We start from the raw sequence: 112827 nt of genomic DNA, 5'->3' as shown, positions 1-112827 counted from the left end.
GGCGTCCACGTCGGCGGTGCTCTCCGTGCGGGTCGGGATCGTGCCCGGCCCCACCGGCTCGGGTGACCGCGGCCACAGCGCGACCACGCCCGCCACCGCCAGCACCAGGACGACGACGGCCCACCGCGCGGCCGCGCTCACGCCAGCTTCTCCCCCGCCCGGACGCGTTCGGCGAGCTCGATCAACCGCGGCGCTTCCTCGCCCTTGACGAGCTTCTGGGCCTTGACCGGGTCGACCTGCCCGATGCCGTAGGACGGGCACTGGGGCGCCAGCAGGCACGCGCCGCAGGCGGGCGTGCGGGCGTGGCAGACGCGGCGGCCGTGGAAGATCGTGCGGTGCGAGAGCAAGGTCCACTCCTTGCGCTCGACCAGCGCGCCGATGGTGTGCTCGACCTTGACCGGGTCCTCCTCCCGGGTCCAGCCCCAGCGGCGGACGAGCCGGCCGAAGTGCGTGTCGACCGTGATCCCCGGCACACCGAAAGCGTCGCCCAGCACCACGTTCGCGGTCTTGCGGCCCACGCCGGGCAGCGTCACGAGGTCTTCGAGCCGGCCGGGCACCTCGCCGCCGAACCGCTCGACCAGCGCGGCGCCCAGGCCGATCACGGACGTCGCCTTGTTGCGGTAGAAGCCGGTCGACTTGATCAGCTCTTCGAGCTCGGCGCGGTCCGCGGCCGCGTAGTCGGCCGCCGTGGGGTAGCGCTTGAACAACGCGGGCGTGACCTGGTTCACCCGGACGTCGGTGGTCTGCGCGGAGAGCACCACCGCGACCAGGAGCTGCAACGGGTCGGCGAAGTCCAACTCGCAGTGCGCGTCGGGGTAACCCTCGCCGAGGACCCGGACCATGCGACGCGCCCGGCGGACCAGCCCCAGCCTCGTCTCCGGCTGCTTCACCGCGCTCTTCGCCATGGGACGAGGTTACTGGCCCTCCGCTTCGCCGGGCGGGAGCGGGTTTGACGCGGCACGATCACGGGCAAGCAACCACAGGCCGATCGCGCACGTCCCTATAACGACCTCGAACCGACACGCCAGAGTGACCCCCCTTGACCGCGCGCCGAACCGGATGCGCAAGGATCGGAGCCATCATGACTGCCTGGTTCGTCATCGCCGTTCCGATCGTGATCATGTTCTTCGCGCTCTTCATGGAGCGCGTTGAAGCTCGTCTGCGGCACGTCGCCGTGCAGGAGGACGAGGTCGAGGAGTTCCTGGAGTCGGCCCGCCCCGACGAGGTCAGGGCGCTCTACGGGCACGGCATCGGCCGCGCGCTGGAACTGTTCCGGCTGCGCAGGCTGGGCGGTCGTGCCAGGAACCTGCGTCAGCGGCGCACCCGCCGCTAGCGGGGTAGGACCGGCGAGGCCCACGGGGTCAACCCCCGCGGGCCTTATCGGGCTGTCCGGGCTGGTTGGCGGCGCGCCGAAAGGCGATCCCGACCACAGCCCTTAGACTGCACTCAGTGATCGGCGGCAGGCGCTGATCCGCCAGAAGGCGGAACGCGCTCAACCATGCCGCCGCGTCTCGACAGGAGGGACGAGGTGGACGAGACCCTGGCCCGCGCGGGCATTTTCCAGGGGGTTGAACAGGCCGCAGCGGAGGCACTGGCGCAGACGCTGGAGTCTGTTGAATTCCCGCGTGGCCACGTGATCTTCGCGGAAGGCGAGCCGGGCGACCGGCTCTACATCATCCAGTCCGGCAAGGTGAAGATCGGCCGCAAGTCGCCGGACGGCCGGGAGAACCTGTTGGGGATCTTCGGACCGTCCGACATGTTCGGCGAGCTGTCGATCTTCGACCCCGGTCCGCGCACGTCCACCGCGACCACGGTGACCGAAGTGCGCGCGGTCAGCATGGACCGACCCGCGCTGCGGCAGTGGATCACCAACCGGCCGGAGATCGCCGAGCAGCTGCTGAGGGCGTTGGCCCGCAGGCTGCGCCGGACGAACTCCATGCTGGCCGACCTGATCTTCACCGACGTGCCCGGCCGCGTGGCCAAGGCGTTGCTGCAACTCGCGCAGCGCTTCGGCAGCCAGGAGGCCGGTCTGCTGCGGGTCACCCACGACCTGACGCAGGAGGAGATCGCCCAGTTCGTGGGCGCCTCGCGCGAGACGGTGAACAAGGCCCTGGCCGACTTCGCCCACCGCGGTTGGCTCCGGCTGGAGGGCAAGAGCGTGCTGATCCTCGACCCCGAGCGCCTGGCCCGCCGCGCCCGCTAGCGGCGTCGAGAAGCACAACAAGACCGGGCGCCGCCCCCGACGCGGCGCACCGGTCTTGTTGTCGCACGGCCCATCCCCCGACAGACCGCGCTCTTTCCACACCTCCGGCGCCCGCAGGCCCCGACCCTCGTAGCGCCGGAAGGAGGCTTGGTTACCCGCCGCGACCTCGGTCGAAACGGGTTGGCAGTGGGAGTGGCTCCTTCCACGATCGCACGCCACCCACCCCGCAACTCAAGGCCGTTCACCCTCAAGGACCCTCTGTTCAGCGGTTTCTCGGGGTGGTTTCACCCGGTCATCCCATTGTTGTGATCGAACCGCAACCAACTCCCACCGGCTGGACGGTTCAAGACCATCCGGAGCCCCGGAAGACCTGGTGACGGATGGCACCGGTAATTGACTGGTACGTACGTACCACTGTCGGCATACTGGTACGCATGTCCCACTCTGCCCGCCTCTCCGACTACCGCACCGCCCTGACGACCCCCGGCATGCGCGGCCCCGTGGTCGCGTCCCTGCTCGCCCGCCTGCCGATCGCGATGGTCGGCCTGTCGCTGCTGCTCTACGTGCAGCGCGAGACCGGTTCGTTCGCCGCGGCCGGTCTGGTGTCGGCGGCGTCGCTGGTGGGCGTCGCGGTCGGGTCGATCGTGCAGGGCAGGTTGATGGACCGGCTCGGGCCGACCCGCCCGTTGCTCGCCGCGGTGTCGTTGTTCGCGGTCTTCGTGGCGCTGGCCATCGCCGCGGTCGAGGCGGGCGCGGCGCTGACCGTGCTCGTGCCGGTCGCGTTCCTGGTCGGGCTCAACGAACCGATGGTCGGCTCCGCGTCGCGCGCGCTGTGGTCGCAGGTGCTGCCCGCCGGGCCCGCGCGGCTGGCCGGGTACGCCTACGAGGCGATCAGCATGGAGGTGTTCTTCATCCTCGGTCCCGGCCTGGCCGGGCTGCTGGTCGCGGCGCCGTGGGCGGGCACCGGCGTGGTGATCGGCGCGGCGTCGATGGTGGTCGGCGCGTTGTGGTTCGCGTTGAACCCGACGGTGCGCGGCGTGCGGCCGGTGGCCATGAGCCGGAACCTGTTGGGCGCGTTGGCGTCGCCGGGGATGCGCACGGTCGCGTTGGCGGCGTTGGGCTTCGGTGTGACGATCGGGTTCATCGAGGTCGCCGTGCCCGCCGCCGCGGCGCAGGCCGGTCACGTCGGCATGGGCGGCCTGCTGCTGAGCCTGTGGTCGGTCAGCTCGGTGCTGTTCGGCATCCTGTACTCGATGAGGCCGTTCCCGCGGGCCATGCACCTGCGGCTGCCCGTGCTGCTCGGCGGGTTCGCGGTGCTGTCGCTGCTGCTCGCCGTGCCGACCGGGTTGATCGGCCTGGGTGCGGCGCTGCTCGTGGTCGGCACCCTGATCACGCCGCAGGCCACCGCCCACTCGGCCGCGATCGAGCAGGTCGCGCCCGCCGGGACGGCCACCGAGGCGTTCGGCTGGGTGGTGACGGCGGTGACCGTGGGGTTGGCGATCGGGCAGTCGGCGAGCGGCCAGCTGGTCGAGGCCTACGGCACGGGCGCGGCGTTCGTCGCGGCGGCGGTGTCGGGCCTCGCGATCGCGGTGCTGGTGTGGGTCTTCCGCGGCACCGTCGCGGCGGGCGTGCCGGTGTCCCGGGAGGACCTGGCCCTCGTGGGGCGCTGATCGCCCGGAATTGTCGGTGGTCGGGTCTACCTTCTGCCGCATGGACCTGACCGCCACCACGGCCGACCTGGCCGCCGCCGCTGCCGACGTCGCCCGCCTCCTGCCGACCAGGGTGTACGACCCGGTGCTGGCCGGCCTCGTGCTGCGCGCCGCCGCCGGCGGGGTCGAGCTGGCGGGCAGCGACCGGGAGCACGCCGTCCGCCTGACCCGTGCCGCGACGGTGCACGCGGACGGTGCGGTGGTCGTCCCGGCGCGCCCGCTGGCGGACACCCTCCGGAGCCTGGAAGACCCCCAGGTCAGGTTGGTCGTCGAGGGGTCGCGCCTGGCGGTGCGGACGTCGACGGCCCGCTTCGCCCTGCCGTTGCTCGACCTGGCCGCGCACCCCGGCATCCCACCGCTGCCGGCCGCGGTCGGCACGATCTCCGCGCGTGCGCTGGCGGGTGCGCTGGTCCCGGTTTCCGGTGCGGCGTCGAAGGACGACGCCCTGCCGGTGTTCACCGGCGTCCGGATGCACGGCGGAGCGGGACGGCTGGAACTGATCGCCACGGACCGTTACCGGATGGCGTTCGCATCACTGCCTTGGGCGGCGACGGGCGAGTTGGACGTCCTGGCGCCGGCGGTGGTGCTGGCCGAGGCGTCCAGGCAGCCGGACCGCGATGCCGACGTGACGGTGCACGCCGACGTCGACCGCATCGCCCTGTCGTGGGCGGGTGGGAGCGTGAGCACGGCGCTGCTGGCCGCCCCGTTCCCCGACGATCGAGTGCGGAAGCTGCTGGAGGCGGTCATCGACAGCACGGTGGTGGTGGAGGCCGATGTGCTGGCCGGCGCGGTGCGACGGGCGGTCCCCTACACCGGGCCGCACGGTTCGGTCACCATCCAGGTGGACGACGGGGAGCTGCGGGTGCGCGGCAGTGATCCGCAGAGCGGTGAGTCGGAGGAGTCGGTGAAGGCGACCGTCGACGGCAACAGGGTGACGAAGACGTTCCAGGCCAGGTACTTGGCGGACGCGTTGCGGGCGTTCAGCGGTCGGCGAGTGGAACTGCGAATCCAGGACGGCCTGCGTTCCACCGTGCTGACGAGCCAGGTGGGCGAAGACGGTGTAGAACTCACCTACCTGGTCGTCCCCCTACGAACCGCCTCCTAACCAGCCGGGTCACACAATCGGGTGATCATGGCCCGAAAATGTACGGAAACACCGTTACCCCACCTCGGTTGAAAACCAGCGGAGCCCGAAACCACCCCCGACCACCCACTCACCCACCCAGACCCCGCGTACCCGGGACCCACCTACCCCGCGTCCGCACCCCAGACCCACATCGCGTCCAGCACCCCACGCAGCCCGTGCCCACGAGCCGTCAGCGAGTACCGGACCCGACTGGGCCACCCCCGCTCCCGCACCCGCACCACCACGGCGCTCGCGGCCAGTTGCGCGAGCCGTTCGCTGAGCACCTTGTCCGACAACGCCGGCAGCGCGGCGGCCAACTCACCGAAGCTCCGCTCACCCGCGAACAACTCCCGCACCACCAACGTCGTCCACCGCCCCCGCAACGTGATCTCCACCGGGCAGTCCGCCACCGGGTGGTCGACCTCGCCGTGCGGATCGCCCGCCCAGGCGCCGACCGCAAGCCCCGCGCCGGCCACAGGTCCCGCGCCAGCCGCAGGTCCGGTGCCGGCCGCGACTCCCGCACCCGCCGCAAACCGCGCGCCGACCGCAGATCCCGCGCTAGCAGCAACCTCCGCGCTTGCCCCAAGTCCCGCGCCAGCCGCAAAATCCGCGCCCACCCCGGCGCCGGCGTTCGTCCCGGCACTCACCGTTTGGTTGGTCACGCGACGCCCTCCTAACGTCCCCCGCATGATCGCGCGCACCCCCGAAGAGCTGCCCGCGCTGTTCGCCCGGGCCTTCAACGCCGGCGACCCCAGCGCCCTCTACGAGCCCGGCGCACGGCCCGATGAGCTCGCCGGACACCTGGCTCTCACCCAAAAGATGACTGTCAACCCCCGCAAGGTGATCACCAAGGGTGATCTCGCCTTGTTGATCGTCGACTGGCGCATCGGCGACGTGACCGGCACGGCGACCGACGTGGCGCGGCGCGGGCCCGACGGCGGTTGGTTGTATGCGATCGACAATCCGTCAGGCGTCGCGTAGGTACTCCAACTGCGCCCGCACCGACCACTCCGCCGCCGGCCACAGCGAACGATCGACATCCGCGTACACCGACTCCACCACCTCACGCGCCGTCGGCGAGCCGCCCAGTTCCGCCACCGCCGCCCGGACCTGCGCCAACCGCTGCTCCCGGTGCACCAGGTACCCACCCGCGGCAGCCACCACGTCCGGCAGTTCCGGCCCGTGCCCCGGCAACCCGATCGTGCCCTCCGGAAGCGTGGTCAGCAGCCGCAACGACTCCAGGTAGTCACCGAGCCGACCATCCGGGTGCGCCACCACCGTCGTCCCCCGACCCAGCACCGTGTCCCCGGTCAACACCGCGTCGTCCAACCGGAAGCACACCGAGTCGGCCGTGTGCCCCGGCGTCGGCAGCACCCGGATCGACAACCCCGCCGCCTCGATCACGTCCCCCTCCGCCAACCCCTGCCCACCCAGCCGGAACGCCGGGTCGACCGACCGCACCGGCGCATCCACCTGTCGCCCGAACGAACGCGCCCCATCCGAATGATCCGGATGACCGTGCGTCAGCAACACGACCTCCACCGGCGCCTGCTCCGCGATCCGCCCCAGGTGCACCGGATCCGCCGGCCCCGGATCGACCACCACGCACGACGACGACCCGGGCGCACGCAGCACCCACGTGTTCGTCCCCTCCAACGTCATCACCCCGGGGTTCTCCGCCAACAGCACCGCCGCCGTCGGCGTGACCTGCCGCAACACCCCATAAGCACTCACGGCACGACCACCCGCACCACGCCACCGTCCCGCACCAGCTTGGGGATCACCTTCGACACCGCCCGCGACTCCGACAACACCGCCGCCACCGACCCCAACTCGTCCAACTCCGCCAACGTCACCCAGGTGGGCGGCATCAACGCCCGCCGCCCCGCCTTCCAGTCACCCAACGCATCCGAGGGCCGCTGCCAGGCCGCGTCCGAAGCCTCCGTCGTCACCCCGTCCGCGCTCTGCCCGACGGGCAGCACCGCCACGAAGAAGAACGTGTCGTACCGCCGCGGCTCCTCCACCGGCGTCAACCAGTTCGCCCACGGCCGCAGCAGGTCCGCCCGCAGCACCAACCCCTCCGACGCCAGGAACTGCGCCAACGACAACTCCCGCGCCACCAACGCCGCACGCGCCGAGGCGTAGGCGGCCGTATCGGCCACCACCGACGACGAAGAAGGCCCGGCCAACAACACCCCGGACTCCTCGAACGTCTCCCGCACCGCCGCGCACACCAACGCCGTGGCCAACTCGACGGAACACCCGAACCGCTCGGCCCACCACGACGGCGGCGGCCCGGTCCACGCCACGGACGTGTCCGCGTCACGCCGGTCGACCCCACCACCGGGGAACACCGTCATCCCGCCCGCGAACGCCATCCCCGCCACCCGCCGCAGCAGGAACGCCTCCAGCCCGGCCGCACCGTCACGCACCAGCACCACGGTCGCGGCGTCACGGGGTTCGACGGGCGGACCGGTGAAGTCCTCCGGGATCACGCTCGCCGGCAGCACCAGTTCCTCGGGTAGTTCGCGCACGACCCGAGCCTACGAGGATCATCCGCATGTGGACACCACGCGCAAAGGCTGCCTAGTCAACGTCCTGCTGTTCGTCGTGGGCGCGATCGTGGGCACGGGCCTGACGGCCACGGCCGCCGTTCTCCTCTTCCTTCCCGGCACGTCCACGACCAGCACGAACGAGGGCACGCCGAACGTCTACGTCAAGGAGCGGTCCAGCCTCGTCGGCGGCACGGACCGCGAGGTCTGGCTCGGCCGGTCACCCGACCACGGGCACGTGGTCGGGATCCCCGACGGCTGGGACGACAGCCCCGACGTCGAGCGCCGACCGGACGGCGTCGAGCTGCGGTTCGACAACGGCGGCCGGATCTTCGTCCCCGAATCGACTTACATCGGTGGCCGATGAAAGGCAGGATGGGCCAGGTGGACGAACAGCTGCGCGTAGGACTCATCGGTGCCGGCCCCTGGGCGACCATGGTGCACGCACCGGGCATCGCCGATCACCCGGGCACCCGCCTGACCACGATCTGGGCCCGCCGGGACGAGGCGGCCGCCGAGCTGGCCAACGCCCACGGCGCGACCACCGCCAGGACGCCGGAGGAGCTGCTGGACCAGGTGGACGCGGTCGCGTTCGCGGTGCCGCCGCAGGTGCAGGCCGAGATCGCGATCAAGGCCGCCGAGCGGGGCAAGCACCTGATCCTGGAGAAGCCGATCGCGGCGAGCCTCGATGACGCCGAACGCCTCGCCGACGCCGTCGAGCGCAACGACGTCGCGTCCCTGGTGGTCCTCACCAAGCGATTCGCCCCCGAGACCCGCGAACAACTCGACCAGCTCCGGGAAGCCGGCGGCTGGGTGGGCGGCAGCGCGCGCTGGCTGACCGGGGCGCTCCTCGGCGGCCCGTTCTCCCACTCGCCGTGGCGGCACGAGCGCGGCCCGCTGGACGACATCGGCCCGCACGCGTTCGACCTGCTCGACGCGACCCTGGGCACGATCACCGACGTCATCGCGGCGAACCGGTCCGAGCACGGGCTGTGGCAGATCGTGTTCCAGCACGAGACGGGCGCGACCAGCGTGGCGACGATGACCATGACGTTGCCGCTGAACCCGGGCATCGCCGAGGTGATCGTCTACGGCGAGCACGGCCACCGGGTGCTCGCCGACCGCGGCACGACCGCGCAACAGGCCTTCACCAACCTGCTGGACGACTTCGTGGCCATGGTCGACAGCGGCACCACCGAGCACCCGCTGGACGTCCGCCGCGGTCTGCACCTGCAGCGGATCATCGACCTGGCCCGGCGGAAGTCCGAGGCGTGACGCGGCTCGGCCCTGCCTCCCGCTCCAGGCGGACGACAGGGCCGAGCCGGTGATCGGTCCCTAGCCGGGGTACTTGCCGTTGGTCGGCTTGGGCACCCCGTTGACGAACTCGGGCCCACCCGGCCACGACTGCTGCTCGCGCTGCGCCAGCTCCTCGTGCAGCTGCTGCAACAACGCCCGTTCCCGGTCGCTGAGCTTCGCGTCCACGGTCGGCGGCAGCTGCACGGCGGCCGGGGCCTGCCCCTCCGCCAACGCGGCCTGCAACGCGGCCAGGTCGTCCGGTCCGAGCTCCGTGGTCACCTCGGCCCGCGACAGCGGGTGGTCGTCCGGAAACGCGAACACCGGCGCCGGCGGCTCCTCGACCACGGGCGGCGGCTCGACCGGCGCCTCCTGGACGGGGATCTCCTCGACCCGGACGTCCTGGACGTCGTGGACCTCCTGGACGTCCTCGACGCGCACCTCGTCCACCCGCACGTCGTCCACCCGCACCTCGTCGACGACGCGGACGTCCTCGACCGGCTCGCGCACCGGCATCCGCTTCACCGGCTTGGGCGGGAACGGCTGCGCGCCCTCGTACGACTCGACGCGCGCCCGACGTGACTTGGAGCCGTTCTGGGGTTCGACAGGCACCGGTTCCGGCTCGACCACCGGTGCCTGGCCCCGCGGTTCACCGTCGAACCACGTGGCCGGGTCCGGTGGTGGCTGCGGGCTCGTGGAACCGGACGGGAAGAACACCTCACGCGCCGTCGTGACGGCCGCCGCGTGGTACTCGCCGAGCTGCGTGCCGACGGTCAGCACCTCGACCGCCGCGCGGATGCCCGCCTTGCGCAGCACGGTGTCCACCCGGTAGGCGGTGGCGGGGGCGAACCCCGACGGGCCGATGTCCACCAGGACGACCCGCTGCGGCAGCGGTCCGGGCGTCGCGCCGGCCGGGCTGGACCGCCACGTGGCACGCACGCCGCGCACGTCCGGCAGCACCGACACGGTCTTGCCCAGCACGTCACCGAGGCCTTCGGCCGGGTCGGACTCGACGCTGAACCGGTGCTTGACCACCGGCACCCGCTCGACCGCGAACAGCCGGTCCGCCAGCGCGCGGTCCGAGCGGACCTCGCCCAGCAGCCAGCCGACCTCGCGGCGCTCCTCCGGCGACACCGGGATGCGCCCGGCCAGCAGGCAGCCGACGACGAGCTCCACGGCTCTGTCCAGCTCCGCGACCGCCAGCAGCTCCCGAGCCTGGGTCAACGCGTCGTCGTCGACACGTCCGGCCAACGCCAACAGGAGGTCGTGTAAACGGACGGGGAGTCCCACTCCGTCGTTCGTCACGCCTGTTCTCCTTCCGGCTCGCGCGGGAGCGCCGAGCTCTATACGGGCACCAAGTGCCCGTCGGCGTCGGCGCCGGCGCACACCAGCTCCGATGCCGCCAACGCCGCCCTGTGGTAGGGCGGCAGGTCCAGTCCGGCGGGCAGGACCTCAACGCACGGGTCGTGCTCGCCGAGCGCCCGCAGCACCCGTTGGAGTTCACCGGTCAACCGGGCTTCGCCGGTCGTGGCGGTGACCAGGATCAGCCTCCTGGGTTCGCCCCCGCCCAGCCGCCACGAGGACCGGACTTCGCCGACCCCGAGGCGTCCCCGCAAGGTCGCTCCGAGCACCACGGTCGCGGAATCACCCATCGACACCCGATCGGGTGATTCCGGGGAGAAGGTGTAGCCGGATTCGGGCAGTTCGTCCAGCCCTTTGACCGAACTGATCGTGGACCGGTCGGCCCCGTGCGGCACGAGGGCGTCCGCCAGCAGCCGCTGCTCGTAGTCCGTCAACCCGATCCGGTCGTGCAGCAACGTGCGCGGCAGGGCCCGGGCGAGCACCGCGATGGCGTCCGTGGCGGCCCAGTCGCGGAACCTCCAGAGGAGGTCGTCCGGCATCCGCCCGGCCAGCCTCAGCAACAGCTCGTGGCACGTGTCCGACATCTCACTCCCCGATCTCGACGATCAGATCCACCTCGACGGGCGCGCCCAGCGGCAGCTCGGCCACGCCGACCGCGGCCCGCGCGTGCTGCCCGGCCTCGCCGAACACCTCGCCGAGCAGGTCCGACGCGCCGTTGATCACGGCGGGCTGGCCGGTGAAGCCGTCCGCGGAGGCGACGAAACCGGTCAGCTTGACGACGCGCACGACCTTGTCCAGGCCGACCAGCGCGTCCACGGCGGCCAACGCGTTCAGCGCGCAAGTGCGGGCGTGGGCCTTGGCCTCCTCCGGGCTGACGTCGCCGCCGACCTTGCCGGTGGCCGCGAGCGAGCCCTTGACGAACGGCAGCTGCCCGGACGTGAAGACCAGCTGCCCGGTGCGCACGGCGGGCACGTAGGCCGCGACCGGGGCCGCGACCTCGGGCAGCTCGACGCCAAGCTCGGCCAGGCGGGCCGTCCAGCTCATGCCTTGGGCCGCTTCAGGTAGGCGACGTGCTGCTCACCGCTCGGGTTCGGCAGCACGGTGACCAGCTCCCAACCGTCGTCACCCCACTGGTCCAGGATCGCCTTGGTGGCGTGGATCAACAGCGGGACGGTCGCGTACTCCCACTTCTGCATGAGCGGCAGCCTAGCGGGGTGCCGGACAGGGACACCCGGTCGAGTACCCCCATTCGTGTCAGGATCCTGTATACAATCTACAGAATCCTGTCCGCACCACGCTTGACGTCGGCCAAGAACGCGGAAAACGCCGCGGCGGGGAACACCAACGTTCCCCCATCCCGGTTTTTTGTATCCCGTACACCGGCGACACTCTCCGTCACCGCCAACTCGACGCACTGGGCGTCGGACGTGCTGTGGCTGCTCTTCCGCCACGTCGCGTTGATCACGAGTCTCCTAGCGTGTCCCGTACCGCTCTGATGAGGCCCACGGAGTCCTCCGCCGTGAGCGCCAGCCGGGCAGCGTCGTCCCACACGTCCGACAACACCCCGGCCTCCTCATCTTCCACCGATACGAGACCGGTCAGTGCCTCCACATAGGCCGTGAGCGGCTCGTCCGACTCGGGGAACTCCAGCAGGCTCAAGCCACCGACCTGGGCGCCGTAAGCACCCACCACGTACGGCAGTACCTGGATCGTGATGTTCGGCAGCTCCGCCATGGCGACGAGGTGGTCGAGCTGGTCCCGCATCACCTCGACGCCACCGACGAGCCGCCGCAGCGCCGCTTCGTCGACCAGCGCGTGGAGCTCCAGCGGCTGCTCACCCGACAGCAGCTCCTGCCGCTGCGACCGCTCGGCGGCGGCGTGCTCGTCCCAGCTGTCGCCGGCGATCCGCCGGTGCGCGGACCGCGCCACCGCCTCGGCGTACCCGGCGGTCTGCAACATCCCCGCGATCAGCGCCGGGTCCAGGGATCGCTCCCGCACGGCCTCCAACTCGTCCATCCGGAACCGCTTGTAGTCGGCGGGCAGGTCGCGGGCGTGCTCGATCGCGGACGGGTCGACGTCGGCGATCTCCCAGAGCTGCAGCGCCCGCGTCTTCTCCTCCGGGGTGGCCCCGATGACGTCGAGGACCATCGACAGCGTCGGCCAGCGCGCCAGGGCGTCGCCGGACAGCATCCGGACGATCGTCGGCCGGGACACCCTGGAGACCTTGACGACCTCGTCCACCTTGAGGCCGGACCTCTCCAGGATGGGACGGATGTGACGTCCGAGACGGCGCTTGCCGCGCGTCGAGCCGATAGCCATTCGATCACCCTAACCACTCTCGGTAACGATCGGTCGCCCGAACTTCACTCGTTCGATTTCACCGACTTGAACAAATCAAACTGTACTCTCAAACCATGGATGACATGGAAGTGATCGCGGAAGCGCCGAGGCTGTTCGCGATCGTCCAGGAGGACGCCGAGGACGGGTGGGTCGCGGCGTGGGGCCTGGACTTCGGGGACGGCTCGGCGGAGGTGACCGGACCGGGGGGCGGGCCGGGTCTGCGGATCTCGACCACGAGCGCGGAGCGGGCGCTCTGGTACTTCGCGATCGACAAGACGGCGCGGGCGCGCCTGGTGTGGGTGGAGAGGGAGGTGGTGCACGAGCGTCAAAGCGTGACGTGACTGGGCGATCACGCGGCGCTAGCTTGATCACGTGGAAACGTGGCGGATCGTCGCCACCAGCGCGTTCCTGCTGGGCGGGCTGGTGATGATCCTCGTCGGGATGGCGCAGGCGCGGGATCGCAAGGGCGCCAGGCGGGCCGACGTGATGCGGGCGTTGCTGATCGGGGCGGTGATCGTCGCGGTCGTCGCGGTGCTCATCGCGTACGTGCTGCCGTCGGTCGTGGCGTGGGGCGTGGTCGCGGCGACCGCCATCGCGGTGGTGTTCGTCACGATGATGGACTGACGTGACCGGATGGACCTCGGTCGGACCGGCCGCGGCGGGCGGCGTGCCAGGCGGCGTAGCCAGCGGTTCTCAGGGCAGCGCGCATAGGCTGATCTGGTGAACGGCTGGACCGACGAACTCACCCGCGCGCGGCTGCACGTGGTGACGGGCAAGGGCGGGACCGGCAAGACCACGGTCGCCGCGGCGCTCGCGCTGGCGCTGGCCACCGGTGGACGGCGCGTGCTGCTGGTGGAGGTGGAGAACCGGCAGGGCATCGCGCAGCTGTTCGACCGGCCGCCGCTGCCGTACTCCGAGGAGCGGATCGCGTCCGCGCCCGGTAGCGGCGAGGTGCGTGCGCTCGCCGTGGACCCCGAGGCGGCGCTGCTGGAGTACCTCGACATGTTCTACAACCTCGGCTTCGCCGGCCGGACGTTGAAGAAGATGGGCGCGATCGAGTTCGCCACCACCCTGGCGCCGGGCCTGCGGGACGTGCTGCTCACGGGCAAGGTCAAGGAGTGCGTGCGCCGCGTGGGCAAGACCGGGCGGCACGAGTACGACGCCGTGGTGCTCGACGCGCCGCCGACCGGGCGGGTGGTCCGGTTCCTGGACGTCACCAGGGCCATGGCCGACCTCGCCAAGGTCGGGCCGATCAAGGGCCAGAGCGACGGCGTGGTGAACCTGCTGCACTCCGGTGACACGGCGGTGCACCTGGTGGCGTTGCTGGAGGAGATGCCGGTGCGCGAGACGTTGGACGCGGTGGCCGACCTGGACGCCGCGGACCTCAGGCCGGGCGCGGTGTTCGTGAACCGGGTCAGCCAGCCTCGGCTGCCCGCGCGGTCGGTGGCGTCGGCGGCCGAGGGCCGGGTCGACGTCGGGCGGGTCCGCACCGGGCTGGCGGCGGCGGGCCTGGAGGTGGACGCCGAGGTGCTGGACGGCCTGGTCGACCAGACCGTGGAGCACGCGCTGCGGGTGCGCATGGAGGAGCGGGCGAAGGAGCGGCTGGCCGAGTCGGACCTGCCGACGGTGGAGCTGCCGGAGCTGACCGACGGGGTGGACGTGGCCGCGCTCTACGAGCTGGCCGAGGTGCTGGTCGGGCGGGGTGTGCGGTGAACCGGCTGGACGTGGACGCGTTGCTGGACGACCCGGAGACCCGGGTCCTGGTGTGCTGCGGGTCCGGTGGCGTCGGCAAGACGACCACGGCGGCGGCGCTGGCCGTGCGGGCCGCCGAACGCGGCAGGCGGGCGGTCGTGCTGACCATCGACCCGGCGCGCAGGCTGGCCCAGTCGCTGGGCCTGGGCGAGCTGGACAACCAGCCGCGGCGGGTCGTCGTGGACGGTCTGGACGACGACCACAAGGGCGAGCTGCACGCGATGATGCTGGACATGCGCCGCACGTTCGACGACATGGTGTGGCAGCACGCCGGTCGTGAGCGGGCCGAGCAGATCCTGGCGAACCCGTTCTACCAGACGATCTCCACGTCGTTCTCCGGCACGCAGGAGTACATGGCTATGGAGAAGCTCGGCCAGCTGGTCGAGCGCGACGAGTGGGACCTGATCGTCGTGGACACGCCGCCGAGCCGTTCGGCGCTGGACTTCCTGGACGCGCCGCAGCGGCTGTCGACGGTGCTGGACGGCAAGCTGATCCGGATGCTGTCGGCGCCCGCCCGTGCGGGCGGGCGCGGCATCCGCAAGATCGTGGGCGCGGGCTTCGGCCTGTTCACCAAAGCCGTGTCCACCATCGTCGGCGGCCAACTCCTGCAGGACGCCTCGACGTTCGTGCAGGCGTTCGACAGCATGTTCGGTGGCTTCCGGCAACGCGCCCAGGCGACCTACGAACTGCTGCGATCACCCGGAACCGGTTTCCTGGTGGTCGCGGCGGCCGAACCGGACGCGTTGCGCGAGGCCAGCTACTTCGTGGAGCGGTTGAGCGCGGAACGGATGCCGTTGACCGGCCTGGTCGCGAACCGGACGCACCCGGTGCTGGCCCCCTTGCCCGCACCCGGTGCGTTGGCGGCGGCGGACCGGCTGGAGCGCACTGGGGACGCTCCGCTGGCCGCCGCGGTGTTGCGGGTGCACGCGGATCGCGTGGCGGTCGCCGATCGGGAGAAGCGACTGCTCGCGCGGTTCACCCGTGCGCACCCCGGTGTTCCGCTGATCGGGGTACCCGCGCTGCCTACCGACGTGCACGACCTGGAGGGCCTGCACGAGATCGGTCGGCGGTTGGCGGGCGAGTAAGGGGCCCTGCTAACCGACCTTGGACTCCTCGTGGTGCTCCTGACGTGCCGTGTCCAGGAGCTCGTGCCAGGAGGTGACATCCGGGCGTCGCCGCAGCAACGCCCGCCGTTCACGCTCCGTCATTCCACCCCACACACCGAACTCGATCCGGTTGTCCAGGGCCTCGGCAAGGCACTCGGTGCGCACCGGGCAACCCAGGCACACCACCTTGGCCTTGCGCTGCTCCGCACCTCGGACGAAGAGCTGGTCCGGCTCCTCATCACGGCACGAGGCCTTGATCCGCCAATCCCCCTGCTGCATATCTCCCCCACCTCAGTTCACACAGTGTCCAGACTTCCCAAATCCGCCACACCCCTGCCGCGGATGCCGTAGGCTCACCATCGAGTGGTCGTGCCTTCGGCTGCTGTCTTGGACAGTGACGGACTGTAGAGCCTTCCGGTTCCACCTCCAACCCTGGGTTGCCCACCTGTTACCTGTCTTGAGTACGAGTACTCATCCTGGGTAATCAACTGTGCGCGATACGGATCACCTCTTCAGGTGCCGCGTACGCTGACCTGCATGCGAGCCAGGAACGGCGTGCTGAAACTGCTCGGCCTGTGTCTGCTGGCGGGGGTGCTGCTGGCAGGCATGTTGTTCCCTGTCGTGGGCTCGTTGGGGATGGTGTCCAACAGAGCCAGCGACACCGTCGACAGCATCTCCGCCGACCTGGTCGCCACCGACCCGCCGTTGATCTCCACGATCACGGACAAGGACGGCGCGCCGATCGCGTACCTGTACGACCAGTACCGCGTGCTCGTCCCGCCCGAGCAGATCTCGCCCACGATGAAGGCCGCCCTCGTGTCCATCGAGGACCGCCGGTTCTACGAGCACCAGGGCGTGGACTGGCGGGGCACGATCCGGGCCGGGTTGACCAACCAGTTCAGCGGTTCGGTCACGCAGGGTGCTTCCACGCTCACGCAGCAATACGTGAAGAACTACCTCGTGCACGTGGTCGCGCGCAACAACCAGGTGGAGCAGCAGAAGGCGCAGGAGCAGACGGTCGCGCGCAAGGCCCGTGAATGGCGCATCTCCTTGCAGCTGGAGCAGAAGCTGGGCAAGGAGGAAATCCTCGCCGGGTACCTGAACGTGGTGCCGTTCGGTTCGACGATCTACGGGATCGCGGCGGCGGCCCAGGCGTACTTCAACACCACCGCGGACAAGTTGACCGTGGCGCAGTCGGCGATGTTGGCGGGCATGGTCAACAGCCCGTCCGCGCTGAACCCGGAGGTGTTCCCGGAGAAGGCGTTGGAGCGGCGCAACCAGGTGATCGACAAGATGGTCGAGAACGACAAGTTGTCGCGTGACGCCGCCGAAGCCGCGAAGATCGAACCGCTGGGGTTGGCGGTGCCGGTGCGGACGCCGCCCAACGGGTGCGTCGGTGCCGGGCCGGAGCACGGGTTCTTCTGCTCGTACGTGCTGAACTACTTGCAGCGCAACGGTTTCAGCCTGGAACAGCTGAAGACCGGCGGTTACACGGTTCGGACCACTTTGGACCGCACGATCACCGGTCACGCCAAGCTCGCGGCCGAGGCGCAGGTCGGGAAGTCGACCGACGGGATCGCGAACGCGATGGCGGTCGTGCGGCCGGGCAAGGAGCGGCACGAGGTCGTGGCGTTGGTGGCGAACCGGGATTACGGGTTGAAGGCCGACCAGTTCCAGACCCAGTTCGACCTGCCGTCCGGGGTGGAGAACAAGTTCGGCGCCGGGTCGGTCTACAAGGTTTTCACCGCGGCGGCGGCGTTGGAGAAGGGCATGGGCATCGAGAACACGATCGCCACGCCGAATTCGCACGTGTCGCGGGTGTTCAAGGGCGGTGGGGACAAGTGCCCGCCGACGGGTGAGCCGAGCACCCGGTGGTACTGCCTCGGGAACGCGTCGTCGAACTACCCGCCGCAGATGTCGTTGCAGACGGCGTTGCAGACCTCGCCGAACACCGGGTTCGTGATCCTGGAAGAGCAGTTGGGCATGGACCCGGTGGTGGACATGGCGTCCCGGCTGGGGATGCGGGAGACGATGGCGACGAACATCGCGGGCGTGCGGCCGGACCCGAAGGCGAAGAACCGGGAGCTGCGGGTCTCGCAGACGGAGTTCTACAAGTCCAACGGTGGCAACGCTTCCTTCACGTTGAGCCCGGCGCCGGTGAGCACGTTGGAGCTGGCGAACGTGGCGGCGACGATCATGAGCGGCGGCGTGTGGTGCCCGCCGTCCCCGATCGGCCAGATCCTCGACCGCAACGGCGCCGCCGTGCCGGTCAACGAGGCGCCGTGCGAGCAGGTCGTGGCCGAGCCGTTGGCGAACGGGCTGGCGGTCGGGATGTCGAAGGACGACCAGGGCAGCGGCACCGCGGCCGCGGCGGCGCGCCAGTTCAAGTGGACGCGGCCGATGATGGGGAAGACGGGGACCACCGAGGACTACAAGTCGGCCGCGTTCATCGGCGCGACCCCCGACTTCGCCGGTGCCGTGCAGACGTTCAACGACGGTGTCGAGCCGCGCGGCATCTGCGTCAACGGCGGGCCGCCTCGCTTGTGCGGCAAGGGGGACATCTACGGCGGCACGGTGCCCGCGCGGACGTGGTTCGACACGATGACGAAGATCCACGACGGCCTACCGGTCCGCGGCATGCCGCCGGTCGAGGAGCGCTACCTCAAGGGCGGCAGCGAGATCCGCGTGCCGGACGTCGTGGGCCGCAACGTCAACGACGCCACCCGGATCCTCGAACAGGCGGGCTACAAGGTCTCGGCGCAGAACCGCAACTCCGAGCAGCCCAAGGGCCAGGTGGTCAGCCAAACCCCCCGCGGCAGCGCCCTCAAGGGCACCGTGGTCACCCTGATGGTCTCCACGGGCTACGTCCCACCACCGCAGCCGAGCGAGCCGCCACCCACCACCGAGTCCCCCAACCCGGGCCAAGGCCAACCCGGCCAGCCGGGCGAGCCGGGCCGCCCCTTCGACCCACCCCAGATCACCATCCCCACCGACCCCCCGCGCCGCTGACCCCCGGCCCTGCCGCGCCCCACCCGGCATCCCGGTGGCGGGCCTGCTGACGGCCCGGACGGCCACAGCCGTTGGACGTTCACGTCGGCGGCCGGACCAAGCGCCTGGTCGGGTCGTCCCGGTCGGGCGGTCGAGTCGGGGTGGGGCGGGTGGTCTGGGCGGTCGGGGGGTGGTTTCGGCGCTCCGCTGGTTTTCAACCGAGGTGCGGTAACCGTGTTTCCGTACATTTTCGGGCGATGATCACCCGATCGTGTACCTGCCCCGCCCCGTCGTCTCCAACGTTGCCCCGTACCGGTGCCCCGGTGCCCGCGTCTTGCACAGTCCGCGCAGAACCCTAAGCCAACTTGGCCTTCACCGCAGCGGCGACGCGGCCACCTTCCGCACGGCCCGCGACCTGGGCGTTGACGGCCTTCATGACCTGGCCCATCTGCCGCTGGCCCGGCTGCTCGCCGAGCTGCTCGGCCACCTGGGCGACGGCGGCGTCGACCAGGGTCGCCAGCTCGTCGTCCGACAGCTGCGCGGGCAGGTAGGCCTCCAGCACCTGGGACTCGGCCTGCTCCAACTCCGCCTGCTCGGTCCGACCGGCGCCGGCGAAGGCCTCCGCGGCTTCCTTGCGCTTCTTCACCTCACGGGTGATGACCTTGAGCACCTCGTCGTCGCTCAGCTCACGAGCGCTCTTGCCGGAGACCTCTTCGGTGGTCAGGGCGGCCAGCGTCATCCGCAGCGCGCCCGCCCGGACCGTCTCCCGGCCCTTGATCGCCGCCGTCAGGTCCGCCTGCAACCGCGCCTTCAACTCCGCCATGAGCCGGAACGGTACCGGGCGGCCCGTTCCGCCCCGAATCGGTCAACCCCCTACCCTCGACCATGTGAACACGCTGGGCCGAACGCTGCTTGCCACGACCGCCCTGGGCACCGCCACGCTCGCCTACGCGGCGGGCATCGAGCGGAGGCGGTGGACGTTGCGCGAGGCGACGGTGCCGGTGCTCGCGCCCGGTTCGTCGCCGCTGCGCGTGCTGCACCTGTCGGACCTGCACATGATGCCGGGGCAGAAGTCCAAGCAGCGGTGGGTCGCCGCGCTGGACGAGCTGGAGCCCGACCTGGTGGTGAACACCGGGGACAACCTGGCGCACCAGCAGGCCGTGCCCGCGGTGGTCCGCGCGCTCGGTCCGCTGCTGAGCCGTCCGGGTGTGTTCGTGTTCGGCAGCAACGACTACTACGCGCCGCGCCCGAAGAACCCGGCCCGCTACCTGATGCCGTCGGCGAAGAAGAAGCGGATCCACGGCATCCCGCTGCCGTGGCAGGACCTGCGTGCGGCGATGGTCGAGCGCGGCTGGCTGGACCTGACCCACGCGCGCCGCCGGTTCGAGGTGAACGGCCTGGAGGTCTTCGCCGCGGGCCTGGACGACCCGCACCTCAAGCGCGACCGGTTCGACGAGATCAGCGGCCCGGTCCCGGACGTGCCGCTGCGCCTGGGCGTGACCCACTCCCCGGAGCCGCGCGTGCTGGACCCGTTCGCCGCCGAGGGCTACGACCTGGTGCTGGCGGGCCACACGCACGGCGGCCAGCTGCGCATCCCGGGTTACGGCGCGATCGTGACGAACTGCGACCTGGACCGCTCGCGCGCCCGCGGTGTGTCGCGCTGGGGTTCGCACATGTGGTTGAACGTCTCGGCCGGCCTCGGCACGTCGCCGTACGCGCCGGTCCGCTTCGCCTGCCCGCCGGAGGCGAGCCTGCTGACCTTGGTTCCGCGTCCCGTCGACGCAGGTCAGGACGTGTCCGGCGCGGAAAGGGATACCCGGTTCGGAGTGGGCGGGAACGTCAGGTAGAGTTCTCCTCGTTCGATCCCAAGCCGGGGTGTGGCGCAGTTTGGTAGCGCGCTTCGTTCGGGACGAAGAGGTCGCAGGTTCAAATCCTGTCACCCCGACAAAGGTTAGTGCAGGTCAGGCCCCGTTCACGGTAGTTGTGGACGGGGCCTGATCCGTCAGTGGGCTGCACGGGAGCGCATGGGCGATCGGCAGCCGAATCCCTTTTCCGAGTGAGAGGTGCACCCAAGTGCGCAGGTCCGTTTCGTCCTTCACCGGGGTGCTGGTCGCAGCGCTCGCCGCGTTAGCGGTCGTCCCGACCGGCGCCTCCGCGGCGCCGCAGGTCTCGGCGGCCGGGTACGGCGTCCAGGCCACCGGTTGGACGGCCATCCCGTCCGACTACGCCACGAACCGCAACACGCCGACGTTCAGCGCCTGCCGCGTCGCCCAGACGCCCGACACGATCACGCTGAAGGTGCGGGCGAAGCGCCCGAACAACGTCGCGGTGTCGTTCTACGTCAACTGGAACACCCGGCGTGACTTCACCGGTGTCGGTGACAGCGCCTACGCCGCCGACTGGGGGCCCGCCGGTTACGCGACGGTCAGGTTCACCATGTCGAAGACCAGCTACCAGGCCATCAGCTGGCAGTCGTCCACCGTCGGCTACGGCTTCACCTCGCCGAAGCGGCCGCCGCTGGACACGCTGAGCTGCCCGTAGTCATGGGTTGGCGCGTCACGGTTGGTGAGACCGTGACGCGCGCTCCTCTTCTCCGGTGTCGGGTCGACGTCCCCGACCCGGTCACACGCCTCGCAGCGGCGGGTACGGCTGGTCCGGCTCGGGCGGTGCGTTCTGCTTGTTGAGGTTCCTGGCTTCCTGGAGTTGGTCCTCCAGGGTGACGATGCGGCACGCGGCGTCGAGGCCCATGCCCTGGTCGACCAGTTCCCTGACCCGGGAGGCCAACCGGAGTTGGTACCGGGAGTAGCGGCGGTGGCCGCCTGACGAGCGCTCCGGCTCGATCAGCTTCGCCTCGTCCAGGCTGCGCAGGAATCCCGGCGTGGTGCCGAGCATCTCCGCGGCTCTGCCCATCGTGTAGGCGGGGTAGTGGTCGTCGTCCAAGTTGTCCGCCGCTGGTCGCGGCTCGTTCGTTTCTGGGGTCATCGCACCTCCGCGCCACGAGGGGCCCCGGTGCCGTTGTCGGCACCGGGGCCCCGGGGTTTTGGGTTCCCACCATCCGGCCCTGAGGCCGGCTTACCGTATCCGCGTCATCCGCCGAACAGCTGCGGAGACTGCGAGGATCGCGTTTTCGTAACCGGAGACCACCTTCCAATCGTGCTGGACTGCGGTACCCGCCCGGCTCGACTTCAGCTCCCGGCGGGCTGTCCGATGGTGTGCAACCCGTCCCTTCTTCTCTGGTTACCGACTTGCCTGTCACCCACTCGACGGACGGCACCGGACTTCTCGCTTGCTCCGGCTCACCTCGCCGACCGTCCGGCCACCGCGCTGGAACCCCTTCCACTGATCGGCTCCGACGCGCCTGACCTCCTTGCCACTGCTCGCGCGGGTCTGTCGGCTCCGGGTGCGCATTGCCGTCCTGCATAAATCGCTTGCGCTCCCGGTACCGCACACGCCGACTGCCCACGCATCACGGGTAGTTCGTCATCTCCCGTGCCGATCGGACGTTCTCTCTCGTACAACGAGAACACTACACACGACGGCGTGCGAATGTCTACTCCAGCGATCATAGATTTACTCGTCCGAGGGACTCCGGCTACCTCACCTGCGGAGATGTCAGTCGCGCCCGCCAGATCTCCTCGCTGGGCCACTGCCGCGCCCACGCGGACGACACCTCGGGGTACTCGCGGTTCGCCGGGTCGGGCGCCTGGATCTCCACCAGGTCGTCCACGGTGAAGCCGGTGTCGCGCAGCAGCCTGAGCATCTCGCCGTGCGGCAGGGTGAACTCGGCGGACGTGCCGTGGTCGACGCGGCCCAGCCCGAACTGCGGGCGCTGCAAGGACGTGGACGCCGTGTCGCCGGGGCGGGTGCACAGGGCGAACAGCGGCGACCGGTGCAGGAAGACGAGGTGGCCGCCGGGCCGGAGCAGGCGGGCGGCCTCGGGGATCCAGCGGTACGGGTCGCACCACAGGGACGCGCCGTACTCGCTGATCGCCAGGTCGAACGAGCCGTCCTCGCGCGGCACCCGTTCGGCGTCGCCCCGCAGCAGCGGGAAGTCCAAGCCGAACTCGGCCTGCATCTCGCGGGCGGTGGCGAGTTGGCGTTCGGAGATGTCGATGCCGACGGGGCGGGCGCCGAGCCGGGCGAGCCAGGCGGACACGTACGCGGTGCCGCAGCCGAGCTCGATCACGTCCATCCCGGCCAGGTCCGGCGGCAGGACGGAGACCTCCGACTCGGGGGTGCCCCACAGCCCCCAGCACGGCTCGGTCCGCGCCCAGTGTTCGCGGGCCAGCGGTCCGTGCGCGGCGGCGGCGCTTTCCTCCCAGTGGCGGCGGTTGAGTTCCGTGTGGTCGATCATGCGCCCATTGGAGCGGGGGTCGCGCCGATCGGCCAGCGGTTAAGCGGCGGCCCGGGAGGTCCGCTCGGCCTCCCGGGCACGCCGATCGGACGTCACTTCACGTGCGGTCGCAGCTCCGCGAGGCGCCGGAGGAGTTCGCCGACCTCGTTCCAGTCGAGCTTCGCGGACTCGCCGGGCGGGGTGTGGATGCAGACGTTGCCCTCCTCGGTGAGCGACACCTCCAGCGTCCGCCGACGACCCAGGGCGTCCACGCACCCGACGCGAACGCCCTGCCGAACCGTGTTCTCGATCATCGGTCAGACCTCCCCTGTGCCACCGTCACCACCGTCTACCTCGTGATTCGTTCGGACCAACGAGGACGTTACGAATCACTCCTCGCTGTTGCTTAATTCGAGATCGAGCCATCCAGGCGAAGGTCCGTCACGTTCCGTTAACCCGATCAGGTGAATGTTGACGATTCAAGTCACTATGCGTAACAAGCGGCGGTGCTCGTACGACGACGAGTCAACGCGTCCGGCCCGACGCCCACCACCGCCAGCAGGGAGAAGCCGCATGACCACCACCACCTCCACCGCCCGCTGGATCCCCGTCGTCGCGTGGACCCAGGTCGGCCTCGGCTTGGCCGGTCTCCTGGCGGTTGTCCTCTCCCCCACCGCCGCCGTGCTCGTCGGCGCGGTGGTCGCGGTGATCGCCCTGGCCGGCCGCGCCATGGTCCGCGCGTCGCACAAGCTGGACCGGATCCTGGACGAGGAACTCGACCGCTAGCCCCCGTCACGACCGGTCGCGCCACCCACGATCAGGTGACCGTGCGTGGCGTCCGTCGCGGTGAACGTCTCACGCAACGTGAACGGCGTTGGCATCATCGCGGGTGTGGGAGACAAACTCCGCCGCGTGTACGGCACGGGTGACCTGGCCGCGTTACCGGTGTTCGCGGGCGGCTTCATCAACTTCGGCTACTGGCGTGACGTGGACCTGGCCGGCGAGGTCACCGTCGAGCAGCGCGTCGCCACCCAGGAAGCGCTGTACGAGGTCGTCCTGGACGCCCTCGCGGTGCGGGCCGGGGACCGCGTGCTGGAAGTCGGCTCCGGGCGCGGGCTGGGCGCGCGGAGCGTCCTGCGCCGCGATCCCGCCCTGGTCCGCGGCGTGGACCTGGTGCCGGAGCAGGTCGCGCGGGCGGCGGAGGCCAACGACGACCCGCGGGTGGCGTTCGTCCAGGGCTCGTCCGACGACCTCCCGTTCCCCGACGCCTCGTTCGACGCGCTGCTGTCGGTAGAGGCCGCCCAGCACTTCGAGGACGTCCAGGGGTTCGCGCGAGACAGCGCCCGCGTGCTCGCCCCGGGCGGCCGGATCGCCGTCACCACGTTCTTCGCCAGGGCCGAGGGCGCCGGTCCCCGGCTCGCCGAGCTGCTGCGGACGTTCGCCTCCGGCCTCGACCGCGCCCACCCGGTCGACGACGTGCTGCGCGACCTGCGCGAAGCCGGGTTCGCCGACGTCACCGCGCGCAGCATCGGCGAGCACGTGTGGCGCGGCCTGGACCGGTGGCTCGAACTGGGACCGCACCGGGACCGGTGGGACCGCAACTGGTTGCGCGCCGCCGAGCTCGGTCTGGTGGACTACTACCTGGTCACCGCGCGGAAGCCGGCAGGATCGGGTGGGTGAAGACGCACCCGACCGCCGAAGTGCCCGACCCGCTGTTCACCGACGCCGAGGCCGAAGCCCGCTGGCGGGCCCGCTTCACGGCACCGCGCGTGAGCCTGCCCGGGTGGGCCGACGACGCCCCGGACCGCAGCCTGTACCTGTCGAACTCAAGCGGCGTGTGGGAGATCTACTCCTGGGACCGCGCCACCGACACCCACCGCAAGGTCACCGACCGCCCGAACGGCACGTCGCACGGCGCGCTGAGCCCGGACGGCGAGACGATCTGGTGGTTCGCCGACACCGACGGCGACGAGTTCGGCACGTGGGTCAGCGAGCCGTTCAAGCCGGGCGGTGCGCCGGGCGCCGCCGTGGACGGCGTGCCCGCCGGGTACCCGGCCGGGTTGGAGATCGGGCACGAGGTCGTCGCGGTCGGCACGTCCACCGACGACGGCACCGCGGTGTACGTCGCGCGCGGTGGCGGCCCGGCCGAGGTGATCTACGCGCACGAGAACGACGGCGGCGTGTCGGCGTTGTCCAAGGACGAGACGCTGGTGGTGCTGTCGCACTCGGAGCACGGCGACAACCGGCACGCGGCGCTGCGCGTGGTGACCCCGACGGGTGAGAAGGTCACCGAGAAGTGGGACGGGCCGGGCAAGGGGTTGGACGCGATCGCGTTCAGCCCGGTGCGCGGTGACAACCGGCTGCTGGTCGGGCACGAGCGGCGCGGCAAGGACGAGCTGCTGATCTGGGACGTCGCCGCGGACACCGAGACCGAGGTCGTGGTCGACCTGCCCGGCGAGATCAGCGCCGACTGGTACCCGGACGCGCGGTCGCTGCTGGTCGTGCACACGTTCCAGGCGCGCAACACGCTGCACCGCTACGACTTGGAGACCGGTGCCCTGCACGCTTTGGACACTCCGCACGGGACGGTCGGCAGCGCGCACGTGCGGCCGGACGGCGCGGTGGAGTACTCGTGGTCGTCGGCCGCGCGGCCCGGGGTGGTGCGGGTGCTCGACGTGGACGGTGACGAGCGCGTGCTGCTGGAGCCGGCCGGTCACAAGGCGCCGGAGTCGGTGGACCTGACCGATGTGTTCGTGGGGGACGTGCACGCCCTGGTGGCGCGTCCCGCCGGCGCGCCGGACGGTCCGCTGCCGACGGTGTTCCACCTGCACGGCGGACCGCACTCGGCGGACGAGGACCGGTTCTCCGCCTACCGGGCGGTGTGGCTGGACGCCGGGTTCGCCGTGGTGCACGTGAACTACCGCGGTTCGACCGGGTACGGGTCGAAGTGGCGGGACGCGATCGAGGGCCGGCCGGGGTTGACCGAGCTGGAGGACGTGGCGGCGGTGCACGACTGGGCCGTCGAGTCGGGGTTCGCCGACCCGGCGAAGTGCGTGGTCAACGGCGCGTCGTGGGGCGGGTACCTGTCGCTGCTGGCGCTGGGCACGCAGCCGCAGCGGTGGGCGGCCGGTGTCGCGGGCGTGCCGGTGGCGGACTACCTGGCCGCGTACGAGGACGAGATGGAGCCGCTGCGGGCGTTCGACCGGGCGTTGTTCGGCGGGTCACCGGAGGAGCTGCCCGACCGGTACCGCGAGTGCTCGCCGCTGACCTACGTGGACGAGGTGCGCGCGCCCGTGCTGGTGCTGGCGGGTGAGAACGACCCGCGCTGCCCGATCCGCCAGATCGACAACTACCTGGACCGCCTGGCCGCGCGCGGTGCGGCTTACGAGGTGTACCGGTACGACGCCGGGCACGGTTCGCTGGTGGTCGCCGAGACGATCCGGCAGACGGCGGCGGAGGTCGCTTTCGTGCAACGCGTGCTCTAGGGCCGCCGTGCGGCGCGTGCCCTAGGGCCACGGCCGACGGCGGAGCTGCGCAGGCGTCCCCGCCAGGGGGTCCCCTGCTTTCAGGTTACCGACGAGGTCTGACGATTTCGGGGGCCACCGGTGGTCCGGTGGCCCCCGCGAGGCCTGGTCAGGCCCGCCGAGCCGCTCGTGCCAGGCCCGTCGAGCCGCTGGTCAGGCCTGCTGGGCCTGCCACATCCAGTGGGCCTGCTCGAAGTTCTTCGTGATCTCGATCAGCAGGTCCTGGGTGACGAGGTCGGACTTGTCGGTCTCGTCGATCCGGCTGCGCAGCCGCCCGATCAGCTCGGCCAGCGCGGTGACGACCGCGGTGACGACCTGCTCCTCCTTCAACCACCCGCCGGGGAACTCCGGCACGCCCGAGCCCTCGGCCACGGTCTTGGCCTTGCCGTCCGGCGAGATGCCCAGCGCGGCGGCCCGTTCGGCGACCTCGTCGGTGTACGTCCGCGCCGTCGTCACCAGCTCGTCGAGCTGGAGGTGGACGCTGCGGAAGTTCTTGCCGACCACGTTCCAGTGCGCCTGCTTGGCCACCAGCGACAGGTCGACCAGGTCGACCAGCGTGGCCTGCAGCACCCCCGCGACCGACGCCCGGTCGGCGTCGGACAGCGAGCTGGTGATCGGAGACTTCTGAGACTTGCTCATGGGTCTGACGCCTCCTCTAAACGGTGGTCGTGAGAGCCACCTCGATGTTGCCTCGCGTTGCGTTGGAGTAGGGGCAGATCTGGTGCGCCGCGTCGGCCAGCCGGTCGGCCACGGCCTGCTCGACGCCCGGGATGTGCGTCACCAGCTCCACGGCCAGCTGGAAGCCGCCGCTGCCGTTCGGGCCGAGGTCGACCTTCGCGGTCACCGTCGTCTCACCGAGCTGGACCTTGGCCTGCCGGGCGGCGACCTTCAGCGCGCTGTGGAAGCACGCCGCGTACCCGGCCGCGAACAGCTGCTCGGGGTTGGTCTTGTCCCCGCCGGGACCGCCCAGCTCCTTGGGCGTGGCGAGCTGTTCGTCGATCACCCCGTCGGAGGAGCGGACCTCCCCGTTGCGTCCGTCCCCGACAGCGATGGCTTGCGCGGTGTAGAGCACCTGCATGGTGAACGCTCTCCCTTGAGCTGGTGGTGGGCCCGTCGATCAGCCCAACACCCGGCCGAAGCCGAACCACACCCGGTCGTGTGGCAGCTCACGCCCCTCCAACACCTACCCGCTCAGCCCGCCCTCGACACGGCGAACTCGGCCACCTGTCGCCCGATCGTGCGCAGTTGGTCGGCCACCGAGGGCACCGAGCAGCCGCCTTCGAGGTCGAACTCGACCTCGCGCGAGTTCACCGCCGCGCCCAGCGGCGTGGGCCAGCCGCGCAGCGCGTGCACGATCGAGCGCAACGCGGTGAGCGTGGTCACCGACGCCTGCCAGCCCTGGGCGGTCGCCACGCAGCCGACCGCCCGGCCGTCCAGGTAGGGGCGCCCGTCGCCGCGCAGGTCCTCGATGTAGTCCAAGGCGTTCTTGACCAGGCCGGACACCGTGCCGTGGTAGCCCGGTGAGACCAGCACCACGCCGTCGGCGACGCGCAGCGCCTCCACGAGCCGCCGGGCGTTGTCGGTGCGGTCCGGGATGGCCGGGTCGTAGAACGGCAGCACCAGGTCGGGTCCGGACACCTCGACGACCTTCGCGCCGGCGTCCACCGCGCCCTCCAGGGCGATCCTCATCGCGCGCTCGGACTGCGAGTTGGGGCGGAGGGATCCGCCGATGCCCACCACGGTGACCGTCATGTGTCGATCCTGCCACCTGCACCTAACTGGAGGTCCAACGCTCGCCCGAACCCCTACCGACTAGTAACGTGCGTCTCATGTCGAAGCTCGCCGAGTCGCTCCCTCCCGGTGTCCTGGCCGGTGCCCTCCGCTTCGTGTTCGGCCTGCCCACGTCGCTGCGCAGGCTGATCGCCGGCCCTCCCATCACGTTGGACGGACAGCGGCTCCACCCGGAAGCCCAGCTCCTGCTGAAGTTGCAGCAACTCAGCGGCGAGGACTGGCAGACGACCACACCCACCGCCAACCGCAAGGCGCTCAGCCGCAGCAACGCGCTGGTCTGCGGTCCGGTCATCGGCGGTGTGGCGGTGCGCTCGCTGTCGCTGGACGGCGTCGGCGCGCGGTTCTACGAGCCGACCGGGCTGGCCGCCGGCTCGCCGTTGCTGGTCTTCTACCACGGTGGCGGGTGGGTCAGCGGCGACCTGGACAGCCACGACAACCTGTGCCGGTTCCTGGCCGTCGAGGGCGGGGTGCGGGTGCTGTCGGCGGACTACCGGCTGGCGCCGGAGCACCCGTTCCCGGCCGCGACGGACGACGCGCGGGCCGCGTTCGAGTACGCGGTGGCGCACGCCGAGGAGCTGCGGATCGACCCGCGTCGGATCGCGTTGGGCGGTGACAGCGCGGGCGGCAACCTGGCGGCGGTGACCGCGTTGCACGCCGGTGAGGTGAAGCCGGTGTTCCTGCTGCTGTTCTACCCGGCGGTGGACGCGTCGGTGCGGCGGCGGTCGCGGGAGCTGTTCGGCAACGGGTTCTTCCTCACCGACCAGAAGATGGACTGGTTCCTCGACCACTACGCGCCGTCACGCGACACGCACACCGACCCGCGGTTGTCCGTGCTGCTGGCGGAGGACTTGAGCGGGTTGCCGCCGACGTACCTGGCGACGGCCGGGTTCGACCCGTTGCGGGACGAGGGTGAGGCGTTCGCGGAGAAGTTGGCGCGGCAGGGCGTGCCGGTGGTGCTGCGGCGGTACGAGGGGCTGTTCCACGGGTACGCGAACATCCTCGGCGTGGGCGGCGTGTTCCGGGAGGCGGTGGCGGAGGCGGTGGGGTCGCTGCGCACCGGGTTGGCGCTGGCCAACACCAGGCAGGACATCCCCGAGACCGCGTGACGACGGGCCGGTCGCGTGGGGCGACCGGCCCCGCTCCGCCGTTTGCGTGGCAGGAGGGCCGGGAGATCGGTTCGTGGGCGTCGACTCGGAATTGCGGCGACCCGGTGGTGCGCGGCTCGTTAGGATCGGGTTCGTGAAGACGTTCTTCTTCCTCGTCTGACGCGCCCGCCGGCGGGTTGCGCGGACTTTCCCCTCGCCGGCGATGCGGGGCGGTGATCACGCCGCTCCGGGTCGCGACGTGGGAGCGGATCAAGTGATCTCTCGTGGACCGGCGCCCGTGCGCGCCGGGGTTCTGCCGCGTCCTGGCGCCGTCGTCACGACGTGACGGCCGTGCGCCTGGTGGCGCGGACGGTGCGGGGTGTCGAGGGCGTGGTGGCGGCGGAGGTCCGTCGCCGGGGACTGGGTCGGGTCGAGCGGATCGGCCACCGCGAGGTGTGTTTCCGGTGCGCCGACCCGGGTCCGGGCGTGCTCGCCCTCCGCACCGCCGACGACGTGTTCCTGGTGGCCGCCGAGGTCGCCGGGGTTGGCCGTGCGAAGGCCGGTCTCCGTCGGTTGGCCGAGGCGGCCGGGGACGTTCCGGTGTCTTCGCTGCTGGGTGTTCGGGAACGCTGCGGCGGTGGGGTCGTGGGGGCGGGGGTGGACGTTTCGGCGTCGTTCCTGGGTCGCCGCAACTACAGCCGTTACGACGTGGAGGACGCGGTGGGCGTGCCGCTGGCCTCGGTGTCGGGGGGTGTGTACCGGAGCCGGCGGGCGGGCCGCGTGCCGGCGGCGGGTGGTTCGTCGTGGCGGGTGACCATCGTTGACGACCGGGCGTTGCTGGCGCTGCGCGTCGCGGACCGGCCCCTGCACCGCCGGGGCTACCGGGTGGCGTCGCGGCCGGGCAGCCTGCACCCGCCGCTGGCCGCGGCGATGCTGGCCGGGGTGCGTCCGGGTTCGACGGTGCTGGACCCGTTCTGCGGGACGGGGACGATTCCGATCGAGGCGGCGCTGGTGGCCTGGCCCGTTGCGCCGGTTATCCACAACCTGCACATCGTGGCCGGCGACCGTGACCGCGCGGCACTAGCGTCGGCCCTGATCAACGCCGATCGCGCCGCCATGGCCCGAGCCATTCCTACCGCCACACGATTGGGTGAACATCGCCGGAAAATGTACGGAAACACTGTTACCACACCTCGGTTGAAAACCAGCGGAGCGCCGAAACCACCCCCGACCGCCCACCACCCCGATGCCATCCGCTATCCCACCACCGACCCCCTTCCGATCACCTGGGCCACCGCGGACGCCGCCCACCTACCCTTGGCCGACGACACGATCGACCTGGTCGTCACCAACCCACCGTGGTCCCGCCAAGTCCCACCGACCGGCACCCTGGCCCGCGACCCGAGCCGGCTCTGGCACGAACTCCGCCGCGTGCTCCGCCCCGACGGCCGCGCGCTGCTGCTCCTGCCCGACGCCGACGAGCACATCGCCGCCGCGGCACGGGAGGGCCTGGACGTCGTCCGGCGGCGGTCGGTGAGCCTGTCGGGGACGCACCCGGAGGTGGTGGAACTGACGCCGCGCCGGTAGCCCCCGCCCACCCCGCACGCGCCCACCCCGCACGGCCGGTGCGTCCGGTTCGGCTTGTCGTGTGCGCGCGGGGTTCGGGTAACGCGTGCGGGCGGCGGTACATGCGGAGCGGTACGGGTGGAGCGGCGCGTGTGGAGCTGCCCGCTCCGGTTGTGCGGGTGGGAAAGGGACAGGGCCGCCCGGGTTCAGTCGGGCGGCCCTGTCGGGGTGTGCACTATCAGGGGTGCACAGTCTTGGGGACGATCACTTGCCGAAGGCGGCGGCGATCTTGTCGCCGGTCTGCTTGTCGATGTTGCGCCAGTACTCGAACACGCGCTCCAGCACGGGCTCGGACACGCCGTTCGAGGCGTGCGCGATGACGGTCTGCACGAGGCGCTCCCGCTGGCCCTCGTCCATGACCTCGCGGATCAGGGTGCCGGCCTGGCCGAAGTCGTCGTCCTCCGCGTGCAGCTTGTACGCCGAACGGGTGACCGCGTCCTCGACGCCGTACGCCGACGCCACCTCGCCGGACGCCTCGGCGGAAGCGTGCGGGCCGCCGTAGGAGTTGGGCGCGTACACCGGGTCGACGGCGTTGCCGAACCGCATCGCGCCGTCCTTGGAGTACGAGTTCACCGGCGACTTCGGCCGGTTCACCGGCAGCTCGTTGTAGTTCGCGCCGATCCGGTACCGGTGGGCGTCCGGGTAGGAGAAGATCCGGCCGATCAGCATCTTGTCCGGCGACGTGCCGATGCCGGGCACCAGGTTCGTCGGCTCGAACGCGGCCTGCTCGATCTCGGCGAAGTAGTCCGCCGGGTTGCGGTCGAGGACCAGCTTGCCGACCTTGATCAACGGGTAGTCGCCGTGCGGCCACACCTTGGTCAGGTCGAACGGGTTGAAGCGGTACGTCGCGGCGTCCGCGTACGGCATGACCTGGACGTGCAGCGTCCACGACGGGAACTCGCCGCGCTCGATGGCGTGCCACAGGTCGGCGCGGTGCGCGTCGGCGTCCTCGCCGGCGATCCTCGCGGCCTGCTCCGAGGTCAGGTTCTCGATGCCCTGGTCGGTCTTGAAGTGGTACTTGACCCAGAACCTCTCGCCGGCGGCGTTCTCCCACAGGTAGGTGTGCGAGCCGTAGCCGTTCTGGTGCCGCCAGGTCTTCGGGATGCCCCGGTCGCCCATCAGCCACGTCACCTGGTGCGACGTCTGCGGCTGGAGGGTCCAGAAGTCCCACTGCATGTCGTGGTCGCGGCGGCCGGTGTCGGCGCGGCGCTTCTGCGAGCGGATGAAGTCGGGGAACTTGATCGGGTCGCGCAGGAAGAACACCGGGGTGTTGTTGCCGACGAGGTCGTAGTTGCCCTGCGTGGTGTAGAACTTCAGCGCGAAACCGCGGGGGTCGCGCCACGTGTCGGGGGAGCCGAGCTCACCGGCGACGGTGGAGAACCGCAGCAGCGTCTCGGTCTTCACGCCGGGCTGGAACAGCGCCGCCTTGGTGAAGCGGCTGACGTCCTCGGTGGTCTCGAAGTGACCGAACGCACCGCCACCCTTGGCGTGCACGACCCGCTCGGGCACCCGCTCCCGGTTGAACTGGGCGTTCTTCTCGATCAGGTAGTGGTCCTGGAGCAGGATCGGGCCGTTGGCGCCGAGGGTCAGCGAGTGGTCGTCGCTCGCGACCGGGATGCCCGCGTTGTTGGTGGTGTGACGCGCTTCGGTCACGCTGGTAGCTCCTTCTGGTGGGGGGCGGCAGTCAGTGCCCGGGCCCGGAGGCAGTCCGGGCACAGACCCCAGAACAGGACCTCCGCCTCGTCCACGGCGAAGCCGACCGTGTCGGAGGGTTCCAGGCAGGGCGCGGCGCCGTGGACGCAGTCGACGTCCTCGGTCCGGCCGCAGACCCGGCACACGAGGTGGTGGTGGTTGTCGCCGGTCCGCGTCTCGTACCGCGCCGGGTGCCCGGCGGGTTCGATCCGGCGCAACAACCCGGTCCGCGCGCACGCCTTCAGCACGTCGTAGACGGCCTGTGTCGACACGGTGCCCAACCTGGCCCGCACGCCCTCGGCGACCGCGTCGGCCGTGGCGTGCGGGTGTGCGGCGAGCCAGTCGAGGACCGCGAGCCGGGGTGCAGTGATGCGCAGTCCGGCGTCCTTGAGCAGCTGACGGGGTTCTGGGGTCATGGCTCTACCACTCCACCACGCTTTCTGGAACCAGTCAAGAAAACGACAGGTTAAACCTGTTGCCGACGCACGTGAAGATGGGCACGTGAACGTCTCTCACTACCTGGCCGTCCTCCGAACGCCGCGCGTGCCCGGCTTCATGCTGTTGATGCTGCTGGCGCGCGTGCCCCCGACGGCCGCGGGCATGACGATCACCATGCACGTCCTGCTCGCCCTGGACCGGGGTTACGGCGCCGCGGGCCTGGTCGGGGCGGTCAGCACGGTCGGCATCGCGGTGGGCTCGCCGCTGATGGGCCACCTGGTCGACCGGCGCGGGCTGCGCGCCATGCTGGCCCTGTCGGTGGTCACCGAGGGCGTCTTCTGGTTCGTCGCCCCGCTGCTGTCCTACGAGGTGCTGCTCGTCACGTGCTTCGCCACCGGCATCACCGTGATGCCCGTCATGTCGCTCGGCCGCCAGATCCTGACCGCGCTCGTGCCGGACGACCGCAGGCGCACGGCGCTGGCGATGGACTCGATGGCCGTGGAGGTCTCGTTCATGGCCGGGCCCGCGCTGGGCGTGGCGCTCACCACGCAGGCATCGAGCCGGACGGCGATGTGGGCGATCGGCGCGGCCATGGTCCTGATCGGCGCGATCCTGTACGCGGTGAACCCGCCGGTGCGGCACGAGGGCGAGGCCGGCGGCGCGCGGGTGCCCAGGCGGGAGTGGCTGGACGGCAGGCTGCTGGGCGTGCTGATCAGCGCGGGCGGCGCGACGTTCGTGCTGTCGGGCGTCGAGGTGTCGGTGGTGGCGTCGATGCGCGGGCTGGGGCTGACCGGGTGGACCGGCGCGATGATCGTGGTGATGTGCGTGGCGTCGCTGGCCGGCGGTTTCCTCTACGGCGGGCTGACGCGCGTGCCGCCGCTGTGGGCGCTGATGGGCGGCATGGGGTTGCTGGCCGTGCCGATCGGCCTGTTCGGCTGGTCGCCGTGGTGGCTGGCGCTGGCGCTGGTGCCGACGAACTTCCTGTGCGCGCCCACGATCACCGCGACCGGCGAGCTGATCACGAAGTACGCGCCGGTGTCCGCGCGCGGCGTGGCGATGGGCTTGCAGAGCTCGGCGTTCACGCTGGGCGTCGCGGTGGGCGCGCCGGTCACCGGTTTCGTGATCGACCACTCGTCGCCTGGGTGGGGCTTCGCGGTGGCGGGCGTCGGCGCGGTCGTGGTCGCGGCGGGCACGGTGGTGCTCGACGGCCGCGTCCGCGCTTCACACCAGGTCGCGTAGCGCCTGGTAGAGGCGGTCGATGCCGGGGCGGGCGCGGGCGTAGTGGCGGACCGCGTCGGGGTCGGGCGGGATCGTCTTCACGGGTTTGATCAGGTCGGCGGCGACGGTCAGCGACCCGATCTCGCCCAGGGCCCGCCAGGCGACCAGGGCCGCGCCGACGCCGGAGCCCTCGCTGTCGTCGGCCAGTTCCAGCGGCAGGCCCAGCGCGGACGCCAGCACGGTCGCCCACAGGTCGCTGCGGAACGCGCCGCCGGTCACGCGGACCGCGTGCACGTCGGCCACCGACCGCACCGCGTCCAGCACCAGCGCCAACTGCTGCGACACGCCCTCGACCAGCGCGCGGGTGATCTCCGCGCGCCCGTGCTCGCGCCGCAGGCCGATCACCGCCGACGTCGCGTCCGCGTCCCACCACGGAGCGCGCTCGCCGAGCAGGTACGGCAACGCGGTGACGCCGGCCGCGCCCACGGGCACCTCGGCGGCTTCGTCCAGCAGGGTCACGAGGTCGGCGCCGAACGCCTCGGCCGCCCACTGCGCGACCACGCCGCCGTTGCTGACGGCCCCGCCGAGCACCCACAGCCCTTCGGCGATGGCGTAGCAGAACACCCGGCCCCGCTCGTCCACGGCGGGTCGGTCGCGGACCACGCGCAGCGCGCCGCTGGTGCCGAGCGACACGGCCGCCACACCGGGCAGGACGGCGCCGACGCCGAGGTTCGCCATCGGCCCGTCACCGCCGCCGAGCACGACCGGGGTGCCGGCGGGCAGGCCGGGGACGTCCAGCGTCAGCGGGAACGAGTCGACCGGCGCGCACAGCCGCGGCAGCTGGTCGGCGCGGACACCGGCGAAGTCCAGCGCGTCGGGGTGCCAGTCCAGCGATTCGAGGTCCATCAAGCCGGTCGCGGACGCCGTGGAGTGCTCGGTCGCCGGCACACCGGTCAGCTGGAGCGCCACGAAGTCCTTCAGGCCGCACCAGCGCGCCGCCGTGAACGACTGCTCCTTGAACCACGCCAGCTTCACCAGCGGCGACATGGTGTGGATCGGGGTGCCGGTGGCGCGGTGCAGCGCGATGCCCTCGGCCGTGCCGCGCAACCGCGCCGTCTGCTCCACCGCGCGGTTGTCCGCCCACGACAACGACGGCGTGACGGGCGTGCCCGAGGGGTCCAACCCCACCAGGGTGTGCATCGCGCCGGTCAACGACAGCGCCCGCACCACGTGCCCCTGCGCCGCGACCTCGCGCAACGCCCGCAGCGCCGCGTCCCACACCTCGACGGGGTCGTGGGTCGCCTCACCGGAGGGCGTGGTGCGCATCGGGTAGCCGTGCTCCGCCGATGCCACCACGCCCGCGTTCCGGTCCACCGCGATGACCTTGGTCGACGTCGTACCGAGGTCGATCGCGAGCACTACGTCCACCATGGGGTGAAATCTACAGCCGGCCCGCCAGCTCCTCGGCGATCTCGTAGGTGTTCAGCGCCGCACCCTTGCGCAGGTTGTCGCCGCACACGAAGAAGTCCAGCGTGTTCGGGAAGTCCAGCGCCTGGCGCACCCGGCCGACGTAGGTCGGGTCGCCGCCCACGACGTCCGCGGGCGTCGGGAACCGCTTCGCCGCCGGGTCGTCCACCAGCACGATCGACGGCTGCGCGTCGAAGATCTTGTGCGCCTGCTCGACGGTGACCTCGCGGGCGAACGTGGCGTGCACCGCCAGCGAGTGCGTGGTCACCACGGGCACGCGCACGCAGGTCGCGGACACCTTCAGCTCCGGGATGCCCAGGATCTTGCGGGACTCGTTGCGGACCTTCAGCTCCTCGCTGGTCCACCCGTCGTCCTTCAAGGACCCCGCCCACGGCACCACGTTCAACGCCAGCGGGGCGGGGAACGGCGAGTCGGACACCGGCAGCCCGGCGGCCTCCAGCGTCTCCCGCACGTCGCCCGCGCGCACGCCGACCTCCTTGCCCGCCAACGCCGAGGTCTCCGCGTACAGCCGGTCGATCGCCGCCTGCCCGCCGCCCGACGCCGCCTGGTAGGACGCCACGACCAGCTCGCGCAGCTCGAACTCCCGGTGCAGGGCGCCCAGCGCGGCCATCATGGACAACGTCGTGCAGTTCGGGTTCGCGATGATCCCCTTGGGACGCTCGCCGATCCGGTCCGCGTTCACCTCGGGCACCACCAGCGGCACCTCGGGGTCCATCCGGAACGCGCCCGAGTTGTCCACCGCGACCGCGCCCTTGGCCGCGGCGATCGGCGCCCACTCGGCCGAGACCTCGTCCGGCACGTCGAACATGGCGATGTGGACGCCGTCGAACGCCTCGGGCGACAGCGCGACCACGGTCAGCTCCTCACCGCGCACGGTGATCTTCTTGCCCGCCGAGCGCGCGGACGCGATCAGCCGGATCTCACCCCACGGCACGGACTCCCGGCCGTTGATGATGTCGATCATGACGGTGCCCACCGCGCCCGTCGCGCCCACCAGGGCCAGCACCGGCCCCTGCGGGACGATCACACCTGAAGCCTCGCTCATCGTCCACTCCCCGCGTACACCACGGCTTCTTCGTCGCCGCCGAGCTCGAACGCGTCGTGCAGCGCGCGCACGGCGTCGTCGAGCTGCGTGTCGCGGCAGATGACCGAGATCCGGATCTCCGAGGTGGAGATGATCTCGATGTTGACGCCCGCCGCGGCCAGCGCCTCGCAGAACTGCGCGGTCACGCCGGGGTGCGAGCGCATGCCGGCGCCGACCAGCGACACCTTGCCCACGTGGTCGTCGTAGAGCACCTGGTCGAAGCCGATCTCCTCGCGCGCCTTCTCCAACGCGGCGACCGCGCGCGGCCCGTCGTCCTTCGGCAGGGTGAACGTCACGTCGGTGCGGCCGGACACGGCCTGCGAGACGTTCTGCACGACCATGTCGATGTCGAGCTCCGCCTCGGCCACGACGCGGAAGATCCGCGCCGCCATGCCGGGCAGGTCGGGCACCGCGGTCACGGTCACCTTGGCCTCGGACCGGTCGTGCGCGACGCCGGTGATCATCGCCTGTTCCACGGGAAGGTCCTCCACTGACCCGGACACGATGGTCCCGGGCTTGTTGCTGAACGAAGATCGGACGTGCACCGGGACGCCGTAGCGGCGGGCGTACTCGACGCAGCGCAGCATGAGCACCTTGGCCCCGCTCGCCGCCATCTCGAGCATCTCCTCGTAGGTGATGGTCTCCAGCCGCTTGGCGTTCGGCACGATGCGCGGGTCGGCGGTGAACACGCCGTCCACGTCGGTGTAGATCTCGCAGACGTCGGCCTTCAGCGCCGCCGCCAACGCCACCGCGGTGGTGTCGGTGCCGCCGCGGCCGAGCGTGGTGATCTCCTTGCTGTCCTGGCTGACGCCCTGGAAACCCGCGACGATCGCGATGGCGCCCTCGGACAGCGCGTCCTGGATGCGGCTGGGCGTCACGTCGATGATGCGCGCCTTGCCGTGCACGGACGTGGTGATCACGCCGGCCTGCGAGCCGGTGTAGGAGCGCGCCTCGGCGCCCAGCGAGCTGATCGCCATCGCCAGCAACGACATGGAGATGCGCTCACCGGACGTGAGCAGCATGTCCATCTCGCGGGCGGGCGGCACCGGGGACACCTGGCGGGCGAGGTCGAGCAGCTCGTCGGTCGTGTCGCCCATCGCGGACACGGCGACGACGACCTCGTTGCCCGCTTTGCGGGTCGCGACGATGCGCTCGGCCACCCGTTTGATCCGCTCGGCGCTCCCGACCGAGGAACCGCCGTACTTCTGGACGACGAGCGCCACAGACCCACTCCTCCCAGGTGCTTCAAGCCCAGCTCACCGGGGAGACTACCTGGCCCGAGGAGTGGACAGCGGTCGCCGTGACGCCCACTACCCTCGACCCCGTGTCGACCCTGGAGGCCGTTCGCGTGGACCCCGACGACGCGCCCCGCGCGCGTGGACGGCTGGCGGGCGTGGCCAGACACCGGGTCACCGTCCTGCTGGCGCCCGCCGTGCTCTACCTGGCCGTGCGCGAACTCGGGCTGCTCGTGCTGCAACTGATGGCGGCGCGGTGGGACAAGGACGTCACCAGGGCGCTCACGTCGTGGGACGGGCAGTGGTTCCTGGGCATCGCCGAGGGCGGCTACGGCGACGTGCCGGAGTGGCTGGTGGACGCGTTCGGGCGGCGGACCGCGGAGACGCCGCTGGCGTTCTTCCCCGGCTACCCGACGCTGGTGCGGTGGGTCGACGGGCTGCCCGGCGTGCCGACGGTCGGCGCGGCGTTCGCGGTGAGCCTGGTCAGCGGCGTGTGCTGCGCCTACGGCCTGGCGCGGCTGGGCACGCGGGTGTTCGACGGGTCGCGGCGGGCCGGGCTGGTGCTGGTGGTGCTGTTCGCGGCGTCGCCGATGGCGGTGGCGCTGTCCATGACCTACTCCGAGGCGACGTTCTGCGCGCTGGCCGTGTGGTCGCTCGTGGGCGTGGTGGAGCGGCGCTGGGTGTTGGCGGGCGTGTGCTGCGCGGCGGCGGGGCTGGTGCGGCCGACGGCGGCGGCGCTGGTCCTGGCGGTGTGCGCGGCGGCGGCCGTGGCGGTGTGGCACCGCCGGGACGACTGGCGGGCGTGGGTCGGCGGGCTGGTCGCGCCGCTCGGGCTGCTCGGCTACCTCGGGTACGTGGCGCTGCGCACCGGGCGGTGGGACGGCTGGTTCGCCGTGCAGCGGATCGGGTGGGACTCCCGGTTCGACGGCGGCGCGGCCACCGGGAAGTTCGCGCTGCTCATCCTGGGTGACCCGAGGTCGGTGCTGGAGCTGACCACGGTGTGGCTGCTGGTGGTGGCGCTGGCGCTGGTGGTGCTGAGCTTCCGGCGCCGGTTGGCGTGGCCGCTGGTCGTCTACGGCGTCGGCGTGCTCGCCATGGACCTGGGGTCGAACGGCCTGATGAACTCGAAGGCGCGGCTGCTGCTGCCCGCGTTCACGCTGCTGGTACCGGTCGCGGTGGCGCTGGCGCGGCGGCGGACGAGCACGGTGGTGGCGGTGCTGGTGGGTGTTTCGGTGTTCAGCGCGTGGTTCGGCGCGTACGCCATCACGGCTTGGCAGTATGCGATCTGATGGAACTCAACGACCTGATCGCACGGCGCTGGAGCCCGCGGGCGTTCGACGGCACGGCCGAGGTGTCGCCGGACACCGTGCGCGTGCTGCTGGAAGCGGCCCGCTGGGCGGCCTCGCACGGCAACACGCAACCCGCCCGCTTCCTCGTCGGGTACCGCGGCGACGACACGTTCGAGCGAATCTTCGCTGCGCTGCGGCCCGGTAACCGGACGTGGGCCGGGCGGGCGTCGGTGCTGCTCGTCGGCGCGGTGGCCGAGTCCGACGAGCGCGGTCCGGTGCCGAACACCGAGTTCGCGCTGGGCCTGGCGGTGCAGAACCTGGTGTTGCAGGCGGTGGAGTCGGGCCTGGTCACGCACCAGATCGGCGGGTTCTCGCCGGACGCGGTGCGGGAGGCGTTCGGGCTGCCCGACCACGTGCGGCCGGTCGTGGTGGTCGCGGTCGGCCTGCTCGGCGACGACGCGGACCTGCCCGAGGACCTGCGTGCCCGGGAACGGCGGCCGCGGGTGCGCAAGCCGCTGTCCGAGACCGCGTTCACGGGTCGGTGGGGCCGGCCCGCCTTCCCCGGCTCAGGCGAGGCGGCGGACGAGCCTGACCACGAGTGAGCGCGCGACCAGCCAGAACAGCGCCGCCAAGCCGTGGTTGACCAGCACGCGCAGCTTGGCGTCCTCGGGCGTGAAGAGGTCGCGGAACCCGAGCGCGAGCCGATCGGCCCAGGTCGCGACCGTGGTCGTGATCGAGTTGCCGGGGTTCGCGCCGCCCACCGTCAGCAGCACGTGGGCGACCAGGACCACCGCGCACAGCAGCCCCGCCCAGCCGAGCACTCCCGCCACGACCGAGACGACCTTCGTGCGCACCGAGCGGTCCGCGGTCCGGTGTTCAGCCATGACGGGAGTGTGGCACGCCCTAGCGGGCGACGAGACGGGCCAGCAGGCTGGTCACGACGACCCAGAAGACCGCCGCCAGGCCGTAGTTGATGATCAGGTCGAGGTTCGCGTTGCCCAACTGGAACAGGCCGGGGAAGAACAACGCCAGCGGCTCGGCGAGCTGCTGGATGAACCGGAAGAACGCGTTGGCAGGGTTCGCCCCGAAGAGGATCATCAGGATGTAGAGGACCTCGATGAGCGCGAACACGGCGCCAACACCGCTGATCACTCGAGCAGCGGTGAAGCTGCCGCTGCGCGTTGAGGTTCGCCATCTGGACATGTCAAGAAGGTGCCCGCCCCACGATCGAGTGAAACTCGACGGGGTGAAGTTCCACCATCTGGGCGCTCGGTTCCACGCCGGCGCGGAATGTGGTTAACCTGTGCCGCATGGCACGTGCCCTCCTGCTTCGCCGCCGTGACGGGGTCTGATCAGACCGGCCCCCCGTCGCGGGAACGAGCGTTGCCGCCGGTCGTCATCCCACCGGCAGCAGCAGGAGCACCGCGAACATGAACACCAGTCACGATGCCTACACCTCCGGCACCAGCCGCATCCGGCCCCCGGCCCGCCCCGTGCCCGACCAGCCCGCGTGGAACCCGCAGCGCGGCACGTCGATGCCGGTGCACCGCTACCGACCGTTCCACGACCAGGTGGAAGCGGTCGACGTACCGGACCGGACCTGGCCGACCAAGCGGATCACCAAGGCGCCGCTGTGGTGCGCCGTCGACCTGCGTGACGGCAACCAGGCCCTGATCGACCCCATGTCGCCCGCGCGCAAGCGCAAGATGTTCGACCTGCTCGTCCGGATGGGCTACAAGGAGATCGAGGTCGGCTTCCCGGCCGCGTCGCAGACCGACTTCGACTTCGTCCGCGAGATCATCGAGGACGGCGCGATCCCGCCCGACGTCACCATCCAGGTGCTGACCCAGTGCCGGCCCGAGCTGATCAGCCGCACGTTCGAGTCGCTGCGCGGCGCGGCCAAGGCGATCGTGCACTTCTACAACTCGACGTCCATCCTGCAACGCCGGGTCGTGTTCAAGTCCGACCGCGAGGGCATCAAGAAGATCGCCACCGACGCCGCCGCGTTCGCGCTGGAGCAGGAGCAGGACTACCCGGAGACCGAGTTCCGCTACGAGTACTCGCCCGAGTCCTACACCGGCACCGAGCTGTCGTACGCGCTGGAGGTCTGCGACGCGGTGTCGGCGGTCATCCGGCCGACGCCGGAGAAGCCGCTGATCATCAACCTGCCCGCCACGGTGGAGATGGCCACGCCGAACGTGTACGCCGACTCGATCGAGTGGATGTCGCGCAACCTGGCGCGCCGTGAGTCGATCATCCTGTCGCTGCACCCGCACAACGACCGCGGCACCGGCGTGGCGGCCGCCGAGCTGGGCTACCTGGCGGGCGCCGACCGGATCGAGGGCTGCCTGTTCGGCAACGGCGAGCGCACCGGCAACGTGTGCCTGGTGACGCTGGGCATGAACATGTTCAGCCAGGGCGTCGACCCGCAGATCGACTTCTCCGACATCGACGAGGTCCGCCGCACGGTCGAGTACTGCAACCAGCTGCCCGTGCCCGAACGGCACCCGTACGGCGGCGACCTGGTGTTCACCGCGTTCTCCGGCTCGCACCAGGACGCGATCAAGAAGGGCTTCGAGGCCCTGGAGGACGCCGCCAAGGCCGCCGGGCAGCACGTGGACGAGTTCCCGTGGGAGGTCCCGTACCTGCCGATCGACCCGAAGGACGTCGGCCGCAACTACGAGGCCGTGATCCGGGTGAACTCGCAGTCCGGCAAGGGCGGCGTGGCGTACCTGATGAAGACCGAGCACCACCTGGACCTGCCGCGCCGGTTGCAGGTCGAGTTCTCCCGGGTCATCCAGGAGGTCACCGACACCCGCGGTGGCGAGATCGGCCCCAAGGACATGTGGGACGCGTTCTCCGACGAGTACCTGGACGCCACCGCGCCGCTGAGGCTGGTGCGGCAGAAGGTGTCCGGCGACGGCAGCGGCCACGAGACGATCAAGGCCGTCGTGGTGGTGGACGGCGAGACGCAGGAGATCACCGGCGGCGGCAACGGCCCGATCGCCGCGTTCGTGGACGCGCTGGCCACCATCGGGTACGACGTGCGGGTGCTGGACTACTTCGAGCACGCGATGTCCTCGGGTGACGACGCCCGTGCGGCGGCCTACCTGGAGTGCGCCGTGTCCGACCGGGTGCTGTGGGGCGTCGGCATCGACAGCTCCACGGTCGCCGCGTCGCTGCGCGCCCTGGTGTCCGCGATCAACCGCGCCAACCGGTAGTCGTCGAGGGGGTCGCCTCGCCGGTCTCCCGGCCGGCGAGGCGACCTCGTCTCAACGCAGGACGGCGAAGAACTCGCGCACGTCCGCGACCAGCAGGTCCGGCTGTTCGAGCGCGAGGAAGTGGCCGCCCCGGTCGAGCTCGGTCCAGCGGACCACGTCGTGGTCGCGCTCGGCCCAGCGGCGGATCGTCACGTCGTGGACCGACACCAGCACACCGGTGGGGACCTTCGCGGGCTCCGCCGCCCAGTCGCCGCCGTCGTCCCACGCCTTCGCGGAGATCTCCTCGAAGTACACCTGCGCCGCCGACGCCGCCGTGCCCGTCAGCCAGTACAGCGACACGTCGGTGAGGATGCGGTCGCGGTCGACGCTGTCCTCGGGCAGGCCGTCCTCCGGGTCGGTCAGCTCCTTGAACTTCTCCACGATCCACGCGAGCTGGCCCACCGGCGAGTCGTGCAACCCGTAGGCCACGGTCTGCGGCCGCTTGGCGTTGCACTGGAGGTAGCCGTCGTTGAAGTCCTGCATGGCCGCCCACCGGCGCTGCTCGACCTCGGTGAGGCCGTCCAGCTCCCCCTCCGCGCCGACCGGGAACGTCAGCAGGGCGTTGAGGTGGATGCCGATCACCCGGTCGGGCGCCTGCCTGCCCATCTCCGGGGCGACCCACGCGCCGGTGTCGTAGCCCTGCACGCCGTACCGCTCGTACCCGAGGGCGGCCATCAGGTCGACCAGGACGCCGGCCATCCGGGCGGCGCCCATGCCCGGTCCGGCCAGCGGGGTGGAGAAGCCGAAGCCGGGCAGCGACGGGATGACCAGGTGGAACGCGTGGGACGGGTCGCCGCCGTGGGCGCGCGGGTCGGACAGCGGGCCGATGACGTCGAGGAAGTCGGTGACGCCGCCGGGCCAGCCGTGCAGCAGCACGAGCGGCAGGGCGTCCGGCTCGGGTGAGCGGACGTGCAGGAAGTGGACGTTCTGCCCGTCGACGGTGGCCAGGAACTGGGGGTGCTCGTTGATCGCCGCCTCGTGCGCGCGCCAGTCGTAGGTCGTGCGCCAGTGCTCGGCGAGGTCCTTCAGGTAGTCCACCGGCACGCCCCGGCTCCAGCCGACGCCGGGCAGCTCGGCCGGCCAGCGGGTGGCGGCCAAGCGTGCCCTGAGGTCGTCCAGCCGGTCTTGCGGCACGTCGATGCGGAACGGGCGGATCTCTGTCATGGCGGCGACCGTAGGAGGGCCTTGGGACGGTTCCGGTCCTAACGATCGGGCAGGCTCCACGGCATGGTGGACACGTCCGCGCGGCTGCTCCGGCTGCTGTCGCTGTTGCAGACCCGGCGCGACTGGTCCGGCGCCGAGCTGGCCGAACGGTTGGACGTCACCACGCGCACGGTCCGCCGTGACGTCGAACGCCTGCGCGGGCTGGGCTACCCGGTGCACGCCACCCGCGGCACCGCCGGCTACCGGCTCGGCGCGGGCGCCTCGCTGCCGCCGTTGCTGCTCGAAGACGACGAGGCGGTGGCCGTGGCGGTCGGGCTGCGCACGGCCGCGGGCGGGTCGGTGGCGGGGATCGAGGAGACGTCGTCGCGGGCGCTGGCCAAGCTGGAGCAGGTGCTGCCCGCGCGGCTGCGGCACCGGGTCGGCGCGCTGCACTCGGCGACCGTCCGCGTCGGCGCGGGCGGGCCGCGCGTGGAGCCGGACGTGCTCGTGGCCATCGCGGACGCTTGCCGCCGGCACGAGTCGCTGCGGTTCGACTACCGCAGCCCGCGCGGCGGCGCGACGACCCGGTCCGTGCAGCCGCACGGCCTGGTCAGCTTCACCCGGCACTGGTACCTGGTCGCCTGGGACACCGACCGCGACGACTGGCGCAGCTTCCGCGTCGACCGGCTGGCGCTGCGGACGCCGAACGGCCCGCGCTTCACACCCCGCGAACCGCCCGACGGCGACGTGGCGGCCTACCTGGAGCACCGGCTGTCATCGCGCGCCTGGCCGGTGCGGGCGACCGTGCTGCTGCACGAGCCGGCGGACACCGTGACCGAGCGGATCTGGCCCGGCATGGGCGTGGTCGAGCCCGTGGACGAACGAACCTGCCTGCTGCACGTCGGCGCGGAGACCGCGGTCGACCTGGTGTGGATGATCACGTCGGTGGACGTCGCCTTCACCCTGACCGACGGCCCGCCCGCCCTGGTCGACGCACTGCGCGCCCACGCCGACCGCTGCCTGCGCGCGATCGGGGGGCCTTAGCGAGACCCGTGCCGCACATCACATCGTCGAGGTCCTACCTGCGGATTCGTGATGTCGAGCTGACGGGTTGCTGAAGACGTCGACAGGTCGGAGATGATCGGGAACCCGGCGGCGTTCCCCGGTCATGACCGCGTTCGTGGTGCTGTTCGTCGTCGCCGTCGTGCCGCTGGCGCCGACCGAGGCCGTGTTGATCGGGTACGGCGTGCTGGCGGCGTCCGGTGAGCTGTCGTTGACCGCGGTGATCGCGGTGGCGGCCGCCGGCTGCGCGTTGTCCGATCTGATCAACTTCGGCATCGGGCGCGGTGCGGGGATGCGGGCGCTCGCGCGGGTCGGGCGGCGGCCCGGGCCGCGGGCGGTGATCACGTGGACCGCGGCCAAGCTGGCCACGCGCGGTGAGTCGATCCTGGTCGGGGTGCGGTTCGTGCCCGGCGGTGGGCTCGCGGGCGCCATCCTGGCCGGGGCGCTGCGGTGGCCCCTGCGGCGGTTCACGCCGATCGCGCTCGTCGGCGCCACGCTGTGGAGCGCCTACACGGCCACGCTCGGCTACTTCGGCGGCCAGGTCTTCACCGACCCGGTGGTGGCCACGCTGATCTCGTTCGGGGTGGCGACGCTGATCAGCGTGCCGATCGGGATGGCGGTCAAGGCCGCTCAGCGCCGGGCCGTGGACGCCGCCGTGCCGGATGTCGCCGTGCCCGAAGCCGCCGTGCCGGACGCCGCACCCGAAGCCGCCGCACCCGCCTGAGCCAAGCGGTTGCGCACCGCGACGCGGGCCCGTTCGTACGCGTCCGGGTCGTCGTGCAGCACGGACTGGGCGTTGGCCATCTCCAGGAACGCGATCAGCTCGAACGTCAGCTGGTCGGGGTCGGCGATCCCGCCGACCTCGCCGATCGTCTGCCGCACGTAGGAGTTCCACTCGCGCCCGTACCCGGCGATCGCGTCGCGGACCCGTCCCGGCCGGGCGTCGAACTCGGCCTGCACGGCGTAGAAGAAGCACCCGCCGGGGAACGTGCGGTCCTCCGAGTACCTCAGCCACCCGTCCAGCAGCCGCTCCAACCGGTCCAAACCCGGCGGCACGGTCAGGGCCGGCTCCACCACCTGCCGCGCGAAGATCGCCGCCGCCGCGCGCACGGTCGACAGCTGCAACTCCTCCTTCGACCCGAAGTGCGCGAACACCCCGCTCTTGCTGACCTCCAGCTCGGTCGCCAACCGCCCGATCGACAGGCCCTCCAGCCCTTCGACCGACGCGATCTCCGCCGCCCGCCGCAGGATCTGCCGCCGCGTCTGCTCGCCGCGCTCCACCCGTCCGTCGACCTTCACGACCTCCACGCTATCCCCCTTGACCACCGCCAAACTAACTGTACGATCGTTCGTACAACTTGAGGGGTGGGCACCAATGGATCTCCTGGACCTGAACCGGTCGGCACTCGACCTCAACCTGAAGCTGATGGCCGGCCTCGACGAGGACCACCTGGACCTGGCCACGCCGTGCGCCGGCTGGACGGTCTACGAACTGCTGCGCCACCAGGTCGAGCTCACGCTGTCGTTCACCGCGGCCATCCGCCACGCGGCCGTGGAGGCGCCGGCCGACGACGACATGCCCACCGCGTACCGGGCGGCGACCGACGCGGCCACCGAGGCGTTCCGCGCCGATGGCGTGCTGGAGCGCGACGCCGAGTTCCCCGGCTACGGCCGCCGCCCGGGCCGCGACCTGGTCGCCGGACACTTCGTGGACAACCTGGTGCACGCCTGGGACCTGGCCCGGGCGATCGGCGTCGACAGCACCCTCGACCCCGAACTCGCCACCACCGCCTACCGGATGGCGCGGCACTACCCGACGACGCCGGACGTGCGCGGTCCGGGCGGCGCGTTCGCGATGCCGGTCCCCGTGCCGCAGGACGCGCCGGCCACGGACCGCCTGGTGGCCCTGCTCGGCCGGGCGCCGACCTGGTCGGCCTGACCACCGCGTCGGGGCGCCGCCAACAGGGGGAGGCGCCCCGACGCGGTTCCCCCGACCGGGCCCGACGGCCGGGTCGGTGTCGCCGGACTAGCCAACCGGCGCCGTGCGCTCCGCGCGGACCTCGTGCGCCGGGACCACGACACCGTCCTCGTCCACGAACCGCACCGACACCGCGCGCCCGTCGGCGGCGCGGTAGTCGACCGTGGGGACGGTGCACGGGATGTGCTCGTCGCCCCACTGCTGCAACGCGCACAGCACCACGCTCAGCTTCCGGCCCGCCTCGGTGAGGTGGTAGCCCTCGCGCGGGCGCTGCCCCGGCTCCCGGTAGCCACGCCGGCACATCAGCCCGGTGTCCACCAGCTTGGCGAGCCGGGCCGCGAGCACGTCGGAGGCGATGCCCAGCGCGGCGCGGAACTCCGAGAACCGGCTGGCGCCCGCCAGCGCCTCGCTCAGCACGAGGAACGTCCAGCGCTCGCCGACGACCTCCACCGCCTTGACCATGGCGCAGGGCGAGCCGTCGGGTGCCGTCACGATCCCAGTATGGCTGGGTTGCCACACCCAAGCCAGACCCCGCTAGGTTGGGCGCACCAACCCACGCTCAGGGGAGAGAACGCATGGAGATCGCCAACTCGGTCGCCCTGGTCACCGGGGCCAACCGCGGCCTCGGCCGGCAGTTCGCGCGGCAACTGCTGGACCGGGGCGCGGCCAAGGTCTACGCGACGGCCCGCAACCCGGACCGGGTCGACCTGCCGGGCGTCGAGGTGCTGCGCCTGGACGTCACCGACCCCGGGTCGATCGCCGCGGCGGCGACCGTCGCCACCGACGTCACCCTGCTGGTCAACAACGCGGGCCTCATCACCGGCGAGAACCTCGTCACCGGCGACCCGGCCGCGATCCGGCTGGAGATGGACACCCACTTCTACGGCACGCTGGAGGTGATCCGCGCGTTCGCACCCGTCCTGGCCGCCAACGGCGGAGGGGCGATCCTGAACGTGCTGTCCTCGATGTCGTGGGTGTCCTACGACCGCGCCACCGCGTACAGCGCGGCCAAGGCGGCGCAGTGGAGCCTCACCAACGGCGTCCGGGTGGAGCTCGCGGGCCAGGGCACGCTGGTCACCGGCGTGCTGCTGGGCCCGACCGACACCGACATGACCGCGGGCCTCGACATGCCCAAGAACGACCCGGCCGACGTGGTGCGCGCCGCCCTCGACGGTGTCGCGGCCGACCGGATCGAGGTGCTGGCCGACCAGGGGGTCGTCGACCTCAAGGCGGCCCTGGCCGCCGACCCGACCCTGCTCTACCCGCAGGCCGCCCGGGTCTGACCACCTGCGTCCGACCTGCCCGGGTCCGAACGCCCGGGTCCGGGGCTCCGTCGGTGGACGGCGCCCCGGACCCGCGGCTCACGGGTTCAACGCCTCCGTCACCGAGGCCGGGCCGACCAGCGGGACGTCCGGCGAGATGCCGTCCTCCTCCACCAGCACGGCCTGCACCTCGTGCGGCCGGATCTTGCCCGCCCGGATGTCCTCCGCCCAGTGGCAGGCGACCTTGTGCCCCGGCAGCACCTCGCGCAGCTCGGGCCGCTCGGTGTCGCAGCGGGTCGCCTGCTTCCACGGGCAGCGGGTGTGGAAGCGGCAGCCCTTGGGCGGGTTGGCGGGCGACGGGAGGTCGCCGGACAGCAGGATGCGTTCGCGCCGGTCCTCGACCAGCGGGTCCGGCACGGGGATCGCGGACAGCAGCGCCTTGGTGTACGGGTGCAGGGGCTCGGCGTACAGGCCGTCCGAGGTCGCCTCCTCCACCAGGCCGCCCAGGTACATCACGCCGACCCGGTCGGAGATGTGCCGCACCACGGCGAGGTCGTGCGCGATCACCAGGTAGGTGAGTCCGAACTCCTCCTGCAACTCCTCCAGCAGGTTGACCACCTGCGCCTGCACCGACACGTCCAGCGCGGACACCGGCTCGTCGGCGATGATCAGGTCCGGTTCGACCGCCAACGCCCGCGCGATGCCGATGCGCTGCCGCTGACCGCCGGAGAACTCGTGCGGGTACTTGCGCAGCGACGTGGTCGGCAACCCGACCGCCGACAGCAGCGTGCGCAACCGCTCGCCGGTCTGCTCGCGACCCTTGTCCAGGTCGTGCGCCCGCAGGCCCTCGACCAGGATCGACTCCACCGACTGCCGCGGGTCCAGGGACGACATGGGGTCCTGGAACACCATCTGCATCCGGCGGCGCATCCGGCGCAGCTGCTCGCCCTTCAACGTCGACAGGTCCGTGCCGTCGAACACGACCCGCCCGGCCGTCGGCTCGGACAGCCGCAGCACCGCCCGCCCGAGGGTGGACTTGCCGCAGCCGGACTCGCCGACCAGGCCGTAGGTCTCGCCGCGCCGCACGGACAGGTCGACCCCGTCCACCGCGTACACGTGGCCGACCGTCCGGTCGAGGATCACGCCCCGCTTGATCGGGAAGTGCACCTTGATGCCCTCGACGGACACCAACGTCTCCCCGAGGGGGCTCGGCCGAGGGCTTTCCGGCTGGAGGCTTTCCGGCTGAGGGCTGTCCGGCTGGGGGGTGATCGCGGTGCTCACACCGACACCTCCTCGGCCACCGGCGGCCGCACCGGGTTGTGGCAGCGCAGCAACCGGCCGCCGCCGATGTCCTCCTGCTCGGGCGTCACCTGCACGCACACGTCCAGTTTGTTCGGGCACCGGGGCGCGAACGCGCACCCCTGCGTCCACGGGATGTTGTCCGACACCGAACCCCTGATCGGGTTCAGCTTCTCGCCGCGCGGCGCGTCGAGCCGCGGGATCGACGACAGCAGGCCGTGCGTGTACGGGTGGCGCGGCGCGGCGAACAGCTCGTGCCGGTGCGCCTTCTCCACCACGCGCCCGGCGTAGAGCACGTTCACCTCGTCGCACAGGCCCGCGACCACGCCGAGGTCGTGCGTGATCATGACCAGCGCGGTGCCCAGGTCGTGCACCAGTTCCTTCAGCAGCGCCAGGATCTGCGCCTGGATCGTCACGTCCAGCGCCGTCGTCGGCTCGTCCGCGATCAGCAGCCGCGGCCGGCAGGCCAGCGCGATGGCGATCAACGCGCGCTGGCGCATGCCGCCGGACAGCTGGTGCGGGTACTCCGACAGCCGCCGGGTCGGGTCGGGGATGCCGACCTTGTCCAGCAGCTCCGCCGCCTCCAGCATCGCCTTCTTGCGCGGCACGTCCCGGTGCCGCTCCAGCACCTCGGTGACCTGCAACCCGATCGGGATCACCGGGTTCAGCGAGGACAGCGGGTCCTGGAACACCATGCCCAGGTCGCGGCCGCGCCGGTCGCGCATCTCGCGGTCCGACAGCGACAGCAGGTCCACGCCCTCGTACCGCACCGAACCGGACACGCGCGCGCCGCGCTTGGGCAGCAGCCCCATGATCGCCAACGACGTCACGGACTTGCCGCACCCCGACTCGCCGACCAAGCCGACGGTCTGGCCCGGTTCCACGTCGAAGCTCACGTGGTCCACGGCGGTGAAGGGCTTCTCCCCCTTGCGCTCGAAGACCACGGTGAGGTCACGTACTTCCAGGAGTGGCACGACTCACCGCCTGCTCTTGGGGTCGAGGGCTTCGCGCAGGGTTTCACCCATCAGCGTGAAGCCGAGGGCGACGACGATGATGGCGCCCGCCGGCCAGAACGCCAGCTGCGGGTGCGTGTCGAACACGGTCTGCACGTCGCCGAGCATCTGCCCCCACTCCGGGATCCGGTCGTCGGGGTTGCCCAGGCCGAGGAACGACAGCGCCGCGGCGTCGATGATGGCCGTGGCCAGCACCAGCGTCGACTGCACGATCACCGGGCCGAGCGAGTTGGGCAGCATGTGCCGGAACACGATGGCGCCGGGCTTCACGCCGAGCGCGGTCGCGGCCAGCACGTGGTCGCTGTGCCGCTGGGCCAGCATCGACCCGCGCAGCAGCCGCGCGAACACCGGGATCTGCACCACGGCCACCGCGATGATCACGGTGTACTGGTTGGGCTTGGCGAACATCGCGCTGATGCTGAACGCCAGCAGCAGGCTGGGCAGCGACAGCATGACGTCGACCACGCGCATGACGAGCGAGTCGACCCAGCCGCCGAACGCGCCCGCCAGCGTGCCGAGCGTGAGCCCGCCCGCCAACCCGATCAGGGTCGCCAGCACGCCGACGATCAACGTCTGCTGCGAGCCGATGAGCAGCCGGGACAGGAAGTCGCGCCCCTGGAGGTCGCCGCCGAGCGGGTGACCGTCCTGGGGCGGCGGGATCTCGTTGCGCGCCTTGATGACCTGGTCGATCAGCATCGGCTCGGACGGGTCGTGCGGCGCGAGCCACGGCGACAGCACCGAGACGAGCACGAACAGGCCGATGATGGTGGCGCCGAAGAGGAACACCGGGCTGCGGCGCAGCGTCCGCCACGCGCTCGCGGCGAGGCTCACGCCGGCGTCGGCGCTGCTCCCCGCGAGCTTGTCGATGCGGTCCTTCTTACGGGTGGGAGTGACCATCGCGGCTCACCTCGTCCTGATCCGCGGGTCGATGAGCGCGTACGAGAGGTCCACCAGCAGGTTGACCACCACGTACACGATCGTGGCCATGATGATCAGCAGCAGCAGCACGGGGTAGTCGCGTCGCTCGAACCCGAGGGCCAGCGCCTCGCCCACACCGGCGAACGCGAACACCTTCTCGGTGAGCACCGCGCCCGCCAGCAGCGCGCCGGTCTGCAGGCCGATGGTGGTGACGACCGGCAGCATCGCGTTGCGCAACACGTGCCTGCGCCGGATGGTCTGCGCGGTGAGGCCCTTGGACTCGGCGGTGCGCACGAAGTCCTCGTCGAGCACGTCGAGCACGGCGGCGCGGGTGATCCGGAACACCACCGCGAACGGGATGGTGGCCAGCGCCAGGGCGGGCAGGATCAGGTGCTCCAGCGCGTTCAGCGCCGCGTCCCACTCCTGGGTGATCACGCCGTCGAGGACGAAGAACCCGGTGACCCGGGTGGCGTCGATCGCGTCCTGGCGGCCACCGGTCGGCAGGCCCAGCGCGGACGACAGCACGTCCTTGAGCACGTAGGCCAGGAAGAACACCGGCACGGCGACGCCGAGCAGCGAGCCGCCGACGCTGAGGTTGTCGAACCAGCCACCGCGGCGCTTGGCGGCCATGTACCCCAGCGGGATGCCGACCGCGATGGCGATGACGATGGCCAGGAAGCTCAGTTCGAGGGTCGCCGGGAAGCGCTGCAGGAAGATGTCGAGGGCCGAGTCGCCGGGCTGCACGCCCGTCGACACGCCGAAGTCGCCCGACAGCGCACGGCCCATGAACTTGAAGTACTGGAGGAAGATCGGCTGGTCCAAGCCGAGCTGTTTGGTGAGGGCTTCCCGCGACTCGGGCGTGGCGCGCTCTCCCAGGAGGGCCGAGACCGGTCCTCCCGGGAGAGCGCGGAGCCACGCGAAGAGCAGCAGGGACAGCACCAGCACCACGCCGACCAGCTGGATGAGCCGTCGGATCGTGTAGCGGAGCATGAGCTACCCCGTCGTCTCTGTCTGGAGTTGTGCGACTCAGCCCTTGCTGGCCGAACCGAACCTCTCGTCGGTCAGCGGGCTGGGCACGACACCCTTGATCTCCGACTTGAGCACCAGGGCCGGCGGCGAGTGCGACACCGGGACGGCGGGCAGGTACGCCTCCATGATCTTCTTGTTCAGCTCCTCGTACATGCCGCGGCGCTTGTCCTCGTCGGGCTCCGAGTTGGCCTTGCCCAGCTCGGTGGCCAGTTCCGCGCCCCACGGCGACGAACCGGTGTTGAACCGGTTGTCGGTGCGGCCGAAGAACGTGCCGATCCAGTTCTGCGGCGTGCCGTTGTCACCGGTCCAGCCCAGCATGAACAGGTCCGGGATGCCCTGGTCGACGTCGGTCAGGTAACCGCCGTTCCACGGCTTGCTGGAGACGTCCAGCTTGATGCCGGCCTTCTCCAGGTCGCCCGCGATGGCGGCCTGGATGTCCTTCGGGCTCGGCATGTACGGCCGGGTGACCTCGGTCGGCCAGAAGAACTTCAGCGTCAGGTCGGACGCGCCCGCCTCGGCCAGCAGCGACTTGGCCTTCTCCGGGTCGTACTTCACCTCGGAGATGCTCTTGTTGTAGCCGTCGACCGTGCTCGGCATGAACTGGGTGGCCACCGTCGCGCCCTCGGGCAGCTGCGACTTCACCAGCTGCTCGCGGTTGATCGCGTACATGAGGGCCTGGCGGACCCGCAGGTCCTGGAGCTTCGGGTTGTTCTTCTGGTTGATGCCCAGGTACAGGACGTTGAACGCCGGGCGGACCGCGACGTTGAAGCCCTTCTCCTTCAGGCCCGGCCAGTCCGCCGCGTTCGGCAGGTCGTAGCCGTCGATGTCGCCGGCTTCGAGCGCCTGCTTGCGGGCGGTCTCGTCCGGGATGATCCGGAAGACGATCTTGTCGAGCTTCGCCTTCGAACCGTGGTAGTTGTCGTTGCGGACGAGTTCGACGACGTTGTTCGCCTTGTCGAACTTCGAGAACTTGAACGGGCCCGTGCCGGTCGGGTGCTCGTTGGCGTAGGCCGGGTAGGTGAAGCTGTCACCGGCCGAGACCACGTTGTCCGCGTCGTACTGCTTGAGCGCTGTCGGGCTGGAGATGGAGAACGACGTGAAGCCCAGGACCGACGGGAACTGCGAGGTGGCCTCGTTCAGCTCGATGATCGCGGTCTTGGGGTCCTTGGCCGTGCAGGACTTGTACAGCGACGGCTTGTCGGGGGTGTCCGCGAAGCCGCCGAAGTTGTCCAGCCAGTACTGCGAAACGGCGTCGGACTGACCGGCGCCCTTCTGGTTGTACCAGCGGTCGAAGTTGAAGCACACCGCTTCGGCGTTGAAGGCGGAGTCGTCATGGAATTTCACGTTTTCTTTCAGTGTGAACGTCCACGTCTTGCCGTCTTCGGAGGAGTCCCAGTCGGTCGCCAGCGCGGGCTCCACCTCGGCGGTCCCCGGCTTGAAGCCGACCAGGCCCTCGTACATCTGGCGGGAGACGCGGAACGTCTCGCCATCAGTGGCGTAGAACGGGTCGAACAGCTTGGGAGCACCGGCCGCACCGAAGGTGAGCGTGCCACCGACCTGGCCGGCCCCCGGGTCGTCCGTGCGGCCGGATTCGGCGCAGGCGGACAGTGCGAGCGCAGCGACGCCGGTCAGGCCGATCGCGGCCGTCCAACGGCGCCGGGCCGTTCGGGAATGAACCATCAAACACCCCTAGGGAAATCCGGGATCTCACGGTGTGGTCACGGACCCTAACCGGTCACCACACCCCTTCCGACGTAACACAGGTCACGATCCGGCCACGCGAATCAGCATTCTCATACGTCCGGCGCACGTTCGCTGACCCAACGCGACCACGGCGGATCGGGCAAACGCCCTCCTACGCTGTACAACGGACAACAGAAACCTGCACACGTGCGGAGGGAGGTCGCCGGTGAGCCCTGTGGTCGAGTTCCGCGTCCTCGGCCCGTTGCAGGTGCTGGTCGACGGCGAGCAGGTCGTGGTGCGGGCGGGACGGCAGCGGTCCCTGCTTGTGTCGCTTCTCATGCGCGCCGGCGCCGGCGTCTCGGTGGACGAGCTGGCGGAGCACATCTGGGGCGCCGAGCCTCCCGCGCGGGCGCGCGGCACGTTGCAGACCTACGTGATGCGGCTGCGCCAGGTGCTCGGCCCGGCCGTGCCGATCCGGACGGTGCCCGACGGCTACCTGATCGACGTGGACGAACGCACGATCGACGTCATGCGGTTCGAACAGCTGGTCGAGGAGGGTGAGCGGGAGCGGGCCGCGGGCAGGCTGGAGTCGGCGTCGGCGATCTTCACCGCGGCGCTGGCGCTGTGGCGCGGTCCCGCGATGGTGGACGTGCCCTCGGAAGTGCTGCACCGCGACGAGGTGCCCCGGCTGGGCGAACGGCGGCTGCACGTCGAGGAGCGCCGGGTCGAGGTCGACCTCGACCTGGGCCGACACGCCGAGCTGATCCCCGAGCTGTCCCGGCTGACCAGCGAGCACCCGCTGCGGGAGCGGCTGTGGGCGCAGCTGATGGTCGCGCTGTACCGGTCCGGGCGGCAGGCCGACGCGCTGGGCGCGTACCGGCGGGTCAGCGGGCTGCTGGCCGACCAGCTGGGCATCGACCCCGGTGACGAGCTGCGGCGGGTGCACCAGCAGGTGCTCGGCGGGTCGCCGTCGCTGGACCTGGGGCAGAACGCGCCCGCGGCGCGGCGCGACCGGGTGGTGCCCTCGCAGCTGCCCGCCGACATCGGCGACTTCGTGGGCCGTGAGCAGGCCGTTCAGCTGATCGAGGCGTTGCTGCGGACCGCGCAGGGCGTGCCGGTGGTGACGTTGGCCGGGCCGCCCGGGGTGGGCAAGACGGCGCTGGCGGTGCACGCGGCGCACAAGATGCGGCACCTGTTCCCCGACGGCCAGCTGTACGTGAACCTGCGCGGCTACGCCCAGGGCTCGCCGTTGAGCGCGGTGGACGTGCTGCCGCGGTTCCTGCGCGCGCAGGGCGTGCCGCCCGAGTCGGTGCCGCTGGACCAGGACGAGCAGGAGGCGATGTTCCGGTCGCGGCTGACCGACCAGCAGGTGCTGCTGGTGCTGGACAACGCGGCCAACGCCGAGCAGATCCGGCCGCTGCTGCCCGGCTCGCCGGGCTGCGCGGTGCTCGTGACCAGCCGGGACACCCTGCGCGGGCTCGCGGTCAGCCACGCCGCGTCCAACGTGCGGCTCGACGTGCTCGACCGGGCCGAGACGCGGGCGCTGCTGGTCGGGATGCTCGGCGAGGACGTGGTGGCGTCGCAGTCGGAGGCGGCCGAGGAGCTGGCCGAGCTGTGCGCCCACCTGCCGCTCGCGCTGCGGATCGCGGCGGCGAACCTGCTGTCCCGGCCGGAGATCACCATCGCGTCGTACGTGGAGGAGTTGCGCGCGGGCAACCGGCTGGCGGCGCTGGCCGTGGAGGGCGACGAGCGGGCCGCCGTGCACGCGGCGTTCGACCTGTCCTACACCGCGTTGAAGCCGGAGCTGGCGACGCTGTTCCGGCTGCTGTCGCTGGCGCCGGGCGACATCACGCCGGACGTCGCGGCCGCGTTGGGCGGGCTGACCACGCAGGACGCGCGGCGCAGGCTCGACCGGCTGGCCACGGCGAACCTGGTGGACAACCACGCGCCCGGCCGCTACCAGTTCCACGACCTGCTGCGGGACTACGCGGCCGAGCGGCGCGAGTTCGAGGACGACGCGGCGGAGAGCGCGCAGGCCGCGCGGCGGCTGCTGGACTGGTCGATCCGGTCGGTGGACAACGCCACGGACGCGTTCAAGAGCACGTTGCTGCGGCTGCCGCGCACCGACGTCGTGCCGGGCGTGACGCCGCGCCTGTTCTCCACCTCGGCGGAGGCGCTGGCCTGGCTCGACGCCGAGCGGGGCAACCTGGTCGGACTCGTCGTGCACGCCGCCGACCGCCAGCCCGACCGCGACGTGTGGCAGCTGGCCGACGCGTTGCGGCGGTACTTCTACACGATCGGGTTGCCGGTGGAGTGGCTGGCGACCGCCAAGGCCGGGCTCGCGGTGGCGCAGGCCTCCCAGGACGCGGTCGGCGAGGTGGCGATGCTGTCGTCGCTGGGCACGCTGTACTGGGCGATCGGGCAGCACCGGGTGGCCGTCGACTACTTCCGCCGGGCGATCCCGATCCAGCGGCGCACCGGCGCCGCGCCCGCCGTCGAGGCGGCCGTGCTGGCCAACCTCGGCGCGGTCTGCATCGACATCGGCGAGCTGGAGCAGGCCGCCGAGCACCTCGAACGCGCGCTGGTGATCACGCGGGACATCGGTGCGCTGCAGCAGGAGGGCATCGCCCAGCTCAACCTCGGCGGCGTCTACATGCAGCTCGGGCAGCTGGACCGGGCGGTGTCGTCGTTCGAGGGCGCGCTGGACGTCGGCAACCGGCTCGGCGCGTGGATGACGCAGGCCGACAGCCACCGGGCGCTGGCCGAGGTGCACCTGTTCCTGGGGCAGCCGGAACGGGCCGCGCAGCTCTACGTGCGGTGCGGCGAGCTGTACGAACGGGCCGGGGCGCGCGGGTTCGCGCACTTCTCGCACGAGGGCCTGGCGCTGACCTGCGTGATGCGGGGCCGGTGGGCGGACGCGGCGCACGAGGCCGGGCGGGCCGTCGAGATCGCGCGCGAACTGGGCAACCTCAAGGGGTTGTGCGACGCGAAGATCGCCCTGAGCGAGGCGCTGTGCGGGTTGGGTCGGCTGGAGGAGGCGGTGGAGCGCAGCACGGAGGCGCTGCGGATCGCCGAGGAGACCGGCTACCCGTTGGGCATCTGCGCGGCGCGGCGGAGCCTCGCGCTGGTCCACCGCGCGGCGGGCCGGTTGGACGAGGCCAAGTACTCGGCGAGCCAGGCGCTGGACAGCGCGGTCCGCTACCGACTGCGGATCGCCGAAGTCGACGTGCTGGCCGTGCTCGGCCGGATCAGGCTCGACCAGGGCGACGTGGCCCAGGCGCTCGACCTGGCGCTGCGGTGCCTGGAGCTGAGCGGCGCCACGGGGCAGCGGTTCGTGCGGGCGCGGGCCGCCCACCTGGCCGGTGACGCGCTGGCCGCCACCGGAGACGTCGCGGGCGCGGGGCGGCACTGGCGCACCGCGCTGGAGTGGTTCACCGCCATCGGATCGCCCGAGGCCGACGTCGTGCGGGCGGCACTCGACGGGTAGCGGCACGGGAACCGGTCAGTCGATCGTGACGATCCGGTCGGCGCGGGCCTTGGTGTCGTCCACGGCGAACCAGCCGCGTTCGAACGCCTGCCAGCGCCGCAGGTGCTCGCGGCTCCCCTCGCCGTCCCTGGCCACGGCCCGGCGCAGCCGTTCCTCCGGGTCGGGCACCTCGACCCAGACCGCCTCGTCCAGCAGTGGCGCGATCGAGCGGCGGGCCGCCGAGACGCCCTCGACGACCAGCACGTCCGGCACCGGCACGACCACGAGGTCACCGGGTCTCGGCCACCCCAGCGTCCAGTCCACCCGCCGGTACCGGGCCTCGCGGCCGTGCCGGAGCGGGTCGAGGACCTCGGCGACCAGGCGCGGCCACCACGACACCGGGTCGGTCCAGGTGGCGAAGTGGTCGGTCGTCACCACGGCCACGCTCAGCTCCTCGGCGCCCAGCTCCTCGGCGAGGCGCGCCGCGTAGGTCGACTTGCCCGAGCCCGACGGCCCGTCGACCGCGACGAGCCTCACATGCTGCGCCGGCCGGACAGGGCCCGGCCGAGGGTGAGCTCGTCGGCGAACTCCAGGTCGCCGCCCATCGGCAGGCCCGACGCGAGCCTGGTCACGGTGAGGCCCGGGAAGTCGCGCAGCATCCGCACCAGGTACGTCGCGGTCGCCTCGCCCTCGGTGTTCGGGTCCGTGGCGATGATGATCTCGTTCACGTCGGTGCCGATCCGGGTCAGCAGCTGCCTGATCCGCAGCTGGTCCGGCCCGACGCCCGACAACGGGTCGAGCGCACCGCCCAGGACGTGGTAGCGGCCCTTGAACTCGCGCGTGCGCTCGACCGCCAGCACGTCCTTCGGCTCCTCCACGACGCAGATCAGGGTCAGGTCGCGGCGCGGGTCGCGGCAGATGCGGCAGGTCGCCTCGGCCGAGACGTTGCCGCACACGTCGCAGAACACCACGCCGTCCTTGACCTTCTGCAACGCGTCCTGGAGCCGGCCGATGTCGGCCGGGTCCGCGGCGAGCAGGTGGAAGGCGATGCGTTGCGCGCTCTTCGGACCGACGCCCGGCAGCCTGCCGAGCTCGTCGATCAAGTCCTGGACGGGCCCCTCGTACATCAGCCGAACAGCTTCCCGAGACCGCCCAGGTCGTCCATCCCGCCCATGCCGCTGGCCAGCGGGCCCATCTTCTGGGCCGCCAGCTCCTGCGCGGCCCGGTTGGCGTCGCGCACGGCCGCGACCACCAGGTCGGACAACGTCTCGACGTCGTCCGGGTCGACCACCTTCGGGTCGATGTTCAGGCTCTTGAGCTCGCCGCCACCGGACACGACGGCGGTGACCAGACCGCCGCCGGCGGTGCCGGTGACCTCGGCCTCGGCCAGCTCTTGCTGCGCAGCGGCGAGCTGCTGCTGCATCATCTGCGCCTGCTGGAGGATCTGCTGCATGTTGGGCCCACCGGGTTGCACCGCGGGTTCCTCTCTTCGGGGTCTGCCGCCGTACGCCAGCGTAGTCGCGTCGATCAGCCCTTCAACGGCCGCGCGCCGAGCTCGTCGGCGAGGAGCTTGAGCACCACGGCCTCCGGGTCGAGCCGCTGGTCGTCCGCGTCGCCCGGCAGGGCGGCCTCGGCCAGCATCTCCTCCTCGTCCACCGGCTCCGGCGGGAGGGGCTCATCGGGCTCCGGCGGCTCGGGCGGCGGCGGCACGTCGTCGGCGGGTGCCCTGCCGGCCGGCGCCGGGCGGTTCGGCTCGGGTTGGCGCGCCTGGCCCTGCGCCTGGCTCGGCCTGGTCGGCGCGGGCCGCTGCGGCTTCTGCGGCGCCTGCCGGGCCGGTGCGGCGCTCGCGTCGCCGTGCACGCACCGCACCTGCCACGTGCCGCCGAGGACCTGGGCGAACGCGGCGGCGATGGTGTCGGCGTTGCGCGGTTCGGCCAGCCGGCGGGCCAGCGGGGCGGAGGCGTGGGTGAGGGTGACCGTGGTGCCGTCGACGTCGGCGACGGTGGCGTTGGTGAGCATCGCCTCGGTGCTGCGGCTCGTGCCGCGCACCACGCCCAACAGCTCCGACCAGCGCCGACGCACCTCGACCGCGTCGACACCGCCCGAGGACGAGGCCGGGGCGGCCGGGACCTCGGCCTGCTGGTCCGGGTACTGCTGTTCTGGGTACTGCCGGTCCGGGTACTGGTCGGCGGCCGGGGCGGGCGGCGGGACCACGGGTGCACCGCCCACCGCGCCGTTCGGTGGCACGTCCGGTGCGGCGGCGGGCGGCGGCACCGCACCCCGATCACCCTGGGCATGGGCCCGCGGCTGGGCGGGTGCGGCCGGACCGTCCGCGGCGGCCGGGTCGCCGGCGGACCTCATCGCCGCCGATCGCAGCACCGGAGGGGCGGGCAGCCCGGGCGCGGCGGCTTGGGGCGCGGGAGCGGCGGCCGGCGCGGGTGCGGCGGCGGCCGGCGCGGGTGCGGCGGCGGCCGGCGGTGTGGACTGCGGGGCGGCCGGTTCGGCGGAGCGCTGCGAGGGCCGCTGGAACCTGGCCTCCGGTGCGGGCCCGGCCGCGCCGCCGGCCGGTGGGCCGTGGCGTTCCAGCTGCTCGACGCGTTGCAGCAGGCCCGACTCGACGTCGCCGACCGAGGGCAGGAGCATCCGCGCGGTCACGAGTTCGAGCAGCAGCCGGGGCGCGGTCGACCCGCGCATCTCGGTCAGCCCCTGGTGCAGGATCTCCGCCCACCGGGTGATCGTCGCGGGCCTGGTCGCGTCGCGCTGCGCGATCATCTTGGCCAGCTCGTCGTCCGGCGCGGACACCAGGCCGCGCTGCGCCGCGTCCGGCACGGCGTGCAGCAGCACCAGGTCGCGCAGCCGGTCGAGCAGGTCGGAGGCGAACCGGCGCGGGTCGTGCCCGGCGTCGACCAGGCGGTCGACCGTGCCGAAGACCTGCGAGCCGTCACCCGCCGCGAGGCCGTCCACCACGTCGTCGATCAGCGCCACGTCCGTCACGCCGAGCAACGAGATCGCCCGGTCGTAACGCACCCCCTCGGGGCCCGCGCCGGACAACAGCTGGTCCATCACCGACTGCGTGTCCCGGGCCGACCCACCGCCCGCGCGGATGACCAGCGGGAACACCGACGGGTCGACCGCCACGCCCTCGGCCGCGCAGTTGCGCTCCAGCAGCGCCCGCATCGAGCTCGGCGGGATCAGCCGGAACGGGTAGTGGTGCGTGCGCGAGCGGATGGTCGGCAGCACCTTGTCCGGCTCGGTGGTGGCGAAGATGAAGATGAGGTGCTCGGGCGGCTCCTCCACGATCTTCAGCAGGGCGTTGAAGCCCTGCGTGGTGACCATGTGGGCCTCGTCGATGATGAACACCCGGTACCGCGACTCGGCCGGCGCGTAGAACGCCTTGTCGCGCAGCTCCCGGGCGTCGTCCACGCCGCCGTGGCTGGCCGCGTCGAGCTCGACCACGTCCACGCTGCCCGGCCCGTTGGGCGCGAGCCCCACGCACGAGTTGCACTCGCCGCACGGGTCGGGCGTCGGGCCGTTCACGCAGTTCAGCGAGCGCGCCATGATGCGGGCGCTGGACGTCTTGCCGCAGCCGCGCGGCCCCGAGAACAGGTACGCGTGGTTGACCCGACCGGCTGCCAGGGCGGTGCGCAGCGGTTCGGTGACGTGCTCCTGCCCGACGACCTCGCCGAAGGTCGCCGGACGGTACTTGCGGTAGAGGGCGAGCGCCACGTCGGCGACCTTACCGGGAGGGTCCGACAAAGAAAGGGGACCCCGTGCACCCACCAGAGCCCGCTTATCCTTGCTGCCTTCCGGCCCTGGGGAGATTCGCGAGATGTGTGCCGCACGAGGTCCGAGGCAAGTGTAGCCGGTCGCCCCGCCGGGTCCGCCCGGACCCACGCTTGGCCCTGTCCGGCCCGCGCCCGGAACGGGAGAATTTCACCGGCTAGTAGCACTACCCGGTGAAGGAGGAACCAGATGAGGGCTCTCGTCCTCGCGTGCACAGCCCTGTTGCTCGGAGCCACCACCGCCGCGGCCGAACCGGTACCGCCCCGGCACGCCATCGTCGTCTGCCAGACCGCGAGCTTCTACGGCAACTACAACCACGCGGTCGGCCCGGTCGAGTTCAAGCGCACCCTGACCTACGGCAACAAGATCGGCCACACGCCCGGCGCCCACCCCGTCTACAACGGGTGGGCGGCGAGCATGGACTTCGGCCCCAACGACTGGGGCTACCTGCGGATCGAGTGCATCGGGGGTTACGACTCGTGGTGAAGGCAACAGCAGTCCTGGTCGCCGCCGTCGCCCTGGTCGCGACCGCGGCACCCGCCCAGGCCGCCAACGGCACCATCGGCGAACGCGAGACCGTGTGCGCCAACGACCTCTACGTCCGCACCGCGCCCAACGACGGCCCGTGGATGGGCACCCTCTACCGGGGCCAGACGTTCCTGGTGAAGGGCCCGAAGGTGGGCAACTACGTCTACGGCTTCGCCTACGGGCACATCAACGCCCACGGCTGGGTCGCCGACGGCTGGTTCTGCTAGCCCCGTTTTGGGCGGCCCACCCGCCGTCCGGTAGTCTCTCCGGCGGAGGATTCGCATAGTGGCCTAGTGCGCACGACTGGAAATCGTGTTGGGTTAACCCCCTCACGGGTTCAAATCCCGTATCCTCCGCAGGTCAGAGCCCCGGCACCCTCAGGTGACCGGGGCTCTGTCGTTGACGGGTCTCAGTGCGGGTCTCAATCGACCCTCTACACGGCCTGTACCCAAAGTGACATTCTTATTCACGGACAGTGGCGAGCGGTGATTTCGTTCACTCCGACAGAATCTGTAACCGCAGGTCAGAGGCGGCTAGCCACCAAACCGCAGGAGAGACCTACTTGCTCTCCCCTGGGGAGACCGTAGGCGATGCCGTCATCGCACACCTGATCGACACCTGCCGCAGCTAGCTCGGTAGGACCCCCTGCCGACTCTCCCCAGAGACCGGAGGACAGAACAGGTGAGCGATAGGGAACCGAAGGATGGGCGGCCGTGCCCTCACTGCGGGGCCGGGACGCGAGAGAAGCGCCTGGACCACCAGCAGGCGGCACAGACGCCCCTCTTCGTGATCACCAGGATCGTGCTGTGGCTAGGCCTGGACAGCTAGCGCCACAGTAGATCCGCTGGTCAGGCCCGGGGGCCACCCTGGGCCTGACACAATAGACACCATAAAATGTGTCATGCGGAGTCTCGCCAGGATGGCCCGGCTAGTCAACACTGGTACCAGTGGTTTACCCATCTCGGGCAACTCTGCTTAGCATCACAACAGGTCAAGAGCGTGACCGCCGTCACATGTGAGTGCGCCGACTGCGCTGGCCAACAGCGTTGGCACAGATCGACCTAGGCAGCAGCCCTAGACAGACGCCGTCAGGCCAGACCCGGCGCGCCAGCCGGACCACCGTCGCCGTCGTCCGTCAGTCCTTCAGTCAGCCGCTGCCGCCAGCTCTCCGGCAGCGCAGCTGCAAGCGCGAGAAGCGCGGCCCGTTGCTCGTCGGTCAACTCCGACCTTGCCCCGGAACTCCTTGGGCGTGATGTGGGCGATGATCCCGAGGTGCGAGCGTGCCGCCATGCGCGCGTCCACGTTGCTGCCCGCGACCTTCGGGCGACCGGCACCACCACGGGTTTGCGGGCTTACCACCGGGTTTGGTGCGGGTTTGTCCGAACCTCAAACCCGCACCACATCACCGCCGGTCACAGCCCTACAGCGGCCCGATCGGCGGGTTTGCGGGTTTACCGCGCCATACCCGCACCCGCACCGTCGCGCGGTCCAGGCCCGCGCGCTGTGGCCTGGCGTGGGACAGCGGGACAGACCAAGTGCTGTCCCACCTGTCCCAGCTGTCCCTCTACCCCATCTGACCTGCAACAACAGCAGGGACAGGGGTGTCCCTGCCTGTCCCTGCTTGTCCCTCTCGACCAGGTGGACAGCGGAGACGGCCAGACATGCCCCACTAGCCCGCGCACAACGCCAGTGGTCCAGCCGAAGGGGACGGGGAGGGAAGACGCGACGGGGGAGCACACACCCGCCCACGGGCCTGTCCGGGCCACCGGCCACACCGCCGGGTGATCTTCCCTGGCAGGGGTCCACGCAGCTCTCCGCAGGGAAGTGGGGCCAGGGAAGCGCTCAGGGAACCTTCCCTGTCACCCCCACGCTTCCCTGCTTGCTTCCCTGCCCGCTCGCCTGCCCCGTGACGGGCAATGGTCTACCTCGTCACGTCCGGATCGACCGCAGAGGGCATCCTGCGGGCCGCTGACACGGCCACAGAGCCGCGAACGCGCCCCGCCCGGCGCGCGACCGCCCGCCGAACCGCACAGAGCCATACAGAACCGCACCCCTGATGCCCTTAAGAGTGTTCCAGCCGTCCTGTCCGACCCGGCCCCCAGGCACCGCCGAGGGGAATCCCCGGCAATGCACACCGCCAAAAGAGTGGATCGCCAGAGTTGTCAATAGTGATTACCGGGCACTACTCTATTAGAGTTATTCCACGTGCAGAGTGAAACCGTTGCGCCTCTCGTAAACCTGCGGTTAGGCTCAGCTAGATCCACAATTCACATAATCGGTGGGAGTAGCTTTGAGATTCGTACGCACAGTCCTCACGGCACTTGGTGTGACTCTCTTGTCGGCCACGCTGCTCGCGGCCCCCGCGAGCGCGGAGGCCCAGGGCATGCCCGCGTCGGTCGACGTCTCTGCGCAGAGCAGGGTGGCGGGTACGACGGTCGGCACGCTGGACTCCAGCTGCCCGGACTTACACGTCTGCGCCTGGACGGGTAGCGGCTACACCGGAGGGAAGTACTGGTACAACAACGATGTGTACCGAGTCGATTTCCCTGTCAATATCCGGTCAGCAAAGAACCGTTTCAACCTGCGTGCAGCCGCCTTCTACAACGCCTCAACCGGCGAACGCGTCCGCTGTCTGAACCCGGGAGCCTCCTTCCCGGGCCCCTTCCCGGACAACACCCGCATCCTGATCGTCGGCGGCGCGGGTTCATCCTGCTGAAAACGGTGATGAGATAGCGCTGTCTCCCAGCTCAGACGCCCTTCGAGGCTCTAGACGGGGGGTCTAGATCTAGAGGGAGGCGGGTCTAGACCTAGACCCGCTAGCGGCCTGGTCAGCGACCGTCGAACACCCTAGGTGCCGCCCCTAGGGCTAGGGCCGGTGACGCTAGCCGCGGGCGGACTTCCCGCGCGGCGCGCGGCTGCCCGGGGAAGCACACGCGGGGGAGCAGACAGGCCACCAGGGCACTTCTCGTGCCCACCACCGGCACAGCCGATGATCTTCCCCGAGGACATCGGCGCTGGTCGCCCCAGGGAAGTTGACCAGGGGAGCAGTTGGGGGAATTCCCCCGGATCTCCCTGCTCCCCCGGCTGCTCCCCCGTCCGTCGCAGGGTCTCAGTACGGCACCGTTCAACCCGTACCGAACTGTTGCAGCCATAGCTTTGACCAGGGCAAACGTACATCCACGTACTCCGCCGAACGGTCATCGACGGAACTGGAAATCGTGTTGGGTTAACCCCCTCACGGGTTCAAATCCCGTATCCTCCGCGGCCCAGGGCCCCGGTCACCACCAGGTGATCGGGGCTCTGTCATTGCCGCGATGCAACGCCGGACGGCCTTGCCCGCGTTTGAACCAGTGATCGACTGATTACTGGGAGGACACGCACATGAGGATCGTCACGACGGCCGCAGCGGTCGCCGCCGCCGCCACGGGCCTGCTCGTCGGTGGTATCGCCACGGCCACTGCTTCGGCCGAGGTCGGCGCGAGCGGGCCGCCGCAGTACTCCGCCACGGCGTGGCACGACGTCAAGGTCCGGCACTGCCCGTCGACGTCGTGCACGCAGGCGCCGGGCAGCCCGATCCTGGCCGGTTGGACGGTCGGGGCGTACTGCTGGGTGCACGGCGAGTCGGTCACGGACTTCGGCTACACCAACGACGTGTGGCTCAACATCGGCAGGCAGGACGGCGGCACGCAGTGGTCCAGCGCGATCTACTTCAAGGGCGACCAGTACGCCAACCTGCCGAAGGACGCGCGGTGCGCTGACGCGCCCCAGCCGCCCACCACCACCCCGAGGCCGACCACCACCAAGCCGAGCTCCACGACCACGGGCGCTCCGAGCACCACGCGGCCAGTCCCCACGACCACGAGCGCTCCGAGCACCACGCGGCCGGTCCCCAGCACCACCGCCGCTCCCACCACCAGGCCGTCCAGCACCACCAAGCCGTCCGTCCCGACCACCACCGAGGTGCCGACGACCAGGCCCGAGCCGACCCGGGGCTGATCGCCGCGAACGCGAAGGCCCCCTCGGACGCGGTGTCCGAGGGGGCCTTCGCGCTGCTCCGGGCTACGACCGGGGCAGGCAGTCCGCGATGTCCTCCAGCAGGAACACGAACTGGTCCACGTGCGCGTTGCCCGTGCTCGGGCGCAGCTTCACGACCTGCGGGTCGTGGTCGCTGGCCTGGTCGGCGAACTCGGCGTTGACGTGCACCACGTCGTAGCGGTACCGGGTGATGTTGGCGCTGATCAGGATGTGGTCGAGGGTCTGCGAGTTGCCCTCGAACACGTAGCTGTACCGCTCGTTCGCGGGCAGCGTGTCCATCAGGGCCACCACGTCGCCGTTGCCGGTCAGGGTCCGCACCACCGGGGAGAACTGGTAGTCGTTGATGTCACCCGCGAGGACCACGTTGGCGCCCCTGTCGACCGCCTTGACCTGGTCCACGAAACCGCGCAGCAAAGCGGCCTGCTGCGCGCGCTGCACCTCGGAACCGCGCACCGGCTCCTGGTAACGACCGTGCATGGCCTGGTCGCCGCCCTTGGAGTTGAAGTGGTTCGCGACCACGAAGACCGTGCGGCCGCGGAACTTGAACTCGCCGGCCAGCGGCTTGCGGCTGCTGTTCCACGCCGGGTCGGTGGGCGCGACGCGGCCCGGTGACACCGACAGCGCGGCCCGGCCGTGCTGCTTCACGACCGACACCGCGGTGGTCGCGTCGCCGCCCGCGCGGTCCACGAAGGACACCCGGGCCGGGTTGAACAGGAACGCCACCCGGATGTTGCCGCCCGGCTCGCCGCCGTCGGCCTTGTTCACCGGGTCGATCTGCCGCCACTGGTAGCGCGGGCCGCCCGCGGCCGCGATGGCGTCGGTGAACTTGGCGAACGTCGCGTCCGCCGCCACCGTGCCGTCGTCGGTCGCGCCGTTGTTGTCCTGGATCTCCTCCAGCACCACGACGTCCGGGCTCTTGAGGTTGTCCACCACGGCCGCGCCGAGGCGGTCGAACTTGGCCTGGTCGTTGGTGGCCGCCAGGTTCTCCACGTTGTAGGTGGCCACCGACAGCTCGTAGCCGCGCTGGGCGTCCGTGACCTCCGGCGTGATGCCGCCCGACACGTGCTCGCCCACCGTCTTGGTGGCCAGGGTGTAGCCGCCGCGGGTGGTGTACTCGATGTTGCCGACCGTGGCGCCGCGCCACACGTCGCCGACGTTGCTCGCCTGCGGCGCCGCGGCGCCCGGCTTGACCTTGATCCGGCCGTTGTTGGGCTGGTCGTAGCCGAGGTAGATCGTGCCGCCGCGCGGGGTCGGGTTCTGGGTCGGGTTCGTGGTGATCCAGGTCTCGTCCAAGTCGTTCGTGGGTCCGACCACGCGGACGTCGTGCACCTGGACGTACATGCCCTCGCGGGACTCGTAGTAGTCCTGGGCGTAGGTCGCCGGGTCGAGCGGGAGCGCCTCGATGCTGCCGCCGCCCGCGGTGGGCAGGTAGCCCGCCGGCAGGTTCAGGGTCTCCGGGGTCGGCAGGGCGTTGCCCTTGGACTTCACCGTGACCGTGGCGCCGGTGATCTCGGTGAGCGTCTGGTTGGAGTTGCTCGCCGCGTCACCGCCCGGCCGGTACTCGGCGATCGTGCCGGAGACCAGCACGTCGTCGCCGGGCACGACGGTCGGGGCCAGGCCCGCGGTGTAGACGAACACGCCCTCGCTGGTGCGCGGGTCGGTGTCCGGGGCGGTGTCCTGGATCCAGAAGCCGCGGTCGCCGGTGTCGCGGGTCGCGGTGACGACGCCGGGCACGCCGGCGACCTTCTGGCCCAGCAGCGGCGAGACGCGGGTCGTGCCCTGGATGTCGCGGATCCGCTTGTCGCCGGGTTGGGGCTCGGGGTCGGGGGTGCCGGGGCCCTGGCCCTTGGAGTTGACCGGGGTCGGCGCGCCGACGGCGAAGTCGGCCGCGTTGTCGTCGGTGTCGGTCAACGTGCTGCGGGCTGCCGAAGTGGTGTTGCTCGGGTTCGCCGTGGGGGTCGTCTCCCGGACGACGGTCGACGTGCCGTAGCCGACCAGGTCGCGCACGCGGGTGTCGGCGGCGCAGTCGGCGGCGGTCTTGCAGGTCAGCGGGGAGGTCGCGGTGACGAGCGCGATCGTGCCGCCGGAAGCGCCCATGGCGATCGTGCCGGTGGCGTCCGGCGCGGGCAGCTCCACCGTGCCGCCGGAGCCCTTGGCCTGCGCCACCAGGAACCGCGCGCCGGCCGCGATCGAGCCGGTCAGCGGGGTGACCTGCCACTGGCTGGACGCGCTCGCGCTCGCCGGGAGGTACTGCACGCTCCAGCCGTCGACGGCGACCGGGGCGCTGCCCGCGTTGCCGAGTTCGACGAAGTCCTGGGTCAGCGTGGCACCGGAGTTGCCGCCGCCGCCGTAGACCTCGGCGATGAGGGCGTCCTGACTCGGTGCCGCGTGGATCGGCGTGGCGAGGGCGAACGTCACGGCCGAGGCGGCGGTGACCGCCAGTCCGACGCGGAGCGGGGTAGGTCTCAACGGGTCCTCCGTAGTTGGCGGCTGCGCGCATCCTGCCCGGATCGAGTGAACGGCGGAAGACACCGTGACTAACGGTTGACCTATACCCTCACTCGAACGTGTGTTCGAACGTAGGGTAGGGTCATGGCCGTGCCTCCCGGTGGCCCTCCCAGCGCCGGCCCGGGCACGCCACGCACCACAGGGGCGCCGACCCGGACCTGACGAGGACCGGCTCGGCGCCCGTGCGCGTGGGCCGCCCGACTATCGTCGCGGGGATGACGACCGGTGGTGCGATCGGCTTCTGGAGCTACGCGCACGACGACGACCGCTCGGCACGCGGCGGCATCCGGAAGCTCTCGGAGAGCATCGCCGAGGAGTACGACCTGCTGACCGGCCGGAGGCTGGAGCTCTTCGTCGACCGCACCGCCCTGCGGTGGGGTGACAACTGGAAGGAGCGGATCGACACGGGCTTGTCGGCGGCGACCTTCTTCATCCCGATCATCACGCCGAGGTATTTCAGCCGCCCCGAGTGCCGCCGCGAGTTCATCGAGTTCTCCGCGCAGGCCACCAGCCTGGGGTTGCAGGAATTCATCCTGCCGATCCTCTACGTCCAGGTCGCGGATCTGACCGCGGACAGCCCCGACGAGCTGATGGCCAACGTCGCCCGGACCCAGTACGAGGACTGGACCGCGCTGCGCTTGGCGGACAGCGACTCCAGCGAGTACCGCCAGGCCCTGCACCGGGTTGCGTCCCGGCTCGTCGAGATCGAGTCGCGCCTGGCGGAGGTGCAGCTGCGCAACGAGGAGCCGTCGTCACCCGAGGAGGACGAGGACGACTTGGTGGGCTTGATCGCCAAGGTCGAGACCCTGCTCCCGGAATGGCACGACGCGGTCGCCAGCGCCCGGACGACTTTCGCTCAACGCCGAGCCACGGTCGAGACCTACCACTCCACCACGCAACGATTGCGTGCCCGGGGCGCGACGCAGTCCGCTCACCTCTCGAATTTGATCCGGTTCGCGAACGAGAGCAAGCCGCTGAGCCTGCGCCACAACGGCGAGGCAGCACGGTACTCCGCGCTCTCGATCGAACTGGACCCGGTGATGACGAAACTCCTGCGCGCCGCGTCCGATCACCCCGCGGGCCTGGCTTTGATCGAGTCGATCGGCGACGCGATCGACGACGCGGTGCACGAAGTGGAGCTGGGGAAGAAGGGCTTACCGGACGAAGGGGACATCCTGGATTTGTACGCCCGGCACGTCAAGCTCAGCCGGACCTTCCAGGAACTGGTGAGGCTGGAACAGGAGTACAAGCGGCTGGTCGGTGACGGCAACGCCATCGTCCTGCGGTGGGCGGAGCAGCTCGCGGAGGCTCGGGAGGCGGCAAAGCGAGAGCCCCGGGTGCCGTGATGGCACCCGGGGCTCTGCGGAGCGGTGGCGGTGGGATTTGAACCCACGGAGGCTTTCACCTCACACGCTTTCGAGGTCTGCGAACCACAGGTCAGCGCCGGTCGTGACGCCTATTCACGCAGCTCAACGAGAACAACGGTCTCCCGTGACCGCACCCGACCGTCAGCGAACGCCACCACGAATGCAACCGCAGTGCACCGCGCCCAAGCTAAGCCGTAGTTGTGCGGTGTGTATCGGTGGTGGACGTGATGGTGTTCCCCGGTGACCCGTCGGTCCGGCGGACCGGGATGAGGTGTATGTGGTGATGGGCGGGGCCGCGGGGGATGACCGTGTCGTGCCGGGGGTTCGGCAGGAGGCGGACGTGTCGGGGCACGGGACGGCGGTGCAGGCGGGTCGGGACGCGACGGTCACGATCCACCAGGCGGTTACGGGACCGGCGCGGGTGGTGTGGCCGGTGCGGGTGGGTGCGGTGCCGTTGACTGTGGACTGCTACCAGGACCGGGTCGCGGAGCGGCGCATGGTGGAGGCGTTGACGTCGGACGGTGCCGCGGTGCTCGTGCCGGCGGCCACGGCGGTGTTGCACGGGTTGGGCGGGGTGGGCAAGACGCAGATCGCCGCCCGGCACGCCCGCCGTGCCTGGCCCGACCCGTCGGTGGACGTCGCGGTGTGGATTACCGCGATGTCGCGGGACGCGGTGGTGACCGGCTACGCCGAGACGGCCAGGCGCCTGCTGTTGGCGGGCAACGACGTCGAGCCCGAACGCGCGGCGCTCGCGCTGCTGGGGTGGTTGGCGGTGACCGACCGTCGCTGGCTCGTGGTGCTGGACGACCTCACCAGGCCGGTGGACCTGCGCGACCTGTGGCCCCCGCATGATCGCACCGGTCAGCTGCTGGTCACCACCCGTCGCCAGGACGCGGCCGTGGCCAGGAGCGACTGGGAGGTAATCGAGGTCGGCGTGTTCAGCCCCGCGGAATCACTGGCCTATCTGCGAGAACGCCTGCCCGATGTCGTCACCGACGAGGAGGTCGGACAACTGCGCGGGCTGGCCGGGGACCTGGGACACCTGCCGTTGGCGCTGGCCCAGGCCGCCGCGTTCATCGCGGACAAGCCCCTGCTGACCCCGGCCGCCTACCGGGCACGCCTGGCCGATCGCCGCCGCCTGTTGGCCGAGGTGATGCCCGATGACCAGAGCCTGCCCGACGGTCACCGGGCGACCGTGGCCGCGACGTGGTCACTGTCGGTCGATCTGGCCGACGAACTGCGCCCGTCCGGCCTGGCGCGTCCGCTGCTGGAGATCGCCGCCCTGCTCGACCCCGCCGGCATCCCCACCGACGCGCTCACCGGCGAGACTGTGTGCAGATACCTGGCCGACCGGGTCGGCCGCCCGGTCGACACCGAGGCGGCGGGCGACGCCCTGGGATGCCTCAAACGATTGAGCCTGATCACCCTGGACCTCACCCAACCGGCGCGTGCGGTTCGGGTCCACGCACTGGTCCAGCGGGCCACCCGTGACGCGGTGCCCACCGATCGCATGCCCGCGTTGGCGTGGACGGCGGGTGACGCCCTGGTGGAGGTCTGGCCGGAGATCGAACGCGATCAGACGATGGCGGCGGGTCTGCGATCCAACGCCACCACGCTGTGGAGCACCGCAGAGGAGTACGTGCTCGACCCCGACCCGGAAACCGGCGCCCACACGGTGTTGTTCCGCACCGGGCGCAGTCTGGGGGAAACAGGGCTGACCGCCCAGGCAATCGACCACTTCCACCGACTCCACGCAGTCCTGCACCAACGCCTCGGATCCGACCACCCCGACACGTTGACCACCCGCGGCGACCTCGCCTACTCGCGGGGTGAGGCCGGTGACCTGGCCGGTGCGGCCGAGACGTTCGCCGAACTGCTCACCGATCGACTGCGCATCCTGGGACCCGACCACCCCGACACGTTGGCCACCCGCAGCAACCTCGCCTACTTGCGGGGTGAGGCCGGTGATGCAGCCGGTGCGGCCGAGACGTTCGCCGAACTGCTCGTCGACTACCTGCGCATCCTGGGACCCGACCACCCCAACACGTTGACCACCCGCAGCAATCTCGCCCACTGGCGGGGTGAGGCCGGTGATGCAGCCGGTGCGGCCGAGACGTTCGCCGAACTGCTCGTCGACTACCTGCGCATCCTGGGACCCGACCACCCCGACACGTTGGCCACCCGCCACAATCTCGCCCGCTGGCGGGGTGAGGCCGGTGATGCAGCCGGTGCGGCCGAGACGTTCGCCGAACTGCTCACCGATCGACTGCGCATCCTGGGACCCGACCACCCCGACACGTTGACCACCCGCCACAATCTCGCCCGCTGGCGGGGTGAGGCCGGTGACCTGGCCGGTGCGGCCGAGACGTTCCCCGAACTGCTCGTCGACTACCTGCGCATCCTGGGACCCGACCACCCCGACACGTTGACCACCCGCCACAATCTCGCCTACTGGCGGCGTGAGGCCGGTGACCTGGCCGGTGCGGCCGAGACGTTCGCCGAACTGCTCACCGATCGACTGCGCATCCTGGGACCCGACCACCCCGACACGTTGACCACCCGCAGCAACCTCGCCTACTTGCGGGGTGAGGCCGGTGATGCAGCCGGTGCGGCCGAGACGTTCGCCGAACTGCTCGTCGACTACCTGCGCATCCTGGGACCCGACCACCCCGACACGTTGACCACCCGCAGCAACCTCGCCCACTGGCGCAAGAACGCTGATGACTAACCCTGCTTCCTTGTGGTCCGATCTGCACTTACCCGATCTCGAGTGGCAGAATTCAAACCTGCGACCTCTTCGTCCCGAAGCAAAGTCCGCATGGTCCAGGCCTCCTTGTTTCCCCAGTTCAAAGCACGTGCGACGTCCGTGGACGTCCGGATGCGTACGCATCTGTCCGTCTCGGTTGTCGCGCAGTTGGTCGCTCAGTCGCCGTCCATTGTGGACGGCCTCTGAGTCGGCCGTTCCTGTGTGCTTTCCGGCAGGTGGGCTCGCTGCGGTTGGTGGGTCGCTACTCGCGTGACGTGAACGTCCGCCAGGCCGACTGGCCCCCTGAGCTTAGCGGCAGGCACCACTCAAGGCCTCATGTCACCCGTCGGAGCCAGCTACAGACGGCGGGAACTCAAGCCTTACGCACATTGCCCGACCGGGCTGAGCAACGGTGGCGGTGGGATTTAACCCACGGAGGCTTTTACCTCACACGCTTGGTCCGACAATCGGCGGATTTGTGAGGGATGTACATGTTCTGCGTTGGTGTATTCCGTCAGTGTTCCGTCGTTCGGATCCGCGGGGTGTGGTCTGTGCTGTAACCAAGGGTCGGGCGGGCACGATGTCCGGATACATGGTTGGAGGGTGGTGTCCGTGGCGGACGGGTGGGACTTCTTCGTCTCCTATACGCAGGATGATCGGCAGTGGGCCGAGTGGATCGCGTGGGAGTTGGAGGAGGCCGGTCACCGGGTGCTGATCCAGGCGTGGGACATCGTGCCGGGCAGCAACTGGGTCGCCACGATGCAGGAGGGTGTGCAGAAGGCGGAGCGCACCATCGCGGTCCTGTCGGCGGCCTACTTGAAGTCGGCGTTCGGTGCGGCGGAGTGGCAGACCGCGTGGCGTGACGCCCCACTTGGTGAGAACCGCAAACTGCTGGTGCTGCGAGTGGAGGACTACGCCCGGCCGGGCCTGTTGGGCTCGGTGGTGTCGGAGGACCTGTTCGACCTGCCCGCCGACGAGGCCCGCGACCGCCTGCTGCGGGTCGTGAAGGGTGCTGTCGAGGGCCGGTTGAAGCCCGCCACCGCTCCGGGGTTTCCAGGGCGGACGAGGGCGGTGGCGCGGGAGCCGCGCTTCCCGGGTTCGTTACCCGAGGTGTGGAACGTGCCAGCGCGGAATGCGAACTTCACCGGGCGTGCTGGGTCGCTGTCGCGGTTGCGGGAGGCGTCGCGGTCGTCGGGGACGGTGGCGGTGCACTCGCTGCGGGGCCTGGGCGGGGTCGGCAAGTCGCAATTGGCGATCGAGTACGCGCACCGCTTCGCCGCCGACTTCGACGTGGTGTGGTGGATTCCCGCCGAGCAGCCCTCGCTGATCCCCGACCACCTGGCCGAACTGGGTGCCGCGCTGGGCATTGACGGCGGTGCCGACCCCACGGCCATGGCCGCCGCGGTCATGACCGGGTTGCGTGGACGGCGGCGGTGGTTGTTGGTCTTCGACAACGCCGAGGACGTCGACGCCCTGCGGCCGTACCTGCCTTCCGGCGACGGCCGGGTGCTGATCACCACCCGGCGCAACGGGTTCCGGTCGCTCGGCCCGGTGTTGGACGTGGATGTGCTGAACCGCGCCGAGAGCGTGGCACTGCTGCGACGTCGCGTCCCCGAAATGGCCGACGACGCGGCGGATGCTCTGGCCGCGTGGTTGGGTGATCTGCCCTTGGCGCTGGAACAGGCGTCGGCCTACCTGGAGACCACCGAACTCCCGGTCGGCGCATATCTGGATCTGCTGCGCACCCGTAGCGTCGAGATGATCGGCCGCGGCCGGGTCGCCGGTCGTGGGAAGACGTTGGCGACCCTGTGGGACCTGTCGCTGACCGCCTTGAAGGAACAGGACTGGGCGGCGGTGCAGCTACTCGACCTGCTGGCCTGGATGGCACCCGAACCCGTTCCCCTGGATCTGTTCACCGCCCACCCGGAGGTGCTGCCCGAACCTCTGGCCGAGGTCGCCACCGACCCGGTGGGGTTCGCCGAGACGGTCGGGGCACTGGCCGGCTGGTACCTGGCCCGACGTTCCGGCGACGAGGTGACCATCGCCCACCGACTGCTTCAACAATCACTACGCGCCCGCACCACCACAACGCCGGCACAGGACCCCACATCCCCGGTATCGGTGGTCCAGCAACTGCTCGCAGCGGACCTCCCGGGCGAGATCATGACCGCACCGCAGAACTGGCCCCGCTGGCGGGCACTCCTCCCCCACGTCCTGACCGTGCACGAGGACAGCACGAACACCCCGTCCATCACGACCGAGCACACCGCGTGGCTGCTCGACCGCGCCGCCACCTACCTCGAAACCCACGGCCGCCCCGGCGACGCCCACCCCATGTTCGAACGCGCGCTGGCCATCACCGAGGCCACCTCCGGACCCGACCACCCCGACACGTTGACCACCCGCAACAACCTCGCCCGCTGGCGGGGTGCGGCCGGTGACCCGGCCGGGGCGGCCAAGGCGTTCGCCGAGCTGCTCACCGACCGACTGCGTGTCCTGGGACCCGACCACCCCGACACATTGACCACCCGCCACAACCTCGCCTACTGGCGGGGTGCGGCCGGTGACCCGGCCGGGGCGGCCGAGGCGACTGCCGAGCTGCTCACCGACCGAACGCGTGTCCTGGGACCCGACCACCCCCATACGTTGAGCACCCGCAGCAACCTCGCCCGCTGGTGGGGGGAGGCCGGTGACCCGGCCGGGGCGGCCGAGGCGTTCGCCGAGCTGCTCACCGACTACCTGCGTGTCCTGGGACCCGACCACCCCGACACGTTGAGCACCCGCAGCAACCTCGCCCGCTGGTGGGGGGAGGCCGGTGACCCGGCCGGGGCGGCCGAGGCGTTCGCCGAGCTGCTCACCGACCGACTGCGTGTCCTGGGACCCGACCACCCCGACACGTTGACCACCCGCAGCAACCTCGCCCGCTGGCGGGGGGAGGCCGGTGACCCGGCCGGGGCGGCCGAGGCGACTGCCGAGGTGCTCACCGACCGACTGCGTGTCCTGGGACCCGACCACCCCGACACGTTGAGCACCCGCAGCAACCTCGCCTACTGGTGGGGGGAGGCCGGTGACCCGGCCGGTGCGGCCGAGGCGTTCGCCGAGCTGCTCACCGACTACCTGCGTGTCCTGGGACCCGACCACCCCCATACGTTGAGCACCCGCAGCAACCTCGCCTACTGGCGGGGGGAGGCCGGTGACCCGGCCGGGGCGGCCGAGGCGACTGCCGAGGTGCTCACCGACTACCTGCGTGTCCTGGGACCCGACCACCCCGACACGTTGAGCACCCGCAGCAACCTCGCCTACTGGTGGGGGGAGGCCGGTGACCCGGCCGGGGCGGCCGAGGCGTTCGCCGAGCTGCTCACCGACTACCTGCGTGTCCTGGGACCCGACCACCCCCATACGTTGAGCACCCGCAGCAACCTCGCCTACTGGCGGGGGGAGGCCGGTGACTGACCCCCGTTGTCACAGGGGTGCGCGTTGGGGGGCCTGACCATCCCTCCACGTTGATCGCCCGCAGCAACCTCGCCCGCTGGCGGGGTGAGGCCGGTGATCCGGCGGGGGCGGCCGAGGCGTTCGCCGAACTGCTCGCCGACCGACTGCGCGTTGGGGGGCCTGACCACCCCGACACGTTGGCCGCCCGCAACAACCTCGCCTACTGGCGCAAGCAAGCTGTTGACTGAACCTCGTTTCCGCAGGGGTGTTCAGGGCTGCACCACCTCCAGCACGCGGTTTAGGAAACCGCACTCGCTGGCACGTTCGAAACCCCCTCTGACCTGCGCAGATTTGTCGTTGCCCAGCTTGGGCAGGGGCAACTTGGGCAGCCATTGGGCAAACGGGCCGCTCCACCGGCACCGTCCCAAATGGACCGAAGTCCTTCCAGGAGTGCCCGGCGGAGGGAGCCGGCCTGACTTGATGTTGAGGGCACGGGCAGGGTCCTACGTCCGTGCCCCCTGGTGTCCCAACCCTAGGGCGGGGCGGTTCGTCGCCTCTGAGGGGATCTCACGGCGTCCTGTGTGCCCCTCTGCGGCTCCGGCCGCCGTCGGCAGGCCGTTGGGCATGCGTCGGCACAGCCATGTACTACTACCCCTCAACCTTCTTAGAGTCAGAAAACAAACCCGCAAACCCGCAGGAGACTGACGAAGCAGGCTCTGACCTGCGCTGATGGCCTGCGGGTTTGGGTGCGGGTTTGGTTGAGTCGGCGGGTTTGAAACCCGCAGTCAACCCGCCAAACCCGCGCCTCCGCATGACGGCCCTACTACCCCGCGCGGGCTAGTAGGGCCGTCTGTGCCTGTCCAGGACGGCACTCACCTCCGGAGGGCGGTGCGACTACCGGTTGTGCTGAGCGTTTTACCAGCACAAACAGCAAGGTGATCTTGTCCCTAAGGTCCACTTTGGCCCGTATTTGGCACAGGCGGTATCTGTCGACCGTTTAACAGCGGTCAGCGACGTAAGCTGCTGTAACAGCCGAGCCGGGGCCTTGTTCCCCTGTGCTTGGAGGGTGTCCCTGACCCATCACTCGCGGCTTGCACACCGCTCTGCGGCCGTCTCAGCGCTACACGTATAGACCGGATCGTCACCGTCGTAAACGCCCGGAGCAGGCGTACATAGGCGTGTAGAACGAGAGGACCCCACTAGGCCGACCGTCCCGACTGTTGCAGCGTGCTCGGCTCGGCCCACTAGGTCGACCTGAACCCCCGGTGCCGCACTGAATCGTAGTGCTGTCGCGTCGCACAGGTGAGGTGAGCGGTCTAAGCTTCTCGGATGACTTCCGAGTTGGCCAAGTTGTTGAAACAACGCGGGCATGAAGTAATCACCGAAGGTAAACCCAGGGACGTTCTACTTCCAAATACGGAGGACGTTACTATTCGGACGTCTTTTGAGAACATCCTGTACTCTATGATGAGGCGGGAGAGTGTAAGAAAAAGCTTCAGCGCTTGGGCGCACGGTAGAGAGTCCATGAGTGTGGAGTTGACCCAAGAGGTAGAAGCGTACGTTTCGCTATGTGTTGCGCACAGTAAGTCTGGTACAGACTTAAAGAATAGGCAGCAATTGTATGCGAAGACGTTCGAGTGGTACGTGAGTGAAGTTTTCCGACGGGAGTTCGGTGCGCGAGCGGCCGGTTTTGGTATCCGGCTGGCAGACGCGCACCCAGAAGACGATTTCGACTGCCTTGCGATCCTCGATTCAGGGGTTATGTATGTTGAATGCAAGACCGGCGGTGACCAGGTCTACGGAGGTGTGAAAAGATTCATCAGGCGGGACAGGGAGATAAATGCCTACTACTCGCTGTACATCTTCGATCGCGGATATGCCTTCCAGAAGCGCAACAGTGGTACCGATGATATGCCACGCCTTGACTCCGATCAGGCAGCACGGTACTCCACCAGAGGGCTGGCGCGGATCACCACGCTTGCCGGAGACTGTACTTACTTCAGATTCCAAGGGGATGGCGGACGTTCATTTCTGGCATGTACGGCATCCGGAAATCTTGAGAAGAAGATACGACATGCTATTCGATGGAGTAACCTTGAGCATGAATCGGGAATAATTTATCATCCCGAGCTTTACAACTATGAGAATATTGCTTTTCCGGCACCGGAGTCGTTCCCAAGTCCAGACGGCGCATGATTGTAGTGATAGGTGCTACGGAGGGCTGGTATGCGCTCGCGCTCGTCCCGGGAGGGCACTCGTCTCGAAGGGCGGATGCGGTAGTGGGCATATAGATTTTCCGTCCTGTCTCACCGGAAACCCCGGTCGGCCGTTACGGCGAGATAACTGGGGCAGTGCTCGGATAAGTAAATTAATGCGTACATCGTGAAGCGCGGGAGGTCGTATGGCCGACATGGCTAGGCGTAGAGGTCCAGCTTTTGACCGTGTTGTTGGAGCAGCCGGTGGCGCGACTGTGGGTATTCTTGCTGCCCTAGCGCTAGGGCCAGAGGCAGCTGGGATAGTAGGTAATTCATCGGGGCCGTTGATTGAGGAGCTTTCGTACGGGGTGCGTCAGCTTCTCATGCGACAGATCGGGCGTGTGGAAGCGGCTACTGAGGAGGCTGTCACGTGCGGGAACTGCACCATCGATGAACTCCTACGTGAGTCGCTAGCCGATGATCGCCGTGCTGCTGTGATGACTGCGGCGTTGAGGGCTGCGGCTGTCGCTCAAGACGAAGCGACTGTGTTGGCTCTAGGCCGAGCATATGCGCGAGGTGTACTAACCGCTGATGACGCGCAGATCGATGAGCAGATGCGAATCGTCGCCACGCTGGGAACTCTTGATCCTGTGGACGTTCGCGTACTACATGTAATGCGTGAGGGTGAGTGGGCTAAACGGCCTTCAAAGGGTTCAAGTCTTGGGTTCCTATCTGAAGAGATTCCAAGCGTCCTTTCTGTTGTCGACGCCGTAGTAGCTCGACTGTTGACGGAAGGGTTGATTTCCAATGAGGCTCCAGGGATGATGGCAGGCACTCGCTTGCAGATTACCGATTTTGGTCGTCTGTGTCTACGATCGCTGTGGGAAGTTGGATATCAAGCGTCTGATAACGCGGTTCAATAGTTAAATTCTGGTGCCCATCCCTCGAGAGCGTGCGCTGTCATGGAGTGGGGCAGGTGTTCCGCGACTCTAGTCCTACCATGGATTCGCCGGTCAACCGCTATGGCGGGACAGGCGGGGAAGCGCTCCCTTCACAGGGCAGTCGCCCGGTCGATCAGAGGAGAGCGGCCATGCTGTCAATCACTGCGTCGGCTCCTGCTTGTGACAATCGCGCACGCTTCCCGGGTTTGTTAGCGTATCCAATAGACTTGGCTCCCGCTGCGTGACTTGCGGCAATATCGGTGATGGTGTCGCCGATAAGAACTGTGTCCGCGATGCTCACGCCCAACCGATCGGCAGCTAGCTCTAGGGAGGATGGATCAGGCTTCATCAAGGCAGGGTTGGCATGAACGCGGCCGGATACGAACGAGATAATATTTCTTAGATCGTGCCTGTTCAGGTATTTCTGTATGGCCAGGGCCGAGTTATTGCTAACCACTGCTACAGGTCGGCCACTGTCGACGATGCTACGCATTACCTGGACCGCGAACGGAGTTGGCTCTGCCGATTCGACTGCTTGACCTTCGGCTTCCACGAGGTGGTTCTCTACATCAAGTACGCTGTCGCGCTGGTGGATTCCGGTCCAGCGGAGCACGTCCATGGGGTCTGTCTCGTCGTCTATGGCAGGACTGAAGATTGCGCCGCGCTGTCGTAGAAGTGTGATCAAGTCAGACGCGATGCGGTCGGCTGGGTAGCCCGCGAAGACGCTGCATATCGGTCCGTCGAAATCGAATAGGACGGCCTTAGCGTGATCGAGTACAGTGCGGTGCGGCTCAGTCATGAGCGTACTCCCGAGCGATCGTGTTCCAGATCGAGTCGAACCAAGTCCGGGCTTGACGCACATACTCGGCCGCGGTTGAGGTATCGTCGCTCTCGCTTACCGAGTACTGGAATAGGGTGGCGTCCTTGCCCATCGGGTCATAGATGGGCATCGGCTCGCCTTTGATCGTCACGTCGTGCTCTACGACGGGGTAGAAGCCGAAAAAGGCATCCTCATTGTTGAGGATATACAGCTTGAGAACTGGCGGGATGCCGTGAACCCTGACCTGGACGTTGCCGGACTTGATTAGGCCCAGGTCGGTGAGTTCCTGTACGTCATCAACGATCGCGTCAATCGACCGCTCGCTAATCCGCTTCTGCCGCATCCGGACCGCTGGGTCGTCGGCGGCGGTGTCTGCCCTGCACGGAAGTGCCATCGGTACGGACATGTCGGAAACCATGATGCGAATGACGAGGCTTTCGGGCGTAAGTCGTCCCGCGCGTACCTTGTCGAGGACTTCTGACAGCGTGTTGCAAAGAGTTTCACTTCCGAAGCCTGCGAAGTCGATCGAGACATGTGTTCGTTCGAACGCCGCTTCAACGTGTGGGCGGAGTCCTACCGGGCGCTCCGTCTGGGCACGCACGAACGTACCGCTGCCTTGGCGGCTCACGATCAGGTGTTCGGCCGCTAGAAGCCGTAGTGCCGCCTTGATCGTCTCGCGGGCGACCCCGAACCGGCTCGCCAGGGCGGGTTGTGAGGGCAGCTTGTCGCCGGGCTGGAGCTTCTTCGTCAGAATCGCAGCGCGCAGCTTGTTCGCGATCTGCTGCGACTCGGTACGCGGGTCGTCCGGATCAAGGTCGTCCAGGTACTCCAGGCCCTCGCTCATGGCTTCAGCATACCGCCTGACTAGCCAAGACGTACTTTCTGGGTGCATTCTCTTGACATGACTAGCCATGTCCGCCAAGCTTCGAACAGCTCACCTGACTAGCCAGGGGAGCCAGGAGGAGGCTTAGAGATGGGCATCACGAGCAGCTACCCGGATGGCCTGACTGCAGGGGTTCTGCGACTGCTGGACCAGCAGGTGTCGGTGGAGATCGCGGCGTCGGCTGAGCCGTCGTCGGCGTTGTTGGACGGTTCGGCGCGGGAGCGTCGGAACCGGCGGATCTTGGCTCGTGCGTTGGCGGGTGTCGTGCCGCGGTTCGGGGTGTCGGTGGCGCAGGCGGTGGCCGAGTCGGAGGTGAGGCCGCGCCCGATGGTGACGGTGACCGTCCCGGCGCCGGTTGTCGACGCGTTGTCCGTCGACGTCCTGGAGGTCTCGGAGTCCGGTGGTGTCGACACGGCGGATGTCGTGGCCGTGACGGCGTTGGCGGCGGTGGTGGAGCACGTGGCGGAGAAGCCGGAGGAGTCGGCGACGCGGGCCGATCGTGCGGCGTGGTGGTTCGAGCGCGCCGATCTGTTGCGTGTGCTGCGGGCGAAGGTCGACAACGCGTTCACCTGGGAGCGGGTGCAGGACTTGGTGGAGGCGGCGGAGACGGAGGGGCGTCGTCTGCTGGTCGATGGCGTGTCGCCGTGGTTGGTCGAGTCGGAAGCGGTGGCGTGATGGCCGCGAGGTTGGCGCGCTTCGACAAGCGTTTGGCCGCTGCTGAGGAGCGGGTGCGGGCGGTGAGCGCGCGTTTTGCCGCAGCGGGTTACGACCTGAGCGCCGAGGGTTTCGATCTGGTGGCGTACTTCGGGGATGTGGCCGAGGCGGAGGCCGAGATTGCGGCGGTGTTCGCGGCGGCACGGGCGACGGTCTGTGTGGGCGGTGTCGCGTGGTCTGCTCTGTACGACGCGGAGCAGGTGCACGCGGAACGTGCCGCCGAGGCGCGTGAGTGGTTGGCCCGTCACGAGTCGCGCGCCGGTTCGGTGCCGGAGCGGGCGGCGTGACATGTCCCGCCGTCGGTTCCCGTGGGTGTGGGTGGAGTCGGTGCCCTGGGCTACCGGCTCGGTGCTGACGCGCGGCACGGTGGACGGGTTGCCGCTGTTGACGTGGGGCCGTGCGCCCCGCGACAAGTTGGCCACTCGCCGACAGTTGCGAGCACGGGGACTGCGCCCCGGTGGTGCCGATCCGGTGGCGGTGCTCTACGTGAAGCACCGGGCGTCGGGTCGGCGCAACTTCGCCAACCTCTACCTGATCAGCGCCGCCAAGCCCGTCCGGCCGATGACCCCCGCCCGTTGGGCGGCGCTGGACAAGGCCAACCGGGCTCGACTCGCCCGCCGGTACACACGGTACGACGCCGCTGCCTGAAACCGTTGCGCCGCAACGAGACCACCGGTCCCGGGTGCCGTGGACACACCACGACCGTGTAGTTCCCCTCCCCACCTGTCCACCACCGACATCAACACCCGTTCCCCCATCCCTTTCGCAAGGAGATCACTGTCGTGAAGACCAACAACGCTTCCATCACCACCGACGTGTTGCTGTTCGCCCAGGACGACGCCGAACAGTGGCGGGTGCTGCTGATCGAGCGTGGTCACGAGCCGTTCGCGGGTCGGTGGGCGCTGCCCGGCGGCTACGTCGACCCGCACGAGACGTTCGCCGCCGCGGCGGTGCGGGAGCTGCGCGAGGAGACCGGTGTGGTTTTCGAGAAGGCGGAACTGGACCGGGTCGGCGTGTACGACACGCCCGACCGTGACCCGCGTGGCCGTGTCGTGTCGGTGGCGTTCGCGGCGGTGCTGGACCACATGCCCGCCGCGGTGGGTGGTGACGACGCCCGCCAGGCCCGCTGGTGGCCGGTGGCCGAGGTGATGTCCGTCGGCTTCGGGCGCTTGGCGTTCGACCACGACCAGGTTCTCAACGACGCCGTGGAGCTGTTCATGGCGCAGGGCATCGCCCTCGTGCACTGACTTCGCCCGGACCGGCGGCCCACCTCCGGCAAGAGAAACGCCGCCGGTCCGGTCCACCCCAACACCGCACCCGAGGGGTGCGGGTCAGGAGAGCTGAAGCATGTCACGCACGACCTATGACGACACCGCCGTGTCGCGGGTTGAACCCGCCGCCCGCGCCCGCTACGAGTCCACCCACCCCGGCCGGTCCTGGGACGACGCCCCGGCCTACCAGCGCGACCATGCCCGCCTGGTCGAGCGGCAGCGGGCGGGGGTGGCCGACGATGAGTGACCGGCTACCCACCTTAGACCTCCTCGCCGTCACGGCCACACCGCTGCTGTGCGGGGGTGCCCGATGACCGCGGTACCGACCCCGTTGCTGCTGCTGGGTGTGGTGCTGGCCCTGGTCGCGGTGATCGCGTTCTGGAAGCTGCTGGCCGTGGCCGGCTCGATCGGCCTGGCGCAGTGGGCCGTCACCGTCCAGACCGATGACCCCGTCGTCCTGCTGGTCGCCTACGGCCTGCCCGCCCTGGTGGTGGCCGTTCTGATTCGCCGGGCCGTATCCCGTACCGGCCGCCGCGCCGGACTGTTTCCGCGTTCCGCCCGCCGACTGGAGGTGACCCGATGAGCACGACCGCCCTTCCCTTGCCCGGTCCTGAGGAGTCCGACCCGTTCGCCGCCGCCGTGGCCGAGGTGGAGCGCTACGTGGCCTCCGCCGCACCCGCCGCCACCAGCCCGACCGTGCCCGTCGACCGCGACGAGTACCCCGCCGACGACGAGGGCCGGGACCACGACGGGCACCGTGTCGACGGGGACACGCGTCGGGTGCGTGGGCTGCGTGCCGAGGTCGCCGAGGCCCATGCCCTGTTGGCGTTGCAGCACGACACCGCGCCGCTGCTGGTGGACACCAAGCGTGTGCGCAAGGCACTCAAGCGCAGCCACGAGGCCGCGCGCCTGCACATCCTCGGGCGCAACCCGATGGCGCGTGCGTGGCAGGCAGCCCGTGTGCGCCTGGTCCTGACCGTCGTCGCCCTGGTCGCGTTGGTCGGCGCACTCGGGTGGTCCACCACCGGCGTGCACCACACCCTCACCCTCGACATGATCGAGCGCGGTGCGGCGTGGTGGGGCGCGTGGGCGGTGGAACCGGTGATCTCCGCCATCCTGCTGGTCGTGGTCGGGGCCAAGGCGTTCCTGACCACCAGGGGACACACCCTGCACCACCCGCACCTGACGCGCGTGGAGTTCGGCGCGCTCGGGGTGACCCTGACGCTCAACGTCTGGCCCTACCTGCCGTTCGTCGCCGAGACCTTCGCGCCCATGACGCTGCTGGCCCACGCCATCGGTCCCCTGGTCGCGGTCGGCGCGGTGACCGTCCTGCCGGTCATCTGGGACGGCTTCGCCCGCCTCGACCACGCCCGCCCCGGCGACTCCACCGGCCCCGCCCGCCCGTCGTCGGCGCACCCCGCCGGCCCCCGTACCGACAGCCCGACCGGCACCACCCCGACCAGCCCGTCCGAGCCGGCCCCGGTGATCGGCGACGACACCCCCGACGGTGCGGCCGACACCCCGATCGTTCAGGCAGAACTGTCCGCACGGGCCGCCGCGCTGCTGCCCCGACTGCGCGCCGCCATCGCGGCCGGTGACCTGCCCGCCACCGCGTCGGCCAGCGCCATCCGCGCGCACCTGCGCTGCGGCAGCGAGTACGCCCGCGAACTGCGCAACGCCCTCACCAACCCCACCCGACCGGAAGCGAGGTGACCCGATGAGCACCACCGCCCACACCCACGACGGACACCAGGCCGACGAGGGCCAGGAGCACACCAACGTGGTGCACCTGCCCGTGCGGCACACCGACGCCACGTCGGCCGGCCCGGTCGCGGCCCCGCCGGGCACCGCGCTGGAGTCAGACGCCGCCGTTGTCGGTGAGCTGTTGACCGAGGAGGAGTCCGCGGAGCTGGACCGTCGCCTTGCCGCACAGTCGGTGCGGGAGCGTGCGGGGGAGTTGGTGCGCGTGGTGCGCGCCAACCCGGCGGCGGGCAGGGCCGCCAAGGGCGCGCGGGTCGCGGCGCGGGCGGGGTGGACGGTGGCGCAGGGCCACGTGTCGTGGACCCGCCGCGCGGCGCAGGCCATGACCTACGGGCACGTGCGCGAGCAGGTCCGCCTGGCCCAGGTCGCCGGGGACTCGGTGGCCCTGGCGGAGTGGACCGACCGGCTCGACGCGCTCAAGAACGGGCGTGCGCAGCGGCTACGTGCCCTGCCCGGCACCCTGTGGGCCGGCCTGAAGGCTTTGATGTTCGCGGTGACGGTCCTGGCCGGTGTGCTGCTGGTCTGCGGCGTGGCCATCCAGCTCACCCCCGGCGGGTGGGACTGGGCGACCTGGTGGGGCGTGCTCGGTGACATCGCGGGTGTGGTCGGGGTGCTGGCCACGATCGCGGTCCACCTGCTGGTGTGGGGCGCGGTGCCTGCGCTGCTGGTCGCGGCGTGGCGGGAAGGGCGCCGGTCGGCCATGGTCCCGCGCTGGCTGGTCAGCGAGCGGGAGCGGGCGGAGATGGATTCCGAGATCACCCCGGACCTGATCACCAAGGCACTCGCGCACGTCAAGGTCACCGCCCTGACCGGGTTTCTCAAGCAGGGCGGGCAACTGGAGTACCTGGTCCAGCCGCGCGAGCAGGGCGGCGGCACCTACACCCAGATCAAACTGCCCATGGGTGTGGTGGCCGCGGACCTGTTGCCCTCGGGGAAGGTCGAGCTGTTGGCGGGCAACCTGAGCAGGCACAAGCACGAGGTGTGGCCCCAGCGCGACCCCACCGCCGACGCCCGCGTGCTGGATCTGTGGGTGGCCGACAAGGGCACGATGGACCGCCCGGCCCCCGCGTGGCCGCTGCTGCTCGATGGCGAGTTCGACGTGTTCCGCGACCGGCTGCCCTTCGGCGTGACCATGCGCCAGGAGCAGATCGGCGTGGGCATGTTGCAGAAGCACTGGCTGATCGGCGCGACCAGCAAGCAGGGCAAGTCCACCGTCATGCGGCTGATCGCGTTGGGCCTGAGCCTGGACCCCACGGTGGAACTGCTGGTAGCCGACCTGAAGGGCGACGGCGACTGGAAGATGTTCGCCCGCCGCGCCACCCAGTACATCGAGGGCTCCACCGACGGACACGCCGGGCGGACCTGCGACATGCTGGAGTGGGCCGTCGGGGAGATGGAACGCCGCTACCAGGCCAAATCCGATCAGGGCATCGTCGGCCCGATCCCGCGGGAGCTGTCGCGGCGCAAGGGCTCCGGGTTCCACCCGGTCTACGTGTTCGTGGACGAGTGCCAGGTGCTCTACGGCGCACCGCACCCGATCGGCGGCACCAAGGACGACTCCCGCGCGGTCAAGGCCGCCAAGCGGCTGCACGACCAGGCGCGCGCGGTCAACATCCACCTGTTGCAGGCCACCCAACGACCCGACGACCGCACCCTCCCCGTCCGTGTCCGCGAGGGCGCGCACGTGCGCTGCTCGCTCAACGTCCCCAACGAGGGCACCGCCCGCATGATCCTGGCCGACGCCGTCGACCGCGGCGCACGCCCGCAGGACCTGCGCCCCGGCGCGGACGCCGGAACCGTCGTGGCCACCGGCGAAGTCGAGGACATCCCCGCGGGCCAGGCCTTCGTCATCACCCGCACCCACTACGTGTCCACAAAGCAGGCCTACGGCGTCATCGAACGCGCCATGGGCATCCTGGCCCGCTACGGCCGCACCGTCGACCCCGCCACCGACACCACCGAACCCGCCGCGCCCGTCGACCACCTGGCCGACATCGAACACGCCATGCGCGACGAGGCCCGCACCCGCACCACCGTCGTCCTGGCCCGCCTGATCGAGGACAACCCGGCCGTCTACGAGACCTGGACCGCCGAACGCCTCGCCGAGGAACTGCGCCGCTGGCACATCCCCGTCGTCAAGAGCAGCAACAAGGTCATCAAAGCCGACGACGTCCACGCCGCCATCACCCGCCGTGACAACGGCGACCTGCCCGACGACCACCACGACACCACCGAATAAGCCCTTCACGGCCCGCGGACACACGCGGGACCCCTCACGGGACCCCACCCGATCCACGGGACTTGTCCCGCCCAGGGTCCCGCGACGGGTCCCGCACGCCCACCAGCGCAAACCATCGTCACGGGACCGTGGGACCCCCGCCTCCGACACCAGCGGAAACCCTCTCCACGGCCCCGATCGGGCACCCCTCACCGGGTCCCACACCCCGTCTCACACCACCGCGCCGGCACCACGCACCACCGCCCGCGCGTCACCCCCGCACACCCACACACCGTCACACACGGTCACGAAAGAGGTTCGTCATGGGCGACGACGACAACCTGATCCACCTGCAAGTGCGCCGGTCCCGGTGGGACGGCCACGCCGTCACCGCCTGCGGCCTGCGCATCGACAACCCCGAAAGCGTCTGGACCTGGTTCACCTCCCGCACCTGGTGCCCCACCTGCCAAGCCGCCGACCGCGCCCGCAACCGCTGACCGGCCACACCCCAACGCACACCAGGGACGTGACATGTGCAGAACCGGCGGACGCCGCTGTGAGGGCAGCAGCCACAGCGGCCGCGCCACCCAGGCCACCCGCAAACAGGTCTCCCGCGCCCACAAAGCCCTACGCCAGGCCAGAAGCGCCGGAGACCCGGACGCTGTCGACACCGCCCGGCAGCGGCTCGCCGACGCCCGCGCCGCGCACCAGGAGGCCAGGAACGCCATGAGCCACAACGAAAACCCAGGCCAAGAGGGGGACGTGACCCCGCCGACCAACCCCCGATCCGACACCGACCAGTCCGTATCGCCGCGCGTCGCGGAGTTCACCGCACGGCTACGCGCCCTCGGTCAGTTGAGCGACATCGGCCGGCCGCCAGTCGACCCGTCGGCGCGCCGTACAGCAGGTCAACACGGGGACGTGACCGACAACCCGCGCGGCACCGGGCAGGAAGCCGGCCCTCGCACGGGCCGTCCGACCTCCCACGGGCAGAACGACCGACACCACTCCGGCCCCGGGCAACGGCACGACCGGCCCCGCACCACCGTCACCAACACCAACTACGCGGGGCCGGGCGCGTACGTCGGCAGTCAACACGACGTCATCGAAGGGCCGGTCAGCTTCCACTTCGGCGCAGGTGACGACGGGGACGTGACCGCACCGACCGGCACGCCCAGGCACCCCCGGACCACACCCGCCGGGACACACCACACCGACCGGGCGCGCCACCGGGACACCGCCGACCACCGCGCCACCCGCAACACCGCCTCCGACGGTGACCACGTGGCCGTCCAAATCGGACTCCACCTCGGGGACATCCACTACCACCGCGACACCGACTGACGCCTTCACGGGCTGGACGGCGTCGGGGACGCCGTCCAGCGCACGACCACAACACCGCAACCCGGCCAGGGCGACCACGTTCCTGGCCGGGCGGATACGCCCGCCCACCACAAGGAAGGCATCGCATGAGCAGCACTCCACCCACGGTCACCGTCGGCACCGCGACCGAGGTCGGCGGACGCACCCGCAACGCCGACGCCGTGGCCGTCTCCCGCCTGCCGCTGGGCACCGGGGCGGCGGTCGTGGACGGTATCGGAGGAAGCGACGACGTCTGCCGCGCCGCGCGACTGGCGGCCGACACCGCCGCCGTGGTGGCCGCCCACCGCGGCGCACAGGCCGGGATCATGGCCGCCGCCGACACCATGCCCGACTACCCCGGCGCACCCAACGCCGTCGCCGCCGTCGTCAGCGTCGAACCCGGCGGGCGCATCGAAGTCGCCCACGTCGGCGACGCCGCCGTCTGGACCTGGTCGCCCAACACCGGCCTGTTCCGCTGGACCGAAGCCCAGACCGTCCGCTCCCACATCGTCCACATGCTCGCCAACCCCAGCCTCACCACCGCCGATCACCAGCGGCTGGCCCAGTACGGCGACGCCATGGACGTCATGGACGACTACGTCCTGAGCGGACTGGCCTACGCCACCGTGTCCACCATCGCGTGGACCCCGCTGCGCGGCAGCGACGCCGACGTACCCCTCGTGCTGCTCACCAGCGACGGCGTCCACAAGCCCCTGCACAACCTCGACATCCTCGACCTGGTCCAGCGCCACCAGCACGACCCGCAGGCCCTCGCCGACGCCCTGGTGAACAACGCCCTCGCCGCGCCCCTGGCCGACCCCGACGAGGCACACGACAACGCCACCGCCGCCGTGATCCGACTCGACTAGCACCCACCACAGGGCTGGTCGCGCCGGGGACGTGACCAGCCACCGTCCCCGGCGCGGCCCACCACATCCATCACCGTCCACACGGGAGCCACGCCATGTCCACCGCGCCCCCCACCACCCCCGCCGGGTGGGACACCGTCACCCTCACCGTCCACGACCGTCCCCTGATCCTGCCCGCGGAACCCGCCGCGTCCGGCCTGGTCGTCGTGCCGTCCGTGACCCACACCGGTTGGTCCGGCGGATACGCCGTGGTGCACGCCGCCAGTGGCAAGCACGTCGGCCCGTACCGCCTGCCGCTGGCCTACGCCCGCGAACTGGCCCACCAGCTCGCGACCGACACGGACTGGACCCGACCGGCCGACCAGGTCCGCGCCGACGCCACACTCCGCCACCACGCCTGGGAAACCCTGTGCGACCTCGGGGAGGCACGCGACCACGGACTACCCCTGTACTGGGCACGGCCAAGCTGCCGACGCGTCGCACCACCCTGGCTGATCGACAATCGCACCCCCGGCGGGGACGGGCCTTGGGTCGCCGACACCTGGTCCCACGTCGTGCGGTTCGCCGACCAGACCGCACGCCACGGCTGGACACCCGTATCCGACGACGCCGTGGTCTACCGCGCCGAACACCCGGAGTGGGAACTGGTGTGCGCCGCGCCCGGCTGCGGACGAGGCCGCGGCACCACCCCCGGCAACCCCGACCGGCCGCCCGCGGTGCTGACCGACTGGGACGACGAGGTCGGCGACGACCGGCCCTTGCGCCGCGCCACCCGCGCCGAACTCGTCGCCCACGCCCGCACCGAGCACTGGCGCGAACACACCGACCCCCACCACGGCCAGCACTGGCTGTGCCCAACCTGCGCCGACGACCACCCCCGCGACCACGACTGACCAGCCGCTCGCCCCGAGAGGAATCGCCGTCATGACCACAACCAGGACCACCGCCACCGCCGCCGACGTCGCGATGTGGGTGGCCGGCCGTCACGGCTGGCACGTGCTGCCGCTGCACCCCGGCACCAAACGCCCGCTGGCCGGCTGCCCGGACTGTCGGGGCGGCGGAGACCACACCGCCGACCGGTGCCCGTGCCTGGCCCGCGCCGACGGCGCACTGTGCCACGGCGTGTGGGCCGCCACCGCCGACACACAGGTGATCGACCGATGGGCAGGACGGTGGCGCGGTGGCGTGTGGGCGGTGCACCTGGGCGTGTCCGGGCTGCTCGCGGTCGACCTCGACACCCACGGCGGCACCCCACCCACCCAACCACTGCACGGCGTGTCCTGGCCGCGGGACAACCCGCCGCCCGCCGACGGCATCGACACCTACGCCACCCTCGCGGGCCTACGCGGACAGGCGTTCGACCTGGACACCCTGGCCACCGAAACGCCGTCCGGTGGGCTGCACCTGCTCTACACCGCCGAACCGGGCCGGTGGAAGTCCAGCACCGGCCGCGTCCGCGACGGCGACGGCGTGGTGAGCAGCGGACTCGGCTGGCAGATCGACATCAAGGCCCACGGCGGTTATGTCGTGCTGCCCGGCTCCACCACACCCGCCGGCACCTACCGCCGCGCCTCCACCACCCGCACCCCGGCCGCGCTGCCCGACTGGCTCACCACCGACCTCGTGCGCACCGGCCACGACCGCCACGCCACCCCCACACCACTACACCCACCCGCCCGGCGACCGACGCCGGTCGCCGTCAGCCCCACAGGTGTCGACCGCAACGCCCGCTACGCCGCCGCCGCACTCAAGTCCGCGTGCACCGAGCTGGCCGCCATGCCGCCGGACTCCGGACGCAACCGCAAGCTGTTCCGCTCCACCACCCGACTCGCCGGGATGGTCCAGGCCGGATGGATCGGCCGCCACCAGGTCGAGACCGCGTTGGCCGACGCCGCCCGCGCCGCAGGCCTGCCCGCCGGGGAGATCCGCTACGCGCTCGCCTCCGGGTTCACCCGACCCCACACCCCGACCGAAGACCCCGCCGCATGACCGCCACCGCCGACCGCGCCCACCGGGTGCCCCACACCACACGAGGTGCCACGTGAACGTCGTAGAGCTGTTCGCCGGGATCGGCGGCCTGTCCCTGGGTCTGGAACGCGCCGGGATGCACGTGGTGGGCCAAGTGGAGATCGACCCGTTCTGCCGACAGGTACTCGCCAAGCACTGGCCGGAGGTTGACCGCCATGACGACGTCCGCACCGCCGCCGCCTGGTGGCGGTCCCGACCCCGCCCCCACGTCGACCTCGTCGCGGGCGGATTCCCCTGCCAACCCGCCTCGCTCGCCGGTCTCGGACTCGGACCGGCGGACCACAGGTGGCTCTGGCCCGCGATGGCCGACGTCGTCGCCGCCCTCCGACCCGAGTGGGTCGTGTGGGAGAACGTGCCCGGCCTGCGCAACCGAGGACTCGACATCGTCCACACCGACCTTGTTCGACTTGGCTACCACCACCGTGTCGGCCGCATCTCCGCCTGCGGCGTGGGTGCACCACACCCACGGTCCCGCCTGTTCGGAGTGGCCCACGCCCCGAGCCTCCGACGGCGAACGCGGCGGACGCGGGGACCTGCTGGCCAAACTCCGCACCGGCACCACCTCCCGCCGCAAGGAATGGACCCACAACCAGCCCACCACGCGGCGGGCCACTGGGCGCGCGAACCCCGAGTGGATCGGCTGGTTGATGGGCTTCCCCGAGGGCTGGCTGAACGGCATCTCCGAGCCCTCGGAAACGCCGTCGTCCCCGCCGTCGCCGAACACATCGGCCGCCTGATCACGGCCCACGCCGCCGAGACCAGGCGGGCGGCATGACCACCATCGCCGACCGCGCTCCCGAAGGGAGGCCAGTCGCATGACCACCGCCGCCGAACCCGCCGTCACCGACGCCGTCACCGTCGACACGGACACCGGCGCCGACAGTGTTCCCGTCGACCGGCCGCCCATCCGGATCGGCGGGGACGCCGAAACCATCCGCACCCTCACGACCGCCGTCGCCGGTGGCGCACTGCCCGACGTGTTCGTCTCCGGCGGGCAGCTCGTGCACCTCTCCCGCGTCTCCGGCCCCACCGGCACCGACCACACCCCCGGACAGCCCGCAGCACTGCCCGTCCACGCCGAACCACTCACCGCCCCCGCCCTGGCGTTCCTGCTCGCCCACCACACCTACCTCCACCGACTCAAGAAAGACAGGAACACCGACGAATGGACCGAAGTGGAGGTCAGCCCCACCGGAACCGCACTGTCCGCCGTACTGTCCTCCCGCTACTGGCCCGGCGTCCGACCACTGCACGGCATCGTCGGCTCACCCGTCCTGCGCCCCGACGGAACGCTGATCCAGACCAGCGGCTACGACCCCGCAACCGGCCTCTACTACGCCCCCACCGCACCCATGCCACCCGTTCCGACCCACCCCACCGCCGACCAGGTCGCCGACGCCAAAACCTTCCTGCTCGACCGGCTGCTGTGCGACTTCCCGTTCGTCGCCCCCGCCGACCGCGCCAACCACCTCGCCCTACTACTCGCCCCGATCCTGCGCCCCTACCTCGGCTGCCTCACCCCGTTCGGCCTGATCTCCGCCACCACCCAGTCCAGCGGCAAAACCCTGCTCGCCGAAATCCCCGGCTACATCTACGGCTGCAAAAACCTCGTCTGGCGCAAAGGCGACGACAGCGAACTGGAGAAATCCGTCACCAGCGCCCTCCACAGCTCGTCACCGATCATGCTGTGGGACAACATCGCGGAAGGCACCATCGTGTCCTCCGCCGTCCTGGCCCAACTCCTCACCTCACCACAATGGTCCGCCCGCATGCTCGGTTCCTCCGGCGCGGGATTCACCGCCACCAACAACCGACTGTGGCTCGCCACCGGCAACAACATCCGACTGGGCGGGGACATGGCCACCCGCACCGTCCTGGTCCGACTCGACCCCAACGACCCACACCCAGACCAACGCGACCAAACCGCGTTCGGCATTCCCCACCTCGACAACTGGCTCAAAACCCCCACCAACCGCGTCACCGTGTTGCGGCACCTGCTGATCCTGGTCATGGACTGGATCAACGCCGGAGCGCCCCGCTCAGGCCACACCATGCGCCAATTCACCACCTGGGCAGGAGCCTCCGGCGGGTTGCTCGCCCACCACTCCATCGACGGATTCCTCGACAACCTCACCGACATGCGCGAAGCCGACGACGAAGACGCCGAATGGGTCGCCTTCCTCTCCCGCTGGCACGAACTCAACCACGACCGCCGCATCACCAGCCGACACCTCCGCCAACAAGCCGAAATCGACATCATCGACCACCAACCCGTCGACCGCTGGGAAGGAACCTTCCTCACCGACGAACAAGGCCGCACCCCCTCCACCAAATCCATCGGCCGCATCCTCACCGGCCACATCGGACGCTGGCACGGCGACTACGTCATCCGCTCCGCCATGGACACCCACGCCAAAGCCCGCGTCTTCTGGACCGAAACCCGCACCACCGACGACCAGCCCTCCGGCCACCCCGACGCCGAGCAGGTCGACACCGGCCAAGCCGACCTCTGGTAGTAGCAGGACAGCCCTCGAACCGGCCCCGCCGCCCCGGTTGCGGGTTTGACGAGGCCGCCCGCGGGTTTGGTGCGGGTTTGGACGACACGGTAAACCCGCACCACATAATCCCAGGCCAAAGGCCCGATCCGGGCTGGTCGGCGGGTTTGCGGGTTTATCCACCCGCACCCCCACGCGCCACAGGCACAGCCGCACCAGCCTGGCCACCCACCACTCCAGCTCACCGGACAACCCGCCAGGGTGATGACGCATGCCCGAAATCGCCACCCGACGACAGGCCTCTCCACCGGAGGGGCCGGGACTGCTACTCCTTTCATCCGCGTCACCGGAGGTGCAGCATGACTACAGATCGCCGCAACGCCGAAATCGCGGAACTTATCGCACGATTGACAGTCCTCATGACAGTGCAACCGGCAGTCGAGGTACCCGCACAGCGGCCGATACCGACACGGGTTCTACTTACCGTCGAGGAAGCGGCGGAACGACTCGGAATCGGCAAGACGAAGACGTACTCCCTGGTGAGGACGGGAGATTTGGAATCGGTATTGATCGGTCGTCTGCGCAGGATCCACGTGGACGCGATCGACCGCTATGCCGCTCGATTGGTCACCGAGCAGACCTCGACCCGTCCGGCTGTGTAGGAGACCAGGTGCCGCGCGAGAAGAAGACACGTAATTCCAACGGTCGATCGAGTATCTACTACAGCGAGAAAGACAAGTGTTGGCACGGTTACGTCACCGTGGGACTGAAGGACAACGGCAGGCCTGATCGTAGGCATGTTCGCGGCCAGAGCCGGACCGAAGTCACCGACAAGGTCCGCAAGCTGGAGAAGGAACGCGACGAAGGACGTGTCCGGAAGGCGGGTCAGAACTGGACCGTTGAAACCTGGCTCAAGCACTGGTTGGAGAACATCGTCGCTCCACCGGTCGTTACCGAGAACGCCTACAGTGCGTATGAGGTAGCGGTGCGGGTTCACCTGGTTCCCGGTATCGGCGCTCACCGGTTGGACAAGTTGCAGCCTGAACACCTTGAAAAGCTCTACCGCAAGATCATGAAGCAGAAGACGAAGTTCGGACCGACCACTAGCGCGGCAACCGCGCACCAGGTTCACCGGACCATTCGTGCAGCGCTGAACGTCGCGGTTCGTCGGAAGCACCTGACCGAGAACCCAGCGCTTGAGGCCAAGGCACCGAAGGTCGAGGAGATCGAGGTCGAGCCGTACACGGTCGAGCAGGTCAAGGCGCTGTTGGAGGCAGCGCAGCAGCGGCGCAACAGTGCACGCTGGGCCATCGCGTTGGCGCTTGGACTGCGGCAGGGTGAAGCGCTCGGTCTGCGCTGGTCGGACGTGGATTTGGAGGTTGGGACACTCACGGTTCGTCGGAACAGGCTGCGCCCGAGGTGGCGTCACGGATGTGTCGAGCCGTGCGGCAAGAAGTACGGCGGGTACTGCCCGAACAGGGTGCCGGCGCGCGATGAGACGGCAGGGACGAAGTCGGCTGCGGGTAAGCGTGGGATCGGCCTTCCCGACGAGTTGGTAAGGCTGCTCAAGCTGCACCAGGCCGAGCAGGGCCGGGAGCGGGACAAGGCGGCCGACCTGTGGACCGAAACCGGCTACGTGTTCACCACTCCGACCGGTGCGCCCCTCAACCCGCGTTCGGACTACGACGAGTGGAAGCGGCTGGTGGAGGTGGCGAAGGTGCCGGACGGTCGTCTGCACGACGCGCGGCACACCGCGGCGACAGTGCTGCTGCTGCTCGGAGTCGCCGAGCGGACCGTGATGGGCATCATGGGCTGGTCGAACACCGCGATGGCGGCCCGCTACCAGCACATCACGGCGGCGATCCGTCGGGACGTGGCTCAGCGGGTCGGAGGGTTGCTCTGGAGAACCGCTGAGGAGTCCTGAGTCCACCGGCGACGGCGAGAAGTGGGAACGCCACCGGGGCACGCGTACCGGCTGCGTAGAGGGCAATTGCCACCAGGAATGCCACCGAACGTCAGAGCCCCGGTTGCCGTGATCGACAACCGGGGCTCTGAGCAGCGGTGGCGGTGGGATTTGAACCCACGGAGGCTTTCACCTCACACGCTTTCGAGGCGTGCTCCTTCGGCCGCTCGGACACGCCACCGCCGAGAACAATACAAGACCGGCGCGCTGTGACCCAACAGGGGGTGACAGGTGGAGTTTGCGCTGGTCAGGGGAGGACAGGGTCACAGGTCGGCGAAGAAGGACTCCAGCAGGGACGCGCACCGCTCGGCCAGGACGCCGCCGACGACTTCGGGGCGGTGGTTGAGGCGGCGGTCGCGCACGACGTCCCACAGGGAGCCCACGGCGCCGGTGCGGGGTTCCCAGCAGCCGAAGACGACGCGGTCCACGCGGGACAGGACCAGGGCGCCGGCGCACATGGTGCACGGTTCGACGGTCACGGCCAGGGTGCAGCCGGTCAGCCGCCAGCCGTCGCCGAACGCCGCGGCGGCGGCGCGGAGGGCCAGGACCTCGGCGTGCGCGGTCGGGTCGCCCAGCGCTTCACGGGCGTTGCAGGCGCGCGCCAGTTCGGCGCCGTCCGGGCCGTAGACGACCGCGCCGATCGGGATGTCGCCCGTCCGGGGCGCCTCGGCGGCGACCGCCAGGGCGGCCTCGACCATCGCCTCGTCGGACGCCTGGCTGATCACCGGGTCACGCCTGGATGCTGTCCAGCAGCTTGACGAACTCGTCGCCGAACCCGCAGCGCTGCGCGATCATCTGCAGCTGCTCGTCGGGATACAGGTCGACCTCGTCCACGATCACCTGCATCTCGTGCTGCGGCATGCCGAGGTCGGCGAGCACGGCCAGGTCGCCCTCCGGCCACAGCTCGTCGTCCTCCTCGTCCGGCGGGTCGACCCGGAGGAGGTCGAGGACGTCGGCGGCGATGTCGTAGTCCAACGCGGCCGCGGCGTCGGACAGCAGCAGGGACACCCCGCCGGGCACCGGGCGCAGGACGATGAAGAACTCGTCGTCCACCGCCAGCAACCCGAAGACGGCACCCGTCGAGCGCAGTTGGCGCAGTTCCGTGATCGCCGCGTCGAGCTCGGACAGCGCTGAGCCGTCCATCTTGCTGCACCGCCACCGGCCGTCTTCACGGACGACCGCGACAGCGAAGCCGTTGACCGGCTCCTGGTGTGCCATGTGCACACCGTAGGGCCACACCGGCGCACCCGGTAGCACGGGGGCCTCGGCCACGGGCATGCGGGGCCGCGCGGTGCCACTATCGGAGGATGAGCACAACGCTGCCGAACGCACAGACGACCGCCCCCGAGCCCAGGTTCACCGGGCTGGTGGAGGCCGCCCGAGCACTCCAGCCCAGGACAGTGGCGTTGCGACGGCAGGTGCACCGGCACCCGGAGCAGGGCTTGGACCTGCCCGCGACCCAGGCCGCGATCCAGCACGCGCTGTCCGGCCTGCCGGTCGAGGTGACCACCGGAACGTCGAGCAGCTCGGTCACCGCGGTGCTGCGCGGCGACAAGCCGGGACCGACCGTGCTGCTGCGCGGCGACATGGACGCGCTGCCGCTCCAGGAGGAGACCGGCCTCGCCTACGCCTCCGAGGTCGACGGCTCCATGCACGCCTGCGGCCACGACACGCACGTCGCGATGCTCGCCTCCGCCGCCCGCCTGCTCTCCTCGCGCAAGGACGCGCTGGCCGGTCAGGTCGTGTTCATGTTCCAGCCCGGCGAGGAGGGCCAGCACGGCGCGCGGCACATGCTCGACGAGGGCGTGCTCGACGCGGCGGGCACGCCGGTGGAGAAGGCGTTCGCCCTGCACATCACCTCCACCCTCCAGTCCGGCGTCGTCATCTCCCGCCCCGGGCCGACGATGGCCTCGGCGGACACCTTCCACATCACCGTCAAGGGCCGCGGCGGGCACGGCGGCATGCCGCACGACGCGGTCGACCCGGTGCCGCCCGCCGCCGCCATGGTCGGCGCGCTGCAGACCATGGTCGCCAGGCGGGTCAGCGTGCACCACCCGGCGGTGGTCACCATCGCCCGCATCGCCGCGGGCACCACGACCAACATCATCCCGGAGACCGCCCTGGTGGAGGGCACCATCCGGACGCTCTCGGAGGACACCAGGACCCTGGTGCACCGCGAGCTGGAACAGGTCGTCACGCACGTGGCCGCCGCGCACGGCTGCACGGCCGAGGTGCGGATCGTGCCCGGCTACCCGGTCACGGTGAACGACGACGTGGTCGGTCCGCACGTCATCGACGTCACCACGGCGGCCCTCGGCTCGCGGTGGGCCTCCTACATGGAGGATCCGTTGATGGGCGCCGAGGACTTCTCCTACGTGCTGCAACGGGTGCCGGGCGCGATGGCGTTCCTGGGCGCCTGCCCGCGCGGGGTCGAACTGGCCCAGGCGGAGCCGAACCACTCCAGCCGGGTGCTCTTCGACGAGGCCGCCATGGAGCACGGAGTGGTCGTCTACACGGCGTTCGCGCTGGACGCCCTCCGGTAGGAAGCGCCCCGGCAGGAAGTTCTTCGGTAGGAAGCTCCTGGGTAGGAAGCTCCTGGGTAGGAAGCTCCTCGGGTGGCCGTAGGCGGGTGGGCTGGGTCGGGGCTGTGGTGTTCATGGCCTCGACTTTGCCCGCGCGCGGCGGGTGGGGCGAGGGGTGATCGGCTACCTGTGGACAACTCCTGTCCTGTGGACAAGTGAGGCGCCGGGGTCGACGCCGGCAGGATGGGCGCCGTGCGAAGCGTCTGCGTGGTCGGGCTCGGGTTGATCGGTGGTTCGGTGTTGCGCGCGGCGGCCGCCGCAGGGCGCGTGACCTGGGGCGCGACCGCTTCGACAGCCGACGCGGAGGCCGCCCGCGAAGACGGCCACGACGTGGTCGACCTCCCCGGGGCACTCGAACGCGCACGCGTCCAGGACGCACTGGTCGTGGTCGCCGTCCCCCTGCCGGCTGTGGAAGAAGTGCTCCGCGCGCTCCCCGACGGCATCAGGCTCACCGACGTGGTCAGCGTCAAGGGCCCGGTCGACGACCTGGTCCGCCGGGTCGCGCCGCACGCCCGGTACGTCGGCGGTCACCCCATGGCGGGCGCCTCGGCCTCCGGCTGGGCCGCGGGCCGCGCCGACCTGTTCGACGGCGCGGCCTGGGTCGTCACCACCGAGGACGACGCCGACCAGGACGTCCTCACCGACGTCATCGAACTCGCACTGGACGCGAAAGCGCACGTCGTCCCCACCAGCGCCGCCGAGCACGACGCCGCGGTGGCCCGCATCTCGCACCTGCCGCACCTGCTGGCCGCCGTGCTGGCCAGCGTCGGCGCGGACGGCGGACCGCTGGCCCTCTCGCTGGCCGCGGGCTCGTTCGGCGACGGCACGCGCGTCGCGGGCAGCCGTCCTGAACTGGTCCGCGCGATGTGCGAGGGCAACCGCGGTGCGCTGCTCGACGCCGTGGACGACGCGTTGGGCCGGCTCGGCGCCGCCCGCGGCTCGCTCGCCTCCACCGGCGGCCTGGCCAAGACCATCGACGCCGGTCACACCGCACGCCTCGCGCTGGAGAACCGGCCCCCGCACACCGACCTGACCATCGACCTCACCGCGCCCGACGCCCGGCAAGCCCTGCGCGACCTGGGTTCACGCGGAGGCCGGGTCGTTGGGCTGAACGGCACCACCGCGCTCGCTCGCACGCCATAAGGTGCACCGGTGGAGCGTCGGAGACTCATCGCCCTGGTCGGCGGCCTCGTGCTCCTGGGCGGTGCGGTGGCGGTCCTGCGCGACGAATCCGCTCCCCCGCGCCCCCTGCCCCTCGAACGGTTCCTGGACGAGAAGGTCGAGTACGTCCCCGACACCCAGCGCCTGGTCGCACCCACCGACCTGGAGCTGACCGCGTTGGACCGCACCAGCCTGCGCGCGTCCTGGACGGCCACCGACGGCATCGGCCACGGCGGCTTCGAGGTGCGCTGGAACGGCCGGACCCGCCTGGTCCGCGGCACCGAGACCGAGTTGACCGACCTGGACGCCAACGCCGACACCGCGGTCGAGGTGCGGGCGCTCGACGCGATGGGCAACCGGTCGGACCCCGCGACCGCCCACGCCGTGCCGCGGCTGGCGTACGACGAGTCGTGGCTGTCGCACCTGATGGCGCCCGTCGACCTGTTCGACGGCCCGGAAGCGCTCAACCCCCGTCGGTGGCGGGTCTTCGACCGCGGCAACACCGATTGCCTCTGCCTGCGCCCGTTCAACGGCAAGCGGGTGGAGATCGACTGCGACCGCGTCGACCTCCAGTCCAACGTGCCGGTGCGGTTCAGCGCGCCCGCGCCGGACGGCGCGATCGCCCGGGTCTCGCTCACCACCGACGGCCCGATCGGCCACCAGCCGGACGAGAGCGTGGTGCTGATCGCCCTGCTGCCCGACCCGGTGCACGACCTCGGTCACCTGGAGGCACCGTTCCCGCCGGACGCCGTGGTCCTGCGCATCACGCCATTCGGCGCGCAGTTCGTCCTGGCCGGCGACGCGCCATCGAACGAGCTGGGAGGCACCTACCCGCCACCGACCTGGGGCGTGCGCCACCGCTGGGAACTGCGCGTGCTGCCCGAGAGCGTGCTGGCGTTGCGCGACGGGGTCGAGGTGGCGGCCGCGCCGGTGCGGCTGCCGTGGACTTCCGCCCGCGCGCGCCTGGTGTTCCGGCAGGCCCAGGGCACCCACGTGGACACGTTCGGCATCGGCGGTGCGCCGGGCACGCCGGCACCGGGGTCCGTGGCGCCGCTCGGGCCGGGCGAGACCGTCGACGGCGGGGTGTCGCTGGGCAACGTGGCCAACTCGCAGTTGGCGGGCGCGTCCTCGGTGCGCGTGGTCGCGTCCGTGGTGGCCGAACGCACCGCGCCGATCACCGTGGAGCTGGGCACGCGGTCCGCGCCGGCGGTGTTCATGCCGCCCGACCTCGGCCTCGACCGGTCCCGCCCGTCCGTCGTGCACGCCGACTTCCCGCTGCCGCACCCCGACTCGAACCCCAAGGTCAGGCTGCGTTCCGACGGCGGCCTCACCTCGTACAGCGCGCACCTCGTCATCGCCGACGGGCCGGACGCACGCCACCCGCTGCCCCGGCTCGTCAGCCGCGCGGACCCCGCCGCGCAGGTGCCGCTGCCCGCCGTCTCGGTGGTGCACGAGTCCGGGGACGACTCGCGGTTCCCGCACGAGGGCAAGGTGCGGCTGGCCGTCGAGCTCGCGGACTCGCGGGCGCGCGAGGTCGCCGCCGTCGAGGCGCTGGAGGTCGACCTCGACGGTGAGCGGATCGTCGTGCTGCCCACCAACGGCTCGGCGGGCGGGCGGCACGAGTTCCTGCTCGACCTGGCGCGGCTGTCCTCCGGACGGCACGAGCTGGACGTGCGGGTGGTGCCGGTGGGCGAACGGTCGGGCGTGCGGTCGCAGCAGCAGACGTTCGAGATCCGGCCGCTGTAGGCCTCGGCGGGCGTCGCTTGGTCTCGGCTCCGCAACAACGTAGTGACCTCCATCACCGCGCCACCTAGCTTGGCGCAATGGAACGTCGCCGGATCGCCCTGATCGCCGCCGGTGTCGTGCTGTTCGCCGGTGGGGTCGCGGTGATGCGGACCGCGGGCGTCGGCGACCCCGTCACCGCCACCAGCGTGTCCGCGCCGCCGCCGACGTCCCTGGCGCCGTACGCCGCCGAGGGCGTGCTCGTGCCGACCGCCGGTCCCCTGCCCGAGCCGCCGCAAGGCCTGAGGGTGACGTCCGGGCCCCGGCGGCTGCAACTGCGCTGGAGCGGTGACGCGCCCGGCTACGAGGTGCGGTGGGGCGACGACCGCTCGCGGTTGATCACCGAGCCGGTGACCCAGATCGACGGGCTTGAGGACGAGCGGGAGTACGAGGTCGCGGTGTACGCCGTGGACGCGTTCGGGCAGCGTTCCGCACCCGCGAAGGCCACCGGGACGCCGCACGCGCTCCCCTCCGACGACTACGCCCTGGAGGACCGGTTCGACCAGCCCGACGCGCCCGACCCGACGCGGTGGCGGTTGGCGTCACGGGGCAACTGCGCCCGTGCCACCCCGGGTCAGGGCGACGACGGGCGGCGGTTGGTGCTCAGCAGCAACTGCGCGGCGGCTCCGGCGACGTTGCGGTCGCGGACGCCGTTCGTGCTGCGCGACGCGGACGAGCTGGGCCGGTTCGTGGTGGAGACCGACGCGCCCGGCGGTGACGGCGAACTGGTGCTCGACCTCGTGCCGGGGCCGGTGTCGCTGGTAAGCGGCGACGCGCTGCCGCCGGACGCGGTGCGGCTGCGGGTGGCGACCGGCGCCGGGACGACGTCCGTGCAGGTGGTCGTGGCCGCCGGGACGCCGACGGAGGTGGTGCGCGCGGTGCCCGCGTTGGAGACCGGCATCAGCCACCGGTGGGAACTGGTGCTGCGGCGTGACGGCGCACGGGTGCTGTTCGACGGCGACGTGGTCGCGACCAGCCCCGCGGTGCCCGCGTGGCGTGAGGCGACGGCGCTGGTGTCGGTCGCCGGTCCGACCGGGCAGCGCGCGGCGGTCAGCCTGATCGCGTTCGACGCGGCGCCGGCCGTGACGCCCGCGTGGGTGCCGGGGCCGGAGGTGGAGGTCGCGGTGGCGGTCGAACCGGCGGCGGCCGGGCCGCTGGAGGCGTGGCCCGGCGTGACGGGCGGTCAGCTGCGGATGGCGTTGCTGCACACCGACGCGTCACCGGAAGCGCCGTCGTTCAGCGTGTCGGTGGCGGGTGTGGTGGTGCCGCTGCGGCCCGCGCCGGGCGGTGCGCCGTGGCGGGCGGGGGTGGCCTACCCGGTGGTGGCGGACCTGCCGGTGGAGGCGTTGCGGGTGACGTCGTCGCGGAAGCTGCCGGTCACGCTGGTGACCGGGCTGCGGGTGCAGGCCACGCACGTGGACCTGGAGCTGAGCGGGTCGTTCCCGGGCACGCCGCCGAGCACGGAGAGGGTGCCGCTGCACGGGCGGGAGCTGGAGCTGGCCAGGGTGAACGGCACCGTGCTCGACGCCAGCGGCCAGACCGTGCCCGAGGGTGCCGCGGTGCAGCGCGGTCGGATGGTGTTCGACCTGGTGCTGGAGGGGCGGCCCGCGGTGGCGCTGGCCGGGCTGGCCGGGTTCAGCGTTCGGGTGGACGACGAGCGGGTGGCCGTCGTGCCGACCACGTCCGGCGGGCCGGGGATCGCCGGGCGGTACCGGTTCGCGCTGAACACCGGCGACATGTCGATCGGGCCGCACATGATCGAGGTGCGGCTGTTCGGCACGTCCGGTGAGACTCGTCCCACCTCGGCTTACATCCCGTTCTTCGTCGGCCGGTGAGAAGATGGGGCGCATGTCGCGCCCCCTCGTCCTCGACGCCGCCCGCACGCCGTTCGGTCGCTACCGCGGTGGGTTGTCCGGTGTGCGCGTGGACGACCTGGCCGCGCTGCCCATCGTGGAACTGCTGCGGCGGCACCCCGACCTCGACCCCGCGTCGATCGACGACGTGCTGCTGGGCAACACCAACGGCGCGGGCGAGGAGAACCGGAACATCGGGCGGATGGCCGCGCTGCTGGCCGGGCTGCCGACGTCGGTGCCGGGGGTGGCGGTGAACCGGCTGTGCGCGTCGGGTGGTGAGGCGATCGTGCAGGCGGCGCGGGCGTTGGCGCTGGGTGACGCCTCGCTGCTGGTCGCCGGTGGGGTGGAGGGGATGACGCGGGCGCCGTTCGTCGTGCCGCGGCCGGACCGGCCGTTCGCCGACCGGTTGGAGTCGGTGTCCACGGCGCTGGGGTGGCGGCTGGTGAACCCGAGGATGAAGGCCGAGTGGACCGTGCCGCTGGGGCGTGCGGCGGAGGACGTCGCGGTGGCGTTGGGCATCACGCGGGAGCAGATGGACCTGTTCGCGCTGCGGTCGCACCGGCGGGCGTCGGCGGCTTGGGACGCGGGGGTGCACGAAGGGTTCGCGTTCCCCGTGCAGCTGCGGGACGGCCCGCCGGTGCGGCGGGACGAGTCCGTGCGGCCGGAGACGTCGGCGGACAAGTTGGCGAAGCTGAAGTCGGCGTTCTCGGACAGCGGGCCGGTGACGGCGGGCAACTCGTCGCCGTTGAGCGACGGTGCGGCGGCGGTGCTGATGGGGTCGGAGGAGACGGCGTCCTCGTTGGGGATCACGCCGTTGGGTGAGTTCCTGGGGTCCGCCGTGACGGCGGAGGAGCCGCAGCGGTTCACGTTGGCCCCGGTGTCGGCGATCCGCAAGCTGCTCGACCGGTTGCGGATCGAGGCCGGGCAGGTCGACCTGTGGGAGATCAACGAGGCGTTCGCGGCGATGGCGCTGTCGGTGCTCCACCACCTGCCCGAGGTGGACCGGGAGAAGGTCAACGTGCACGGCGGCGCGATCGCGTACGGCCACCCGCTCGGCGCCTCCTTCCCGCGGGTGATCGTCGACCTGTGCCGGCACTTGCGCGCTCGCGGGGGCGGCCTGGGCGTCGCGGCGGCGTGCGTCGGGGTGGGCCAGGGCATGGCCATCGCCGTCCGGGTGTGAGACCGCCCGATCGAGCGACAGCGTGGCCGGGCTCGGGCTTGCTAAGCTTGGTCCCAGCCGAGGCCGCTAGGCCGAGGAAGTGGACCCGGGCAGGACCCGCCGGACGACGGGCGCCCGGGTTTCGCGCTGTTCAGGCCCTGGTGCGTGGCAGGTCGCCGCAGTCGATGACCTTCTCGATCAGCGGTTCGACCCGACGGCGCCAGTCGCCTCCCGCGCCGAAGCACCACGCCACGGCATCGGGAATCCACAGGGCCGGATCTTCGTGCGGTCGGAAGTGCTCATAGGCCAGGGCATCGCTGGGGGTGCGCAGTCGCTGAAGCGTTCGCACGATCTCGCGGCGGTCGTCGCGATCGCGGATGACGCCACGTGACTCGATGACGAGCCGTTGGCCTCCCGCGTCCACCACGTCCGCAACGAGCTCGCGCAACAACGCCGCGCGAGTCGCGTCTTTGGGGCCGCGTCCGGTGTAGACACGTATCCGAAGCGGCTGTTCGACCAATCGCGCGACGACGTTGCGCCGACGGTTGTCGCTTTCGGCCTGAAAGTGCACGCGCCGCTCCCCGGAGAGGCACAGGCGGCGCATGACCGCGCGGATCGACACTAGTTGCCGGACCGGTAGGTACGCGGCCACCAGAAGGTAGCTGGAACGGCCGGACTCATCCACGAAGACGTGTGCGCTCACCCAACGATCGTTGCGTGCTCGCACGACAGGCAAACGATTGCTCGCCCGATGTGGTGATCGGATTCCGGGAAGTCACCTGATCAAGCGAGCGCGCGGTCGGCCCGGTTGTCGATAGACTGTCGGCAGCCGAGGTCGCTCGACCGAGGAAGTGAGCCCTGGTAGGCCCGTCGGACGGCGGGAGCCAGGGCTTCGCGTCGTTGTGGGGCTCAGATGCGGTAGGCGATGCGGGGGTAGTCGACCACCAGGCCGGTTCGGTCGACGGTGATGTCCTGTTCGAACTCGCCGTGCGTGAACGAGACCACCGAGCGGTCCTCGCCGATGGAGACCGTGCGGTAGCGCTGGCGCACCAGTTGGACCGACAGGTCCGGCAGGGTCACGTAGACGACCGGGATCTCGTGCTCGCCCTCCTCCTGCTGGAGGTTGAGCCTGCGGATCGGGATGGCGTTGAACAGGACCGCGAACTGCACGTCCACGTCCACCGCACCCTCGAAGTCGGCACGCTCCGCACCCTGGCCCGCGTCGACCAGCCAGATGCCCTCCGACGAACGGCTGACCGAGATCTGCCGTTCCTCCGACACCGTGGCCGTGCGCAGCAGCAGCCGCGTGACCGCGCCGGTCTCACCGACCGACACCTCGAACGACCCGCTGAACTGCTCGGCCGGACCGGCGGTCACCAGTCGGCCCGAGGCGCGCAGCTTGCGCTCCGAGAGCAGGAAGCGCACCTGCTCCAGCCTGGGCACGTCGTAGCCCTGCCAGGTCACCATCTGCGCGGCGGCGGAACGGGTCTCGCCGGACGGGTTCGCCCGCTCAGCCGTGTTGAACGAGTTCACTCTCCACCCGGAAGGATGTCGTCGGCCTGCTCGGCCGCCCGGTCGCTGGTCTGGTCGAAGCTCATCGTGCTCCTTCGCACTCCTGACGCAGGCTACCCGAATCGATCCCCCACCCCCAGCGGCCACCGGCATGAGTCACCCCCGCACGCCGGAACGGCCCCCTGGGAATCCCAGGGGGCCGTTCCGGTGGAGATCAACCAGACGATCAGGCGGTGCGCTTGCGACGCAGGTACAGCAGCGCGCCGGCACCCGCACCCAGCAGGCCGAGGCCGATCAGCAGCGGCACGAAGATGGACGCACCGGTGTTGGCCAGGTCGTCGTCGGTGCCGCCACCGGACGCGACCGTGGTGGTCGTGGTCGGCGCCACGGTGGTGGTGGTGAACGTCGTGGTCGTGGGGGCGGCGGTCGTGGTCGTGGTCACGATCGGACCCTCGACCCACTTCGCCTTCGCCTCGGCCTCGACCTTGACCTCGGACGGCTTGGCGATGATCAGCGACTGGGTCTTCTTGCTGCTGTCGACCGACACGAACAACCGGCCGTGCTGCAGCTGGGCGTTCGCCTTGACGGAGAACTTCACCTCGCCCGGCTCGGTGCCCGCGGCGACCTTGACGTACACGTCGGCGGTCTTGGTCTCGACCGCCTGGGCGCCCAGGTCACCCTCGGTCGCGGTGGGCAGCTCGGTGCCGTCCTTGTCGGTGAGCGTGACGCCCTCCGGCAGGTCGGCCTCCAGCATGACCTTGTCGGCCGTGGTGGAGACGGTGAACGGCCCGATCAGCTCGCCGGCCTTGCCGGACAGCTCCTTCGGGTCGACCTTCAGCGTCGGCGCGGGCTGCTGCTCGATGCCCGTGTTCTTCTCACCGGTCAGGTAGGCGTAGACGGCCTTGACGTCGGCGTCGACCTCGGGGTTCGAGTCCTTGGTCGGGTCGTCCTTCAGGCTCGCGCCGTCGGTGAAGTGCCAGATCGCGGCCTGCGTGGCGGCGATGGCCTCGCGGTTGTCGATGTCGCGGCCGGTCGCCTCCGACAGCGCGTCGGCCTCCAGCAGCGGGTAGCTGTGGTGCAGGATCCAGTTGACCTTGGCCGCGTTCTCCTTGAACTTGGTCCGGTCGTTCGGGTGCTCGTTCCAGGGCACCTCGTGCAGCGGCGTGCCGTTCTGCAGCTGGGTCGGCAGCTCGACGCAGTACGCCTTGACGACGGTCTTGTCGCCGTTCTCGATGACGTACAGCGGGATCAGGTTGGCGTCGAACCACTCACGCGACTCACCCTTGAGGCCGAGCTCGATGCCCTCTTCGTGGTGCTTGCCGAAGTCGGGGTCGTCGCGCTCGATCGGGATGATCTTGATCGGGTCGGCGGCTGCGGGCAGTGCCGCAGTCATCAGCGCGAGCGAGGCGCCGAGGACCGCGGCCCCGAGGCGCTTCGGACTCAACCGGGATGCCATTTGTCTCCTTGAGGCTCGCGAGGGTAGCCCGTTGGTGTGGTTCAAGGCGGCGGTCCGTGTCGTCCGGGGAGCTACTTGGCAGAGCGCTCCACCACCAGACGACAGGAATCGGCCGAACACTATCCGATCCCGTTCACTCGATCGAGGAAGGGTGCCACTGGGGGTAGAGCCCGCTACCAGCAGCGGAAACGCGGTTTGACCGTCCACAATGGATGATCCGAGGCAGTCGACGGGGCGTCGGGAATGGGCGCCGACCGCTCGTTTCGACGCGGGCCGAAACGGACACACCACCCGCCGCCGAGCGATCAGTGCAGCTCAGACGGTCCACAGTGGATTGCACGTAATAGTCGGCGACCCGCTTTCGACGCCACACCGTTGCCAAACGGTGATCTACGCCACCAACGCGGACGGCGCGACCGGGCGGATGTCGCCGACCCGCAGCGACGTGCCCGGCAGGCACAGGTCGCGGGCGGTGGGCGGCCGACCGGTCAGCATCCACCTCACCAGCGCCGCGAGCTGGAACGAGATCAGCGGCGGCACGGCGTCGCCGAGGTGGCGGTAGGCGTTGCCGATCACCGAGACGTCGAACCGGAACCTGCGCGGGAACCCCTGGAGCAGCGCCATCTCCCGCACGGTGCACAACCGGTGCTGCTCGGGGTGGGAGTAGCGCCCGTTGCCGACGTGCCCGCACTCGCGCTTGATCGTGCGCGCCGGCTCGTCCCACCACAGCCGGCCGTACACGTCGGGGTGCGAGCCCCACTTGCCCTCTTCGATGATCTTGCGCTGGGCCGGGTTCAGCAGCAGCTCCGCCGGTGAGCCGACCAGGTCGCCCCACGACCCGCCGTCGGCCGGGATGGCCCGCATCCGGTCCAGCGAGCGGTCCCGGCGGAACGACGGCGACACGTGCATCGCGTCCTCCGCGTGCGCCTCGCCCGCCTCCACCGCCGGCAGCTTGCCGATCGCCCGCCGCACGGTGACCGCGCCCGGCCGGACCTCCCAGCCCTGCCACAGGTCCTCCAACGTGCGCAGCGGCACGCCGGCGTCGACCGCCACGACCATCGCCCGCTCCCGCAGTTGCGGCAAGCCGAAGCGGGACAGCATGTGGGTGCTCGCGTCCACTTCGTACCCGATCTCGAGCAGCTGGTCGGCCAACCCCTCCAGGTGGTGCCGCTGCTTGCCCTTGACCAGCTCCCGCGCGTTCTCCAGCACCAGCACCCGCGGCCGGAACTCGGCCACGTACGCGGCGACCCGGCCGACCAGCGAGTTGCGCGGGTCGTCACGCAGGTGGTTGGCGGGCGCGATCCGGGTGAAGCCCGAGCACGGCGGGCACGCCACCAGCACGTCCAGCTCGCCGCGCCGCAGGTTCCACACCTGCCGCAGCACGGCCGGGTCGAGCCTGCCCAGGTCCACCTGCAACGGGTCGACGCCGATGTTGTCCCGGTAGATGCCGTTGCAGCGCAAGGAGCCCAGCCGGGACGACGGCTTGCCGATCTGCGCGTCGGCCGCGCCGACGATGGTGAAGTCGCGGTGCGCCTGGAAGCCGAGGCTCATGCCACCGGCGCCGGAGAAGAGGTCGACGATCTTGAAGGTGGGTCCGCGCACCGCGCGATCGTACGGTGGGGTCGTCCCCCTCTGGCGAGTGATCCCACCGGTACTCATGCACGCAATCGCGTACGTTGCCCGCCATGGAGCTCCCACCTGCGTGGCAACGGCCGGACCCGTTGCGCGGACTGGAGGACATGCCCTGGTCGGTGCTCGCACACGGGACAGGCGTGGACGACTTGATGCGGCGCGTGGTGCACGGCGAGCGGGTGACGCGGGAAGTCGCCTGCGAAGCCCTCGCCGAGCGGCTGCTGGGCGACGACACCGTGTCCGAGGCCAGCGTCTGGGCCGTGCCCTTCCTGGTCGAGATGGGCGCGAGCTACCGCGTGCCCGCGGACAGCCGCGATCGGGTGATCTTCATGCTGGCCGCGATGGCGTTGGCCGGCGCGGGCTTCACCGACGGCGGCAAGCGCACCCGACGGCGGTGGAACGCGCTCGGGCGCGAGCTGCCCCGTCGCCCACCGGACTGGATCACCCAGACGCGGTACGAGGTGGCCAAGGGCGCGCCGAAGGTGTTCGAGGCGCTGGCGGGCGCGGAGGTGGCGTGCTCGATGGCGTTGGCCATCGCGGTGCCCGAGGTCGTGCCGCGGCACGTGGTGGACGTGGCCGAGGCGCTCGCCTCGGCGGACCGCTCGCCGCGGCTGCTGGCGCTGGCCGCGCGGGTGGTGCTGCACCTGGTGGACGACGAGCCGGTCACGCCCGCGCTGCTGCGCGCCACCGCGCAGTGCCACCCGCACCTGCTGCGCGCCTACCGGGGCAACGCCTTCCCGCCCAACCAGCCGCCCGAGGTGACGTTGCAGCTGATGGGTTACCGGTACGCCTTCCTGGCCGCCTACGGTGACGACCAGGAAGGCGTGACGATCACGCCGTGACGATCGGGCCGTCGACGATCAGGCCGTGACGGCGGTCGGCTCCACGACCGCCGCGGCGGCCTCGTCGTCGGCGACCGGCACCGCGGGCTCCAGCGGGCCGAGCGCGGTGCCCCACTCCTGGTCGGCCAGGGCGAACGCGGCCACGGTCAGCGCCACCACCGGACGGGCGGGCGGCAGCTGGTCGGCGTAGAAGTCGAGCTCCAGCCGCGCGCCCAACGGCGACGGCCGCAGCCGCAGCACGCCGTGCGGCGCCTCCTCGGGGTGCGCGAACCGGCACGACCACTCGGTGAACACGATCGAGCGCTCCACCACGTCGGTCGGGTGAACCGCGCGCACGTTCGCGCCGACCGAGCCGTGCCGGTAGTCGTCCGCGGCGGAGACCAGCAGCTCCTCGAACTCGATGGACGACACGCCGAGGTCGTGCCCGGCGACCAGCGCGACCTGGACCAGCGCCAGCGGCAGCTGCGGGAGGGCGTCCTCGAAGCACACCATCGCGCCGCCGTAGCGGGTGTTGATCTCGGTGGGCAGGAAGCCGTCGGCGGTCGCGATGCCGTCGAGGGTGAACGTGCCGCGGTAGTCGACCGTCTCGCGCAGCCGCTCGCCGACCCGGCGGGCCAGGTTGCGCATCTCCTCGCGGATCCACCCGGGCGGGTCGTAGTACGACGCGCAACCCGCGTACAGGAACCGGGCTTGACCGGCGCGGCGCGGCACGACCATCTCGATCGGCCGCAGCACGGCGGTGCCGTCCGGGAACACGATCCCGTGCACGCTCACCGGGATCCCCTCCAGGAACGGCATCACCCGGACGAAGTCGCACTTGGGCGCGAGCACGTCGAAGGCGTCCTGCGCCTCCTGCCGGTCGCGGACGCGGCGGACGAAGTTCGCGCCGCCGTTGATCGCCGGGCCGTCGCCGGACCAGACGACGCCCGCGCCGCGGTCCAGGCGCCGGGTCGCCGCCCACAGCCCCTCGAAGTCCAGGCCGAGCACGACGGCGGGCGCGCGCGGCGCGGACAGCTCGTCCCACAGCCCGTCGATCGTCGTCTTGTTCTCCAACTCCACCCATTCGGGGCGGCGGGCGTTGAGCACCGGCCTGCCCGCGAACTCGGGGGTGTGCACGTACGGCGTGCTGATCACCAGCGCCTCGCCGCGCGGGTCGAAGTCCGCCAGCACCTCGCGGACCTCGCGGTTGGGCGAGGTGAGCAGCTTGGTGAGCCGGTTCTGCTCGACCGCGACGAAGCCGCCCGCGATGCCCAGCGGCACCCAGCGGGCCACTTCGGAGTCGTGCAGCGGCGCGTGGTCGTCCGTCGACAGCACGAGCGTGTGGCGGGCACCGAGCTGGTGGAGCTCGCCCGCGCGACTACTCAGCCGAGTGCCGCCCGCGAGCACGACCAACCGGTCGCCGAACAGGTTTCCGAGGCGCGCTTGAAGCGCGGAAAGGACGTGATCCATCGCCGAGAACTCGCTTTATGAGAAGCAGACGAGACAACCGGCGAGCGCCGGGTGTCACGCACTGTAGAGGCAGGCGATGGGATCGGCCTAGCACGGTCCGGCAACGACCGGATGAAACTTGCCGATGGGATCGGGGACGGTTGCGCGAGATCATCGAGCGGCGTGGCGAAGTACCTGGTCAACCCGGTTCAGGAAAGCACGCGGACCCTTGGCCTTGGGGAACGGGAGCAGCAGGCCGAGCAGCGTGTCGTCCACCGACGGTGGCGCGGCGGCCACGATCGCGGCGGCGGTCTCCAGGAAGCGCTGCCGCTTGGCCTCGTGCACGGCGTGCTCGGCGAGAACGCCCTCGATGCTCGTGTGCATGGCTGGATGCGGGTAACTCACTTGGGTTGTATCGGCCCCACTGGTCCCTACCTTTAGGGTGAATTTGCACCGAAGTTGCGGGCCCCCTGTCGAGCGGTGGACGTGCTGGGATGTGGCCATGCGCGTTCTGGTCACCGGATCCAGCGGGTACGTCGGACGGGCGGTCTTCGCCGAGCTCGCCGCCGCCGGTCACTCCCCCATCGCCTTTTCGGGTGATGTCCGCTCGCCCGAGGGGCTCGGCGGCCTCGGCGACGTCGACGCGGTCGTGCACCTGGCGGGCCTGGCGCGGGTGCGCGAGTCGTTCGACGACCCGGTCCGGTACTACGACGTCAACGTGGGCGGCACGGTGAACCTGCTGCGGTCGCCGCCGCCGCGGTTCGTGCTGGCGTCCACGGCGGGCGTGTACGGGGCTGGCGTGTACGGAGCGGGCGTGCGCGGGCCGGGCGAGGCGGCGACGATCGCCGAGGACTGCCCCCGCGCGCCGACCAACCCCTACGCCTCCTCCAAGGCCGCCGCCGAGGACGTCCTGGCGTGGGCCGCCGCCGCCGGTCGGGTGAGCGGGGTGGCGCTGCGGCTGTTCAACGTCGCCGGCGGCGGGGACGTGGACGACACGCGCCTGATCACCAAGGTGTGCGCGGTGGCGGCCGGGCGGCGGCCGGCGGTGGAGGTGTTCGGCGACGGGTCGGCGGTGCGCGACTTCGTGCACGTGCGGGACGTGGCGCGGGCGTTCGTGACGGCCGTGGAGTGCGACGGGCCGGAGTACGCGGTGCTCAACGTCGGCGCGACACCGGCGAGCGTGGCCGACGTGCTGGCCGCCGCGGCACGCGTGACCGGCCGGCCGGTGCCGGTCGTGCGGCGGCCCGCCCACCCCGGCGAGGTGCGCGACCTGCGCGCGGACACGACCCGGCTGCGCGCGTTGGGCTGGTCGCCGACCTGCTCGGACCTCGACGACCTGGTCCGCGACCAGTGGGCGACCGAGGGCCCGCACCCGACCTGAGGGGTCAACGGCCCGCCTCCCAGCGAATCCGGTACTGCCGCTGGCCGAGCACGAGTTGCTCGCCGAGCTTCTCGGTCAACAGGTAGCGCTGGGCCGGCGTGGTCGGGGGCTCATCGGGGTTGCCGTCGAGTGGCGCGGCCACGGGCGGGACGTGCTCACCGGGGTGGCCGTTCGCGGTCACGTCGTCGCCGGAGACGCGCGGTTCGGGCCGAGCCGCGGCTTCCGGTACCGGATCCGGGTTCGGTTCGGGTACCGGCTCGGGGTTCGGCGCCGGCTCGGACTTCGCCGGGTCGGCACCGGTGCGCCCCGGCCCGGTTGACTGGCGCGGGCCGGTCGGGTCGGGGCCGACGGACACGGTGGCGGGTGGCTCCGGCGCTTGCCCGGGCGCCACCGCGTCGAGCCGGGCAGCGCGTTCGAGCAACATCGCGGCCAAGTCCGCCGCTGCCGCCCGGTGCACCTCCGCGGTGTGGCGCAGCGCCACCGGGTCGCCGCGGTCGGCCTCCCACAGGTGCTGCAGCTCGTGGACAAAGGAGTTGTGCCCCTCCACCCGGCGCAACACCTCGTCGTGCGTGTCCAGCGCGAACCGCCACTGCTCGGTCAGGCCGTCGCGGGACCGCGCGAACCGCTCCCGCGCCCCGCCGTGCCAGTAGACGGGGTCCAAGCCGGGCAGCCGCTCGACGCCGGCCGCGAACGGCTCGCGCTGCGCCGCCGTCGTCTCGGCGAGCGCACGTATCCAGCCGGGGTTGCCCGGCGCCTGGTCCGGCGCCTCGGAC

At 70.8% G+C, this 112827-nt stretch carries 111 protein-coding genes, 3 tRNA genes and 1 other RNA gene (2 of these 115 only partly in view); 63 read left to right on the top strand and 52 right to left on the bottom strand.

Features of this window, described 5'->3' with window-relative positions:
• On the bottom strand, positions 1–141 hold the 5' end (the start) of the coding sequence (locus ACYVLT_RS32705) for a TlpA family protein disulfide reductase (RefSeq protein ID WP_461123986.1). The gene continues 462 nt to the left of window position 1, outside the view; 141 of the gene's 603 nt are visible here — the first part of the coding sequence; it begins with the start codon at positions 139–141; its stop codon lies beyond the left edge, outside the window.
• Positions 138–905 (bottom strand): endonuclease III, encoded by a 768-nt coding sequence (nth, locus tag ACYVLT_RS32700; protein WP_461123985.1) that lies wholly within the window; start codon positions 903–905, stop codon positions 138–140. The genes ACYVLT_RS32705 and nth overlap by 4 nt, the downstream gene beginning before the upstream one ends.
• 176 nt (positions 906–1081) lie before the next feature.
• Between nth and ACYVLT_RS32695 the strand changes: the two genes are divergently transcribed.
• From ACYVLT_RS32695 to dnaN, 4 genes are all read left to right on the top strand, one after another.
• The gene (locus ACYVLT_RS32695) at positions 1082–1333 is read left to right on the top strand and encodes a hypothetical protein (protein ID WP_015097743.1); all 252 of its coding nucleotides are present in this window, start codon (positions 1082–1084) and stop codon (positions 1331–1333) included.
• A 195-nt stretch (positions 1334–1528) separates the two neighbouring features.
• Positions 1529–2203 carry a Crp/Fnr family transcriptional regulator gene (locus ACYVLT_RS32690; RefSeq protein WP_033441932.1) on the top strand — a complete coding sequence of 225 codons (675 nt, stop codon included), beginning with the start codon at positions 1529–1531 and terminating at the stop codon, positions 2201–2203.
• A 434-nt stretch (positions 2204–2637) separates the two neighbouring features.
• Positions 2638–3873 carry an MFS transporter gene (locus ACYVLT_RS32685; RefSeq protein ID WP_461123984.1) on the top strand — a complete coding sequence of 412 codons (1236 nt, stop codon included), beginning with the start codon at positions 2638–2640 and terminating at the stop codon, positions 3871–3873.
• A gap of 40 nt (positions 3874–3913) precedes the next feature.
• Complete coding sequence (gene dnaN / locus ACYVLT_RS32680) at positions 3914–5017, top strand: DNA polymerase III subunit beta (RefSeq protein ID WP_461123983.1); 1104 nt, start codon at positions 3914–3916, stop codon at positions 5015–5017.
• A gap of 143 nt (positions 5018–5160) precedes the next feature.
• On the opposite strand, the gene ACYVLT_RS32675 is transcribed toward dnaN, so the two are convergent.
• Positions 5161–5514, bottom strand: a complete 354-nt coding sequence (locus tag ACYVLT_RS32675) for a winged helix-turn-helix transcriptional regulator (RefSeq protein WP_461123982.1) — start codon at positions 5512–5514, stop codon at positions 5161–5163.
• 211 nt (positions 5515–5725) lie between these two features.
• Between ACYVLT_RS32675 and ACYVLT_RS32670 the strand changes: the two genes are divergently transcribed.
• Positions 5726–6019: a YybH family protein gene (locus ACYVLT_RS32670; protein ID WP_461123981.1), complete on the top strand. Its 294-nt coding sequence runs from the start codon at positions 5726–5728 to the stop codon at positions 6017–6019.
• On the opposite strand, the gene ACYVLT_RS32665 is transcribed toward ACYVLT_RS32670, so the two are convergent.
• Both ACYVLT_RS32665 and ACYVLT_RS32660 read right to left on the bottom strand, forming a co-directional pair.
• Entirely contained in the window at positions 6005–6772 is a 768-nt protein-coding gene (locus tag ACYVLT_RS32665) for an MBL fold metallo-hydrolase (protein WP_461123980.1), read from the bottom strand. The two genes, ACYVLT_RS32670 and ACYVLT_RS32665, sit on opposite strands and share 15 nt — an antisense overlap.
• The gene (locus ACYVLT_RS32660) at positions 6769–7572 is read right to left on the bottom strand and encodes an NUDIX hydrolase (protein WP_461123979.1); all 804 of its coding nucleotides are present in this window, start codon (positions 7570–7572) and stop codon (positions 6769–6771) included. Before ACYVLT_RS32660 ends, ACYVLT_RS32665 begins: the two co-directional genes overlap by 4 nt.
• A gap of 28 nt (positions 7573–7600) precedes the next feature.
• On the opposite strand from ACYVLT_RS32660, the gene ACYVLT_RS32655 reads away from it, so the two are divergent.
• Positions 7601–7957 (top strand): hypothetical protein, encoded by a 357-nt coding sequence (locus tag ACYVLT_RS32655; RefSeq protein ID WP_461123978.1) that lies wholly within the window; start codon positions 7601–7603, stop codon positions 7955–7957.
• Positions 7958–7965: 8 nt separating this feature from the next.
• Positions 7966–8865 (top strand): Gfo/Idh/MocA family protein, encoded by a 900-nt coding sequence (locus ACYVLT_RS32650; protein ID WP_461124170.1) that lies wholly within the window; start codon positions 7966–7968, stop codon positions 8863–8865.
• Between the two features lie 60 nt (positions 8866–8925).
• Here ACYVLT_RS32650 and ACYVLT_RS32645 read toward each other — a convergent pair whose 3' ends face one another.
• The 6 genes from ACYVLT_RS32645 to ACYVLT_RS32620 form a co-directional block, all read right to left on the bottom strand.
• Entirely contained in the window at positions 8926–10134 is a 1209-nt protein-coding gene (locus ACYVLT_RS32645) for a hypothetical protein (RefSeq protein WP_461123977.1), read from the bottom strand.
• A 92-nt stretch (positions 10135–10226) separates the two neighbouring features.
• On the bottom strand, positions 10227–10829 hold the full coding sequence (locus ACYVLT_RS32640) for a hypothetical protein (RefSeq protein WP_360454722.1): 603 nt from the start codon (positions 10827–10829) through the stop codon (positions 10227–10229).
• A gap of 1 nt (position 10830) precedes the next feature.
• On the bottom strand, positions 10831–11289 hold the full coding sequence (locus ACYVLT_RS32635; RefSeq protein ID WP_461123976.1) for a RidA family protein: 459 nt from the start codon (positions 11287–11289) through the stop codon (positions 10831–10833).
• Positions 11286–11441 carry a hypothetical protein gene (locus tag ACYVLT_RS32630; protein ID WP_106616451.1) on the bottom strand — a complete coding sequence of 52 codons (156 nt, stop codon included), beginning with the start codon at positions 11439–11441 and terminating at the stop codon, positions 11286–11288. The genes ACYVLT_RS32635 and ACYVLT_RS32630 overlap by 4 nt, the downstream gene beginning before the upstream one ends.
• A gap of 77 nt (positions 11442–11518) precedes the next feature.
• A complete protein-coding gene (locus tag ACYVLT_RS32625; protein WP_461123975.1) occupies positions 11519–11710 on the bottom strand; it encodes a DUF397 domain-containing protein in 192 nt (63 codons plus the stop codon).
• Positions 11707–12564, bottom strand: coding sequence for a helix-turn-helix domain-containing protein (locus ACYVLT_RS32620; protein WP_461123974.1), 858 nt, complete (start codon positions 12562–12564; stop codon positions 11707–11709). The genes ACYVLT_RS32625 and ACYVLT_RS32620 overlap by 4 nt, the downstream gene beginning before the upstream one ends.
• A gap of 95 nt (positions 12565–12659) precedes the next feature.
• Here ACYVLT_RS32620 and ACYVLT_RS32615 point away from each other — a divergent pair, with 95 nt between their 5' ends.
• The 4 genes from ACYVLT_RS32615 (at position 12660) to ACYVLT_RS32600 (ending at position 15422) form a co-directional block, all read left to right on the top strand.
• The gene (locus tag ACYVLT_RS32615; RefSeq protein ID WP_461123973.1) at positions 12660–12926 is read left to right on the top strand and encodes a hypothetical protein; all 267 of its coding nucleotides are present in this window, start codon (positions 12660–12662) and stop codon (positions 12924–12926) included.
• Between the two features lie 31 nt (positions 12927–12957).
• Positions 12958–13209 (top strand): hypothetical protein, encoded by a 252-nt coding sequence (locus tag ACYVLT_RS32610; protein WP_461123972.1) that lies wholly within the window; start codon positions 12958–12960, stop codon positions 13207–13209.
• A 96-nt stretch (positions 13210–13305) separates the two neighbouring features.
• The gene (locus tag ACYVLT_RS32605; protein ID WP_461123971.1) at positions 13306–14298 is read left to right on the top strand and encodes an ArsA-related P-loop ATPase; all 993 of its coding nucleotides are present in this window, start codon (positions 13306–13308) and stop codon (positions 14296–14298) included.
• A complete protein-coding gene (locus tag ACYVLT_RS32600) occupies positions 14295–15422 on the top strand; it encodes an ArsA family ATPase (protein WP_461123970.1) in 1128 nt (375 codons plus the stop codon). Before ACYVLT_RS32605 ends, ACYVLT_RS32600 begins: the two co-directional genes overlap by 4 nt.
• Positions 15423–15431: 9 nt before the next feature.
• On the opposite strand, the gene ACYVLT_RS32595 is transcribed toward ACYVLT_RS32600, so the two are convergent.
• Positions 15432–15722, bottom strand: a complete 291-nt coding sequence (locus ACYVLT_RS32595; RefSeq protein ID WP_106616446.1) for a WhiB family transcriptional regulator — start codon at positions 15720–15722, stop codon at positions 15432–15434.
• Positions 15723–15980: 258 nt separating this feature from the next.
• On the opposite strand from ACYVLT_RS32595, the gene ACYVLT_RS32590 reads away from it, so the two are divergent.
• Positions 15981–18452 carry a penicillin-binding protein gene (locus ACYVLT_RS32590; protein WP_461123969.1) on the top strand — a complete coding sequence of 824 codons (2472 nt, stop codon included), beginning with the start codon at positions 15981–15983 and terminating at the stop codon, positions 18450–18452.
• Positions 18453–18786: 334 nt separating this feature from the next.
• On the opposite strand, the gene ACYVLT_RS32585 is transcribed toward ACYVLT_RS32590, so the two are convergent.
• On the bottom strand, positions 18787–19254 hold the full coding sequence (locus ACYVLT_RS32585) for a GatB/YqeY domain-containing protein (RefSeq protein WP_461123968.1): 468 nt from the start codon (positions 19252–19254) through the stop codon (positions 18787–18789).
• Positions 19255–19327: 73 nt separating this feature from the next.
• Between ACYVLT_RS32585 and ACYVLT_RS32580 the strand changes: the two genes are divergently transcribed.
• From ACYVLT_RS32580 to ACYVLT_RS32570, 3 genes are all read left to right on the top strand, one after another.
• Positions 19328–20278 (top strand): metallophosphoesterase, encoded by a 951-nt coding sequence (locus tag ACYVLT_RS32580; RefSeq protein ID WP_461124169.1) that lies wholly within the window; start codon positions 19328–19330, stop codon positions 20276–20278.
• 24 nt (positions 20279–20302) lie between these two features.
• Positions 20303–20376, top strand: a tRNA-Pro gene (locus tag ACYVLT_RS32575).
• 128 nt (positions 20377–20504) lie between these two features.
• The gene (locus ACYVLT_RS32570; protein WP_461123967.1) at positions 20505–20972 is read left to right on the top strand and encodes a hypothetical protein; all 468 of its coding nucleotides are present in this window, start codon (positions 20505–20507) and stop codon (positions 20970–20972) included.
• An 81-nt stretch (positions 20973–21053) separates the two neighbouring features.
• On the opposite strand, the gene ACYVLT_RS32565 is transcribed toward ACYVLT_RS32570, so the two are convergent.
• The 3 genes from ACYVLT_RS32565 to ACYVLT_RS32555 form a co-directional block, all read right to left on the bottom strand.
• Positions 21054–21413 (bottom strand): helix-turn-helix domain-containing protein, encoded by a 360-nt coding sequence (locus ACYVLT_RS32565; protein WP_461123966.1) that lies wholly within the window; start codon positions 21411–21413, stop codon positions 21054–21056.
• Between the two features lie 610 nt (positions 21414–22023).
• Positions 22024–22785 carry a class I SAM-dependent methyltransferase gene (locus ACYVLT_RS32560; protein WP_461123965.1) on the bottom strand — a complete coding sequence of 254 codons (762 nt, stop codon included), beginning with the start codon at positions 22783–22785 and terminating at the stop codon, positions 22024–22026.
• 92 nt (positions 22786–22877) lie between these two features.
• Positions 22878–23078 carry a hypothetical protein gene (locus ACYVLT_RS32555; RefSeq protein ID WP_360454680.1) on the bottom strand — a complete coding sequence of 67 codons (201 nt, stop codon included), beginning with the start codon at positions 23076–23078 and terminating at the stop codon, positions 22878–22880.
• Positions 23079–23337: 259 nt separating this feature from the next.
• On the opposite strand from ACYVLT_RS32555, the gene ACYVLT_RS32550 reads away from it, so the two are divergent.
• The 3 genes from ACYVLT_RS32550 to ACYVLT_RS32540 all read left to right on the top strand — a co-directional run bounded on the left by ACYVLT_RS32550 (position 23338) and on the right by ACYVLT_RS32540 (position 26249).
• The gene (locus tag ACYVLT_RS32550) at positions 23338–23550 is read left to right on the top strand and encodes a hypothetical protein (protein ID WP_461123964.1); all 213 of its coding nucleotides are present in this window, start codon (positions 23338–23340) and stop codon (positions 23548–23550) included.
• 105 nt (positions 23551–23655) lie between these two features.
• Complete coding sequence (locus ACYVLT_RS32545) at positions 23656–24444, top strand: class I SAM-dependent methyltransferase (RefSeq protein WP_461123963.1); 789 nt, start codon at positions 23656–23658, stop codon at positions 24442–24444.
• Positions 24441–26249 (top strand): prolyl oligopeptidase family serine peptidase, encoded by a 1809-nt coding sequence (locus ACYVLT_RS32540; protein ID WP_461123962.1) that lies wholly within the window; start codon positions 24441–24443, stop codon positions 26247–26249. Before ACYVLT_RS32545 ends, ACYVLT_RS32540 begins: the two co-directional genes overlap by 4 nt.
• Positions 26250–26441: 192 nt before the next feature.
• Here ACYVLT_RS32540 and ACYVLT_RS32535 read toward each other — a convergent pair whose 3' ends face one another.
• The 3 genes from ACYVLT_RS32535 to ACYVLT_RS32525 form a co-directional block, all read right to left on the bottom strand.
• Positions 26442–26927, bottom strand: coding sequence for a Dps family protein (locus ACYVLT_RS32535; RefSeq protein WP_461123961.1), 486 nt, complete (start codon positions 26925–26927; stop codon positions 26442–26444).
• Positions 26928–26943: 16 nt separating this feature from the next.
• Positions 26944–27366: an organic hydroperoxide resistance protein gene (locus ACYVLT_RS32530; RefSeq protein WP_461123960.1), complete on the bottom strand. Its 423-nt coding sequence runs from the start codon at positions 27364–27366 to the stop codon at positions 26944–26946.
• Between the two features lie 113 nt (positions 27367–27479).
• Entirely contained in the window at positions 27480–28040 is a 561-nt protein-coding gene (locus ACYVLT_RS32525) for an NADPH-dependent FMN reductase (RefSeq protein WP_461123959.1), read from the bottom strand.
• A gap of 77 nt (positions 28041–28117) precedes the next feature.
• Here ACYVLT_RS32525 and ACYVLT_RS32520 point away from each other — a divergent pair, with 77 nt between their 5' ends.
• Together ACYVLT_RS32520 and ACYVLT_RS32515 are read left to right on the top strand one after the other, a co-directional pair.
• Positions 28118–29185, top strand: coding sequence for an alpha/beta hydrolase (locus ACYVLT_RS32520; RefSeq protein ID WP_461123958.1), 1068 nt, complete (start codon positions 28118–28120; stop codon positions 29183–29185).
• A gap of 321 nt (positions 29186–29506) precedes the next feature.
• Positions 29507–30751 (top strand): methyltransferase domain-containing protein, encoded by a 1245-nt coding sequence (locus ACYVLT_RS32515; RefSeq protein ID WP_461123957.1) that lies wholly within the window; start codon positions 29507–29509, stop codon positions 30749–30751.
• 243 nt (positions 30752–30994) lie between these two features.
• Here the strand turns inward: ACYVLT_RS32515 and ACYVLT_RS32510 are convergent, their stop codons facing one another.
• Both ACYVLT_RS32510 and ACYVLT_RS32505 read right to left on the bottom strand, forming a co-directional pair.
• Positions 30995–32443, bottom strand: a complete 1449-nt coding sequence (locus ACYVLT_RS32510; protein ID WP_461123956.1) for a catalase — start codon at positions 32441–32443, stop codon at positions 30995–30997.
• Positions 32440–32898, bottom strand: coding sequence for a Fur family transcriptional regulator (locus ACYVLT_RS32505; RefSeq protein ID WP_461123955.1), 459 nt, complete (start codon positions 32896–32898; stop codon positions 32440–32442). Before ACYVLT_RS32505 ends, ACYVLT_RS32510 begins: the two co-directional genes overlap by 4 nt.
• 85 nt (positions 32899–32983) lie before the next feature.
• Here ACYVLT_RS32505 and ACYVLT_RS32500 point away from each other — a divergent pair, with 85 nt between their 5' ends.
• Positions 32984–34159, top strand: a complete 1176-nt coding sequence (locus ACYVLT_RS32500; RefSeq protein WP_461123954.1) for an MFS transporter — start codon at positions 32984–32986, stop codon at positions 34157–34159.
• On the opposite strand, the gene ACYVLT_RS32495 is transcribed toward ACYVLT_RS32500, so the two are convergent.
• Genes ACYVLT_RS32495 through ACYVLT_RS32485 form a run of 3 tightly spaced genes read right to left on the bottom strand, consistent with a single transcriptional unit; the run spans position 34142 to position 37933 of the window.
• The gene (locus ACYVLT_RS32495) at positions 34142–35569 is read right to left on the bottom strand and encodes a gluconokinase (RefSeq protein ID WP_461123953.1); all 1428 of its coding nucleotides are present in this window, start codon (positions 35567–35569) and stop codon (positions 34142–34144) included. The two genes, ACYVLT_RS32500 and ACYVLT_RS32495, sit on opposite strands and share 18 nt — an antisense overlap.
• Before the next feature lie 10 nt (positions 35570–35579).
• A complete protein-coding gene (locus ACYVLT_RS32490) occupies positions 35580–36671 on the bottom strand; it encodes an aspartate-semialdehyde dehydrogenase (protein ID WP_461123952.1) in 1092 nt (363 codons plus the stop codon).
• Complete coding sequence (locus ACYVLT_RS32485) at positions 36668–37933, bottom strand: aspartate kinase (protein WP_461123951.1); 1266 nt, start codon at positions 37931–37933, stop codon at positions 36668–36670. The genes ACYVLT_RS32490 and ACYVLT_RS32485 overlap by 4 nt, the downstream gene beginning before the upstream one ends.
• A 101-nt stretch (positions 37934–38034) precedes the next feature.
• On the opposite strand from ACYVLT_RS32485, the gene ACYVLT_RS32480 reads away from it, so the two are divergent.
• On the top strand, positions 38035–39234 hold the full coding sequence (locus tag ACYVLT_RS32480) for a glycosyltransferase 87 family protein (protein ID WP_461123950.1): 1200 nt from the start codon (positions 38035–38037) through the stop codon (positions 39232–39234).
• Positions 39234–39836, top strand: a complete 603-nt coding sequence (locus tag ACYVLT_RS32475) for a nitroreductase family protein (protein WP_461123949.1) — start codon at positions 39234–39236, stop codon at positions 39834–39836. The genes ACYVLT_RS32480 and ACYVLT_RS32475 overlap by 1 nt, the downstream gene beginning before the upstream one ends.
• Here ACYVLT_RS32475 and ACYVLT_RS32470 read toward each other — a convergent pair.
• Positions 39801–40118 carry a hypothetical protein gene (locus ACYVLT_RS32470; RefSeq protein ID WP_461123948.1) on the bottom strand — a complete coding sequence of 106 codons (318 nt, stop codon included), beginning with the start codon at positions 40116–40118 and terminating at the stop codon, positions 39801–39803. The genes ACYVLT_RS32475 and ACYVLT_RS32470 overlap by 36 nt on opposite strands.
• A gap of 19 nt (positions 40119–40137) precedes the next feature.
• Positions 40138–40437 (bottom strand): hypothetical protein, encoded by a 300-nt coding sequence (locus tag ACYVLT_RS32465; RefSeq protein WP_461123947.1) that lies wholly within the window; start codon positions 40435–40437, stop codon positions 40138–40140.
• Positions 40438–40664: 227 nt separating this feature from the next.
• Between ACYVLT_RS32465 and leuA the strand changes: the two genes are divergently transcribed.
• Positions 40665–42455 (top strand): 2-isopropylmalate synthase, encoded by a 1791-nt coding sequence (leuA, locus tag ACYVLT_RS32460; protein ID WP_461123946.1) that lies wholly within the window; start codon positions 40665–40667, stop codon positions 42453–42455.
• A gap of 51 nt (positions 42456–42506) precedes the next feature.
• Here leuA and ACYVLT_RS32455 read toward each other — a convergent pair whose 3' ends face one another.
• Entirely contained in the window at positions 42507–43658 is a 1152-nt protein-coding gene (locus ACYVLT_RS32455) for an epoxide hydrolase family protein (RefSeq protein WP_461123945.1), read from the bottom strand.
• A gap of 63 nt (positions 43659–43721) precedes the next feature.
• Here ACYVLT_RS32455 and ACYVLT_RS32450 point away from each other — a divergent pair, with 63 nt between their 5' ends.
• Together ACYVLT_RS32450 and ACYVLT_RS32445 are read left to right on the top strand one after the other, a co-directional pair.
• A complete protein-coding gene (locus ACYVLT_RS32450) occupies positions 43722–44681 on the top strand; it encodes a helix-turn-helix transcriptional regulator (protein WP_461123944.1) in 960 nt (319 codons plus the stop codon).
• A 124-nt stretch (positions 44682–44805) separates the two neighbouring features.
• Complete coding sequence (locus tag ACYVLT_RS32445) at positions 44806–45423, top strand: DedA family protein (RefSeq protein ID WP_461123943.1); 618 nt, start codon at positions 44806–44808, stop codon at positions 45421–45423.
• Here the strand turns inward: ACYVLT_RS32445 and ACYVLT_RS32440 are convergent.
• Positions 45330–45998, bottom strand: coding sequence for a TetR/AcrR family transcriptional regulator (locus tag ACYVLT_RS32440; RefSeq protein WP_461123942.1), 669 nt, complete (start codon positions 45996–45998; stop codon positions 45330–45332). The two genes, ACYVLT_RS32445 and ACYVLT_RS32440, sit on opposite strands and share 94 nt — an antisense overlap.
• A 76-nt stretch (positions 45999–46074) precedes the next feature.
• Between ACYVLT_RS32440 and ACYVLT_RS32435 the strand changes: the two genes are divergently transcribed.
• Positions 46075–46638 carry a TIGR03086 family metal-binding protein gene (locus ACYVLT_RS32435; RefSeq protein WP_461123941.1) on the top strand — a complete coding sequence of 188 codons (564 nt, stop codon included), beginning with the start codon at positions 46075–46077 and terminating at the stop codon, positions 46636–46638.
• Between the two features lie 87 nt (positions 46639–46725).
• On the opposite strand, the gene ACYVLT_RS32430 is transcribed toward ACYVLT_RS32435, so the two are convergent.
• Positions 46726–47169: a winged helix-turn-helix transcriptional regulator gene (locus tag ACYVLT_RS32430; RefSeq protein WP_461123940.1), complete on the bottom strand. Its 444-nt coding sequence runs from the start codon at positions 47167–47169 to the stop codon at positions 46726–46728.
• 83 nt (positions 47170–47252) lie between these two features.
• On the opposite strand from ACYVLT_RS32430, the gene ACYVLT_RS32425 reads away from it, so the two are divergent.
• A complete protein-coding gene (locus ACYVLT_RS32425; RefSeq protein WP_461123939.1) occupies positions 47253–47960 on the top strand; it encodes an SDR family oxidoreductase in 708 nt (235 codons plus the stop codon).
• 78 nt (positions 47961–48038) lie between these two features.
• On the opposite strand, the gene ACYVLT_RS32420 is transcribed toward ACYVLT_RS32425, so the two are convergent.
• From ACYVLT_RS32420 to ACYVLT_RS32400, 5 genes are all read right to left on the bottom strand, one after another.
• A complete protein-coding gene (locus ACYVLT_RS32420; protein WP_461124168.1) occupies positions 48039–49130 on the bottom strand; it encodes an ABC transporter ATP-binding protein in 1092 nt (363 codons plus the stop codon).
• An 86-nt stretch (positions 49131–49216) separates the two neighbouring features.
• Positions 49217–50212 carry an ABC transporter ATP-binding protein gene (locus tag ACYVLT_RS32415; protein ID WP_461123938.1) on the bottom strand — a complete coding sequence of 332 codons (996 nt, stop codon included), beginning with the start codon at positions 50210–50212 and terminating at the stop codon, positions 49217–49219.
• A gap of 3 nt (positions 50213–50215) precedes the next feature.
• Positions 50216–51148, bottom strand: coding sequence for an ABC transporter permease (locus tag ACYVLT_RS32410; protein WP_461123937.1), 933 nt, complete (start codon positions 51146–51148; stop codon positions 50216–50218).
• A 6-nt stretch (positions 51149–51154) separates the two neighbouring features.
• Positions 51155–52159 carry an ABC transporter permease gene (locus ACYVLT_RS32405; protein WP_461123936.1) on the bottom strand — a complete coding sequence of 335 codons (1005 nt, stop codon included), beginning with the start codon at positions 52157–52159 and terminating at the stop codon, positions 51155–51157.
• A 36-nt stretch (positions 52160–52195) separates the two neighbouring features.
• The gene (locus tag ACYVLT_RS32400; RefSeq protein ID WP_461123935.1) at positions 52196–53878 is read right to left on the bottom strand and encodes an ABC transporter substrate-binding protein; all 1683 of its coding nucleotides are present in this window, start codon (positions 53876–53878) and stop codon (positions 52196–52198) included.
• A 229-nt stretch (positions 53879–54107) separates the two neighbouring features.
• Between ACYVLT_RS32400 and ACYVLT_RS32395 the strand changes: the two genes are divergently transcribed.
• Positions 54108–57368, top strand: coding sequence for an AfsR/SARP family transcriptional regulator (locus ACYVLT_RS32395; RefSeq protein WP_461123934.1), 3261 nt, complete (start codon positions 54108–54110; stop codon positions 57366–57368).
• Positions 57369–57383: 15 nt separating this feature from the next.
• Here the strand turns inward: ACYVLT_RS32395 and ACYVLT_RS32390 are convergent, their stop codons facing one another.
• The 5 genes from ACYVLT_RS32390 to ffs form a co-directional block, all read right to left on the bottom strand.
• On the bottom strand, positions 57384–57884 hold the full coding sequence (locus ACYVLT_RS32390; RefSeq protein ID WP_461123933.1) for a uridine kinase family protein: 501 nt from the start codon (positions 57882–57884) through the stop codon (positions 57384–57386).
• Positions 57881–58474 carry a recombination mediator RecR gene (gene recR / locus ACYVLT_RS32385; protein WP_015097686.1) on the bottom strand — a complete coding sequence of 198 codons (594 nt, stop codon included), beginning with the start codon at positions 58472–58474 and terminating at the stop codon, positions 57881–57883. The genes ACYVLT_RS32390 and recR overlap by 4 nt, the downstream gene beginning before the upstream one ends.
• Entirely contained in the window at positions 58474–58800 is a 327-nt protein-coding gene (locus tag ACYVLT_RS32380) for a YbaB/EbfC family nucleoid-associated protein (RefSeq protein ID WP_360454848.1), read from the bottom strand. The genes recR and ACYVLT_RS32380 overlap by 1 nt, the downstream gene beginning before the upstream one ends.
• A gap of 74 nt (positions 58801–58874) precedes the next feature.
• Positions 58875–61073: a DNA polymerase III subunit gamma and tau gene (locus ACYVLT_RS32375; protein WP_461123932.1), complete on the bottom strand. Its 2199-nt coding sequence runs from the start codon at positions 61071–61073 to the stop codon at positions 58875–58877.
• 31 nt (positions 61074–61104) lie between these two features.
• An RNA gene (gene ffs, locus ACYVLT_RS32370) (signal recognition particle sRNA small type) lies at positions 61105–61199 on the bottom strand.
• Positions 61200–61319: 120 nt separating this feature from the next.
• Between ffs and ACYVLT_RS32365 the strand changes: the two genes are divergently transcribed.
• From ACYVLT_RS32365 to ACYVLT_RS32345, 5 genes are all read left to right on the top strand, one after another.
• Positions 61320–61616 (top strand): hypothetical protein, encoded by a 297-nt coding sequence (locus tag ACYVLT_RS32365; RefSeq protein ID WP_461123931.1) that lies wholly within the window; start codon positions 61320–61322, stop codon positions 61614–61616.
• Entirely contained in the window at positions 61613–61885 is a 273-nt protein-coding gene (locus tag ACYVLT_RS32360) for a hypothetical protein (protein WP_461123930.1), read from the top strand. The genes ACYVLT_RS32365 and ACYVLT_RS32360 overlap by 4 nt, the downstream gene beginning before the upstream one ends.
• A gap of 44 nt (positions 61886–61929) precedes the next feature.
• A tRNA-Ser gene (locus ACYVLT_RS32355) sits at positions 61930–62014 on the top strand.
• A gap of 1979 nt (positions 62015–63993) precedes the next feature.
• The gene (locus ACYVLT_RS32350; protein ID WP_461123929.1) at positions 63994–64374 is read left to right on the top strand and encodes a peptidase inhibitor family I36 protein; all 381 of its coding nucleotides are present in this window, start codon (positions 63994–63996) and stop codon (positions 64372–64374) included.
• A 665-nt stretch (positions 64375–65039) separates the two neighbouring features.
• On the top strand, positions 65040–65654 hold the full coding sequence (locus ACYVLT_RS32345; RefSeq protein WP_461123928.1) for a hypothetical protein: 615 nt from the start codon (positions 65040–65042) through the stop codon (positions 65652–65654).
• A gap of 63 nt (positions 65655–65717) precedes the next feature.
• Here the strand turns inward: ACYVLT_RS32345 and ACYVLT_RS32340 are convergent, their stop codons facing one another.
• Positions 65718–68162, bottom strand: coding sequence for an endonuclease/exonuclease/phosphatase family protein (locus tag ACYVLT_RS32340; RefSeq protein ID WP_461123927.1), 2445 nt, complete (start codon positions 68160–68162; stop codon positions 65718–65720).
• Between the two features lie 254 nt (positions 68163–68416).
• Here ACYVLT_RS32340 and ACYVLT_RS32335 point away from each other — a divergent pair, with 254 nt between their 5' ends.
• The 5 genes from ACYVLT_RS32335 to ACYVLT_RS32315 all read left to right on the top strand — a co-directional run bounded on the left by ACYVLT_RS32335 (position 68417) and on the right by ACYVLT_RS32315 (position 77942).
• A complete protein-coding gene (locus ACYVLT_RS32335; protein WP_461123926.1) occupies positions 68417–69547 on the top strand; it encodes a TIR domain-containing protein in 1131 nt (376 codons plus the stop codon).
• A gap of 361 nt (positions 69548–69908) precedes the next feature.
• Entirely contained in the window at positions 69909–72296 is a 2388-nt protein-coding gene (locus ACYVLT_RS32330) for a tetratricopeptide repeat protein (RefSeq protein WP_461123925.1), read from the top strand.
• A gap of 630 nt (positions 72297–72926) precedes the next feature.
• Positions 72927–75767: an FxSxx-COOH system tetratricopeptide repeat protein gene (gene fxsT / locus ACYVLT_RS32325; RefSeq protein ID WP_461123924.1), complete on the top strand. Its 2841-nt coding sequence runs from the start codon at positions 72927–72929 to the stop codon at positions 75765–75767.
• Positions 75768–75817: 50 nt separating this feature from the next.
• The gene (locus ACYVLT_RS32320) at positions 75818–75994 is read left to right on the top strand and encodes a tetratricopeptide repeat protein (protein WP_461123923.1); all 177 of its coding nucleotides are present in this window, start codon (positions 75818–75820) and stop codon (positions 75992–75994) included.
• Between the two features lie 1081 nt (positions 75995–77075).
• Positions 77076–77942: a hypothetical protein gene (locus ACYVLT_RS32315; RefSeq protein WP_461123922.1), complete on the top strand. Its 867-nt coding sequence runs from the start codon at positions 77076–77078 to the stop codon at positions 77940–77942.
• A gap of 1073 nt (positions 77943–79015) precedes the next feature.
• Here the strand turns inward: ACYVLT_RS32315 and ACYVLT_RS32310 are convergent.
• Positions 79016–79681: an HAD family hydrolase gene (locus tag ACYVLT_RS32310; protein ID WP_461123921.1), complete on the bottom strand. Its 666-nt coding sequence runs from the start codon at positions 79679–79681 to the stop codon at positions 79016–79018.
• The gene (locus tag ACYVLT_RS32305) at positions 79674–80546 is read right to left on the bottom strand and encodes a GntR family transcriptional regulator (RefSeq protein ID WP_461123920.1); all 873 of its coding nucleotides are present in this window, start codon (positions 80544–80546) and stop codon (positions 79674–79676) included. The genes ACYVLT_RS32310 and ACYVLT_RS32305 overlap by 8 nt, the downstream gene beginning before the upstream one ends.
• A gap of 129 nt (positions 80547–80675) precedes the next feature.
• Here ACYVLT_RS32305 and ACYVLT_RS32300 point away from each other — a divergent pair, with 129 nt between their 5' ends.
• From ACYVLT_RS32300 to ACYVLT_RS32220, 17 genes are all read left to right on the top strand, one after another.
• Positions 80676–81260 carry a hypothetical protein gene (locus ACYVLT_RS32300; RefSeq protein WP_461123919.1) on the top strand — a complete coding sequence of 195 codons (585 nt, stop codon included), beginning with the start codon at positions 80676–80678 and terminating at the stop codon, positions 81258–81260.
• Complete coding sequence (locus ACYVLT_RS32295; protein ID WP_461123918.1) at positions 81260–81586, top strand: hypothetical protein; 327 nt, start codon at positions 81260–81262, stop codon at positions 81584–81586. Before ACYVLT_RS32300 ends, ACYVLT_RS32295 begins: the two co-directional genes overlap by 1 nt.
• A gap of 1 nt (position 81587) precedes the next feature.
• Positions 81588–81947 carry an RRQRL motif-containing zinc-binding protein gene (locus ACYVLT_RS32290; protein ID WP_461123917.1) on the top strand — a complete coding sequence of 120 codons (360 nt, stop codon included), beginning with the start codon at positions 81588–81590 and terminating at the stop codon, positions 81945–81947.
• Positions 81948–82081: 134 nt separating this feature from the next.
• Positions 82082–82546, top strand: a complete 465-nt coding sequence (locus ACYVLT_RS32285) for an NUDIX domain-containing protein (protein WP_461123916.1) — start codon at positions 82082–82084, stop codon at positions 82544–82546.
• A 100-nt stretch (positions 82547–82646) separates the two neighbouring features.
• Entirely contained in the window at positions 82647–82817 is a 171-nt protein-coding gene (locus ACYVLT_RS32280) for a hypothetical protein (RefSeq protein WP_461123915.1), read from the top strand.
• Positions 82818–82880: 63 nt separating this feature from the next.
• Positions 82881–83153: a hypothetical protein gene (locus ACYVLT_RS32275; RefSeq protein ID WP_461123914.1), complete on the top strand. Its 273-nt coding sequence runs from the start codon at positions 82881–82883 to the stop codon at positions 83151–83153.
• A complete protein-coding gene (locus tag ACYVLT_RS32270; RefSeq protein ID WP_461123913.1) occupies positions 83150–84283 on the top strand; it encodes a hypothetical protein in 1134 nt (377 codons plus the stop codon). Before ACYVLT_RS32275 ends, ACYVLT_RS32270 begins: the two co-directional genes overlap by 4 nt.
• Positions 84284–84287: 4 nt before the next feature.
• Positions 84288–86570 (top strand): P-loop NTPase family protein, encoded by a 2283-nt coding sequence (locus ACYVLT_RS32265; RefSeq protein ID WP_461123912.1) that lies wholly within the window; start codon positions 84288–84290, stop codon positions 86568–86570.
• Positions 86571–86872: 302 nt separating this feature from the next.
• Positions 86873–87046, top strand: a complete 174-nt coding sequence (locus tag ACYVLT_RS32260; protein WP_461123911.1) for a hypothetical protein — start codon at positions 86873–86875, stop codon at positions 87044–87046.
• Positions 87047–87470: 424 nt separating this feature from the next.
• Complete coding sequence (locus ACYVLT_RS32255; protein WP_461123910.1) at positions 87471–87893, top strand: hypothetical protein; 423 nt, start codon at positions 87471–87473, stop codon at positions 87891–87893.
• Positions 87894–88018: 125 nt separating this feature from the next.
• Positions 88019–88780, top strand: a complete 762-nt coding sequence (locus ACYVLT_RS32250) for a hypothetical protein (protein WP_461123909.1) — start codon at positions 88019–88021, stop codon at positions 88778–88780.
• A gap of 95 nt (positions 88781–88875) precedes the next feature.
• Positions 88876–89673 (top strand): hypothetical protein, encoded by a 798-nt coding sequence (locus ACYVLT_RS32245; protein ID WP_461123908.1) that lies wholly within the window; start codon positions 88876–88878, stop codon positions 89671–89673.
• Between the two features lie 31 nt (positions 89674–89704).
• A complete protein-coding gene (locus tag ACYVLT_RS32240) occupies positions 89705–90769 on the top strand; it encodes a bifunctional DNA primase/polymerase (RefSeq protein WP_461123907.1) in 1065 nt (354 codons plus the stop codon).
• A 115-nt stretch (positions 90770–90884) separates the two neighbouring features.
• Positions 90885–91583 carry a DNA cytosine methyltransferase gene (locus tag ACYVLT_RS32235; protein ID WP_461124167.1) on the top strand — a complete coding sequence of 233 codons (699 nt, stop codon included), beginning with the start codon at positions 90885–90887 and terminating at the stop codon, positions 91581–91583.
• A 40-nt stretch (positions 91584–91623) separates the two neighbouring features.
• Entirely contained in the window at positions 91624–93324 is a 1701-nt protein-coding gene (locus ACYVLT_RS32230) for a hypothetical protein (protein ID WP_461123906.1), read from the top strand.
• A 338-nt stretch (positions 93325–93662) separates the two neighbouring features.
• Positions 93663–93965 carry a helix-turn-helix domain-containing protein gene (locus ACYVLT_RS32225; protein WP_461123905.1) on the top strand — a complete coding sequence of 101 codons (303 nt, stop codon included), beginning with the start codon at positions 93663–93665 and terminating at the stop codon, positions 93963–93965.
• A gap of 8 nt (positions 93966–93973) precedes the next feature.
• On the top strand, positions 93974–95227 hold the full coding sequence (locus ACYVLT_RS32220; protein WP_461123904.1) for a tyrosine-type recombinase/integrase: 1254 nt from the start codon (positions 93974–93976) through the stop codon (positions 95225–95227).
• Between the two features lie 135 nt (positions 95228–95362).
• Here ACYVLT_RS32220 and ACYVLT_RS32215 read toward each other — a convergent pair.
• The 3 genes from ACYVLT_RS32215 to ACYVLT_RS32205 form a co-directional block, all read right to left on the bottom strand.
• A tRNA-Ser gene (locus tag ACYVLT_RS32215) sits at positions 95363–95447 on the bottom strand.
• A gap of 82 nt (positions 95448–95529) precedes the next feature.
• Entirely contained in the window at positions 95530–95964 is a 435-nt protein-coding gene (locus ACYVLT_RS32210; protein ID WP_461124166.1) for a nucleoside deaminase, read from the bottom strand.
• A 31-nt stretch (positions 95965–95995) separates the two neighbouring features.
• Positions 95996–96484: a tRNA adenosine deaminase-associated protein gene (locus tag ACYVLT_RS32205; protein ID WP_360454556.1), complete on the bottom strand. Its 489-nt coding sequence runs from the start codon at positions 96482–96484 to the stop codon at positions 95996–95998.
• Between the two features lie 89 nt (positions 96485–96573).
• On the opposite strand from ACYVLT_RS32205, the gene ACYVLT_RS32200 reads away from it, so the two are divergent.
• The 5 genes from ACYVLT_RS32200 to ACYVLT_RS32180 all read left to right on the top strand — a co-directional run bounded on the left by ACYVLT_RS32200 (position 96574) and on the right by ACYVLT_RS32180 (position 103824).
• Positions 96574–97809 carry a M20 metallopeptidase family protein gene (locus ACYVLT_RS32200; protein WP_461123903.1) on the top strand — a complete coding sequence of 412 codons (1236 nt, stop codon included), beginning with the start codon at positions 96574–96576 and terminating at the stop codon, positions 97807–97809.
• 231 nt (positions 97810–98040) lie between these two features.
• Entirely contained in the window at positions 98041–98991 is a 951-nt protein-coding gene (locus ACYVLT_RS32195; RefSeq protein WP_461123902.1) for a prephenate dehydrogenase, read from the top strand.
• A gap of 9 nt (positions 98992–99000) precedes the next feature.
• Complete coding sequence (locus tag ACYVLT_RS32190) at positions 99001–100755, top strand: hypothetical protein (RefSeq protein WP_461123901.1); 1755 nt, start codon at positions 99001–99003, stop codon at positions 100753–100755.
• Positions 100756–100832: 77 nt separating this feature from the next.
• Complete coding sequence (locus tag ACYVLT_RS32185; protein WP_461123900.1) at positions 100833–102626, top strand: fibronectin type III domain-containing protein; 1794 nt, start codon at positions 100833–100835, stop codon at positions 102624–102626.
• Positions 102627–102639: 13 nt separating this feature from the next.
• The gene (locus ACYVLT_RS32180; protein WP_461123899.1) at positions 102640–103824 is read left to right on the top strand and encodes a thiolase family protein; all 1185 of its coding nucleotides are present in this window, start codon (positions 102640–102642) and stop codon (positions 103822–103824) included.
• Between the two features lie 130 nt (positions 103825–103954).
• Here ACYVLT_RS32180 and ACYVLT_RS32175 read toward each other — a convergent pair whose 3' ends face one another.
• The 4 genes from ACYVLT_RS32175 to ACYVLT_RS32160 all read right to left on the bottom strand — a co-directional run bounded on the left by ACYVLT_RS32175 (position 103955) and on the right by ACYVLT_RS32160 (position 108373).
• Positions 103955–104506: a hypothetical protein gene (locus tag ACYVLT_RS32175; protein ID WP_461123898.1), complete on the bottom strand. Its 552-nt coding sequence runs from the start codon at positions 104504–104506 to the stop codon at positions 103955–103957.
• A 206-nt stretch (positions 104507–104712) separates the two neighbouring features.
• Positions 104713–105336, bottom strand: a complete 624-nt coding sequence (locus ACYVLT_RS32170; RefSeq protein ID WP_360454538.1) for a putative glycolipid-binding domain-containing protein — start codon at positions 105334–105336, stop codon at positions 104713–104715.
• 205 nt (positions 105337–105541) lie between these two features.
• Entirely contained in the window at positions 105542–106771 is a 1230-nt protein-coding gene (locus ACYVLT_RS32165; RefSeq protein ID WP_461123897.1) for a thioester domain-containing protein, read from the bottom strand.
• A gap of 390 nt (positions 106772–107161) precedes the next feature.
• On the bottom strand, positions 107162–108373 hold the full coding sequence (locus tag ACYVLT_RS32160; protein WP_461123896.1) for a DNA cytosine methyltransferase: 1212 nt from the start codon (positions 108371–108373) through the stop codon (positions 107162–107164).
• An 83-nt stretch (positions 108374–108456) separates the two neighbouring features.
• On the opposite strand from ACYVLT_RS32160, the gene ACYVLT_RS32155 reads away from it, so the two are divergent.
• Positions 108457–109245 carry a hypothetical protein gene (locus tag ACYVLT_RS32155; protein WP_461123895.1) on the top strand — a complete coding sequence of 263 codons (789 nt, stop codon included), beginning with the start codon at positions 108457–108459 and terminating at the stop codon, positions 109243–109245.
• An 18-nt stretch (positions 109246–109263) separates the two neighbouring features.
• Here ACYVLT_RS32155 and ACYVLT_RS32150 read toward each other — a convergent pair whose 3' ends face one another.
• Both ACYVLT_RS32150 and ACYVLT_RS32145 read right to left on the bottom strand, forming a co-directional pair.
• Positions 109264–110694 (bottom strand): hypothetical protein, encoded by a 1431-nt coding sequence (locus ACYVLT_RS32150; RefSeq protein ID WP_461123894.1) that lies wholly within the window; start codon positions 110692–110694, stop codon positions 109264–109266.
• A 150-nt stretch (positions 110695–110844) separates the two neighbouring features.
• On the bottom strand, positions 110845–111057 hold the full coding sequence (locus ACYVLT_RS32145) for a hypothetical protein (RefSeq protein ID WP_360454523.1): 213 nt from the start codon (positions 111055–111057) through the stop codon (positions 110845–110847).
• Between the two features lie 118 nt (positions 111058–111175).
• On the opposite strand from ACYVLT_RS32145, the gene ACYVLT_RS32140 reads away from it, so the two are divergent.
• Complete coding sequence (locus ACYVLT_RS32140) at positions 111176–112054, top strand: NAD-dependent epimerase/dehydratase family protein (RefSeq protein ID WP_461123893.1); 879 nt, start codon at positions 111176–111178, stop codon at positions 112052–112054.
• Between the two features lie 4 nt (positions 112055–112058).
• Here the strand turns inward: ACYVLT_RS32140 and ACYVLT_RS32135 are convergent, their stop codons facing one another.
• Positions 112059–112827, bottom strand: the 3' portion of a protein-coding gene (locus tag ACYVLT_RS32135; protein WP_461123892.1) for a hypothetical protein. Its footprint extends 68 nt past the window's final position; 769 of the gene's 837 nt are visible here — the last part of the coding sequence; the start codon falls outside the window, past its right edge; its stop codon occupies positions 112059–112061.

It is taken from the genome of Saccharothrix stipae, from assembly GCF_054781895.1.
Note: the sequence above shows the minus strand (reverse complement) of the source record. Positions and strands in the feature narration are given on the sequence as shown.

Bases quoted from the DNA above. Each gene is read 5' to 3' on its own strand.
- nth (WP_461123985.1), bottom strand. From the start codon at position 905: ATGGCGAAGAGCGCGGTGAAGCAGCCGGAGACGAGGCTGGGGCTGGTC.
- ACYVLT_RS32695 (WP_015097743.1), top strand. From the start codon at position 1,082: ATGACTGCCTGGTTCGTCATCGCCGTTCCGATCGTGATCATGTTCTTC.
- ACYVLT_RS32685 (WP_461123984.1), top strand. From the start codon at position 2,638: ATGTCCCACTCTGCCCGCCTCTCCGACTACCGCACCGCCCTGACGACC.
- dnaN (WP_461123983.1), top strand. From the start codon at position 3,914: ATGGACCTGACCGCCACCACGGCCGACCTGGCCGCCGCCGCTGCCGAC.
- ACYVLT_RS32670 (WP_461123981.1), top strand. From the start codon at position 5,726: ATGATCGCGCGCACCCCCGAAGAGCTGCCCGCGCTGTTCGCCCGGGCC.
- ACYVLT_RS32650 (WP_461124170.1), top strand. From the start codon at position 7,966: ATGGGCCAGGTGGACGAACAGCTGCGCGTAGGACTCATCGGTGCCGGC.
- ACYVLT_RS32640 (WP_360454722.1), bottom strand. From the start codon at position 10,829: ATGTCGGACACGTGCCACGAGCTGTTGCTGAGGCTGGCCGGGCGGATG.
- ACYVLT_RS32635 (WP_461123976.1), bottom strand. From the start codon at position 11,289: ATGAGCTGGACGGCCCGCCTGGCCGAGCTTGGCGTCGAGCTGCCCGAG.
- ACYVLT_RS32630 (WP_106616451.1), bottom strand. From the start codon at position 11,441: ATGCAGAAGTGGGAGTACGCGACCGTCCCGCTGTTGATCCACGCCACC.
- ACYVLT_RS32620 (WP_461123974.1), bottom strand. From the start codon at position 12,564: ATGGCTATCGGCTCGACGCGCGGCAAGCGCCGTCTCGGACGTCACATC.
- ACYVLT_RS32615 (WP_461123973.1), top strand. From the start codon at position 12,660: ATGGATGACATGGAAGTGATCGCGGAAGCGCCGAGGCTGTTCGCGATC.
- ACYVLT_RS32595 (WP_106616446.1), bottom strand. From the start codon at position 15,722: ATGCAGCAGGGGGATTGGCGGATCAAGGCCTCGTGCCGTGATGAGGAG.
- ACYVLT_RS32590 (WP_461123969.1), top strand. From the start codon at position 15,981: ATGCGAGCCAGGAACGGCGTGCTGAAACTGCTCGGCCTGTGTCTGCTG.
- ACYVLT_RS32585 (WP_461123968.1), bottom strand. From the start codon at position 19,254: ATGGCGGAGTTGAAGGCGCGGTTGCAGGCGGACCTGACGGCGGCGATC.
- ACYVLT_RS32565 (WP_461123966.1), bottom strand. From the start codon at position 21,413: ATGACCCCAGAAACGAACGAGCCGCGACCAGCGGCGGACAACTTGGAC.
- ACYVLT_RS32560 (WP_461123965.1), bottom strand. From the start codon at position 22,785: ATGATCGACCACACGGAACTCAACCGCCGCCACTGGGAGGAAAGCGCC.
- ACYVLT_RS32555 (WP_360454680.1), bottom strand. From the start codon at position 23,078: ATGATCGAGAACACGGTTCGGCAGGGCGTTCGCGTCGGGTGCGTGGAC.
- ACYVLT_RS32550 (WP_461123964.1), top strand. From the start codon at position 23,338: ATGACCACCACCACCTCCACCGCCCGCTGGATCCCCGTCGTCGCGTGG.
- ACYVLT_RS32535 (WP_461123961.1), bottom strand. From the start codon at position 26,927: ATGAGCAAGTCTCAGAAGTCTCCGATCACCAGCTCGCTGTCCGACGCC.
- ACYVLT_RS32530 (WP_461123960.1), bottom strand. From the start codon at position 27,366: ATGCAGGTGCTCTACACCGCGCAAGCCATCGCTGTCGGGGACGGACGC.
- ACYVLT_RS32525 (WP_461123959.1), bottom strand. From the start codon at position 28,040: ATGACGGTCACCGTGGTGGGCATCGGCGGATCCCTCCGCCCCAACTCG.
- ACYVLT_RS32520 (WP_461123958.1), top strand. From the start codon at position 28,118: ATGTCGAAGCTCGCCGAGTCGCTCCCTCCCGGTGTCCTGGCCGGTGCC.
- ACYVLT_RS32505 (WP_461123955.1), bottom strand. From the start codon at position 32,898: ATGACCCCAGAACCCCGTCAGCTGCTCAAGGACGCCGGACTGCGCATC.
- ACYVLT_RS32495 (WP_461123953.1), bottom strand. From the start codon at position 35,569: ATGGTGGACGTAGTGCTCGCGATCGACCTCGGTACGACGTCGACCAAG.
- ACYVLT_RS32490 (WP_461123952.1), bottom strand. From the start codon at position 36,671: ATGAGCGAGGCTTCAGGTGTGATCGTCCCGCAGGGGCCGGTGCTGGCC.
- ACYVLT_RS32475 (WP_461123949.1), top strand. From the start codon at position 39,234: ATGGAACTCAACGACCTGATCGCACGGCGCTGGAGCCCGCGGGCGTTC.
- ACYVLT_RS32470 (WP_461123948.1), bottom strand. From the start codon at position 40,118: ATGGCTGAACACCGGACCGCGGACCGCTCGGTGCGCACGAAGGTCGTC.
- ACYVLT_RS32465 (WP_461123947.1), bottom strand. From the start codon at position 40,437: ATGTCCAGATGGCGAACCTCAACGCGCAGCGGCAGCTTCACCGCTGCT.
- leuA (WP_461123946.1), top strand. From the start codon at position 40,665: ATGAACACCAGTCACGATGCCTACACCTCCGGCACCAGCCGCATCCGG.
- ACYVLT_RS32455 (WP_461123945.1), bottom strand. From the start codon at position 43,658: ATGACAGAGATCCGCCCGTTCCGCATCGACGTGCCGCAAGACCGGCTG.
- ACYVLT_RS32450 (WP_461123944.1), top strand. From the start codon at position 43,722: ATGGTGGACACGTCCGCGCGGCTGCTCCGGCTGCTGTCGCTGTTGCAG.
- ACYVLT_RS32445 (WP_461123943.1), top strand. From the start codon at position 44,806: ATGACCGCGTTCGTGGTGCTGTTCGTCGTCGCCGTCGTGCCGCTGGCG.
- ACYVLT_RS32435 (WP_461123941.1), top strand. From the start codon at position 46,075: ATGGATCTCCTGGACCTGAACCGGTCGGCACTCGACCTCAACCTGAAG.
- ACYVLT_RS32425 (WP_461123939.1), top strand. From the start codon at position 47,253: ATGGAGATCGCCAACTCGGTCGCCCTGGTCACCGGGGCCAACCGCGGC.
- ACYVLT_RS32410 (WP_461123937.1), bottom strand. From the start codon at position 51,148: ATGGTCACTCCCACCCGTAAGAAGGACCGCATCGACAAGCTCGCGGGG.
- ACYVLT_RS32405 (WP_461123936.1), bottom strand. From the start codon at position 52,159: ATGCTCCGCTACACGATCCGACGGCTCATCCAGCTGGTCGGCGTGGTG.
- ACYVLT_RS32400 (WP_461123935.1), bottom strand. From the start codon at position 53,878: ATGGTTCATTCCCGAACGGCCCGGCGCCGTTGGACGGCCGCGATCGGC.
- recR (WP_015097686.1), bottom strand. From the start codon at position 58,474: ATGTACGAGGGGCCCGTCCAGGACTTGATCGACGAGCTCGGCAGGCTG.
- ACYVLT_RS32380 (WP_360454848.1), bottom strand. From the start codon at position 58,800: ATGCAGCAGATCCTCCAGCAGGCGCAGATGATGCAGCAGCAGCTCGCC.
- ACYVLT_RS32365 (WP_461123931.1), top strand. From the start codon at position 61,320: ATGAGGGCTCTCGTCCTCGCGTGCACAGCCCTGTTGCTCGGAGCCACC.
- ACYVLT_RS32345 (WP_461123928.1), top strand. From the start codon at position 65,040: ATGAGGATCGTCACGACGGCCGCAGCGGTCGCCGCCGCCGCCACGGGC.
- ACYVLT_RS32335 (WP_461123926.1), top strand. From the start codon at position 68,417: ATGACGACCGGTGGTGCGATCGGCTTCTGGAGCTACGCGCACGACGAC.
- ACYVLT_RS32315 (WP_461123922.1), top strand. From the start codon at position 77,076: ATGACTTCCGAGTTGGCCAAGTTGTTGAAACAACGCGGGCATGAAGTA.
- ACYVLT_RS32310 (WP_461123921.1), bottom strand. From the start codon at position 79,681: ATGACTGAGCCGCACCGCACTGTACTCGATCACGCTAAGGCCGTCCTA.
- ACYVLT_RS32305 (WP_461123920.1), bottom strand. From the start codon at position 80,546: ATGAGCGAGGGCCTGGAGTACCTGGACGACCTTGATCCGGACGACCCG.
- ACYVLT_RS32300 (WP_461123919.1), top strand. From the start codon at position 80,676: ATGGGCATCACGAGCAGCTACCCGGATGGCCTGACTGCAGGGGTTCTG.
- ACYVLT_RS32295 (WP_461123918.1), top strand. From the start codon at position 81,260: ATGGCCGCGAGGTTGGCGCGCTTCGACAAGCGTTTGGCCGCTGCTGAG.
- ACYVLT_RS32290 (WP_461123917.1), top strand. From the start codon at position 81,588: ATGTCCCGCCGTCGGTTCCCGTGGGTGTGGGTGGAGTCGGTGCCCTGG.
- ACYVLT_RS32280 (WP_461123915.1), top strand. From the start codon at position 82,647: ATGTCACGCACGACCTATGACGACACCGCCGTGTCGCGGGTTGAACCC.
- ACYVLT_RS32275 (WP_461123914.1), top strand. From the start codon at position 82,881: ATGACCGCGGTACCGACCCCGTTGCTGCTGCTGGGTGTGGTGCTGGCC.
- ACYVLT_RS32270 (WP_461123913.1), top strand. From the start codon at position 83,150: ATGAGCACGACCGCCCTTCCCTTGCCCGGTCCTGAGGAGTCCGACCCG.
- ACYVLT_RS32265 (WP_461123912.1), top strand. From the start codon at position 84,288: ATGAGCACCACCGCCCACACCCACGACGGACACCAGGCCGACGAGGGC.
- ACYVLT_RS32260 (WP_461123911.1), top strand. From the start codon at position 86,873: ATGGGCGACGACGACAACCTGATCCACCTGCAAGTGCGCCGGTCCCGG.
- ACYVLT_RS32250 (WP_461123909.1), top strand. From the start codon at position 88,019: ATGAGCAGCACTCCACCCACGGTCACCGTCGGCACCGCGACCGAGGTC.
- ACYVLT_RS32245 (WP_461123908.1), top strand. From the start codon at position 88,876: ATGTCCACCGCGCCCCCCACCACCCCCGCCGGGTGGGACACCGTCACC.
- ACYVLT_RS32240 (WP_461123907.1), top strand. From the start codon at position 89,705: ATGACCACAACCAGGACCACCGCCACCGCCGCCGACGTCGCGATGTGG.
- ACYVLT_RS32235 (WP_461124167.1), top strand. From the start codon at position 90,885: ATGCACGTGGTGGGCCAAGTGGAGATCGACCCGTTCTGCCGACAGGTA.
- ACYVLT_RS32230 (WP_461123906.1), top strand. From the start codon at position 91,624: ATGACCACCGCCGCCGAACCCGCCGTCACCGACGCCGTCACCGTCGAC.
- ACYVLT_RS32225 (WP_461123905.1), top strand. From the start codon at position 93,663: ATGACTACAGATCGCCGCAACGCCGAAATCGCGGAACTTATCGCACGA.
- ACYVLT_RS32210 (WP_461124166.1), bottom strand. From the start codon at position 95,964: ATGGTCGAGGCCGCCCTGGCGGTCGCCGCCGAGGCGCCCCGGACGGGC.
- ACYVLT_RS32205 (WP_360454556.1), bottom strand. From the start codon at position 96,484: ATGGCACACCAGGAGCCGGTCAACGGCTTCGCTGTCGCGGTCGTCCGT.
- ACYVLT_RS32200 (WP_461123903.1), top strand. From the start codon at position 96,574: ATGAGCACAACGCTGCCGAACGCACAGACGACCGCCCCCGAGCCCAGG.
- ACYVLT_RS32185 (WP_461123900.1), top strand. From the start codon at position 100,833: ATGGAACGTCGCCGGATCGCCCTGATCGCCGCCGGTGTCGTGCTGTTC.
- ACYVLT_RS32180 (WP_461123899.1), top strand. From the start codon at position 102,640: ATGTCGCGCCCCCTCGTCCTCGACGCCGCCCGCACGCCGTTCGGTCGC.
- ACYVLT_RS32165 (WP_461123897.1), bottom strand. From the start codon at position 106,771: ATGGCATCCCGGTTGAGTCCGAAGCGCCTCGGGGCCGCGGTCCTCGGC.
- ACYVLT_RS32155 (WP_461123895.1), top strand. From the start codon at position 108,457: ATGGAGCTCCCACCTGCGTGGCAACGGCCGGACCCGTTGCGCGGACTG.
- ACYVLT_RS32150 (WP_461123894.1), bottom strand. From the start codon at position 110,694: ATGGATCACGTCCTTTCCGCGCTTCAAGCGCGCCTCGGAAACCTGTTC.
- ACYVLT_RS32145 (WP_360454523.1), bottom strand. From the start codon at position 111,057: ATGCACACGAGCATCGAGGGCGTTCTCGCCGAGCACGCCGTGCACGAG.
- ACYVLT_RS32140 (WP_461123893.1), top strand. From the start codon at position 111,176: ATGCGCGTTCTGGTCACCGGATCCAGCGGGTACGTCGGACGGGCGGTC.